This is a genomic window from Leclercia sp. LSNIH3 (genome assembly GCF_002935105.1).
GTDB lineage: Bacteria > Pseudomonadota > Gammaproteobacteria > Enterobacterales > Enterobacteriaceae > Enterobacter > Enterobacter adecarboxylatus.
Genome location: NZ_CP026387.1, coordinates 3,496,052 through 3,611,394, shown reverse-complemented (window position 1 = coordinate 3,611,394; position 115,343 = coordinate 3,496,052). Strand labels below are relative to the sequence as shown.

99 protein-coding genes, 1 tRNA gene, 3 rRNA genes, 1 other RNA gene, 2 pseudogenes and 1 other annotated feature (2 of these 107 running past the window's edge) are annotated in these 115,343 nt (G+C 56.4%); of the genes and pseudogenes, 61 read left to right on the top strand and 45 right to left on the bottom strand.

Going from position 1 to position 115,343, the window contains the following annotated elements; genetic code table 11:
* Both pssA and C3F35_RS17540 read left to right on the top strand, forming a co-directional pair.
* Positions 1-631, top strand: the final stretch of a protein-coding gene (gene pssA / locus C3F35_RS17545) for a CDP-diacylglycerol--serine O-phosphatidyltransferase (protein WP_103793086.1). The gene continues 725 nt to the left of window position 1, outside the view; only the last 631 of its 1,356 coding nucleotides appear in the window; its start codon lies beyond the left edge, outside the window; it ends in the stop codon at positions 629-631.
* A gap of 61 nt (positions 632-692) precedes the next feature.
* Positions 693-998 carry a YfiM family lipoprotein gene (locus C3F35_RS17540; protein WP_373407780.1) on the top strand — a complete coding sequence of 102 codons (306 nt, stop codon included), beginning with the start codon at positions 693-695 and terminating at the stop codon, positions 996-998.
* On the opposite strand, the gene C3F35_RS17535 is transcribed toward C3F35_RS17540, so the two are convergent.
* The 9 genes from C3F35_RS17535 to rluD all read right to left on the bottom strand — a co-directional run bounded on the left by C3F35_RS17535 (position 995) and on the right by rluD (position 12,904).
* Entirely contained in the window at positions 995-2,302 is a 1,308-nt protein-coding gene (locus tag C3F35_RS17535) for an MFS transporter (RefSeq protein WP_103793087.1), read from the bottom strand. The two genes, C3F35_RS17540 and C3F35_RS17535, sit on opposite strands and share 4 nt — an antisense overlap.
* Before the next feature lie 152 nt (positions 2,303-2,454).
* Positions 2,455-2,910 carry a DUF4385 domain-containing protein gene (locus C3F35_RS17530; RefSeq protein ID WP_032613212.1) on the bottom strand — a complete coding sequence of 152 codons (456 nt, stop codon included), beginning with the start codon at positions 2,908-2,910 and terminating at the stop codon, positions 2,455-2,457.
* Positions 2,911-3,025: 115 nt separating this feature from the next.
* Positions 3,026-3,141, bottom strand: a 5S ribosomal RNA gene (gene rrf, locus C3F35_RS17525).
* 93 nt (positions 3,142-3,234) lie between these two features.
* Positions 3,235-6,141, bottom strand: a 23S ribosomal RNA gene (locus tag C3F35_RS17520).
* A 217-nt stretch (positions 6,142-6,358) separates the two neighbouring features.
* Positions 6,359-6,433 (bottom strand) — tRNA-Glu (locus tag C3F35_RS17515).
* An 87-nt stretch (positions 6,434-6,520) separates the two neighbouring features.
* A 16S ribosomal RNA gene (locus tag C3F35_RS17510) occupies positions 6,521-8,060 on the bottom strand.
* The 16S, 23S and 5S rRNA genes sit together here with 1 tRNA gene alongside, the layout of an rRNA operon.
* A 432-nt stretch (positions 8,061-8,492) precedes the next feature.
* Positions 8,493-11,066: an ATP-dependent chaperone ClpB gene (gene clpB / locus C3F35_RS17505; protein WP_103792471.1), complete on the bottom strand. Its 2,574-nt coding sequence runs from the start codon at positions 11,064-11,066 to the stop codon at positions 8,493-8,495.
* A gap of 129 nt (positions 11,067-11,195) precedes the next feature.
* Positions 11,196-11,927 carry a purine nucleoside phosphorylase YfiH gene (yfiH, locus tag C3F35_RS17500; protein WP_103792472.1) on the bottom strand — a complete coding sequence of 244 codons (732 nt, stop codon included), beginning with the start codon at positions 11,925-11,927 and terminating at the stop codon, positions 11,196-11,198.
* A complete protein-coding gene (rluD, locus tag C3F35_RS17495) occupies positions 11,924-12,904 on the bottom strand; it encodes a 23S rRNA pseudouridine(1911/1915/1917) synthase RluD (protein WP_059307378.1) in 981 nt (326 codons plus the stop codon). The genes yfiH and rluD overlap by 4 nt, the downstream gene beginning before the upstream one ends.
* Positions 12,905-13,034: 130 nt before the next feature.
* Here rluD and bamD point away from each other — a divergent pair, with 130 nt between their 5' ends.
* From bamD to pheA, 4 genes are all read left to right on the top strand, one after another.
* Entirely contained in the window at positions 13,035-13,772 is a 738-nt protein-coding gene (bamD, locus tag C3F35_RS17485; RefSeq protein WP_032613235.1) for an outer membrane protein assembly factor BamD, read from the top strand.
* A 271-nt stretch (positions 13,773-14,043) separates the two neighbouring features.
* The gene (gene raiA / locus C3F35_RS17480) at positions 14,044-14,385 is read left to right on the top strand and encodes a ribosome-associated translation inhibitor RaiA (protein WP_032613238.1); all 342 of its coding nucleotides are present in this window, start codon (positions 14,044-14,046) and stop codon (positions 14,383-14,385) included.
* Between the two features lie 110 nt (positions 14,386-14,495).
* Positions 14,496-14,621: a sequence feature (Phe leader region), on the top strand.
* Positions 14,497-14,544 (top strand): hypothetical protein, encoded by a 48-nt coding sequence (locus tag C3F35_RS26865; protein ID WP_193767862.1) that lies wholly within the window; start codon positions 14,497-14,499, stop codon positions 14,542-14,544. It overlaps the preceding feature by 48 nt.
* A 30-nt stretch (positions 14,622-14,651) precedes the next feature.
* On the top strand, positions 14,652-15,812 hold the full coding sequence (gene pheA / locus C3F35_RS17475) for a bifunctional chorismate mutase/prephenate dehydratase (RefSeq protein WP_032613240.1): 1,161 nt from the start codon (positions 14,652-14,654) through the stop codon (positions 15,810-15,812).
* Here the strand turns inward: pheA and C3F35_RS17470 are convergent.
* From C3F35_RS17470 to aroF, 3 genes are read right to left on the bottom strand one after another with little or no spacing between them, the layout of a single operon-like run.
* Positions 15,809-16,681 carry an SMP-30/gluconolactonase/LRE family protein gene (locus tag C3F35_RS17470; protein WP_032613242.1) on the bottom strand — a complete coding sequence of 291 codons (873 nt, stop codon included), beginning with the start codon at positions 16,679-16,681 and terminating at the stop codon, positions 15,809-15,811. The genes pheA and C3F35_RS17470 overlap by 4 nt on opposite strands.
* A 60-nt stretch (positions 16,682-16,741) precedes the next feature.
* The gene (gene tyrA, locus C3F35_RS17465; protein ID WP_103792473.1) at positions 16,742-17,863 is read right to left on the bottom strand and encodes a bifunctional chorismate mutase/prephenate dehydrogenase; all 1,122 of its coding nucleotides are present in this window, start codon (positions 17,861-17,863) and stop codon (positions 16,742-16,744) included.
* A 10-nt stretch (positions 17,864-17,873) separates the two neighbouring features.
* The gene (aroF, locus tag C3F35_RS17460; protein ID WP_032613246.1) at positions 17,874-18,944 is read right to left on the bottom strand and encodes a 3-deoxy-7-phosphoheptulonate synthase AroF; all 1,071 of its coding nucleotides are present in this window, start codon (positions 18,942-18,944) and stop codon (positions 17,874-17,876) included.
* A gap of 214 nt (positions 18,945-19,158) precedes the next feature.
* On the opposite strand from aroF, the gene C3F35_RS17455 reads away from it, so the two are divergent.
* The 4 genes from C3F35_RS17455 (at position 19,159) to C3F35_RS17440 (ending at position 21,926) form a co-directional block, all read left to right on the top strand.
* On the top strand, positions 19,159-19,533 hold the full coding sequence (locus C3F35_RS17455) for a DUF2799 domain-containing protein (protein ID WP_032613248.1): 375 nt from the start codon (positions 19,159-19,161) through the stop codon (positions 19,531-19,533).
* A gap of 150 nt (positions 19,534-19,683) precedes the next feature.
* The gene (locus tag C3F35_RS17450) at positions 19,684-20,217 is read left to right on the top strand and encodes a YfiR family protein (RefSeq protein ID WP_032613250.1); all 534 of its coding nucleotides are present in this window, start codon (positions 19,684-19,686) and stop codon (positions 20,215-20,217) included.
* Positions 20,210-21,430, top strand: coding sequence for a diguanylate cyclase DgcN (dgcN, locus tag C3F35_RS17445; RefSeq protein ID WP_032613252.1), 1,221 nt, complete (start codon positions 20,210-20,212; stop codon positions 21,428-21,430). The genes C3F35_RS17450 and dgcN overlap by 8 nt, the downstream gene beginning before the upstream one ends.
* 13 nt (positions 21,431-21,443) lie before the next feature.
* Complete coding sequence (locus C3F35_RS17440) at positions 21,444-21,926, top strand: OmpA family protein (protein WP_103792474.1); 483 nt, start codon at positions 21,444-21,446, stop codon at positions 21,924-21,926.
* Positions 21,927-21,930: 4 nt separating this feature from the next.
* Here the strand turns inward: C3F35_RS17440 and C3F35_RS17435 are convergent, their stop codons facing one another.
* The 7 genes from C3F35_RS17435 to ffh all read right to left on the bottom strand — a co-directional run bounded on the left by C3F35_RS17435 (position 21,931) and on the right by ffh (position 27,545).
* On the bottom strand, positions 21,931-23,298 hold the full coding sequence (locus C3F35_RS17435) for a PepSY-associated TM helix domain-containing protein (RefSeq protein ID WP_103792475.1): 1,368 nt from the start codon (positions 23,296-23,298) through the stop codon (positions 21,931-21,933).
* 62 nt (positions 23,299-23,360) lie between these two features.
* The gene (locus C3F35_RS17430; RefSeq protein ID WP_077227873.1) at positions 23,361-23,681 is read right to left on the bottom strand and encodes a DUF2946 domain-containing protein; all 321 of its coding nucleotides are present in this window, start codon (positions 23,679-23,681) and stop codon (positions 23,361-23,363) included.
* Positions 23,682-23,880: 199 nt separating this feature from the next.
* Positions 23,881-24,228, bottom strand: a complete 348-nt coding sequence (rplS, locus tag C3F35_RS17425) for a 50S ribosomal protein L19 (protein ID WP_002914145.1) — start codon at positions 24,226-24,228, stop codon at positions 23,881-23,883.
* 41 nt (positions 24,229-24,269) lie between these two features.
* On the bottom strand, positions 24,270-25,037 hold the full coding sequence (trmD, locus tag C3F35_RS17420; protein WP_032613261.1) for a tRNA (guanosine(37)-N1)-methyltransferase TrmD: 768 nt from the start codon (positions 25,035-25,037) through the stop codon (positions 24,270-24,272).
* A gap of 30 nt (positions 25,038-25,067) precedes the next feature.
* Positions 25,068-25,604, bottom strand: a complete 537-nt coding sequence (rimM, locus tag C3F35_RS17415; protein ID WP_370462877.1) for a ribosome maturation factor RimM — start codon at positions 25,602-25,604, stop codon at positions 25,068-25,070.
* Between the two features lie 15 nt (positions 25,605-25,619).
* A complete protein-coding gene (gene rpsP, locus C3F35_RS17410) occupies positions 25,620-25,868 on the bottom strand; it encodes a 30S ribosomal protein S16 (protein ID WP_022649067.1) in 249 nt (82 codons plus the stop codon).
* 315 nt (positions 25,869-26,183) lie between these two features.
* Positions 26,184-27,545 carry a signal recognition particle protein gene (gene ffh, locus C3F35_RS17405; RefSeq protein ID WP_032613265.1) on the bottom strand — a complete coding sequence of 454 codons (1,362 nt, stop codon included), beginning with the start codon at positions 27,543-27,545 and terminating at the stop codon, positions 26,184-26,186.
* 166 nt (positions 27,546-27,711) lie between these two features.
* Between ffh and C3F35_RS17400 the strand changes: the two genes are divergently transcribed.
* The gene (locus C3F35_RS17400) at positions 27,712-28,503 is read left to right on the top strand and encodes a cytochrome C assembly family protein (protein WP_059307373.1); all 792 of its coding nucleotides are present in this window, start codon (positions 27,712-27,714) and stop codon (positions 28,501-28,503) included.
* 18 nt (positions 28,504-28,521) lie between these two features.
* A complete protein-coding gene (locus tag C3F35_RS17395) occupies positions 28,522-29,808 on the top strand; it encodes an HlyC/CorC family transporter (RefSeq protein ID WP_103792476.1) in 1,287 nt (428 codons plus the stop codon).
* 53 nt (positions 29,809-29,861) lie between these two features.
* On the opposite strand, the gene grpE is transcribed toward C3F35_RS17395, so the two are convergent.
* Positions 29,862-30,455: a nucleotide exchange factor GrpE gene (gene grpE / locus C3F35_RS17390; RefSeq protein ID WP_032613272.1), complete on the bottom strand. Its 594-nt coding sequence runs from the start codon at positions 30,453-30,455 to the stop codon at positions 29,862-29,864.
* 121 nt (positions 30,456-30,576) lie between these two features.
* Between grpE and nadK the strand changes: the two genes are divergently transcribed.
* From nadK to bamE, 3 genes are all read left to right on the top strand, one after another.
* Entirely contained in the window at positions 30,577-31,455 is an 879-nt protein-coding gene (gene nadK, locus C3F35_RS17385; RefSeq protein WP_077227861.1) for an NAD(+) kinase, read from the top strand.
* An 85-nt stretch (positions 31,456-31,540) separates the two neighbouring features.
* Positions 31,541-33,202: a DNA repair protein RecN gene (recN, locus tag C3F35_RS17380; protein ID WP_032613276.1), complete on the top strand. Its 1,662-nt coding sequence runs from the start codon at positions 31,541-31,543 to the stop codon at positions 33,200-33,202.
* 151 nt (positions 33,203-33,353) lie between these two features.
* Complete coding sequence (bamE, locus tag C3F35_RS17375) at positions 33,354-33,695, top strand: outer membrane protein assembly factor BamE (protein ID WP_032613277.1); 342 nt, start codon at positions 33,354-33,356, stop codon at positions 33,693-33,695.
* Positions 33,696-33,791: 96 nt separating this feature from the next.
* Here bamE and C3F35_RS17370 read toward each other — a convergent pair whose 3' ends face one another.
* Positions 33,792-34,079: an RnfH family protein gene (locus tag C3F35_RS17370; protein ID WP_103792477.1), complete on the bottom strand. Its 288-nt coding sequence runs from the start codon at positions 34,077-34,079 to the stop codon at positions 33,792-33,794.
* Positions 34,069-34,506 (bottom strand): type II toxin-antitoxin system RatA family toxin, encoded by a 438-nt coding sequence (locus tag C3F35_RS17365; protein ID WP_032613279.1) that lies wholly within the window; start codon positions 34,504-34,506, stop codon positions 34,069-34,071. The genes C3F35_RS17370 and C3F35_RS17365 overlap by 11 nt, the downstream gene beginning before the upstream one ends.
* A gap of 156 nt (positions 34,507-34,662) precedes the next feature.
* Between C3F35_RS17365 and smpB the strand changes: the two genes are divergently transcribed.
* A complete protein-coding gene (smpB, locus tag C3F35_RS17360; protein WP_014071418.1) occupies positions 34,663-35,145 on the top strand; it encodes an SsrA-binding protein SmpB in 483 nt (160 codons plus the stop codon).
* A gap of 90 nt (positions 35,146-35,235) precedes the next feature.
* Positions 35,236-35,599: a transfer-messenger RNA gene (gene ssrA / locus C3F35_RS17355) on the top strand.
* Positions 35,600-35,712: 113 nt separating this feature from the next.
* Here ssrA and C3F35_RS17350 read toward each other — a convergent pair.
* The gene (locus tag C3F35_RS17350) at positions 35,713-36,003 is read right to left on the bottom strand and encodes a putative quinol monooxygenase (protein ID WP_164530111.1); all 291 of its coding nucleotides are present in this window, start codon (positions 36,001-36,003) and stop codon (positions 35,713-35,715) included.
* A 16-nt stretch (positions 36,004-36,019) separates the two neighbouring features.
* Positions 36,020-37,021: a zinc-binding alcohol dehydrogenase family protein gene (locus tag C3F35_RS17345; protein ID WP_103792479.1), complete on the bottom strand. Its 1,002-nt coding sequence runs from the start codon at positions 37,019-37,021 to the stop codon at positions 36,020-36,022.
* Between the two features lie 108 nt (positions 37,022-37,129).
* Between C3F35_RS17345 and C3F35_RS17340 the strand changes: the two genes are divergently transcribed.
* Entirely contained in the window at positions 37,130-38,032 is a 903-nt protein-coding gene (locus C3F35_RS17340; protein ID WP_103792625.1) for a LysR family transcriptional regulator, read from the top strand.
* Positions 38,033-38,102: 70 nt separating this feature from the next.
* Positions 38,103-38,957 carry a PA4780 family RIO1-like protein kinase gene (locus C3F35_RS17335; RefSeq protein ID WP_059309077.1) on the top strand — a complete coding sequence of 285 codons (855 nt, stop codon included), beginning with the start codon at positions 38,103-38,105 and terminating at the stop codon, positions 38,955-38,957.
* 43 nt (positions 38,958-39,000) lie between these two features.
* Here C3F35_RS17335 and nanQ read toward each other — a convergent pair whose 3' ends face one another.
* From nanQ to nanR, 6 genes are all read right to left on the bottom strand, one after another.
* Entirely contained in the window at positions 39,001-39,465 is a 465-nt protein-coding gene (gene nanQ / locus C3F35_RS17330) for an N-acetylneuraminate anomerase (RefSeq protein WP_103792480.1), read from the bottom strand.
* On the bottom strand, positions 39,462-40,337 hold the full coding sequence (gene nanK / locus C3F35_RS17325; protein WP_103792481.1) for an N-acetylmannosamine kinase: 876 nt from the start codon (positions 40,335-40,337) through the stop codon (positions 39,462-39,464). Before nanK ends, nanQ begins: the two co-directional genes overlap by 4 nt.
* Positions 40,334-41,023 (bottom strand): N-acetylmannosamine-6-phosphate 2-epimerase, encoded by a 690-nt coding sequence (locus C3F35_RS17320; protein WP_032613335.1) that lies wholly within the window; start codon positions 41,021-41,023, stop codon positions 40,334-40,336. Before C3F35_RS17320 ends, nanK begins: the two co-directional genes overlap by 4 nt.
* Positions 41,024-41,048: 25 nt before the next feature.
* On the bottom strand, positions 41,049-42,539 hold the full coding sequence (locus C3F35_RS17315; protein ID WP_103792482.1) for an MFS transporter: 1,491 nt from the start codon (positions 42,537-42,539) through the stop codon (positions 41,049-41,051).
* Between the two features lie 88 nt (positions 42,540-42,627).
* On the bottom strand, positions 42,628-43,527 hold the full coding sequence (gene nanA, locus C3F35_RS17310; RefSeq protein ID WP_103792483.1) for an N-acetylneuraminate lyase: 900 nt from the start codon (positions 43,525-43,527) through the stop codon (positions 42,628-42,630).
* Between the two features lie 126 nt (positions 43,528-43,653).
* Positions 43,654-44,439 carry a transcriptional regulator NanR gene (nanR, locus tag C3F35_RS17305; protein ID WP_077227853.1) on the bottom strand — a complete coding sequence of 262 codons (786 nt, stop codon included), beginning with the start codon at positions 44,437-44,439 and terminating at the stop codon, positions 43,654-43,656.
* A 302-nt stretch (positions 44,440-44,741) separates the two neighbouring features.
* On the opposite strand from nanR, the gene C3F35_RS17300 reads away from it, so the two are divergent.
* The 6 genes from C3F35_RS17300 (at position 44,742) to C3F35_RS17265 (ending at position 70,742) form a co-directional block, all read left to right on the top strand.
* Positions 44,742-45,302 (top strand): YceI family protein, encoded by a 561-nt coding sequence (locus tag C3F35_RS17300; RefSeq protein WP_032613344.1) that lies wholly within the window; start codon positions 44,742-44,744, stop codon positions 45,300-45,302.
* Positions 45,303-46,160: 858 nt separating this feature from the next.
* The gene (locus tag C3F35_RS17295) at positions 46,161-48,965 is read left to right on the top strand and encodes an Ig-like domain-containing protein (protein WP_103792484.1); all 2,805 of its coding nucleotides are present in this window, start codon (positions 46,161-46,163) and stop codon (positions 48,963-48,965) included.
* 827 nt (positions 48,966-49,792) lie between these two features.
* Entirely contained in the window at positions 49,793-65,896 is a 16,104-nt protein-coding gene (locus C3F35_RS26705) for a BapA/Bap/LapF family large adhesin (RefSeq protein ID WP_146054038.1), read from the top strand.
* 76 nt (positions 65,897-65,972) lie between these two features.
* Positions 65,973-67,373: a TolC family outer membrane protein gene (locus C3F35_RS17275; protein WP_032613346.1), complete on the top strand. Its 1,401-nt coding sequence runs from the start codon at positions 65,973-65,975 to the stop codon at positions 67,371-67,373.
* A complete protein-coding gene (locus tag C3F35_RS17270) occupies positions 67,370-69,562 on the top strand; it encodes a type I secretion system permease/ATPase (RefSeq protein ID WP_103792485.1) in 2,193 nt (730 codons plus the stop codon). Before C3F35_RS17275 ends, C3F35_RS17270 begins: the two co-directional genes overlap by 4 nt.
* Positions 69,563-69,572: 10 nt before the next feature.
* On the top strand, positions 69,573-70,742 hold the full coding sequence (locus tag C3F35_RS17265; RefSeq protein WP_103792627.1) for an HlyD family efflux transporter periplasmic adaptor subunit: 1,170 nt from the start codon (positions 69,573-69,575) through the stop codon (positions 70,740-70,742).
* 578 nt (positions 70,743-71,320) lie between these two features.
* On the opposite strand, the gene C3F35_RS17255 is transcribed toward C3F35_RS17265, so the two are convergent.
* The 4 genes from C3F35_RS17255 to C3F35_RS17235 form a co-directional block, all read right to left on the bottom strand.
* Entirely contained in the window at positions 71,321-71,713 is a 393-nt protein-coding gene (locus C3F35_RS17255; protein ID WP_103792487.1) for a hypothetical protein, read from the bottom strand.
* Between the two features lie 753 nt (positions 71,714-72,466).
* Positions 72,467-73,051 (bottom strand): hypothetical protein, encoded by a 585-nt coding sequence (locus C3F35_RS17245; protein WP_164529998.1) that lies wholly within the window; start codon positions 73,049-73,051, stop codon positions 72,467-72,469.
* 21 nt (positions 73,052-73,072) lie between these two features.
* The gene (locus C3F35_RS17240) at positions 73,073-73,861 is read right to left on the bottom strand and encodes a phosphotransferase family protein (protein ID WP_103792489.1); all 789 of its coding nucleotides are present in this window, start codon (positions 73,859-73,861) and stop codon (positions 73,073-73,075) included.
* 3 nt (positions 73,862-73,864) lie between these two features.
* The gene (locus C3F35_RS17235) at positions 73,865-74,821 is read right to left on the bottom strand and encodes a LysR family transcriptional regulator (protein WP_103792490.1); all 957 of its coding nucleotides are present in this window, start codon (positions 74,819-74,821) and stop codon (positions 73,865-73,867) included.
* A gap of 100 nt (positions 74,822-74,921) precedes the next feature.
* On the opposite strand from C3F35_RS17235, the gene C3F35_RS17230 reads away from it, so the two are divergent.
* From C3F35_RS17230 to C3F35_RS17220, 3 genes are all read left to right on the top strand, one after another.
* Positions 74,922-75,356 (top strand): DMT family transporter, encoded by a 435-nt coding sequence (locus C3F35_RS17230; RefSeq protein WP_103792491.1) that lies wholly within the window; start codon positions 74,922-74,924, stop codon positions 75,354-75,356.
* A gap of 9 nt (positions 75,357-75,365) precedes the next feature.
* Entirely contained in the window at positions 75,366-75,851 is a 486-nt protein-coding gene (locus C3F35_RS17225) for a DMT family transporter (protein WP_059307350.1), read from the top strand.
* Positions 75,852-75,972: 121 nt separating this feature from the next.
* The gene (locus tag C3F35_RS17220; protein WP_077227778.1) at positions 75,973-76,659 is read left to right on the top strand and encodes an RluA family pseudouridine synthase; all 687 of its coding nucleotides are present in this window, start codon (positions 75,973-75,975) and stop codon (positions 76,657-76,659) included.
* 3 nt (positions 76,660-76,662) lie between these two features.
* Here the strand turns inward: C3F35_RS17220 and C3F35_RS17215 are convergent, their stop codons facing one another.
* Entirely contained in the window at positions 76,663-77,538 is an 876-nt protein-coding gene (locus tag C3F35_RS17215; RefSeq protein ID WP_103792492.1) for a LysR substrate-binding domain-containing protein, read from the bottom strand.
* Positions 77,539-77,647: 109 nt separating this feature from the next.
* On the opposite strand from C3F35_RS17215, the gene C3F35_RS17210 reads away from it, so the two are divergent.
* The 3 genes and pseudogenes from C3F35_RS17210 to C3F35_RS17200 all read left to right on the top strand — a co-directional run.
* A complete protein-coding gene (locus tag C3F35_RS17210) occupies positions 77,648-78,229 on the top strand; it encodes a nuclear transport factor 2 family protein (protein WP_103792493.1) in 582 nt (193 codons plus the stop codon).
* A gap of 208 nt (positions 78,230-78,437) precedes the next feature.
* A complete protein-coding gene (locus tag C3F35_RS17205) occupies positions 78,438-79,061 on the top strand; it encodes an NUDIX hydrolase (protein WP_103792494.1) in 624 nt (207 codons plus the stop codon).
* A gap of 14 nt (positions 79,062-79,075) precedes the next feature.
* Positions 79,076-79,299, top strand: a pseudogene (locus C3F35_RS17200) (PhzF family phenazine biosynthesis isomerase); the annotation flags it as partial.
* A 199-nt stretch (positions 79,300-79,498) separates the two neighbouring features.
* On the opposite strand, the gene C3F35_RS17195 reads toward C3F35_RS17200, so the two are convergent.
* A complete protein-coding gene (locus C3F35_RS17195; RefSeq protein ID WP_103792495.1) occupies positions 79,499-80,017 on the bottom strand; it encodes a hypothetical protein in 519 nt (172 codons plus the stop codon).
* 583 nt (positions 80,018-80,600) lie between these two features.
* On the opposite strand from C3F35_RS17195, the gene C3F35_RS17190 reads away from it, so the two are divergent.
* From C3F35_RS17190 to cydB, 6 genes are all read left to right on the top strand, one after another.
* Entirely contained in the window at positions 80,601-80,786 is a 186-nt protein-coding gene (locus tag C3F35_RS17190) for a general stress protein (protein WP_032613375.1), read from the top strand.
* A 92-nt stretch (positions 80,787-80,878) separates the two neighbouring features.
* Positions 80,879-81,373 carry a YciE/YciF ferroxidase family protein gene (locus C3F35_RS17185; protein WP_103792496.1) on the top strand — a complete coding sequence of 165 codons (495 nt, stop codon included), beginning with the start codon at positions 80,879-80,881 and terminating at the stop codon, positions 81,371-81,373.
* Between the two features lie 31 nt (positions 81,374-81,404).
* Positions 81,405-81,911 (top strand): ferritin-like domain-containing protein, encoded by a 507-nt coding sequence (locus tag C3F35_RS17180; RefSeq protein WP_103792497.1) that lies wholly within the window; start codon positions 81,405-81,407, stop codon positions 81,909-81,911.
* Between the two features lie 15 nt (positions 81,912-81,926).
* The gene (locus C3F35_RS17175; protein WP_032613381.1) at positions 81,927-82,799 is read left to right on the top strand and encodes a manganese catalase family protein; all 873 of its coding nucleotides are present in this window, start codon (positions 81,927-81,929) and stop codon (positions 82,797-82,799) included.
* A gap of 77 nt (positions 82,800-82,876) precedes the next feature.
* Positions 82,877-84,280, top strand: a complete 1,404-nt coding sequence (locus C3F35_RS17170; RefSeq protein WP_103792498.1) for a cytochrome ubiquinol oxidase subunit I — start codon at positions 82,877-82,879, stop codon at positions 84,278-84,280.
* A complete protein-coding gene (cydB, locus tag C3F35_RS17165) occupies positions 84,280-85,290 on the top strand; it encodes a cytochrome d ubiquinol oxidase subunit II (protein ID WP_032613386.1) in 1,011 nt (336 codons plus the stop codon). The genes C3F35_RS17170 and cydB overlap by 1 nt, the downstream gene beginning before the upstream one ends.
* A gap of 494 nt (positions 85,291-85,784) precedes the next feature.
* Here the strand turns inward: cydB and C3F35_RS17160 are convergent, their stop codons facing one another.
* From C3F35_RS17160 to C3F35_RS17145, 4 genes are read right to left on the bottom strand one after another with little or no spacing between them, the layout of a single operon-like run.
* On the bottom strand, positions 85,785-86,771 hold the full coding sequence (locus tag C3F35_RS17160; RefSeq protein WP_103792499.1) for an SDR family oxidoreductase: 987 nt from the start codon (positions 86,769-86,771) through the stop codon (positions 85,785-85,787).
* A gap of 9 nt (positions 86,772-86,780) precedes the next feature.
* Positions 86,781-87,305 (bottom strand): 2-oxo-tetronate isomerase, encoded by a 525-nt coding sequence (locus C3F35_RS17155; protein ID WP_077227772.1) that lies wholly within the window; start codon positions 87,303-87,305, stop codon positions 86,781-86,783.
* Entirely contained in the window at positions 87,302-87,754 is a 453-nt protein-coding gene (locus C3F35_RS17150; protein WP_032613400.1) for a DUF421 domain-containing protein, read from the bottom strand. Before C3F35_RS17150 ends, C3F35_RS17155 begins: the two co-directional genes overlap by 4 nt.
* A 9-nt stretch (positions 87,755-87,763) precedes the next feature.
* Entirely contained in the window at positions 87,764-88,276 is a 513-nt protein-coding gene (locus C3F35_RS17145; RefSeq protein ID WP_103792500.1) for a hypothetical protein, read from the bottom strand.
* A gap of 142 nt (positions 88,277-88,418) precedes the next feature.
* Between C3F35_RS17145 and C3F35_RS17140 the strand changes: the two genes are divergently transcribed.
* The 23 genes and pseudogenes from C3F35_RS17140 (at position 88,419) to C3F35_RS17040 (ending at position 109,760) form a co-directional block, all read left to right on the top strand.
* Complete coding sequence (locus C3F35_RS17140) at positions 88,419-88,811, top strand: YdeI family stress tolerance OB fold protein (RefSeq protein ID WP_032613403.1); 393 nt, start codon at positions 88,419-88,421, stop codon at positions 88,809-88,811.
* A 220-nt stretch (positions 88,812-89,031) separates the two neighbouring features.
* Positions 89,032-90,711 (top strand): ShlB/FhaC/HecB family hemolysin secretion/activation protein, encoded by a 1,680-nt coding sequence (locus tag C3F35_RS17135; RefSeq protein WP_103792501.1) that lies wholly within the window; start codon positions 89,032-89,034, stop codon positions 90,709-90,711.
* Positions 90,711-91,259 (top strand): toxin-activating lysine-acyltransferase, encoded by a 549-nt coding sequence (locus C3F35_RS17130; protein ID WP_103792502.1) that lies wholly within the window; start codon positions 90,711-90,713, stop codon positions 91,257-91,259. The genes C3F35_RS17135 and C3F35_RS17130 overlap by 1 nt, the downstream gene beginning before the upstream one ends.
* Entirely contained in the window at positions 91,252-99,984 is an 8,733-nt protein-coding gene (locus tag C3F35_RS17125; RefSeq protein ID WP_103792503.1) for a two-partner secretion domain-containing protein, read from the top strand. The genes C3F35_RS17130 and C3F35_RS17125 overlap by 8 nt, the downstream gene beginning before the upstream one ends.
* On the top strand, positions 99,968-100,192 hold the full coding sequence (locus tag C3F35_RS17120) for a hypothetical protein (RefSeq protein ID WP_032613411.1): 225 nt from the start codon (positions 99,968-99,970) through the stop codon (positions 100,190-100,192). The genes C3F35_RS17125 and C3F35_RS17120 overlap by 17 nt, the downstream gene beginning before the upstream one ends.
* A gap of 95 nt (positions 100,193-100,287) precedes the next feature.
* Positions 100,288-100,770 (top strand): hypothetical protein, encoded by a 483-nt coding sequence (locus tag C3F35_RS17115; protein ID WP_103792504.1) that lies wholly within the window; start codon positions 100,288-100,290, stop codon positions 100,768-100,770.
* A gap of 22 nt (positions 100,771-100,792) precedes the next feature.
* The gene (locus C3F35_RS17110) at positions 100,793-101,041 is read left to right on the top strand and encodes a hypothetical protein (RefSeq protein ID WP_223610385.1); all 249 of its coding nucleotides are present in this window, start codon (positions 100,793-100,795) and stop codon (positions 101,039-101,041) included.
* A gap of 107 nt (positions 101,042-101,148) precedes the next feature.
* Positions 101,149-101,424, top strand: a complete 276-nt coding sequence (locus C3F35_RS17105; RefSeq protein WP_103792505.1) for a DUF6966 domain-containing protein — start codon at positions 101,149-101,151, stop codon at positions 101,422-101,424.
* A gap of 53 nt (positions 101,425-101,477) precedes the next feature.
* The gene (locus C3F35_RS17100) at positions 101,478-101,810 is read left to right on the top strand and encodes a hypothetical protein (RefSeq protein ID WP_103792506.1); all 333 of its coding nucleotides are present in this window, start codon (positions 101,478-101,480) and stop codon (positions 101,808-101,810) included.
* Positions 101,811-101,812: 2 nt separating this feature from the next.
* Positions 101,813-102,445 (top strand): SMI1/KNR4 family protein, encoded by a 633-nt coding sequence (locus tag C3F35_RS17095; RefSeq protein ID WP_199186143.1) that lies wholly within the window; start codon positions 101,813-101,815, stop codon positions 102,443-102,445.
* Between the two features lie 21 nt (positions 102,446-102,466).
* On the top strand, positions 102,467-102,883 hold the full coding sequence (locus tag C3F35_RS17090) for an Imm63 family immunity protein (RefSeq protein WP_196221584.1): 417 nt from the start codon (positions 102,467-102,469) through the stop codon (positions 102,881-102,883).
* A gap of 65 nt (positions 102,884-102,948) precedes the next feature.
* Positions 102,949-103,716, top strand: coding sequence for a DNA/RNA non-specific endonuclease (locus C3F35_RS27075; protein WP_233211647.1), 768 nt, complete (start codon positions 102,949-102,951; stop codon positions 103,714-103,716).
* A gap of 29 nt (positions 103,717-103,745) precedes the next feature.
* Complete coding sequence (locus C3F35_RS17080; RefSeq protein WP_032613425.1) at positions 103,746-104,078, top strand: hypothetical protein; 333 nt, start codon at positions 103,746-103,748, stop codon at positions 104,076-104,078.
* A 204-nt stretch (positions 104,079-104,282) separates the two neighbouring features.
* Positions 104,283-105,016: pseudogene (locus C3F35_RS27070) on the top strand (VENN motif pre-toxin domain-containing protein); the annotation flags it as partial.
* A 1-nt stretch (position 105,017) separates the two neighbouring features.
* Entirely contained in the window at positions 105,018-105,527 is a 510-nt protein-coding gene (locus C3F35_RS17070; protein ID WP_077227765.1) for a DUF2247 family protein, read from the top strand.
* Between the two features lie 227 nt (positions 105,528-105,754).
* Positions 105,755-106,060, top strand: a complete 306-nt coding sequence (locus tag C3F35_RS27065) for a hypothetical protein (RefSeq protein ID WP_233211649.1) — start codon at positions 105,755-105,757, stop codon at positions 106,058-106,060.
* A gap of 260 nt (positions 106,061-106,320) precedes the next feature.
* Positions 106,321-106,455 (top strand): hypothetical protein, encoded by a 135-nt coding sequence (locus C3F35_RS27255; RefSeq protein ID WP_260985652.1) that lies wholly within the window; start codon positions 106,321-106,323, stop codon positions 106,453-106,455.
* Positions 106,452-106,952, top strand: coding sequence for an Imm70 family immunity protein (locus C3F35_RS17060; protein WP_103792508.1), 501 nt, complete (start codon positions 106,452-106,454; stop codon positions 106,950-106,952). Before C3F35_RS27255 ends, C3F35_RS17060 begins: the two co-directional genes overlap by 4 nt.
* Before the next feature lie 34 nt (positions 106,953-106,986).
* Complete coding sequence (locus tag C3F35_RS17055) at positions 106,987-107,340, top strand: hypothetical protein (RefSeq protein WP_146054039.1); 354 nt, start codon at positions 106,987-106,989, stop codon at positions 107,338-107,340.
* A gap of 49 nt (positions 107,341-107,389) precedes the next feature.
* A complete protein-coding gene (locus C3F35_RS27380; RefSeq protein WP_442786098.1) occupies positions 107,390-107,497 on the top strand; it encodes a hypothetical protein in 108 nt (35 codons plus the stop codon).
* Between the two features lie 394 nt (positions 107,498-107,891).
* On the top strand, positions 107,892-108,356 hold the full coding sequence (locus tag C3F35_RS17050; protein ID WP_103792510.1) for a hypothetical protein: 465 nt from the start codon (positions 107,892-107,894) through the stop codon (positions 108,354-108,356).
* 103 nt (positions 108,357-108,459) lie between these two features.
* Positions 108,460-108,798 carry a hypothetical protein gene (locus C3F35_RS17045; RefSeq protein ID WP_233759493.1) on the top strand — a complete coding sequence of 113 codons (339 nt, stop codon included), beginning with the start codon at positions 108,460-108,462 and terminating at the stop codon, positions 108,796-108,798.
* 401 nt (positions 108,799-109,199) lie between these two features.
* Complete coding sequence (locus tag C3F35_RS17040; protein ID WP_032613437.1) at positions 109,200-109,760, top strand: Ail/Lom family outer membrane beta-barrel protein; 561 nt, start codon at positions 109,200-109,202, stop codon at positions 109,758-109,760.
* On the opposite strand, the gene C3F35_RS17035 is transcribed toward C3F35_RS17040, so the two are convergent.
* Positions 109,757-110,680, bottom strand: a complete 924-nt coding sequence (locus C3F35_RS17035) for a LysR family transcriptional regulator (RefSeq protein WP_103792512.1) — start codon at positions 110,678-110,680, stop codon at positions 109,757-109,759. The genes C3F35_RS17040 and C3F35_RS17035 overlap by 4 nt on opposite strands.
* A gap of 97 nt (positions 110,681-110,777) precedes the next feature.
* Between C3F35_RS17035 and C3F35_RS17030 the strand changes: the two genes are divergently transcribed.
* Positions 110,778-111,380: a short chain dehydrogenase gene (locus C3F35_RS17030; RefSeq protein ID WP_032613438.1), complete on the top strand. Its 603-nt coding sequence runs from the start codon at positions 110,778-110,780 to the stop codon at positions 111,378-111,380.
* 37 nt (positions 111,381-111,417) lie between these two features.
* Here the strand turns inward: C3F35_RS17030 and C3F35_RS17025 are convergent, their stop codons facing one another.
* The 4 genes in view from C3F35_RS17025 to C3F35_RS17010 are tightly spaced (at most 36 nt apart) and all read right to left on the bottom strand, a layout consistent with a single transcriptional unit that may run on beyond the window.
* Positions 111,418-112,416 carry a transketolase family protein gene (locus C3F35_RS17025; RefSeq protein ID WP_103792513.1) on the bottom strand — a complete coding sequence of 333 codons (999 nt, stop codon included), beginning with the start codon at positions 112,414-112,416 and terminating at the stop codon, positions 111,418-111,420.
* Positions 112,416-113,261, bottom strand: a complete 846-nt coding sequence (locus tag C3F35_RS17020) for a transketolase (protein WP_103792514.1) — start codon at positions 113,259-113,261, stop codon at positions 112,416-112,418. The genes C3F35_RS17025 and C3F35_RS17020 overlap by 1 nt, the downstream gene beginning before the upstream one ends.
* A gap of 12 nt (positions 113,262-113,273) precedes the next feature.
* A complete protein-coding gene (locus tag C3F35_RS17015) occupies positions 113,274-114,023 on the bottom strand; it encodes an SDR family NAD(P)-dependent oxidoreductase (RefSeq protein ID WP_032613441.1) in 750 nt (249 codons plus the stop codon).
* 36 nt (positions 114,024-114,059) lie between these two features.
* On the bottom strand, positions 114,060-115,343 hold the 3' portion of the coding sequence (locus C3F35_RS17010) for an MFS transporter (RefSeq protein ID WP_103792515.1). It continues 48 nt past the right edge of the window; only the last 1,284 of its 1,332 coding nucleotides appear in the window; its start codon lies beyond the right edge, outside the window; it ends in the stop codon at positions 114,060-114,062.

The following is a 115,343-nucleotide window of genomic DNA, read 5'->3' as shown; positions in this document are numbered from 1 at the left end:
GCTCGTAGGCCTTGGTAAATCCAGCCTGCTCAATAAAACTATCTTCCATCTTATGCCGTGCACTCAGCATAAGCTGACCATCTGTACCCCCTATTTCAACCTGCCGGCAGTCCTGGTGCGTAATATCATCCAGCTTTTACGCGACGGCAAAAAGGTAGAAATAATCGTTGGCGATAAAACAGCGAACGATTTCTTTATCCCAGAAGATCAGCCGTTTAAGATCATCGGTGCCCTGCCTTATCTGTATGAGATTAACCTGCGCCGCTTCCTCAGCCGCCTGCAGTATTATGTCAATACCGATCAGCTGGTGGTGCGTCTCTGGAAAGATGAAGACAACAGCTATCATCTGAAAGGGATGTGGGTCGATGATGAGTGGATGCTGCTAACGGGAAATAACCTCAACCCGCGTGCATGGCGACTGGATCTTGAGAATGCCATTCTGATCCACGACCCGCGTCATGAGCTGGCAGCCCAGCGCGATCGCGAACTGGAGTTGATCCGCACCCATACCACTGTGGTTAACCATTACCGCGATCTGCAGAGCATTGCTGATTATCCGGTTAAGGTCAGAAAACTGATCCGCCGTCTGCGCAGGATCCGCATTGATCGCTTGATTAGCCGAATTTTGTAATTTTCAGCCCTGTCATTGACGGGGCTTTTTTATGGAGATCGTTGTGCGTTATTTTCTGTTAATGGGCTGTCTGCTTCTGTGTGGTTGTAGCCATATGGCTCAGGATAGCTGGTCGGGTCAGGATAAGGCACAACACTTTCTCGCCTCGGCGATGCTCTCAGCGGCGGGTAATGAGTATGCCCAACGACAGGGGTATAGTCGCGATCGTAGCGCGGCGTACGGCTTGATGTTTTCAGTGAGTCTTGGGGCATCGAAGGAGTTGTGGGACAGCCGCCCGGCGGGGAGCGGCTGGAGCTGGAAAGATTTTGCCTGGGATATCGCCGGAGCAACAACCGGCTATAGCCTGTGGCAACTGGCGGAGCACTAAAGACGGACCCCTTTCCCTTTTCGGTGCAGCATCAGCGAGACAATAAATGCCAGCGCCCCCATCAGCGTAACGTACCAGAAAAAGACGGTCTCATTGCCGATCGATTTTAATGACAGCGCAACATATTCTGCCGAACCGCCAAAGAGTGCGTTAGCTACCGCATAAGATAACCCCACGCCCAGCGCACGTACCTGAGCCGGAAACATCTCTGCCTTAAGAATGCCGCTGATAGAGGTGTAAAAACTGGCAATGACCAGTGCCACCATCACCAGAGCAAAAGCGGCATAAGGGGATGAAACATGCTGAAGCGCCGTAAGAATGGGCACCGTGCATAACGCCGATAATCCGCCAAAAATGAGCATGGAGCTACGACGACCGATTTTATCTGATAGCGCACCGATAATGGGCTGAATAAGCATAAAAACAAACAGCGCCACTGTCATGACCATACTCGCCACGTTAGCGTGCATACCCGTGGTATTGACCAGATACTTTTGCATGTAGGTTGTAAAGGTATAGAAGGTGAGTGAGCCGCCTGCCGTGAAGCCGAGCACCATCAAAAATGCCTTGCGGTTACGCCATAAACCTTTAAATGAACCCGCTTCTTTTAACGTTCTCACCTCTTTTCGCGACGTTTCATCCAGTTGGCGCCGTAACCACAGTGCCACCACAGCCAGGACTGCACCCAGCGCAAAAGGAATACGCCATCCCCAGGCACGGAGATCTTCATCACTCAATACTTGTTGCAGTATTACCACGGCCAGGATAGCCAACAGCTGACCGCCGATCAGCGTGACGTACTGAAACGAAGCATAAAAGCCTTTACGCCCTTCCACTGCGACTTCACTCATATAGGTCGCACTTGTACCATATTCCCCCCCAACGGATAGCCCCTGGAACAAACGCGCCAGCAAGAGTAAGGCCGGTGCCCATGTGCCAATCGCATCATAGCCGGGTAGACAGGCAATAACCAAAGAGCCGAAACACATCATACAGACTGAGATCAGCATGGACGTTTTTCGCCCTCTGCGATCGGCGATGCGACCAAACAGCCAGCCGCCGATTGGGCGCATCAAAAAGCCAGCGGCAAAGACGCCTGCGGTTTGCAGAAGTTGTGTCGTTGTGTTGCCGGATGGGAAGAAGATATGGGCAAAATAGAGTGAACAAAATGAGTAAACATAGAAGTCGAACCATTCCACCAGATTGCCAGAAGATGCGCCGACGATAGCCCAGATCCTGCGGCGGGTATCGCCGTCTGCCTCTTTTTTACTTTCCGTATCTGTACTTGCTACGGTTTCTGTCATTTTAAATCCCCTGTCTTACATTGCGGGCCATTGCACCCGTTCCAGTAAAACGAGATTTAAAATTTAACGTTAGGTAAAAAAATTGTTTCTATTATGTTTCATTTAATTTTGTGAGATAAGTCATAAAATGCGACCTGAGACGAGGGGCATCATCAACCCCACTTTTTTTGATGCGCCTGTTTTCTCTGTAAATAATCTTCATCGGCACGAATTTTATCCCACCATCCCTTAAAGACTTTCGCCGCTTCGGCTTTGACTGGATCGTGATCTAACGGACGCACATTGCGTTCATCATCATACTTTTTGCCGCCTTTGTGGTTGGCATAGCGCCTGGCGCGGGTATACCCCATCTGAATAAATTTCCTGGCCATATCCATACCGACGAAATCATTTTTCTCACGATATTGCTCAAAGAGCGCGTAAATTTCCTGTGCAGATTTTGTCGCGACTTCAGCATTTTTGTAACGCCAGTAGGGCAGAATTTCACTTTTATAAGGTTCAACCAGCAAGACACCCTGTTCTCCCCGCCCTACCTGGTAAAGCTCAGGGTGATCACGAAAGTTTGTATTGGCAAAATCTTGTTGGTAGTTAAATGGGGGATTCGGCAAAATAACCTCGATAACGATGCATATCTTGTTATTTTAGCCAGAGATTATTGAGTTTGCCCGGAATGGATAAACGCAAAAAACCCCGTACCTTGCGGTACGGGGTTCCTGATTTGATGCCTGGCAGTTCCCTACTCTCGCATGGGGAGACCCCACACTACCATCGGCGCTACGGCGTTTCACTTCTGAGTTCGGCATGGGGTCAGGTGGGACCACCGCGCTACAGCCGCCAGGCAAATTCTGTTTCCGGGCCGCCTCGCGGGCCACCCGGTTAATCCGGTATCAGCTGAAAATTGTCTCAGTCACCGAAAACAGCTTCGGCGTTGTAAGGTTAAGCCTCACGGTTCATTAGTATCGGTTAGCTCAACGCATCGCTGCGCTTACACACCCGACCTATCAACGTCGTCGTCTTCAACGTTCCTTCAGGAGCCTTAAAGGCTCAGGGAGAACTCATCTCGGGGCAAGTTTCGTGCTTAGATGCTTTCAGCACTTATCTTTTCCGCATTTAGCTACCGGGCAGTGCCATTGGCATGACAACCCGAACACCAGTGATGCGTCCACTCCGGTCCTCTCGTACTAGGAGCAGCCCCCCTCAATTCTCCAGCGCCCACGGCAGATAGGGACCGAACTGTCTCACGACGTTCTAAACCCAGCTCGCGTACCACTTTAAACGGCGAACAGCCGTACCCTTGGGACCTACTTCAGCCCCAGGATGTGATGAGCCGACATCGAGGTGCCAAACACCGCCGTCGATATGAACTCTTGGGCGGTATCAGCCTGTTATCCCCGGAGTACCTTTTATCCGTTGAGCGATGGCCCTTCCATACAGAACCACCGGATCACTATGACCTGCTTTCGCACCTGCTCGAGCCGTCACTCTCGCAGTCAAGCTAGCTTATGCCATTGCACTAACCTCCTGATGTCCGACCAGGATTAGCTAACCTTCGTGCTCCTCCGTTACTCTTTAGGAGGAGACCGCCCCAGTCAAACTACCCACCAGACACTGTCCGCAACCCGGATTACGGGCCCACGTTAGAACACCAGCCATTAAAGGGTGGTATTTCAAGGATGGCTCCACGCAGACTGGCGTCCACGCTTCAAAGCCTCCCACCTATCCTACACATCAAGGACCAGTGTTCAGTGTCAAGCTATAGTAAAGGTTCACGGGGTCTTTCCGTCTTGCCGCGGGTACACTGCATCTTCACAGCGATTTCAATTTCACTGAGTCTCGGGTGGAGACAGCCTGGCCATCATTACGCCATTCGTGCAGGTCGGAACTTACCCGACAAGGAATTTCGCTACCTTAGGACCGTTATAGTTACGGCCGCCGTTTACCGGGGCTTCGATCAAGAGCTTCGCGTTGCCGCTAACCCCATCAATTAACCTTCCGGCACCGGGCAGGCGTCACACCGTATACGTCCACTTTCGTGTTTGCACAGTGCTGTGTTTTTAATAAACAGTTGCAGCCAGCTGGTATCTTCGACTGATTTCAGCTCCACCCGCAGGGGCTTCACCTACATATCAGCGTGCCTTCTCCCGAAGTTACGGCACCATTTTGCCTAGTTCCTTCACCCGAGTTCTCTCAAGCGCCTTGGTATTCTCTACCTGACCACCTGTGTCGGTTTGGGGTACGATTTGATGTTACCTGATGCTTAGAGGCTTTTCCTGGAAGCAGGGCATTTGTTACTTCAGCACCGTAGTGCCTCGTCATCACACCTCAGCGTTAATAAGGTACCGGATTTACCTGGAACCTCCGCCTACATGCTTAAACCGGGACAACCGTCGCCCGGCCAACATAGCCTTCTCCGTCCCCCCTTCGCAGTAACACCGAGTACAGGAATATTAACCTGTTTCCCATCGACTACGCCTTTCGGCCTCGCCTTAGGGGTCGACTCACCCTGCCCCGATTAACGTTGGACAGGAACCCTTGGTCTTCCGGCGAGCGGGCTTTTCACCCGCTTTATCGTTACTTATGTCAGCATTCGCACTTCTGATACCTCCAGCAACCCTCACAGGTCACCTTCGACGGCTTACAGAACGCTCCCCTACCCAACAACACCTAAGTGTCGCTGCCGCAGCTTCGGTGCATGGTTTAGCCCCGTTACATCTTCCGCGCAGGCCGACTCGACCAGTGAGCTATTACGCTTTCTTTAAATGATGGCTGCTTCTAAGCCAACATCCTGGCTGTCTGTGCCTTCCCACATCGTTTCCCACTTAACCATGACTTTGGGACCTTAGCTGGCGGTCTGGGTTGTTTCCCTCTTCACGACGGACGTTAGCACCCGCCGTGTGTCTCCCGTGATAACATTCTCCGGTATTCGCAGTTTGCATCGGGTTGGTAAGCCGGGATGGCCCCCTAGCCGAAACAGTGCTCTACCCCCGGAGATGAATTCACGAGGCGCTACCTAAATAGCTTTCGGGGAGAACCAGCTATCTCCCGGTTTGATTGGCCTTTCACCCCCAGCCACAGGTCATCCGCTAATTTTTCAACATTAGTCGGTTCGGTCCTCCAGTTAGTGTTACCCAACCTTCAACCTGCCCATGGCTAGATCACCGGGTTTCGGGTCTATACCCTGCAACTTAACGCCCAGTTAAGACTCGGTTTCCCTTCGGCTCCCCTATACGGTTAACCTTGCTACAGAATATAAGTCGCTGACCCATTATACAAAAGGTACGCAGTCACACCACGAAGGTGCTCCCACTGCTTGTACGTACACGGTTTCAGGTTCTATTTCACTCCCCTCGCCGGGGTTCTTTTCGCCTTTCCCTCACGGTACTGGTTCACTATCGGTCAGTCAGGAGTATTTAGCCTTGGAGGATGGTCCCCCCATATTCAGACAGGATACCACGTGTCCCGCCCTACTCTTCGAGTTCACAGCATATGCATCTTCGTGTACGGGAGTATCACCCTGTACCCTGCGACTTTCCAGACGCTTCCACTGACACACATGCTGATTCAGACTCTGGGCTGCTCCCCGTTCGCTCGCCGCTACTGGGGGAATCTCGGTTGATTTCTTTTCCTCAGGGTACTTAGATGTTTCAGTTCCCCTGGTTCGCTTCGTTAAGCTATGTATTCACTTAACGATAGTGTGACGAGTCACACTGGGTTTCCCCATTCGGAAATCGCCGGTTATAACGGTTCATATCACCTTACCGGCGCTTATCGCAGATTAGCACGTCCTTCATCGCCTCTGACTGCCTAGGCATCCACCGTGTACGCTTGGTCGCTTAACCTCACAACCCGAAGCTGTTTCACTTCTGATTGCGAAATCTGAGACCCGACCACACCTTCATCTGCTCTTATTACGGATAACAGACACAGTGCGTCGTTTCAATTTTCAGCTTGATCCAGATTTTTAAAGAGCAAATATCTCAAACATGACTCACTATTTTCATAGTTAATCAGCTTTGAGATACTGATTGGTTGTGCCTTTCACTCACACCCAGCAAGTGGCGTCCCCTAGGGGATTCGAACCCCTGTTGCCGCCGTGAAAGGGCGGAGTCCTAACCGCTAGACGAAGGGGACACGATGTGTCACGACTTCGCAGCCGTCTTGCTCGTTACTTTTCATCAGACAATCTGTGTGGACACTACAAAGGCAGGTTCTTTAAGGTAAGGAGGTGATCCAACCGCAGGTTCCCCTACGGTTACCTTGTTACGACTTCACCCCAGTCATGAATCACAAAGTGGTAAGCGCCCTCCCGAAGGTTAAGCTACCTACTTCTTTTGCAACCCACTCCCATGGTGTGACGGGCGGTGTGTACAAGGCCCGGGAACGTATTCACCGTAGCATTCTGATCTACGATTACTAGCGATTCCGACTTCATGGAGTCGAGTTGCAGACTCCAATCCGGACTACGACGCACTTTATGAGGTCCGCTTGCTCTCGCGAGGTCGCTTCTCTTTGTATGCGCCATTGTAGCACGTGTGTAGCCCTACTCGTAAGGGCCATGATGACTTGACGTCATCCCCACCTTCCTCCAGTTTATCACTGGCAGTCTCCTTTGAGTTCCCGGCCTAGCCGCTGGCAACAAAGGATAAGGGTTGCGCTCGTTGCGGGACTTAACCCAACATTTCACAACACGAGCTGACGACAGCCATGCAGCACCTGTCTCAGAGTTCCCGAAGGCACCAAAGCATCTCTGCTAAGTTCTCTGGATGTCAAGAGTAGGTAAGGTTCTTCGCGTTGCATCGAATTAAACCACATGCTCCACCGCTTGTGCGGGCCCCCGTCAATTCATTTGAGTTTTAACCTTGCGGCCGTACTCCCCAGGCGGTCGACTTAACGCGTTAGCTCCGGAAGCCACTCCTCAAGGGAACAACCTCCAAGTCGACATCGTTTACGGCGTGGACTACCAGGGTATCTAATCCTGTTTGCTCCCCACGCTTTCGCACCTGAGCGTCAGTCTTTGTCCAGGGGGCCGCCTTCGCCACCGGTATTCCTCCAGATCTCTACGCATTTCACCGCTACACCTGGAATTCTACCCCCCTCTACAAGACTCTAGCCTGCCAGTTTCGAATGCAGTTCCCAGGTTGAGCCCGGGGATTTCACATCCGACTTGACAGACCGCCTGCGTGCGCTTTACGCCCAGTAATTCCGATTAACGCTTGCACCCTCCGTATTACCGCGGCTGCTGGCACGGAGTTAGCCGGTGCTTCTTCTGCGGGTAACGTCAATTGCTGCGGTTATTAACCACAACACCTTCCTCCCCGCTGAAAGTACTTTACAACCCGAAGGCCTTCTTCATACACGCGGCATGGCTGCATCAGGCTTGCGCCCATTGTGCAATATTCCCCACTGCTGCCTCCCGTAGGAGTCTGGACCGTGTCTCAGTTCCAGTGTGGCTGGTCATCCTCTCATACCAGCTAGGGATCGTCGCCTAGGTGAGCCATTACCCCACCTACTAGCTAATCCCATCTGGGCACATCTGATGGCAAGAGGCCCGAAGGTCCCCCTCTTTGGTCTTGCGACGTTATGCGGTATTAGCTACCGTTTCCAGTAGTTATCCCCCTCCATCAGGCAGTTTCCCAGACATTACTCACCCGTCCGCCACTCGTCACCCGAGAGCAAGCTCTCTGTGCTACCGTTCGACTTGCATGTGTTAGGCCTGCCGCCAGCGTTCAATCTGAGCCATGATCAAACTCTTCAATTTAAGTTTGATGCTCGTGAATTAAACTTCGTAATGAATTACGCATGTTCACTCAGAGACTTGGTATTCATTTATTGTCTTTCGACATTAAGAATCCATGTCACTTTGAGTGCCCACACAGATTGTCTGATAAATTGTTAAAGAGCAGTGCAACGCGGCTTTCGCTCACCGTTGCGAGGTGGCGTATATTACGCTTTCCTCTTTCAGAGTCAAGCGATTATTTCACGCTTTTCTCTGCTGACCCGGCGGCTTGTTTGCCGTTGTTCCGTGTCAGTGGAGGCGCATTATAGGCAGTTCTTTTGGGCTGGCAAGCATAAAGTGAGAATTATTTGCTGACCGCTCAATTTCCAGGCAATCACGCATTCAGGCCTCTATTCTTGCCTGGTTTTTAAACAAAAACGAGCCTCTGGAGGCTCGTTTTTGCTTTTTTGTGACTTACTGCACTGCCACAATCTGGTCTTCTTTCTTCACCAGCTGTATCGGTTTGCCTGGAAGCAGCTTCCCGGAAAGGATTTGCTGAGCCAGCGGGTTTTCTATCTGTTGCTGAATGGCACGTTTTAAAGGACGCGCCCCGTACACCGGATCGTAACCATTTGCACTCAGCAGTTGCAGTGCGTCATCCGTAATATGCATTTCATAGCCACGCTCTTCAAGACGCTTATACAGCCGCTGCAGCTGAATACGGGCAATCGACGCAATATGTTTTTCACCCAGAGGATGGAAGACCACGACTTCATCGATACGGTTGATAAACTCAGGACGGAAGCTGTGGCTAACCACGCCCATCACCAGATCCTTCATATGGCCGTAATCGAGTTCGCCGAAACGTTCCTGAATCAGATCGGAACCGAGGTTCGAGGTCATAATGACAACCGTATTACGGAAATCGACCGTTCTCCCCTGCCCGTCCGTCAGGCGACCATCATCCAATACCTGCAACAGAATATTGAACACATCCGGGTGCGCCTTCTCCACTTCATCCAGCAGGATGACGGAATACGGACGACGGCGAACCGCTTCTGTCAGATATCCGCCCTCTTCATAACCGACATATCCTGGAGGTGCCCCCACGAGGCGCGACACAGAATGTTTCTCCATAAACTCGGACATGTCGATACGCACCATCGCATCATCGCTATCGAACATAAAGTTCGCCAGCGCTTTACACAGTTCCGTCTTACCTACCCCGGTCGGGCCGAGGAACAGGAAGGAACCAATCGGGCGGTTGGGATCGGACAAACCTGCACGGCTACGGCGGATGGCATTCGATACCGCTTCTACCGCTTCATCCTGGCCGATAACGCGATGATGGAGGTCTTCTTCCATTCGCAATAACTTGTCGCGTTCGCTCTCCATCATTCTGGCAACCGGGATACCGGTCCAGCGCGCCAGCACATCGGCAATTTCTGTTTCCGTCACTTTATTACGTAACAGACGCATGGTTTTACCTTCCAGTTGCGTTGCGGCTGCCAGCTGTTTTTCCAGCTCAGGAATTTTGCCGTACTGCAGCTCAGACATCTGCGCCAGATCGCCCACGCGACGTGCCTGCTCGATCGCTATCTTCGCCTGCTCCAGTTCGGCTTTGATCGTCTGAGTGCCGGAAAGGGAGGCTTTTTCCGCTTTCCACTCCTCTTCTAAGCCGGAATATTGGCGCTCTTTATCCTCCAGCTCTTCATTAAGCATATCCAGACGCTTTTTACTCGCTTCATCCGACTCTTTCTTCAGCGCTTGCTGCTCAAGCTTGAGCTGGATAATGCGCCGATCGAGTCTGTCCAGCTCTTCCGGTTTTGAGTCAATCTGCATGCGAATACTGGAAGCGGCCTCATCGATAAGGTCAATCGCTTTGTCCGGTAACTGCCGGTCGGCAATATAACGATGTGACAACGTTGCTGCCGCCACGATAGCCGGGTCGGTGATCTGCACGTGGTGGTGCAGCTCATACCGCTCTTTCAAACCACGCAGAATGGCGATGGTATCTTCCACTGTCGGTTCAGCCACAAAGACTTTCTGGAAGCGACGCTCCAGCGCAGCATCTTTCTCAATGTACTGACGATACTCATCCAGCGTGGTAGCCCCAACGCAGTGCAGCTCACCGCGTGCCAGCGCCGGTTTCAGCATGTTCCCGGCATCCATGGCACCGTCGGCTTTACCGGCACCGACCATGGTGTGCAGTTCATCAATAAACAGGATGACGTTACTTTCCTGTTTGGCCAGATCGTTAAGTACGCCTTTTAACCGCTCTTCGAATTCACCCCGATATTTTGCACCCGCCACCAGCGCCCCCATATCCAGCGCGAGTACGCGACGGCCTTTCAAGCCCTCCGGGACTTCACCATTAACGATACGCTGCGCTAATCCTTCGACAATGGCGGTTTTACCGACACCCGGCTCACCGATCAGGACCGGGTTATTTTTGGTCCGGCGCTGCAGTACCTGAATGGTACGGCGAATCTCTTCGTCACGGCCAATGACCGGATCAAGCTTGCCCTGCTCAGCACGCTCGGTCAGGTCGACCGTATATTTCTTCAATGCCTGACGCTGGTCTTCGGCACCCTGATCGTTCACGTTCTCACCTCCGCGCATCTGTGCAATCGCCTGCGTCACATTAGCCGTAGTTGCACCGGCCGTTTTCAGCAGGTCGGTCAATGTGCCACGTGATTCAAGCGCCGCCAGAACAAACAGCTCTGACGAAATAAAATTGTCGCCGCGTTTCTGCGCCAGTTTGTCGCAAAGATTCAGTACGCGAACCAGATCCTGAGACGGTTGGACATCACCGCCCGTACCTTCTACCTGAGGTAGACGGCTCAATGCCTGATCGATGGCTGTGCGTAACTGGCCCGCATTAATGCCGGCAGACGTAAGTAAAGGACGTACCGATCCCCCTTCCTGATTCAGTAAGGCGCTCATGAGATGAAGAGGTTCGATAAATTGGTTGTCGTGCCCCAGTGCGAGTGACTGGGCATCAGCGAGAGCAAGCTGGAATTTATTAGTAAGACGATCCAGACGCATAACTCCTCCCATAACAGGTCAAAATTGCTACTGGAGATTAAATGAGGTCATCCCTCAATTATTCAAGGTGAATGACCTGAATTATGCGAAAAGAAAACGGCGCGTACCGGATCGTCTTGATTCTATAGGTTATATCAGCCAAATGAAACTTGCCATACGCCCGGTCGTCTTGTCGCGGCGATAGGAAAAGAAATCACCCTTTTCGGTGAAAGTGCAGCGATCGCCGCCATAGATCTGGCTGATGCCGAGATGGGTCAGGCGTTGACGGGCAAGCTGATAAATATCTGCCATGTACTTCTCCCCCACCGGGCGAAAAGCACTCTCTGCCTGCGGATGGTGGGCCATAAAGGCTTCACGAACGTCGGAACCTACTTCAAAAGCCTGCGGGCCAATCGCCGGGCCGAGCCAGGCAAGAATGTTATCCGCGCTGTCAGCAAAGCAGGCAACCGTTTCCTCCAGCACGCCAGCACACAACCCGCGCCAGCCAGCATGGGCTGCAGCCACTTCGGTGCCTGCGCGGTTGCAGAAAAGTACGGGCAGGCAGTCGGCTGTCATAACGGCACATACCGAGCCCGGCGTATTACTGTAAGAGGCGTCGGCGCGTTTCGAGGCATAGGGTTCCCCGGTAAGCCTGAGAACAGCCGTACCATGAACCTGCTCAAGCCAGACCGGTTTCGACGGCAACTGACCCGCAGCAAACATGCGCTGACGATTCTCTTCCACATGGTTGAGATCGTCGCCACAGTGCGCGCCCAGGTTTAATGACTCCCAGGCACCCTCACTGACACCCCCGATGCGGGTGGAACTGCAGGCCGCCACGCCTGCTGGCGCCGGCCACTGCGGGACAATCAGTTTGGTCATAACCAGTCCACGGCGTCCTTATGTTCTTCGAAATCAGCGCGCATAGCGTCGATCAGATCCACCATATCCTGTGGGATTGGCGCATGCCACTCCATCTCGATCCCGGTGATTGGATGATAGAGACGCAGCATGGTTGCATGCAGAGCCTGGCGATCGAATTTACGCAGCATCGCGATAAACTCTTCGGAAGCACCTTTCGGCGGACGCGGACGGCCACCGTACAACTGATCGCCCACCAGCGGATGGGTAATATGCGACATGTGCACACGGATCTGGTGAGTACGGCCGGTTTCCAGACGCAGACGCAGACGCGTATGGATGCGGAAATGTTCCATGATGCGATAGTGCGTAACCGCCGGTTTACCCATCGGATGAACGGACATATGGGTACGCTTGGTTGGGTGGCGACTGATAGGCTGCTCAACCGTGCCGCCGGAAGTCATATGCCCAATCGCAACCGCTTCGTATTCACGGGTGATTTCACGCAGCTGCAACGACTCTACCAGACGCGTTTGCGCCGGAATGGTCTTCGCAACGACCATCAGGCCGGTGGTGTCTTTATCCAGACGGTGTACGATACCCGCACGCGGTACATCAGCGATGGGCGGATAGTAGTGCAGCAGCGCATTCAGCACTGTGCCGTCAGGGTTGCCTGCGCCAGGGTGTACAACAAAATCACGTGGCTTGTTGATCACTAAAATATCGTCATCTTCGTAGACGATATTCAGTGGGAGATCCTGAGGCTCGAAACGAACTTCTTCTTCGATGTCAGCATTGATGGCGACCACTTCCCCACCCAACACTTTCTCTTTTGGCTTGTCCCAGATCTTGCCGTTTACCAGCACGCGCTGGTCAAGGATCCATTCTTTTATACGTGAACGCGAATAATCAGGGAACATTTCGGCCAAAGCCTGATCTAAGCGTTGTCCGAGTTGTTTTTCGGAGACTGTTGCGGTGAGTTCTACTCGTTGTGCCATAGACTGCTTCTTCGTTTAACGTTGGGTTTTACGGCTTTGCCGTTTAATATAGTGTGCTATTGTAGCTGGTCTTAATCGGGAGCAGGAAAGAGATTCTCCCGGACAAACATTTGAGGAAAGTCAAAACGTCATGACGCGCATGAAATATCTGGTGGCAGCGGCCACGTTGAGCCTGGCTTTGGTCGGCTGCTCCGGTTCGAATGAACAGGTCCCTGACAATCCGCCGAATGAAATCTATGCGACTGCTCAGCAAAAGCTGCAGGACGGTAACTGGAAACAGGCGATAACGCAACTGGAAGCGCTGGATAATCGTTATCCATTTGGCCCGTATTCCCAGCAGGTACAGTTGGATTTGATCTACGCCTACTATAAAAATGCCGATCTGCCACTGGCCCAGGCGACGATAGATCGCTTCATGCGTCTGAATCCGACCCATCCTAATATCGATTACGTCATGTATATGCGCGGCCTGACCAACATGGCGCTGGATGACAGCGCGCTGCAAGGCTTCTTCGGTGTTGACCGTTCAGACCGTGACCCTCAGCACGCCCGCGATGCGTTCAATGACTTCTCTAAACTGGTACGTGGCTATCCGAACAGCCAGTACGTAACGGATGCCAGCAAACGTCTGGTGTTCCTGAAAGATCGTCTGGCGAAATACGAATACTCGGTTGCGGAATACTATACCCGCCGTGGCGCATACGTTGCCGTTGTGAACCGTGTTGAAGGTATGCTGCGTGATTACCCGGATACTCAGGCAACACGCGATGGTCTGAAGCTGATGGAAAATGCCTACCGCGAGCTGCAGATGACATCTCAGGCTGATAAAGTCGCGAAGATCATCGCCGCTAACAGCAGCAACACCTGATTCTTCGTTAAGATGCAAAACGGCAGCCTAAGGGCTGCCGTTTTTTTATCCATTTTCGGACTATGCTGAACCGGTTTAGCTCGCATCAATCCTATCAACTATGGCCGTAATTTCTTATAACGACAAGGTAAAAGTTGCTTCTTCCTGTCCTGCCTCACAAAAAGAATCCATTGACAAAAAGTGACATTAAAATGTGATTTGGATCACACAAATTGACATTAAGAACGGTATGCTGGAATCACCAAGACGGGAAAGACAAGAGGTAAAATTTATGACAATGAACATTACCAGTAAACAAATGGAAATTACTCCGGCTATCCGCCAGCACGTCGCAGACCGTCTCGCCAAACTGGATAAATGGCAAACACACTTGATTAACCCACATATCATTCTCTCTAAGGAGCCACAAGGTTTCATCGCTGACGCAACTATCAATACTCCAAACGGCCATCTGGTCGCCAGCGCGAAACATGAGGATATGTACACCGCCATCAACGATTTGATTAACAAGCTGGAACGGCAGCTCAATAAAGTGCAACACAAAGGTGAAGCCCGTCGCGCCACAACATCGGTGAAAGACGCCAGCTTCGCAGAAGAAGTTGAAGATGAATAATCCTTTACATTGAGTCTATCGCCAACGCGCCTTCGGGCGCGTTTTTTGTTTTTTATTGACAGGGTGAAAACAGTACAGGTACTTTAAGTCTGTCTCCTGAAGGAATCATCCATGACTGTAAAACCGTTTTTCTTCGCATTCTTTTTTACCTTCCCCTGATTGGGAGGCGTTTCGTCGTGTGATAAAGAATGCGAAGACGAACAACAAGGCCTCCCACCCCGGGAGGCCTTTTTTATTGATAACGATAATATAATTAAGGCAACGCTATGACACCGGAAAACCCGTTACTGGATTTGCGCGACAAGATCAGCGCTCTGGATGAGAAATTGCTGTCGCTGCTGGCCGAACGCCGCGCGCTGGCCGTGGAGGTAGGAAAAGCAAAGCTGGCCTCGCATCGTCCGGTACGCGACATCGACAGGGAGCGCGACCTGCTGGAACGCCTGATCGCTCTCGGCAAAACCCACCACCTCGACGCGCACTACATCACCCGCCTGTTCCAGCTGATTATTGAAGATTCCGTCCTCACTCAGCAGGCATTGCTGCAACAGCATCTGAACAAAACCAATCCACATTCGGCGCGTATTGCCTTCCTGGGGCCGAAAGGTTCCTATTCCCACCTTGCCGCGCGTCAATATGCGGCCCGTCATTTCGAAGAGTTTATTGAAAGCGGCTGCGCGAAATTCGCGGATATCTTTAATCAGGTGGAGACCGGACAAGCGGATTACGCTGTTGTGCCGATCGAGAACACCAGCTCTGGCGCGATCAATGACGTTTACGATTTGCTCCAGCACACCACCCTGTCGCTGGTTGGCGAGATGACGATCCCTATTGACCACTGCGTACTGGTGTCCGGCACCACAGACCTCGACAAAATCGAGACCGTCTATAGCCATCCGCAACCTTTCCAGCAGTGCAGCCAGTTCCTGAACCGGTATCCAGGCTGGAAAATTGAGTATACCGAAAGCACCTCAGCAGCAATGGAAAAGGTCGCTCAGGCCAATTCCCCAACCGTGGCTGCCCTTGGCAGCGAAGCGGGTGGCGCGCTGTATGGATTACAGGTGCTGGAGCGTAACCTGGCGAACCAGACGCAAAACATCACCCGTTTCATCGTGCTGGCACGTAAGGCGATCAACGTCTCCGATCAGGTCCCGGCCAAAACCACCCTGCTGATGGCGACCGGACAGCAGGCGGGTGCGCTGGTAGAAGCCCTGCTGGTCCTGCGCAATCACAATCTTATTATGACCAAACTGGAATCGCGTCCGATTCATGGCAATCCATGGGAAGAGATGTTCTATCTCGATATTCAGGCCAACCTGGAGTCTGCATCCCTGCAGAAAGCCCTGCGTGAACTGGGTGAGATCACCCGCTCGATGAAAGTGCTGGGCTGCTATCCGAGCGAAAACGTGGTCCCGGTAGATCCGGTTTAACGCGCAATAAACGGGCCTTTTTTCACGCCTGCCACGCTGACGGGCAGGGTGAAAATGGCCCCGGAAAGCGGATATGCCGCCACTTCCTCTGGCTCCATATTCTCACGGGTGGTGGTGATAAACAGCGTCTTCATATCATCGCCCCCGAAACAAACCATCGTTGGGCAGCGCACCGGCAAGCGATATTCCTCCAGCTGTTCACCCTGCGGTGAAAAGCGGGCGATCCGCCAGCCGTCAAACAGTGCGCTCCAGTAACACCCCTCTGCATCCACTGCCGCACCGTCCGGGATCCCCTCTCCCGGCTTGAACCGACGAAAGACCTCCCGTTTCCCCGGCTCACCCTGCTCGTCCAGCGGCGTGCGATAGATCACCGCGTTAGGGGTGTCGGAAGTGTACATCCAGCGTTTGTCGTCGCTGAATGCCAGACCATTATGACCGTGGATATCACACTGGATAACCTCCGGCGTCAGGTCGTTATCGATCCGCATTAACAGAGCGCCGTTGTAGTCGCCCGGCGCCCAGAAGGTGCCAGCATAGAAGCGGCCGAAATGATCGGTTCCCCCGTCATTAAAACGCGCCAGCTGCGGGTTTGACGGATTATCACAAACCTTACGTTGCAACAGGCCGTGTTTATCCGCCAGCCAGATGCCCGTGCGCATGGCGACAATAAAGCCTCCCCCCTCGCGCAGCGCGAAACAGCCCACCTCTTCATGGAAGGATAAAACCGTATGTTCACCAGTGGGAAGGTGATAGCGGTGGATCTCGCCTTCCAGAATATCGGCCCAGTAGAGGGCGCTTTCCGCTTCGCTCCAGGTCGGACACTCCGGTAAGTGCCCCGTGTATTCAAACAGAACGCGTGGTTCAGCCATGACAAATCCCCAAAATGAAAAAAGCCAGCAGTGCTGGCTTTCAGTATATACATCATCAGATTACTGGCGACTGTCATTCGCCTGCCGCAGCAGAATGCGACTTTCGCTCTGGAAGCGCTGGGCATAATCGCCAAACCAGTGTTCAACTTTACGGAAGCTGTCGATAAACGCCTGCTTATCGCCGTGCTCCAGCAGGGTGATCGCCTCACCAAAACGCTGGTAGTAACGCTTGATCAGCGCCAGATTGTTGCCTGAAGACATAATGATATCGGCATACAGTTGCGGATCCTGGGCAAACAGTCGGCCAACCATTGCCAGTTCCAGGCGATAGATAGGTGACGACAGCGACAGCAACTGCTCAAGCTGGACATTCTCTTCCGCCAGATGCAGACCATACGCGAAGGTTGCGAAGTGGCGCAGCGCCTGGATAAAGGCCATGTTCTGATCATGTTCGACGGCGCTGATCCGGTGCAACCGCGCGCCCCACACCTGAATCTGCTCCAGGAACCACTGGTAGGCCTCTGGCTGACGGCCATCGCAGTAGACGACGACCTGCTTTGCCAGGCTGCCGCTGTCCGGGCCGAACATCGGGTGCAGGCCCAGCACCGGGCCGTTATGCGCGGCCAGCATTGCCTGCAGCGGGCCATTTTTTACCGAAGCCAGATCGACAAGAATGCAGTCTTCCGGCAGCGGTGGCAATTTAGCAATAATCTCTTCAGTGACATGAATCGGTACGCTGACAATGACCATGCCCGCATCGGCCACCATCGTCTGCGCCTGCGCCCAGTCCTCTTTTTCGAGAATGCGCACCTGATAGCCCGAGAGCGTGAGCATCTTCTCAAACAGACGCCCCATCTGCCCACCGCCACCGACAATCACTACCGGACGCAGCGTCGGACAGAGGGTTTTAAATCCCTTGTCGTTTTCGCTGGAGTAAGATTCCCGCATCACGCGGCGCAGCACATCTTCAATCAGATCTGGCGAAACGCCCAGCGCCTCGGCCTCTTTTCGCCGGGATGCCAGCATGGAGGCTTCGCGCTCCGGCACGTAAATCGGTAAACCGTATTTACTTTTCACTTCGCCAACTTCAGCGACCAGCGACATCCGGCGCGCCAGCAGATCCAGCAGCGCCTTATCCACCTCGTCAATTTGATCGCGCAAGGCGGTCAATTCAGCAACCATAACAAACCTCTTAAGCCAGACGCGTCGCCAGCTGGCCGTTCAAATCTTTGTGGATCTCACGCAGCAACGCGTCGGTGGTTTCCCAGCTAATGCAGGCATCGGTCACGGAAACCCCGTGTTTCATGGCGCTGCGCGGCTGTTCAGATGACTGATTGCCTTCATGGATATTGCTTTCAATCATCAGACCAATAATCGAACGGTTGCCATCTTTAATCTGCGCGACGACGGATTCCGCCACCGCAGGCTGACGACGGTAATCTTTATTGGAATTACCATGACTGCAATCTACCATCAGCGCCGGGCGCAGTCCTGCCTGTTCCATCTCTTTTTCACACTGGGCCACATCTGCCGGGCTGTAGTTCGGCGCTTTGCCGCCGCGCAGGATGACATGGCCATCCGGGTTGCCCTGGGTCTGCAGCAGACAGACCTGGCCGGCCTGGTTGATACCGACAAAACGGTGCGGCATAGCGGCGGCACGCATGGCGTTGATAGCGGTTGCCAGGCTACCGTCGGTGCCGTTTTTGAAGCCGACCGGCATGGAGAGGCCCGATGCCATCTCACGGTGCGTCTGCGACTCGGTAGTACGGGCGCCAATCGCTGACCAGCTGAACAGATCGCCCAGGTATTGCGGGCTGTTCGGATCCAGCGCCTCTGTTGCCAGCGGTAGCCCCATGCTAACCAGTTCCACCAGAAGATTACGCGCAATCTTCAGGCCTGCTTCCACATCAAACGAGCCATCCATGTGCGGATCGTTAATCAACCCTTTCCAGCCGACGGTGGTACGAGGTTTTTCAAAATAGACGCGCATGACCAGGTAGAGGCTATCGCTGACCTCCTCGGCCAGGGCTTTAAAGCGGTGCGCATATTCGATGGCAGTTTCTGGATCATGAATGGAGCACGGACCACAGACGACCAGCAGACGCGGATCGCGGCCGGCAATAATGTCAGAGATGGTCTGGCGGGAGTGCGCAATTTGCGCCTCTTGCTCAACGCTCAGCGGGAATTCCGCTTTCAGTTGATCCGGGGTGATCAGAACATGTTCATCACTAATATGTACGTTATTCAGCGCGTCTTTTTGCATGATTGCGATCCTGGAAGCTCGTTTGCGATAGTCGTTTCCTCGATGAGGAAGCCCAACGATACCACACCAAGTAAAGATTTCAATCCAAAATACGTAAATAATACTTTACAACACCCACTTTAAAGCAAAAAACATTCGATTAACGTGTAACGTAAAAATTACAGTGTGCGTTGACCATGCCAGGCTATGCTCAATGGAAAAGGGAGAATGTCTTATGCGCCTGATTATTACCTCGACGCTGTGCCTGTTTTTAACTGCCTGCCAGATCGATCCTTACACCCATCAACCACACTGGACGGGAACCGACTGGCAGAGTGCCGGTAAAGAAGACGCCATGAATGGCGTGGCGGTAAAATCCAATGAATCCCTTGCTGCTAATTTTAACGATCCCAAAGTGGATCGCCGGGCTTATCTCAGCGGATATAAAGACGGGCAAGAGAAAATATGTCAGGAAAACTTTGTATACGCCTGGGGATTAGCTGGTCGAATATTCCCCGCCAGCTGTGACACTGCCGAAAACGCCACTGCCCTGCGAACTGCCTGGAAACAGGGAATGGATGAAGGAACGAAAGCCAGCCGTTTAAATTAATTTTAACAACGCCAACCCGTTAATTAAGTAAGTAAGATTGTCCTTAAGCCACTACACAGGCTTTTGGCATAATGACTGTACGGGTAAAAAATGCTATTCTGCCCGCGAAACTCAAGAACGACTATTTCCAGAGTGGTGTGGCGGATTCTGGTGTGTAACTTATTTCTTATCTCCTGGTATCGGGCGGCATTGGTACTGTTGTTATCACTGCCCTGCGGACTCGCTATTGGCGCAACATTATCCGAAACGGATAAATCGGTTCGCACTATTGTCTCCGGGATCGTCAGTTATACCCGCTGGCCTGCGCTCTCTGGCAAGCCGAATCTGTGTATTTTCGCCACTTCCGGGTATGTTGAAGCGCTCAGTGCCGATGGCCCGGACACGCTGCCCTACACCCCCGTGCTTATTCATGATGATCGGGAAGCAATGAGTGCAGAATGTCATGCGCTCTATTTTGGCAGTGAATCCCCGAGCCACCAGCTTGAATTAAGCCAGGCGTTTCATGCCCGACCGTTACTATTAATCGCGGAGCAAAATCCGCAATGCCTTATAGGTAGTGCTTTCTGCCTGATAATAGACAGTGCCAGAGTAAGATTTTCCGTCAATCTGGATGTGCTGTCGCGCAGCGGAGTCAGAGTCAATCCTGATGTGCTAATGCTCGCACGGAATAAAAAGCATGAATAAGGGAATTTCCTCAGCGCCGCGTCCAACATTCAAAAGGACTCTGCGGCGCATCAGTATTATTAGCGTCCTCATTACCATGACGCTCGTCTGGCTATTATTGTGCATTGCTTCTGTGGTCACGCTAAAACAGTATGCTCAACGTAACCTTGAATTAACCAGCGCCACCATGAGCCGCAGCCTGGAGGCGACGCTGGTCTTCAATGATGCCGCCGCCGCCAACGAAGCGCTGGCCTCCCTCGGCAAGCAAGGGCAAATCTCAGCGGCAGAACTGCTGGATCGCGACGATAATCGTTTTGCCGCGTGGTCGATGGGGCCGAACAGTGACGCAGATCCACTCAGCCAGCTGGTCAGCCAGTGGTTATTCCCGCATCCCATCAGACAGCGCGTCTGGCATAATAATTTGCCGATTGGTGAGTTACACCTCACCGCACGGGATAGCCTGATCAGCCACTTCCTCTGGACGTCGCTGGCGGTATTAACAGGCTGCATCATGTTTGCCTCTCTGGTGGCATTAACCATCACCCGCACCCTGCATATTGGCGTTGTGACCGCCCTGCAAAACATTACCGATGTGGTGCACGACGTGCGTTCAAACCGGAACTTCTCCCGTCGGGTTTCTCAGGAGCGCATTGAAGAATTTCATCGCTTCGGCCAGGACTTCAACAGCCTGCTGGATGAGATGGAAGAGTGGCAGCTAAAATTGCAGGCCAAAAACGCCCAACTGATGCGTACCGCCATGCACGATCCCCTCACCGGTCTGGCTAACCGGGCGGCTTTTCGCATCCGCATTGCTGCGCTGATGAATGATTTCTCTGCGCGAACCCACTCCGCCCTGCTCTTCCTTGATGGCGATGACTTTAAGCGTATTAACGATACCTGGGGCCATGCCGCGGGCGATGCAGTGCTAATTGAAGTGGCCCGCAGAATGGTCGAATTTGGCGGCGAACAACATCAGTCTTACCGTCTGGGCGGGGATGAGTTTGCCATCATCCTGTATGACGTCCATTCGGAGCACGAGGTATTACGCCTCTGCGCCGCGCTGACACAACAATTCAGCCCGTCCTATGAACTGCACAACGGGTTCTCCTCCCGGATGTCGCTTAGCATTGGCTACGCGCTGAGCTGGCAGCATCACTCTGTTGAAGCGTTAGTAGAGCAAGCCGACCGAAATATGTATTCGGTGAAGCACCAGCGTTCGAAAATCACATCGTAGAAAGGAACACATCATGTTAAGGCGATACATCACCCCGCTCTTTATGGCATCCATGCTGCTGACCGGGTGCCAGACGCCACAGGGCAAATTTAGCCCTGAGCAGGTCGCCGCCATGAAGTCTTACGGCTTTAATGAAATGAACGGTGACTGGTCGCTTGGCCTCTCCGCGAAGATTCTGTTTGGTAAAAACGAATATAAGCTGCAGCCTGAGAGTGAGCAGCAGATCAAAAGCATGGCTGCCCGTCTTGCCGCAACGGGGCTCAAGCACGCACGCATGGACGGACACACCGATAATTACGGCGAAGAGAGCTACAACAAAGCGTTGTCCCTGAAGCGGGCGGATGTGGTTGCCGATGCCTGGGCGCAGGGAGCCAGTATTCCACGCAGCAATCTCACAACCCAGGGATTAGGTAAGCAATATCCTGTCGCGGATAATAAAACTGCCCAGGGGCGTGCCGAAAACCGCCGCGTGGCGGTCATAATCAGCACGCCCTGAGTCGTTATTTCGTCGATTTGGCGAGGGATAACCTGGATGCCGCGCGCCAGCGCAGCCAGTCAATGATGACAAACAGCGCCAGGCTACAGCCCATTACCGGCATCATAAGCCCCAGTGCTACGCTGATAGCCAAAGAAACTACGCGCCCCCCCAGCGGCAACGCCAGCCAGCTCTGACACAGCGTCTGCGCGGGATCCGTTGCCGCATGGCTGGGCCGGCGCATCCACCACATCCGGTATCCCCACACAATCATGATGCACAGCGCGATACCAAAGGCGATGAGCAGCAGCTGGTTTGGCAGGCCAAACAGCACCCCCATGTGGAAATCCACGCCCCAACGGGTCAGTTTGGCCATCAACGGATAATCCGCAAACCGGGTGTGATCGACAACGGTCAGGGTCGCGGGATCAACGGCAACCGCATCCACCTGAGTCGGCCAGCTGCGATCGATCTCCGTTACTGTCCACGCCATTGCAGCCTTCTTCGCCGGATGTATCTCCAGCTTGCTGGCATCAATTCCCGCCGTATTTGCTGCCTTCAGTACGCCGTCATAGAGGGCCAGGTCAGGTTTCATCTCCGGCATGGGCATAGTCATGTGATGACCGTGGTGCTCAGCATGCGGATCGGGGGTCTCTGCCGGGCCATGCAGCTGCGTATTAACCTGCGGGGTGAGCCAGTTCATCTCTGCCCGCAGTTTATCCACGTTACCGCCCGCCCACTGGGACCAGGTCAGGCCGGTCGCCGAGAAGAGCAACATGCCCAGCAACAGGCTCCAGCCGAGGGATACATGCAAACGACGGCGCTGTTGAAAACGGTTGTTGATGCGCCGTTTGGGTCGGGTATAGAACCACAGTGCAATCCCACCCAGGGCGGCGATCCACATCCACGACGCGGCAAGCTCGCTGTAAAGGCGTCCCACATCCCCGAGTAGCAAAGACCGATGCAGATAGTCAATTTGCTGGCGGAACGGCAGGATGCCGCTGGTACCGTAGACGGTCATATCCCCACGCACCGCCAGGCTAACCGGATCGATAAAGATGGCCCGGTTTTCCGAAGGCTTCAGGGCCGGATCAATATACATCACCCGGGTGGTTTCCTGTGATGCCAGGCCCGGACGCACCGCCTGCAGCTGCAGCTTTCCGCCGGTGACCTTTTCCGCTACCGCAATTTGCTCAGCAAGGGGACGCGCTGTGCCCTCGCTCTCGCTGTAAAGCGCATGATGATACAGCGCGTTTTCCAGCTGCGGCGTGGCGACATACAGCGTTCCTGACAGCGCGGCGATAAAAATAAACGGCCCGACAAACAGACCAATATAGAAGTGAAGACGACGCAACAGGTTGCCCCATGCTGCGCGCGGAGTGCAGGTAGTCATGCTTTCCCTTTTCTAAGGTAAAAAGTTATCGGTACACCGGGGTGTACGTATTTTTAGATGGATTAAGCAGACAATTGCGGTGGCGCGCGGGTATCGGGACAAAGCCAGGGGAAGAAATGCCAGTGGTGTACGGCAGGTCGTGGCGGCGTGAGGCGCTGTCTGAGTAAGACCGCACATAACAACAGTACCAGCGCCAGGATGACACCCGGCACGTGGGCCAACAGTACGCAGTAACCGCAGGCTTCGGCGTGATCGACAGGAATGCTTTCAGACGGTGCATGGTGGTGATCCGCCATCATGCTCATATCATGATGCATGCCGGGCATTGCGCTCATGGGATCTTTTTGCAACGAGACGGAAACCAGCGGCGCGAAGACGATCATCAGGATCGCAAATAACGCGAGACCTGCCGCGATACGTTGCCACTGTGCCTGATGCTGTTTAGTCGTCACTTACCCTCCGTTAGAGCGGGGACATTGTAAACGATTTATGAAGGATAGGTTAACGTACAGAGCACTGACGGATAAAAAAAGGGCCAGCCTTTCGGCCAGCCCTTTTTACAGGATGTCGCTTAAGCGAATCTTAGTTCAGACGCTCTTTAATACGAGCAGACTTACCAGTACGCTCACGCAGGTAGTACAGTTTAGCTTTACGTACAGCACCACGACGTTTAACAGCAATGCTGTCAACTACCGGAGAGTGAGTCTGGAAGACACGCTCAACGCCTTCGCCGTTGGAAATTTTACGAACAGTGAATGCAGAGTGCAGACCGCGGTTACGAATAGCGATAACCACGCCCTCGAATGCCTGCAGACGTTTTTTGGAACCTTCAACAACCCATACTTTCACTTCCACGGTATCACCCGGACGGAAGGAAGGTACGTCCTGCTTCATCTGCTCTTGTTCAAGTTGCTTAATAATGTTGCTCATAATTTAATCTCTTATCCTGGGTAAACTGATATTCGGGGGCCTCAGGCCATCCCATCATGTTTCTGTTGCTGGTGCGCGTGTTCTTTTTTGAACTCGGCCAACAACTTTGCTTGCTCTTCAGTCAGAGCCAGGTTTTCCAGAAGTTCAGGTCTTCTAAGCCAGGTACGGCCCAGCGACTGCTTCAGACGCCAGCGACGAATCTCGGCATGGTTTCCCGACAGTAATACTGGCGGAACCTCCATGCCTTCTAACACTTCAGGACGGGTATAGTGTGGACAGTCCAGCAATCCGTCAGCAAAAGAGTCTTCTGTTGCTGATGCTTCATGGCCCAGAACCCCCGGAATAAACCGGGAAACCGAGTCAATCAGCGTCATTGCCGGTAACTCACCACCGCTGAGAACGTAATCGCCGATAGACCATTCTTCGTCAATCTCGGTCTGAATTACGCGCTCATCTATCCCTTCGTAGCGACCGCAAACCAGAATTATTTTCTGATTCGTTGCCAGTTCGCTGACGCCCGCTTGATCAAGCTTGCGTCCCTGAGGTGACAGATAAATCACCTTTGCGCCTTCACCTGCCGCGGCTTTTGCTGCTGCGATGGCATCCTTTAAAGGTTGTACCATCATGAGCATCCCCGGTCCGCCGCCGTAAGGACGATCGTCCACGGTACGGTGCCGGTCATGCGTGAAGTCACGTGGACTCCAGCTTTCGATGCTCAGCAGGCCATTTTTTACTGCCCGGCCAGTTACCCCGTAATCAGTAATCGCGCGGAACATTTCAGGAAACAGGCTAATAATGCCAATCCACATAGCGCCGTCTTTTACCGTTTTCAGGAGAATTTAAAAACCAGGATCCCAATCTACTTCGATAGTACGAGTAGCGAGATCGACTTTCTTGATAACCTGCCCATCGAGGAACGGAACCAGCCGCTCCTTGATGCCAAACGCATCTTTCAGGTTTGCCTTAATGACGAGAACGTCATTGGATCCGGTTTCCATCATATCGATGACTTTCCCCAGACCGTAACCTTCGGTAGTGACTACCTGGCAACCAATAAGGTCTTTCCAGTAGTAACCCTCTTCCAGTTCAGGCAACTGCGACGAATCCACGACAATTTCACAATTGGTCAGTGCATTCGCGGCATCGCGATCGTCAATGCCTTTCAGCTTGATAACGATGTCCTGATTGTGGTGACGCCAGCTTTCCAGCTCGACCTCTTGCCACTGACCCGCCTTCTGGATAAACCAGGGCTGATAGTCAAAAATGCTTTCGGCGTCTTCGGTGGAGGAAAACACTCTGAGCCAACCACGGATACCGTAGCAAGAACCCATTTTGCCCAATACAATCGGTTCAACAGGTGCTTTTTTGCTCATCATGACCACCGTGACAGATTAAGCTGCTTTGTTTGCTGCTTTGATCAGCGTAGCAACGCGATCGGAAACAGTAGCGCCCTGGCCAACCCAGTGAGCGATACGATCCAGATCCAGACGGGTTTCTTCTTCTGCGCCAGAGGCCAGTGGGTTGAAGAAACCAACGCGCTCGATGAAGCGACCGTTGCGTGCATTACGGCTGTCAGTAACAACAACCTGGTAGAACGGACGCTTTTTTGCGCCGTGACGTGCTAAACGAATAGTTACCATAACATCCTCTTGTGTGAATAAAACACCGGGCCCCATCGAGGGAAGGGGCCCGGTGTCATATTAAAAGCCCGAAAATTTTACTGATTTCTGGGGAAAATGCAATCAGCATCTCTTAAACAGGGGATATAAGACGTATATCGCTGCAGCCAGTTCAGTCAGGGTGTGCAAAAAAGCGGAGCGTACAGGTAGTACGCAAGCATTTACCCGCTCCGCTCGCCCTTCGGGCCGTCCTGAAGGACGTTTAAAACACGACTGTGTTTTGTCGAGCACACCCCGGGGCTAAACTGGCAAACAAGATAGCCCTATGCCCGTGTTTTAGCGGCCCGGGAATCCTGGCGGCATCATACCTTTCATGCCACGCATCATTTTGGCCATACCGCCCTTCTTCATCTTCTTCATCATGCGCTGCATGTCATCGAACTGTTTCAGAAGGCGGTTAACGTCCTGGACCTGCATCCCGCAGCCCGCCGCGATACGGCGTTTACGGGAGCCTTTAATGATCTCCGGCTTGGCACGCTCTTTCAGCGTCATGGAGTTGATAATTGCCTCCATCCGCACCAGAACTTTGTCATCCATCTGCGATTTAACGTTGTCCGGGATCTGGCCCATGCCCGGCAGCTTGCCCATCAGGCTTGCCATACCGCCCATGTTCTTCATCTGGCGCAGCTGTTCCAGGAAGTCGGTCAGATCGAAGCCGTCGCCTTTTTTCAGCTTGGTCGCCAGCTTCTCGGCCTGCGCACGGTCAACTTTGCTCTCGATATCTTCGATCAGCGACAGCACGTCGCCCATGCCGAGGATACGGGAGGCAATACGATCCGGGTGGAACGGCTCCAGCGCTTCGGTCTTCTCGCCCACACCGAGGAATTTGATCGGCTTGCCGGTGATATGACGAATCGAAAGCGCCGCACCGCCGCGGGCGTCACCGTCCACTTTGGTCAGCACCACGCCGGTTAGCGGCAGCGCTTCATTGAACGCTTTCGCGGTATTTGCCGCATCCTGACCGGTCATCGCATCGACAACAAACAGGGTTTCGACCGGTTTGATCGCGGCATGCACCTGCTTGATTTCGTCCATCATCGCTTCGTCAACGTGCAGACGACCGGCGGTATCCACCAGCAGCACGTCGAAGAATTTCAGCTTCGCTTCTTTCAGCGCCGCGTTAACGATATCGATCGGCTTTTGTCCTACGTCGGATGGGAAGAACTCCACACCAACCTGTTCAGCCAGGGTTTCCAGCTGTTTGATCGCCGCCGGGCGATAAACGTCGGCAGAGACGACCAGCACTTTCTTCTTGTGCTTTTCGCGCAGGAATTTACCCAGCTTACCGACGCTGGTGGTTTTACCCGCACCCTGCAGACCGGCCATCAGCACCACTGCCGGCGGTTGCGCCGCCAGGTTCAGGCTCTGGTTCTCTTCGCCCATCGCCGAAACCAGTTCATTACGAACGATTTTGACGAACTCCTGACCCGGGGTCAGGCTCTTGTTCACTTCATGACCAACCGCTTTCTCTTTCACACGGTTGATGAAATCACGCACGACCGGTAACGCGACGTCTGCTTCAAGCAGCGCCATGCGTACTTCGCGCAGCGTCTCTTTAATATTGTCTTCAGTAAGGCGTCCACGGCCGCTGATGTTGCGCAGCGTGCGCGACAAACGATCGGTTAAATTATCAAACATTGTCTCTCGCCTAGGGTAGAAACGTTAGGTCGCTGGCGCGACACGTACACAGAATTTTGCCGCAGTATAACATGAAGGCGCCTTTGTTGTTATGCAACGGTTGGAGCACGCCTCACGTAACGTTATACTGCACCTCTTTCTCATCAGGACAACTGTCGACACCTATATGCCTGTTTTCGCACTGATCGCCCTTGTGGCGTACTCTGTCAGCCTCGCGCTGATCATCCCTGGCCTGCTACAAAAAAACAGCGGCTGGCGGCGAATGGCTATTTTGTCGGCTGTCATCGCATTGATAAGTCACGCCTTTGCGCTCGAAGCGCGCATTCTGCCGGGCGACGGCAGCGGGCAAAACCTGAGCCTGCTTAACGTCGGTTCGCTGGTCAGTCTGATGATCTGTACGGTGATGACCATTGTGGCCTCGAAAAATCGCGGCTGGCTGCTGTTGCCGATTGTCTATGCCTTTGCGCTGATCAACCTCGCCTTTGCCACCTTCGTGCCGAATGAGTTCATCACCCATCTGGAAACCACCCCCGGGATGATGGTGCATATTGGCCTGTCGCTGTTCTCGTATGCAACGCTGATCATTGCCGCGCTGTACGCGCTCCAGCTGGCCTGGATTGACTACCAGCTCAAAAATAAAAAGCTGGCGTTCAGTAACGAAATGCCGCCGCTGATGACCATCGAGCGCAAGATGTTTCACATCACTCAAGTCGGGGTGGTATTGCTGACGCTCACCCTAAGTACCGGCCTGTTTTATATGCAAAATCTCTTCAGTATGGAGAATATCGATAAGGCCGTGCTCTCCATCATCGCGTGGTTTGTCTATATTGTCCTGTTATGGGGCCATTATCATGAAGGCTGGCGCGGTCGCCGCGTGGTCTGGTTCAACGTTGCGGGAGCTGGCCTCCTGACAATGGCTTATTTTGGTAGCCGCGTCATCCAACAAATCGCCGGCTAAGCAACCAAGGAGTTCCCCCTGGAACACATCTCCACCACCACGCTGATCGTCACCCTGATCGTCATGGTGGTTATCTCCGCCTATTTCTCCGGCTCAGAAACCGGCATGATGACGCTGAACCGCTACCGGATACGTCATCGCGCCAAACAGGGTAACCGGGCCGCCCGTCGCGTGGAAAAACTGCTGCGTAAACCGGATCGCCTGATAAGCCTGGTGCTTATCGGCAATAACCTGGTCAACATTCTCGCCTCTGCGCTGGGCACCATTGTCGGCATGCGTCTGTATGGCAACGCCGGGGTCGCTATCGCCACCGGCGTGCTCACCTTCGTGGTGCTGGTGTTCGCCGAAGTGTTGCCGAAGACCATCGCCGCGCTCTACCCCGAGAAAGTGGCCTATCCCAGCAGCTTCCTGCTGGCACCGTTACTCATTCTGATGATGCCCCTGGTCTGGCTGTTAAACGGCGTGACGCGAGTGCTGATGCGCATGGTGGGCATTAAAGGAGATGTGGCGATCAGCAGTGCGCTGAGCAAAGATGAATTGCGTACCATCGTGCATGAATCCCACTCGCAAATTTCCCGCCGCAATCAGGATATGCTGCTGTCGGTGCTGGATCTGGAAAAGATCAGCGTTGACGACATTATGGTGCCGCGCAATGAGATCGTGGGCATTGATATCAACGATGACTGGAAGTCGATTGTTCGCCAGTTGACCCACTCCCCGCATGGCCGCATCGTGTTGTACCGCGATTCGCTGGACGACACCATCAGCATGCTGCGCGTACGCGAAGCGTATCGTTTGATGACCGAGAAAAACGAATTCACCAAAGAGGTAATGCTGCGCGCGGCAGATGAGATTTATTACATCCCGGAAGGCACGCCGCTCAGCACCCAGCTGATTAAATTTCAGCGCAATAAAAAGAAAGTGGGTCTGGTGGTCGATGAATATGGCGATATTCAGGGGCTGGTAACGGTAGAAGATATTCTGGAGGAGATTGTGGGCGACTTTACCACGTCCATGTCCCCTTCCCTTGCTGAAGAGGTCACGCCGCAAAACGACGGCTCGGTGCTGATTGACGGCAGCGCAAACGTCCGCGAACTGAACAAAGCCTTTAACTGGCAGATGCCGGAAGCGGAAGCCCGTACCATTAACGGCATGATTCTGGAAGCACTGGAGGAGATCCCGGCGGCGGGCACACGGGTGCGTATCGGCCAGTATGATATTGATATCCTGGACGTACAGGACAATATGATTAAGCAGGTGAGAGTGTTACCGGTGAAACCGCTCAGGGAGAGTGTCGCGGAGTAAACTGGAGTAGGCCGGGTCAGGCGAAGCTGCCACCCGGCACTACGGGAGGCAAATTACGCCTTAGCTTTCGCCACAGAGACCATCGCCGCGCGAATGGTACGACCGTTCAGGGTATAGCCTTTCTGCATCACCATCAGCACGTTACCGGCAGCGACGTCCTCAGACTCCACCATCGCGATTGCCTGATGCACGTTTGGATCCATCGGCACGTTGGTATCGGCAACAACTTCCACACCGAACTTCTTCACCACGTCGAGCATGGATTTCAGCGTCAGCTCGATGCCTTCAACCATCGGGGCCATATCCGGGTTGGCTTTATCCGCCACTTCCAGCGCGCGATCCAGGCTGTCGATAACCGGCAGCAGTTCGTTGACGAACTTCTCCAGCGCAAATTTATGCGCCTTTTCAACGTCCAGCTCGGTACGACGACGCAGGTTTTCCATTTCCGCTTTGATGCGCAGGATGCCATCGCGCTCGCGATTCTGGGCTTCAACTACCTGAGCTTCCAGATTCGCAATTTTTTCATCGCGCGGATCCACCTGCTCAGCACCGGCCTCAGCCTCTGTAGCCTCAACCTCTTCGTGCTGCTCCGTGATAATTTCTTCCGGGGCTTGCCCCTCAGGCGTTTTCTGTTCTTTACTACTCATGAATTTCTCCGCGTTTTTCTGCATTCAACTCGCTAACTTCGCTTATTATGGGGATCAGTTTCCGGGATTCAAGGGAACAAGCCACATTGTCATCATTCATTCGCACAAGGACCTTCAGAAAATGAGCAACCATTTCAAGTGTATTGGGATTGTCGGTCATCCACGTCACCCTACTGCGTTGACGACACATGAAATGCTGTATCGCTGGCTGTGCGCCAAAAACTACGATGTGATTGTTGAACAACAGATTGCCCAGGAACTGCAATTAACAAACGTCAAAACCGGCACGCTGGCAGAAATCGGTCAGCAGGCCGACCTGGCGGTGGTGGTTGGGGGCGACGGGAATATGCTCGGCGCCGCGCGAACCCTCGCCCGCTATGACATTAAAGTCATTGGTATCAACCGTGGCAACCTGGGCTTTTTGACCGACCTTGACCCGGATAACGCCCAGCAGCAGCTCGCAGACGTGCTGGAAGGCCACTACATCAGTGAAAAACGCTTTTTGCTGGAAGCCCAGGTGTGCCAGCAGGATTGCCAGAAGCGGATCAGCACCGCGATTAACGAAGTGGTGCTGCATCCGGGAAAAGTGGCGCACATGATTGAGTTTGAGGTGTATATCGACGAAATCTTTGCCTTCTCGCAGCGCTCCGATGGCCTGATTATCTCTACTCCCACCGGCTCCACAGCCTATTCGCTTTCGGCAGGCGGCCCGATCCTGACGCCGTCGCTGGATGCCATCACGTTAGTGCCGATGTTCCCGCATACTCTCTCTGCCCGCCCGCTGGTGATCAACAGCAGCAGCACGATTCGTCTGCGTTTCTCTCACCGTCGTAACGACCTCGAGATCAGCTGCGACAGCCAAATCGCGCTGCCGATACAGGAAGGGGAAGATGTGCTGATCCGCCGCTGCGATTATCACCTGAATCTGATCCACCCTAAAGACTACAGCTATTTCAATACATTAAGCTCCAAGCTCGGCTGGTCGAAAAAATTGTTCTGAAATAGCATCCAGCACTTTACTGGATAAAAAACCAGTTTATACTGTACACAAACACAGTTATGGTTTTTCATACAGGAAAACGTTTATGCTGGCACAACTGACCATCAGCAACTTCGCCATCGTTCGTGAGCTAGAAATTGATTTCAACAGCGGAATGACCGCTATCACCGGGGAAACCGGTGCCGGTAAATCCATTGCGATTGATGCGCTCGGGCTGTGCCTTGGCGGTCGTGCCGACGGCGACATGGTTCGCGCTGGCGCCAGCCGTGCCGATCTCTGCGCCCGTTTCTCCCTCAAAGATACCCCTGCCGCCCTGCGCTGGCTTGAACAGAACCAGCTCGAAGATGGTCGTGAGTGCTTACTTCGCCGCGTTCTTAATAGCGACGGCCGCTCTCGTGGCTTCATCAACGGTACTGCGGTGCCTCTGTCCCAACTGCGTGAATTGGGCCAGCTGTTAATCCAGATCCACGGGCAGCACGCCCATCAGCAATTAATCAAGCCCGATCAGCAGAAGTCCTTACTCGACGGCTATGCCGGTGAGTCTGACCTTATGCAACTGATGGCGGCGCACTATCGTCAGTGGCATCAAAGCTGCCGTGAGCTGGCGCTGCACCAACAGCAGAGCCAGGAGCGCGCGGCGCGCGCCGAACTGCTGGCCTATCAGCTGAAAGAGTTGAACGAATTTAGCCCGCAGCCGGGCGAGTTTGAGCAGATCGACGAAGAGTACAAGCGCCTCGCCAACAGCGGGCAACTGCTCTCCACCGGCCAGCAGGCGCTGACCTTACTGGCCGACGGCGAAGAGGTGAATCTGCAAAGCCAGCTCTATTCCGTACGTCAGTTAGTAACCGAACTGGCGGGAATGGACAGCAAAGTGTCCGGCATGCTGGATATGCTGGAAGAGGCGGCCATTCAAATCTCCGAAGCCAGTGACGAGCTGCGCCACTACTGCGAGCGTCTTGATCTCGATCCTAACCGTCTGTTTGAGCTGGAACAGCGTATTTCGCGCCAAATTTCCCTGGCGCGTAAGCACCACGTTTCGCCGGAAGAGCTGCCGAACTTCCACCAGTCCCTGCTGGACGAGCAAAATCAGCTCGACGATCAAGCCGACTCGCTGGAAACCCTTTCTCTGGCCGTCAGCGTGCATCATCAGCAGGCTATCGAAACCGCTACGCAGCTACACAATGTTCGTCAGCGTTACGCTCAGGAACTCAGTCAGCACATCACAGAGAGCATGCATCTGCTGTCGATGCCGCACGGTGTTTTCACCATTGATGTGAAGTTTGAAGCCAACCACCTCACGGCTGAAGGTGCAGATCGCATTGAATTCCGCGTGACCACCAACCCGGGCCAGCCACTGCAGGCTATCTCCCGCGTCGCGTCCGGCGGTGAGCTGTCGCGTATCGCCCTCGCGATTCAGGTGATCACGGCGAAGAAAATGGAAACCCCGGCGCTGATCTTCGATGAAGTGGATGTCGGTATCAGCGGTCCGACCGCGGCGGTAGTAGGTAAACTGCTGCGCCAGCTTGGCGAGTCCACTCAGGTGATGTGTGTGACCCACCTGCCGCAGGTTGCCGGTTGCGGCCACCATCATTTCTTTGTCAGCAAAGAAACCGACGGCGAGATGACCGAAACGCACATGCAGCCGCTGGACAAACGTGCTCGTCTGCAGGAACTGGCCCGTCTGCTGGGTGGTAGCGAAGTCACCCGCAACACGCTGGCGAATGCGAAAGAACTGCTGGCTGCCTAAACTTTTTCGGTATCTCAGGGTCATACAGAACAATAAAAACGCCGACAGACCTGCCGCCAGAGGTTTTAATGTGGTGAAAGGTCTATTATCATCGGCATATTACATATGAGCCGTCGCGTATTGCCCGGGCCGGAAAAGGAATCAAATCACTATGCGCTGTAAAACGCTGACCGCTGCCGCAGCGGTTCTTCTGATGTTGACCGCAGGCTGCTCCACTCTGGAAAAAGTGGTTTACCGTCCTGACATCAACCAGGGGAACTATCTTGCTCCTAACGATGTGTCTAAAATTCGTGTTGGTATGACGCAGCAGCAGGTTGCCTATGCCCTGGGCACGCCGATGATGTCCGATCCGTTTGGCACCAATACCTGGTTCTACGTGTTCCGCCAGAAGCCAGGCCATGAAGACGTTTCCCAGCAGACCCTGACGCTGACCTTCAACAGCAGCGGCGTTCTGACGAACATCGATAACAAACCGGCGCTCACTAAAGAGTAAGGTTTCAGAAATACAAAAAGGTGCTCACTGAGCACCTTTTTTGTTTCTCTCGCTGCCTGTAAACCCGGTGAGAACAGTGTCACCGTAAAAGCCACCTTATTTAGCAGACTTCTCCGCACGCTGGCGACGCAGCTCTTTCGGGTCGGCAATCAACGGGCGATAGATCTCCACCCGGTCGCCATCCTTCACGTTATCGGCCAGTTTGACCGGACGGCTATAAATTCCGACTTTGTTTTTCGCCAGATCGATATCGCTACGCAGCGTCAGCAGGCCAGAGGCGCGGATCGCCTCTTCAACGGTGGCACCCTCTTCCAGAGTTACGCGTTGCAAATACTGTTTTTCTGGCAACGCGTAGGCCACTTCCACCAAGATGTTAGCTGGCACTGTAAACCTCTTTGGCGCGCAACGTGAACGCCTGGACCATATTCGCTGCCAGCTCTTTAAACACGCGGCCAAAGGCCAGTTCAATCAGAGCATTGGTAAACTCGAAATCAAGATGAAACTCGATCCGGCAGGCGTCGGCACTGAGCGGAACGAACTTCCACCCGCCCATCAATTTTTTGAAGGGGCCATCCACCAGATGCATCAGAATGCTCTGGTTATCGGTCAGCGTGTTGCGGGTCGTGAATGTTTTGCTGATCCCGGCTTTGGAAACATCCACCGCCGCCGTCATTTGCGTCGGGCCTGAGTCCAGCACGCGGCTCCCGGTACATCCCGGGATAAACTGCGGATATGACTGAACGTCATTCACTAACTGGTACATCTGTTCCACACTGTAAGGGACAAGCGCAGTACGACTAATCTGAGGCATAACATTTTTCCTGATCAAACAACCAACAAATAATAACATTTATCACCTGTTAAAAAAACGCTGAGCCTCATCTCGTGCTAATATAGCGCGTTAGACCTCACAGGACGCAATGAGGTGACTTTTTGACATCAGATTACCTACGGCTTCACGACACTTATGACGAAGAAAAAAGCACATAAACCTGGCTCGGCAACCATTGCGCTCAACAAGCGTGCCCGCCACGAGTATTTCATTGAAGAAGAATTCGAAGCTGGCCTGGCGTTACAGGGCTGGGAAGTTAAATCGCTGCGTGCGGGTAAAGCTAACATCGGTGATAGCTACGTGATCTTCAAAGACGGCGAAGCCTTTTTGTTTGGCGCGAACTTTACGCCACTGACGGTCGCCTCTTCACACTACGTTTGCGATCCTACCCGCACCCGTAAGCTACTGTTGAACAAGCGTGAGCTGGATTCCCTGTTCGGACGCATCAACCGCGAAGGTTATACCGTGCTCGCCCTGTCGCTGTACTGGAAGAACGCCTGGTGCAAAGTGAAAATCGGCGTGGCAAAAGGTAAGAAACAGCACGACAAGCGTAACGACGCCAAAGACCGCGAATGGCAGGTCGATAAAGCGCGCATCATGAAGCACGCAGGCCGTTAATTTCAGCGCACTTATTGAGCGATTCAATAAGTTAGCGTTCCGGGGTGGTATCCCGGCTACGAGTTCTGGTATACTTGCTGTAACACTATTGGGGCTGATTCTGGATTCGACGGGATTTGCGAAACCCAAGGTGCATGCCGAGGGGCGGTTTGCCTCGTAAAAAGCCGCAAAAAAATAGTCGCAAACGACGAAAACTACGCTTTAGCAGCTTAATAACCTGCTAAGAGCCCTCTCTCCCTAGCTTCCGCTCTTAAGACGGGGATCAAAGAGAGGTCAAACCCAAAAGAGATCGCATGGATGTCCTGCCTGGGGCTGAAGTGTTAAATCTAATCAGGCTAGTTCGTTAGTGGCGTGTCTGTCCGCAGCTGGCGTGCGAATGTAAAGACTGACTAAGCATGTAGTACCGAGGATGTAGAAATTTCGGACGCGGGTTCAACTCCCGCCAGCTCCACCAAAATTCTTTGTTAACGGTCACCAGAGCCTGATACGAAGTCCTGAAAGCCCGCTATGCGGGCTTTTTTGTATCTGCAATTCGTCCTGCGCAGTCCATCCATCCTGACAAAACGATTACGGCTCTACCGCCGTCAAATAATCCAGTCGCAACGGCTCCGCCAGTAACGCCTCCATCTGCGGGATAAAGGCCTGAAAATGAGGCAGCGCGATATGTGCCTCCAGCGCCTCCTGGCCTCGCCAGGCTTCCCGGACGTAAAAACAGTCCGGTGTGTCGCGCAGCTGGAACAGCTGATACTCAACGTTGCCAGGCTCCTGGTGAGTCGGTATTAACAGCGCCTGCAGGGCCACCTTCAGCGCGTCACGCTTGCCGGGTTTCGCCTTCAACACCGCAATGATAGAGATAATGTCAGAAGCGCCCATCTCAGAACCCCTCCAGCACAATCTTCCCGACCGCGCGTCCGGTTTCGATCTGCACATGGGCTTTCTGCACATGCTCCGCCGTAATCGCCCCGTAATGCTCACCCAGCGTGGTGGTGATCACCTGCTCATCAATCAGCGCGGCAACGCGGGTCAGAAGCTGGTGCTGGGCGATCATATCCCGGGTTTCAAACATCGAGCGGGTGAACATGAACTCCCAGTGCAGGGAGATGCTCTTCGCCTTCAGCGGACGGGCATCCAGCGTCTCGGGATCGTCTATCAGCGCCAGTTTGCCCTGCGGCGCGAGAGCCTTAACGATCTCCGCATAGTGCGCTGCGGTGTGGTTCAGGCTGGCGACGTGGGTCACCTCTTTGATCCCTAGCGCGGCCAGCTCTTCCGACAATGGCTTGCTGTGGTCGATGACATAATGCGCCCCCGCCTCCCGCACCCACTGCTGGCTTTCCGGGCGCGATGCCGTGCCAATAACGGTCATTTTCGTTAGCTTACGCGCCAGTTGAACCAGAATCGATCCCACCCCGCCCGCAGCACCCACGATCAGCAGCGTATCCCCTTCGTTGCCCTGCTCCTGAACACCCAGGCGATCGAACAACATTTCCCAGGCGGTGATCGCCGTTAACGGCATCGCGGCGGCCGCGGCGTTATTCAGCGTTTTCGGCTTAAGCGCCACAATGCGCTCATCCACCAGCTGATATTCACTGTTGCTGCCCGCTCGTCCCAGCGCCCCGGCATACCAGACTTCATCCCCCGGCGCGAAAAGTGTTACCGCTTCACCCACCGCGGTAACCACGCCGACTGCATCCCAGCCGAGAACGCGCGGCGTCTCCCCGGTAAACCCGGCGCGGATCTTGGTGTCCACGGGGTTGATGGAGATGGCTTTCACTTCAATCAGCAGATCGTGCCCTGTCGCCGTTGGCTGCGGCAGCTCAATCTCGTGCAAAAACTCGATGTTATCTGGTGCTGAACGGGTAATGGCAATGGCTTTCATAATGTCTCCGGCGTTTTATCCACTGTGTCGCAATAAAGTGATGGTAAAGCGAAGCTGTGACGGGAAAAATAGCCTCGCGGAGACAAGACTTATACTCGGGAGATGAAAATGGTTCGGCTTGAGGATCTGATACTGTTCGTTCGCGTTGCCGCGCTGAGCAGCTTCAGCGATGCGGCACGAGAAGCGGGCGTCCAGCCGGCGCAGGTTAGCGCCGCCATTAAACGGCTGGAGTCGTCTCTGTCCATCCGGCTGTTTGCGCGCTCCACCCGCAGCCTGCGCTTAACCCCGGAAGGCGAAGCCTGGCTCCCCTACGCGCGGCAGATGCTGGATGCGATGTATGCCGGGATGCAAAAAATCCAGACCCCGGAAGAGGAGATCTCCGGCACCCTGCAGATTGCCGTTCCGTCGGATTTAGGCCGCAATTTGCTGCTGCCGGTGTTCCAGGCCTTTGACGAACGCTACCCGGCATTACGGCTGCGCATCTTCTTCTCCGATCAGGTAGCCGATGTCTTTAAAGATCCGGTCGATATCGCCTTTCGCTACGGCATGCCGGAAGATGCCTCCTATATTGCCCTCCCCGTCGCCCCCGACAACAGCCGCGTGCTGGTGGCCTCGCCCGAGTGGGTTGCCCGCCACGGTGACCTGCAGCATCCCGATGCGCTAAGCCGGGTCAACGCCCTCACCTTTGTTCTGCGTGGCCGTCTTCACGATCGCTGGACGTTTTTGCGCGACGGCGAGATGCACAGCGTCAACGTCAGCGGCAGCATGATGAGTGACGATGCCGAGGTGATCCGCCGCCTGGCGGTCTCCGGGGCAGGCGTAGCGTACAAATCCTGGCTGGATGTCGCAGAAGATGTTCGTGCCGGTCGGCTACAGGTGTTAATGCAAGACTATCAGGGCGAAAGCGTGCCGCTGAATATGATCTGCCCGCACCGCAAACAGCTCTCGACGGGCGTCAGATTACTCTATGAGGCGGTCAAAGCATGCTGTGAAAGTCAGACGGCGCAGTAATCTTCATTAAAGAAGAAAACTGCCTGCGTTTTTGGTACGAAAAGCGACAAAAATGCGCTATAAAAGCCGCATGAAAATCCCAAACAGACTCCAGCCCCTGGTCGACGATGGCCTGATAGACAACGTGCTTCAACGCCTGAAAAGCGGCAAAGAGGCAGATGTTTATACCGTGCTATGCGGGGACCATATTCAGTGTGCCAAAGTGTACAAGGAAGCGTCACAGCGTAGCTTTAAGCAGGCCGTGCAGTATCAGGAAGGTCGTAAGGTGCGCAATACGCGCGATGCCCGCGCCATGCAAAAAGGCTCCCGATTTGGCCGTAAGCAACAGGAAGAGGTCTGGCATACCGCAGAGGTGGATGCGTTATTCCGCCTGGCGAATGCTGGCGTGCGCGTGCCTCAGCCTTATATGTGTCTGGACGGCGTGCTGCTCATGGAGCTGGTCACGGACGCTGATGGCGCCGTTGCGCCACGCCTGAGCGATGTGAGCCTGTCGGAAGAGCAAGCCCTGGCGGATTTCGACACCATGATCCGCAATATCGTGCGCATGCTCTGTGTCGGTATTGTCCACGGCGACCTGTCAGAATTTAACGTGCTGCTGGATGCCCAGGGGCCGGTCATCATCGACCTGCCGCAGGCGGTAGACGCCGCTGCGAACAACCATGCCCAGTCCATGTTTGAGCGCGATGTGAATAACATCACCGAGTATTATGGCCAGTTCGCCCCGCAGCTGCTGAAAACACGCTATGCGAAAGAGATCTGGATGCTCTATGAAGACGGTAAATTAACCCCGGAAACGCCGCTCACCGGGCTGTTTGTCGAAGAGACGCATGACGTGGATATGGATTCCCTGCTGGATGAGATCATTTCTGCAGAAGATGAGTATTACGCACGCCAGCGTGCCGTTAAAGAGCGTGAAGACGATTAACAGCCAGCAAGCCCGCACATAATGCGGGCGTTGCTGTTAGCCCTTAACCCAGCAGGCTGCGATGTACCTTAATGACCGCTTTCCTGATCATCCCCGGCTGGGTGACGGTGCAGCCGGGTTTATGCGGCTCCCCCGGCATAAATACGGCAAACATACCCGGTTTTAACGTCAGGGTTTGTTCGCTTTCTGTCTGCTGACAGAGCTGATAATCCTCCTGCTCGTGCCACGCATCACAGGCCCGGGCGCTCCCCGCCAGGCCGTAGTAAATCCGCTCTTCCCCCTCCAGCAGGATCTGAATATCAATGTAGTTACGGTGCAGTTCCGCGCGTTTTTCCTCGGGGCGCTGCGTCGCAAACTGCATCACGTTCACAAAGACCGTTTCCCCTTGCAGGGGATAACTTCCCGGTGCGAGGCTGGCGATCCCGGCGCTTAGCGCCTGATCCACCGCCTGACAAAACGCCGCCGGCAAGCCTGCCGCCTGAAACTGGTTAATATCACCCACAATCATGACAAATTTCCTTGTGCCCATAATGCCGCGCCAAGCAGCCCGGCGTTGCCCTGATGGCGGGCGGAAGAGAGTTCGGTCTGGTACGCAGAAGGTTCCTGCGCCAGGTAGGATTGCACCCGCGGTAGATAGCCGTCGGCCAGCCCGATGCTGCCGCCGATCACCACCCGCTGGCAGTCGGTCAGGGCTTTCAGATCTGCAATGAGCCGCGCCAGCGTTCTGGCGGAACGCTCGACAAGCGCTACCGCCTGTTCATGCCCCCGGGCGGCGTGCGCGAAGATGGCTTTTGCATCCAGCCCGGCCAGCTCCCCTTTTGCCGCTGCGGCGATCCCCCGCCCCGAGGCTATCGCCTCTACGCAGCCGACGCGCCCGCAGCCGCAGCGCGGGCCGTTCGGGTCGGCAAGCGTGTGACCACAGTGGCCGGTCAATCCGCCGGAGCCGGTCACCAGCCTGCCGCTCTGGATCACGCCTCCCCCCACGCCGGTCGAGACGGTGATAAACACCATGTCGCGGATGGCGGGTGGCATCTGCTGGTACTCGGCAAGCGCCGCGGCCTGGGCGTCGTTCAAAGCCACGCCAGGCAGCCCGGTAAGGGTGGTTAACACGTCCACCAGCGGAAAGTGTGAAAGCCCGCCGAGGTTAGACGGGTTAATCGACGTTAATACACCATGCTGAATAATCCCGGTCGAGGCGATAGCAAATTGCTGCGCCTGCGGCCAGAGCGGCGTCACCAGGTCGCGCAGCGCAGCCTCCAGCGCATCCGGCGTCTGGCTGGCGGGCGTCGGGATCTCCCGGCGCGCGATAATCTGTAAGGCGCTATCCACCAGCGCCGCGGCGAGCTTGGTCCCGCCGATATCCATCGCCAGGGTGATCATTTTGCCGCTCTCTGTAATGCGTCCCGATACCACTGGCAGATGTGCTCCAGCCGGGTGATCGCCGATCCGACCGTGACGGTCCATGCTCCATGCTTTATGGCCTGCGCTGCCAGCTCCGGCGCGTTATAGCGCCCCTCGGCCACTACCCGGCAACCGGCCTGACTCAATGAGGCCACCAGCGCCAGGTCCGGTTCGGTGGGGGTCTCGTCAGTGGTATAGCCCGACAGCGTGGTACCAATCAGCTGCGTCCCCTGCTGGTGGCAGTACAGCCCCTCCTCCTGCGAAGCGCAGTCGGCCATCGCGATCAGTTGGTGGTGCTGAATGCGCGCCAGCAGCGCATCAACGGAGACCGGGCGAGGCCGTCGGGTGCCGTCAAAGGCGATGATACTGGCCCCCGCCCCGGCCAGGGCATCCACATCCTCCAGCCAGGGGGTAATGCGCACCGGGGAATCGGGCAGATCGCGCTTCACAATACCGATAATCGGTACGCTCACCAGGGCGCTGACGGCTCGCACGTTCTCAATACCTTCGATGCGCAGCGCCACGGCCCCCGCCTGCTCGGCGGCCAACGCCATCGCCGCGATGATATCCGGTTTATCTAGCGGGCTGCCCGGCACCGGCTGACAGGAGACAATCAGTCCGCCCTGGGCTTTTACTTTTGCATCCAACTCGTCAAGAAATGACATAACACCTCCATTAATAAATTCAGCTTCAGCCTTTGTTTTTGACAAAGTGGCTGGCCCTTTCCCGGGCAATCAGGGCACCGCTAAAGGGTTTACCGTCGATGGCGTCATGGGTACGCAGTGCTTCCGGGTGAAGCCAGCGCTGAACGCGGGACGGCATATCAAAACCAATCAGCAGGATGACGACAAAGGTCAGGCCAAACGAGAGCGAACAGAGCGCGGTGCCCAGATCCAGACGTTGGGCGATAAATGCGCCCAGCACCGGGGCCAGCGCCCCGCCCAGTGCGCCGACGTTATAGGTAAACCCAAGCCCGGCCGCACGCTGTTCGGTATCGAAGTAGCCTCCGATCAGTTTAGGCAGGATGCCGGAGATCCCCTGACCAAGCATCTGCTGGAAGAAGAGCAGCAGGCCCAGCACCCAGACGCTGCTGCCGCCGATGGTGAACACCGGAACGATCAGCAGTTGGGATGCCAGCAGGCTACAGACATAGGCTTTACGTGTGCCTAACCAGTCGCCGAGGAAGCCCCCCGCACAGCATCCGGCGGCGGCACCAAAGCCACTGAAGAACAGCACCTGCGCGACGGTGGCCGGATCGTAAGCCAGATCCGTTTTCAGATAGGTGGGTAACAGGGCCTGGATAGGCCAGGAGTAGAGGAAAGCAAAGAGCACCACCACCATCAGGGTGACGCCGGTCGGCCAGCGCTTGCCGCTGCTCTGCACCATAAAGCTGATAAAGATCCCCGCGCACAGCAGGCCGAGCACGGCGACAATGGCAGCACTCTCCAGCTGGCCTGCGAAGCAGAACCACAGCGACACGGACGCCACCAGCGTCATGGCAATATTGATGAAGCGATGTTCGCCGCGATAGAGAATATCCACCATGGTTTTGACCGGGGTTTTACTCTGCTGCTTCTCTTTCCAGTCTTCCGCTTCGGGGATATTTTTTCTCAGCCACAGGGCAAAGATAATCGGCAGAATGCCGATGAAGAACAGCGCCCGCCAGCCCCACTCCGGCACCACCAGGCTGTAGACCTGGGCCGCCACCACCGCACCGACGGAGAAGCCAGAAATCAAAAAGCCGCTGGCTTTATTACGCAGGTGTTTTGGCCAGCTTTCGATAACATAAGTCGCGCTGGAACCGTACTCCCCCGCCATCCCCATCCCGATCACCAGCCGGGCGATGAACATGGTGGTGTACCCCTGGGCCAGACCGCACGCCAGGGTGCCCACGGAAAAGAGCACAATACTGCTCACCATCGCCAGGCGGCGACCGTAGCGATCGCCCATCGCGCCCAGCATCAGCCCGCCGAACCAGCGGGAGATAAAGGCGGCGGAGATCAGGCTCGCGGCATGCAGGGTGGTCAGGCCGAATTCGGTTTTTATGTCGGTTAAGACGAGGGCTATCAGAACAAAATCAAAACCATCAAGAACATAGCCAACCCAGGCCGCGGAAAACGCACGCCACTGTTGTCGGCTCAGGCAACGATACCACGGGACATTTTGTGTCATTGTATTCATGTCAGTCTCCGCAATGGGTAAACCCATACGCTGTTTTTGTAGGATACAGCTTCAGTGATGCCGGATATGTCCGGCATCAGACGTGGTCTTAGCCTTGTTCTTTTTCTTGCTGGAGTTGGTGCGCTAACGCCCGCAGTTCTGGCAGATATTTTTCATCCACTGGCGCAAACGGCTTACGGCACAGCGGAACCTCAATCACGTCCATATAGTGCAGCACCGTTTTCAGGCCACGGAAAACACCGACCTTGATCAGCAGATCGATAACCTCATTACATTTGGTCTGCAGCGCCTGGGCGGTGGCGATATCGCCGGCTTTCAGGGCGTTGACGATCCCCTGATAACGCCAGCCCATGATGTTATAGGTGCTGCCGATCCCGCCATCCGCCCCGGCCAGCAGGCCAGACGCAAAGATCTCATCGTATCCGTTATACAGCACCAGATCCGGGTGCGCCCGGCGGATCTGCTCCATCTGGAAAAGATCGCCGGAGGTCTGTTTCAGGGCACCCACACCCGGCAGGGTCACCAGGGTGTTGATCTGATCCAGAGAGAGTTTCACCCCGCTGAGGGCCGGAATGTTGTACACCACCATCGGCAGCCCTTCGGCGGAATCAATGATCCCGCGATAGTGGTCGCAGTGTTCCTCAAAGCTGAACGGGTAGTAGAACGGCGTCACGGCAGAGACGGCGTCATAACCAAAACGGCTGGCGGCCTGGGCTAACTGCTGGCTTTCATGGGTACTCACGGTGCCCACGTGAGCAATCAGGGTCACTTTCCCTTTCGCCTCTTCGGCAACAATTTCAAGCACTTCCTGACGTTCAGCGCTGCTCTGCACAAAGGCTTCGCCGGTGGAGCCGCCGACGTACAGGCCGTCCACGCCCTGCGCGATATTGAACTGCACCAGCTGGCGCAGGCTTTGGGTATCCAGCTGCTGCTGGTGATTAAACGGTGTAAGAAGAGCGGGCATAACCCCTTTCAGCGTAACTGACATATAAACCTCATGTATGTGATGATGATGTTATGACTGTAGACCTTTATACCTGTTATACCAGCAAGACGAAAAAAAACGGCGTCAAAATACGCAGAACGCGATCCAGTTCACTAAATGATCGCGGAACTACTTACGGCGCTTTTTGCTCTGCTCGAAGGCGTGCCAGGTGGCGAAAACGCTGGTGAGGTGCGCCTGTAAGGCCTGTTCAGCCGCATCGGCATCCCGGCTGCGGATCGCCTTGAAGATGGCGATATGCTGTTGATAACTGGTGTTATTGTGCTCGTGCAGCGCCTGTTCTGGCACCGTGGGGCGGGCGGCGATCAGCCAGTCGATCAGGGCAACGTGGATCGCCATAAAGATAGGGTTGTTGGGGATCTCCGCCAGCACGCGGTGAAACTCAACGTCAGAGCGGATAAAGAGCGCGTTGTCATCCAGCGACTGGCTGTTCAACTCCAGCGCTTTTTCCAGCAGGCCAATCTGCGCCTCGCTGGCATGTTGGGCGGCATGGCGCACCAGGCTGGATTCAAAGAACAGGCGCAGCTGCTCGAAGTGGGCAATCCCGCCCGGATGGGCAAGAAAATCTTTCGCCATACCGGACAGCTCGTTGATGATGGTATCCGCAGACGGCCGAGAAATGCGGGCGCGCTCGCCGTTCTGGATCTGCACCAGTCCTTTGCGTTTTAACGCCGCCAGTGCTTCACGAACCGAAGGCCGACCGACGTTAAAAAATGCCATCAGCTCACGTTCAGAAGGGAGCTGCTCCCCTTCGGCGAACTCGCGACGACGGATCATCTGCTCCAGCTCTTCTTCCACCATCTCTGACAATTTTTTGCGCGCCAGCGGGCGACGGCGTAATGCACGCCCAATGGTTTCCGGGGAGTTTTCTGCCTGTTTTTCGCTGGAGATTGTCATAGACGTTACATCGTAAGAAGTTGAGTTAAGAAGTTCTTTATCATAACACAGGCCTTACTGCCAGGTGGTATGCGCGTTCCGGGTGCCGGGGATAAAGGCCCGGTAAGGCATCAGGCCATCCGGTCATGCAGCGGGAGGCCTGGCACCCTCACCCCGGAAAACTTTCTAAAACTGTGACCTCACCGCAAATGCAGGAATAACAATGCCCTGAATCCCCTTGCCGATGCCCTCACGCCTTTCTACGCTTATCTCACGCAGGGCCATACTTCGAATAAACCTGCGCTTTTTGAAAGGGAGACCTTATGCTGCGCCTGTTTCTTCTGCTGGTGGTCACGCTCACCTGCCCGTCGCTACAGGCGGCGTCAATTGCTCATACCATCGACACCGAGAGAACCACCATCAAACTGTCGTGGCGCGCCTTTGGCGGCATTCCATCGTGGGCGCATCTGAAGGGCGTGACGGGTAAGGTCATCCTGAACCCGGAGAATGAATTTGACGACCACATCAATGTCACCGTCCCGGTGGCGACGTTACAGGCCTCCAACAACCTGCTCACCTGGCAGCTGAAAAGCGACATGTTTTTTGATGCCGCCCGCTACCCAACCATCACCTTCTCCAGTACCCGGGTGGTGAAGCTCGGCCCGGATCACTACCGCGCCTTTGGCACCCTTACCGTCCGGGATCTCAACCGTCCGGTGATCCTCGACGCCCGCCTCGATCGCCTGTCGGGAGAGACGATCGCCCTGCATGCCACCACCGCCATCTCTCGATCGGCCTATAAGATGGATCGTTTTGCGCTGGTGGTGGACGATCGCATCGCCATTGCTATCGATATCCAGGCAAAACCCGCCACCGCCCTGTAACAGCGCCAGGAAGGCAACGCACAGCGGCGTCAGTTGACGCATGACGGTGACTGCGGTTCGCTTCAGCGGGAATACCCAACAGATAAAGGCGTAAGAGACGATTTTATTCGATAATATTTATCAATTATTGCCCCGAAGAGTTCCGCGGGGTGTTCTATACTGCGCCAGCGGAAATAACAACGCCGGAGAAAATAATACGAATGTCGTAGAGATATTTACCAACGGCCCGATGATAAAATTAAAAAATCATACCTTTGTATTATTACTATCCGCAGCAATCCGTCTAATTACCCGTTCCGCCAAAATTGCAAACCCGATAAAAATAAATTTTCGGCTATAATGATACGCATGAAATAAATATTATGTTATGGCTTTTTTATTACGATAAAGTGTGATCGGTCTCCATTTCCACAGCCTTCACCCTTCCTGAAAATAAAGCCATCAGGTAACACAAACCCACGCGCCGCAAGGCTTTGCGAAACACCACCTGCTGCTACTCTCTTTTTTATCACCCTACAAAAAGCGCTATCTCGCTTATAATTCATTTCGCCGCTTCGTCATTTGCGCTTTTAGTGCTTTCTGGCTATATCATTTTTAAGCAATAATGAGACGATCGCAATATTAATAACAGGGATGACAAAATTCACACCTGGCCTTACCGCAATGTTTAGCTGATTCAGATTGAGCTTTAGCGCAATGCCGCTTCCGGGCATACGGGTGGGCATAAGTCGCTTTAAAACTATTACAGCAGGTCACTCTTTCTAACAAATAGTGTCTCCTTTGGGACGCTTAAAATCTGCTGAGAACAAATGAATTTAAACACACAGCATTTCTTTCACTCTGTTGGGAGTAATACACATGAGTAAATTCACTGTCATCTCCAGACTGACGCATCAACAAACGGTAGCAGAAGGAAACCAGATCATACTGGGCGAAGATTCCGTGGTGAAGCTTCAGGCCGGCAGAGGTGATATCGCCAGCTATTCCCGCAGCAACAGCGATCTGCTCGTCAGAATGACCAACGGCGAAACCGTGACGCTGAAAAACTACTTCGTCAACAACCACCAGCTGGTGCTGGATGAAAACGGTGCCCTGTGGTGGATTAACGATCCGCTCGCGGTGGAGCGTTATCAGTCGATCCCCTCCACCGATGCCCTGATTGCGGGCAACGTCAATAACTCGTACGACGATACCCCAATCTGGCCGTGGGTGCTGGGCGGCGTGGCAGCAGCAGGCGGTATTGCACTGGCGGCGGGCGGTGGCGGCGGTGGAGGCGGCGGCGGGAGTGACGATCGTATCGATCCAGGCCCGGTGCCCCAGGATACTACACCGCCAACCGCGCCCACTAACCTGCATTTCGCGAATGGAAATACCCAGCTACTCGGCAGTGCCGAGGCCAACAGTACGGTCACCGTGACCGATACCAGCGGTAACGTAGTGGGCAAAGCGAAAACCAACGGCAACGGCGAATTTAGCGTCGAGCTGGGCACGCCCTACACCAACGGCGAGACCCTGACAGTTATCGCCACCGACGGTTCCGGTAACGTCAGCCCCTCCACCAGCATCACCGCCGCGGATACGACCCCACCGGAAACCCCGATGATTATTTTGGCGGATGATGCTGTCGGCAGCCTGACCGGTTCGCTCAACAGCGATCAGACCACCGACGATCCCCGTCCGGTCTTTAGCGGCAGCGGCGAGGCCGGAACCACCCTCACGATTTACGATAACGGTAAATCCATCGGCTCCACGGTGGTGAACAGCGACGGCAGCTGGACCTTCACCCCCGCCAACAATCTTGCAGACGGCTTCCACCAGTTTACCGCGGCCTCCACCGACGCTGCGGGCAATGTCAGCCCGGAATCAGCGGTGTTCAACCTCACCATCGATACCGTTGCGCCGAATGCGCCAGTACTGGAAGTGACCGACGACGAGGGCACCCTACAGGGCCTGCTGACTAACGGTGGCTTTACCGATGATAACCAGCCGGAGCTGGGCGGCTCGGGCGATCCGGGCAGCATCATTGCCATCTATGACAATGGCCTGCTGGTGGCGGAAGTGGAGGTTGCCGCCAACGGGGCCTGGAGTTACACCCCGCCCGTCGCCATGGAGGATGGGCTGCACAGCATCACCCTGACGGAAACCGATGAAGCGGGCAACCTGAGCCCCGTCTCCGCACCCTTTGAATTTACCATTGACCGTACGCCGCCGCCTGCCCCCACCGGTCTGGCGATTAACGCCGCCGGGACAATCCTCACCGGCACCGCGGAAGCCAACGCGACGGTCACGATCACTGACGATGTGGGCACCGCCCTGGGTACGGCGATAGCCGATGCCAACGGGGCCTTTTCCGTTACCCTGACCCCGCCTCAGCTCAACGGCGAAACGCTGAGCGCCATTGCCACCGACAGAGCCGGTAACGAAGGCCCGGCGGCAGACCTGGTTGTCCCGGACACTACCGCTCCGGCGGCACCGACCGCCCTGGTGGTGGCCGCGACGGGTGACAGCATAAGCGGTGAAGCCGAAGTGGGCGCGCGTATTTCGGTGCGTGATGCCGGGGGAACAGAGTTAGGCTCCGGTGAAGTCGGGCTTGACGGTAAGTTCACCGTCCCTGTCTCCCCGAGCCAGCTTAACGGTGAAGTGCTGACGGTGTACGCGTTCGATACCGCCCAGAACCAGAGTCCTCCGGGGCAGGCCACCGCCGCTGACGCCACCCCGCCACAACCGCCTGCAGATCTGGATATCTCCACGGATGGCCTGACGCTCACCGGCACCGCGGAAGCGGGCAGCACCGTGGTCATTATGGAAGGCACAACGAAGCTGGGTGAAGTGGTGGCTGGCGAATCAGGTAGCTTCACCTTTGCTCTGACACCCGCCAGGCTCAACGGTGAGATCCTGAGTCTTACCGCCACCGATGAGGCGAATAACACCAGCCAGCCCAGTACGGTAGAAGCCGACGACACCACGCCTCCGGCCACGCCAATTATTACCGACGTGGTGGATGACGTCCCTACCCTTCTCGGCACTATTGCGAGCGGGACAATAACCGACGACCGCACCCCGCAGATCGCCGGGACGGGGGAGCTGGGCACCAAGGTCTTTATCTACAGCGAGAATATTCAGATCGGGATGACGGAGGTCGATACGACAGGCCACTGGTCGTTCCAGGTCCCGGCAAGTCTGACGGACGGGGCGCACTCCCTGACCGCCGATGCCGTTGACCGCCGCGGTAATCACAGCGTGATGTCCGAGATCTGGGCCATTAACGTCGATCCGGCGGCCCCGAACCCGCCGACCGCGACGGTGGCCACCACGGCATTCGCCCAGGCCGACGAGCCGGTGGTCAGCACCCTGAGCGCCAGCACCACGGGCGAAACCTTGATCTATAACGTGCTCAACGACACCGGTGGCGACCACGTCAGCCACTTCTCGCTGGCGGCAGGAGACAAAATCGACATCAGCGAGCTGTTGATCGGCTGGAATGGCGATCGCGCCACTCTGGGGGGTTACATTCAGGTCAGCAACAGTGATGGCAACACGGTGATCAGCCTCGACCGGGACGGGGCTGGCTCCAGCTATACCCCCGCGACGCTGGTGACCCTGGATGAGGTCCAGACCACCTACGAAGAGCTGGTCAACCAGAACCACATTATTACCGGTTAGCCTGTACGCGCCGGGAGGGCGGCAACGCCTTTCCCGGCTTTAAAAACCAAAATATATTTTGCCCTCCGATAATAACCCCACACTTAATGCCATAAATATTGTGATCTAACTAGCATAATATTATTACTACTAAATACCCTGGTTGCCTTAACTTAAACCATGCTCTAAGTGGCAACACTATTTATTAATGCAACTCCTGTATATGGATATTAAAATACGCGCCTGATATATCTTATTCACTGCCTTATTTACTCCAGCTTAATTCTTTACACAGCCACACTAAAATATAAATTCGCCTGTTTTACACATCCAGATAATTCCTAACCCCTTAAATTACCTTTAAAATGAACGCCTCCACTCAGCGCTTCGCCCATCACGCCAACCCGCACCCCGCCTGGACTCATTTAATTCACCTCCACAGCAATTACCGCTTCAACACCACTAACCCTTTATTAACCTGCGCTTAAGTTGCGCTTTTAGCACTTTATGGCTATATCAAATTCAGTCAATACGAAATTGTTACCAATATTAAAGACAAGGATTTTACCGCCGAGAAATATATCTCATATCGCCTTACCCCTTAATATCAAGGGCAAAATGTCGCTGCCACCATCGATTTATCGGCAGCCCTGAATAACTTTCAAATAATTACCCTGGGTCATTGTTTCAAATAAACAGTTTCCCTACGGGTGGCGCTCAATCTGCTCAATAGAAATGGCTGAAACCGTTCGCCATTTCATTGCACTCTGCCGGGAGTAATACACACGAGTAAAATCACTGTCATCTCCAAACTGACGCACGTGGAAAGGGTAACAGACGGGTCTCAGGTGACGCTGAATGATTCCTCCATCGTTAAAATCGATGCCGAACGCGCCGACATTCTCGACTACGATCGCAGCGGTAACGACCTGATCGTTAAGCTGAATGATGGCGAAGTCATCACCCTCAAAAACTTCTTTGTCGCGGGCGATCAGGGGATCAGCCAACTGGTGCTGGAGGAAAGCAACGGCGCCTTGTGGTGGATCGCCGATCCCATGGCGGCAGAGGGCTACCAGTCGATAGCCTCCATTGATGCCCTGCTGGCGGGAACAACCACCGCGTCGGCAGGTGAGGCGGCGATCTGGCCGTGGGCGTTGGGTGGCGTGGCAGTGGCAGGCGGCATTGCCCTGGCCGCAGGTGGCGGCGGTGGCGGTGGTGGTGGCGGGAGCGACGACGATAATGGCAATGGCGGTGGCAACGGCGGTGATGGGGATGGTGACGGCGGCAACGGCGGTAACCCCACGCAGCCAGGCACCGATCCGAACGACACGACCCCACCGGGCGCGGCCAGCAACCTCAGATTCTCCGCAGATGGCACTCAACTTAGCGGCAGCGCCGAAGCCAACAGCACCATCACCGTCACCGATGCCAACGGGAATGTGGTCGGCAGAGGCCAGACCAACGGCAACGGCGAGTTCACCGTCGATTTGGGCACGCCGTACACCAACGGCGAGACCCTGACCGTCACCCCGACTGACGGGGCAGGCAATACCGGACCGGGAACCCCGGTGACCGCGGTAGATACGACACCCCCGCAAGCCCCAATCCTCGACAGCGTTACCGATGATGTGGGCAGCGTAACCGGCACGCTCGCCAGCGGCCAGACCACCGATGATGCCCGTCCGACCTTTAGCGGCAGCGGCGAACCCGGCAGCACCATCACAATTTACGATAACGACGTCGCCATCGGCACGGCGCAGGTGAACAGCGACGGCAGCTGGAGCTTTACCCCTGACACTGCCCTGGGCGAAGGGGCGCATCAAATCACCACCCGGGCCACCGACGGCGCGGGCAATACCGGACCGGCCTCACCGGCATTCAGCTTTAACGTGGACACCGTTGCCCCGAATGCCCCTTCCAGCGTGACGATCACTGACACCACCGGGACGGTGCAGGGCGTGCTTACCGCCGGGCAAACCACCGATGCCAACCGCCCTGCCCTGACCGGCACCGGCGAGGTGGGCAGCACCATCACGATCTATGACAACGGTCAGCCCGTGGGCCAGACCACGGTGGGGGAAGATGGCAAATGGAGCTTTACCCCAACGACCCCTCTCGCGGATGGCGCGCACAGCATCACCCTGACGGAGACCGATCTGACGGGCAACACCAGCGCCCCTTCCGCTCCGTTTGACTTTACCATTGACCGCACCCCGCCGGACCAGCCGACCATCAGCCTGATCCCTGGCGGCACCGAGGTCATCGGCACCGCCGAGCCAGGCAGCACGATCACCATCACCAACGGTAGCGGAACGGTGATTGGTACCGGCCAGACCGATGCCAACGGCGACTACAACGTGGTTCTCACCGAGCCACAAACCGAAGGGAATACCCTCAACGTGGTGGCCTCCGATGCCGCCGGAAACCAGAGCCAGCCAGTGAGTACCGTGGTGGGCGATGTCACCCCGCCTGACGCACCGACCGATCTGGCGATCAATCCTGAAGGCACGGTGGTGACCGGTAAGGCAGAAGCAGGCAGCACCGTCACCCTTCGCGATGGCGACGACGTCATCGGCAGAGGCGTTGCCGGCCCTGACGGCAGCTTCGAAATTCTCCTCAGCACCCCGCGCCTGAACGGACAGGAACTGGTGGCCACCGCCACCGACCCGGCGGGCAATACCGGGCCGGAAGGCAGTGTGACTGCACCGGACGTCACCCCGCCGCAGGCCCCGCTCATCACCAGCGTGGTGGATGACGTAGAGGGCCTTACCGGCGTGGTGGGCAACGGTCAGGTCACTAATGACTCCCGTCCGCTCATCACGGGTACCGGCGAACCGGGCGCGACCATTAATATCTACAACGGCGAGGCCCTGGTGGGGACTGCCGAAGTGGATGAGAACGGCAACTGGACCACCGAGCTGGAGCTAAGCGGCGACGGTGGCTACGTCCTGACGGCGCAGGCCGTTGATAGCAATGACAACCGCAGCGAATTCTCCAACAGCTGGAGCATCATCCTTGATGCCACGCCACCGGCTACGCCAGCCATTTCCCAGGTGATCAACGATCTGCCTGAGACCGCAGAAGCCATCGCCAACAACGGCACCACCAACGACAACCGCCCAACCCTGTACGGCACCGGCGAAGCGGGTTCGACGATCAGCATTCGGGTGGATGGCGTAGAGATCGGCACCGCCCAGGTGGGCAACGGCGGGGAGTGGAGCTTCACCCCAGCCACGGCGCTGGCGGATGGTCTGCACGAGATCACCACGGTGGCAAAAGATGCCGCCGGGAACAGCAGCCCGGCTTCCGGGGCCTTTACCCTGACCATTGATACTGTCGCCCCGGACGTTCCGGTGATCACCCGGATCGAAGACAACACCGGCAGCGTGCAGGGGGATGTAAGTAACAACGTCCCGACTGACGAAACCCGTCCGGTGATCCACGGCAGCGGCCCGGCGAATGCGCAGATCAGCATCTATGAAGGCACCACCCTGCTCGGCACCACCACCAGCAATGCGGAAGGTATCTGGAGTCTGCAGCTTGCCACCCCGCTGGTTAACGGCACCCACGTCCTGACCGCATCGGTGAGAGATGCGGTCGGCAACGTCTCCACCTCCGACAGCTTTAACCTGGTGGTGGATACCCTGGCCCCGGCCACTCCGGGAGTACCGGCGATCACCGTCAACCCTGACGGAAGCGGCGAAGAGCCGCTCACCTCCGGCGGCAGCACCCGCGACACCACCCCAACCCTGAGCGGCACCGGGACAGAAGGCGATATCGTCACCATCTACGACGGCACCACCAAAATCGGGGAAACCACCATTCCGCCTGGCGGCAACTGGACCTGGACCCCGCCAGCCGGGCTGCCAAATGGCACCTACGATCTCAGCCTGACCGTGACCAACAAAGATGGCGCAGGCAACGAGAGCGCCCCGTCGCAGCCGGTGTCCATCACCATCGATACCGACGCGCCGGATAAACCTGACGTGCCGGTGGTCACCGATAACGTCAGCGACATTACCGGGCCGGTGGACAACAACGGCGCGACCAACGACACCCGTCCGGTACTGAGTGGCACCGGCACACCGGATGACGTGATCAGCATCTACGACCAGACCGCGGACGGTAACGTGCTGGTGGGCGAAGTGGTGGTGGATCTCAACGGCAACTGGACATGGCGTTCAGAGACGCCGCTGGCCGAGGGGTCACACAGCTTTACCGTCATCGCCACCGATGCCGCGGGCAACGCCTCGGTGGTGTCGGACACCATTACCGTGACCGTTGACAGCCAGCTCCCGGAGATCCCGCTGATTAGCAGCGTGGATGGCATCGCCGCGGGCGGCAGCACCAACGACACCCCCCCAACCGTCACCGGGACCGGCGAAAACGGCACCACGGTGATCCTCTACAGCAATGGCGTTGAAGTCGGGCGCGGGCTGGTCAGCAACGGCAGCTGGTCCATCACCACGGCCGCGCTGAAGGATGGCGCGACGACCCTCACCGTAGCGGCAGTGGATGCCGCCGGGAACGTCAGCAGCGCCGGAAGCGACTTTACCTTCACCATCGACACCGTGCCGCCGGGCAACCCGCAACTGCTGGAGATCTCTGACAGCACGCTGGCCAACGGCACGCTGTACGTGAACAGCGGCACCCCGACTCTCAGCGGTACCGGCGAGCCGTTAAGCACCGTTACCGTCTCCGTTGACGGCAATCCTCTCGGCGAGGTGCAGGTCAACGAGCAGGGGCAGTGGACCTTCCCGCTGCCGGTCGGCACAACGCTGTCCGATAATCCGCATACCATCACCGTGGTAGCGCGCGACGCGGCGGGCAACACCAGCGAAAGCGGCCCGGTCAGCGTGGTCGTCGATACTGACGCGCCGGACGCGCCGGTGGTCAGCGAGGTCGTCTCCGGCGGTACGCCGCTGACCGGCACCGCCGAAGCAGGTACTACCATTACGGTCACTGGCCCGGGTAACGTGGTGTTGGGCACCGCCGTGACCAATGCGCAGGGGCAGTTCTCCGTGGCCCTGACCCCACCGCAGTACAACGAAACCACGCTGAACGTGGTGGCGAGCGATCCGGCGGGTAACGCCAGCGATCCGGTGAGCTTTGACGTCCTGCCGACGCCACAATTGCCGGACGTTCCTGTTATCGACGCCATCCTGGATGACAACGGCACCGCCGGTGACGTCAACGTCAAAGGTGGCAGCTCCAACGACGCCACCCCTACCCTCACCGGTACGGCGATCGCGGGCAGCCTGGTCACCATTTACCTGGACGGTAGCACCACGGCGCTGGGCACCGTCACGGCCGACGAAGTGACGGGAGCCTGGTCGTTCCCGATTTCAGATGCCCTGGCTGAAGGCAGCCACAGCTTCAGCGTGACCGCTACCGTCGACGACCAGACCAGCGGCCAGTCTCCGGGGGCGACGGTCAATATCGATCTCACCCCACCGGCCACCCCAACGTTTGGCAGCGTGGTGGACGACGTTGGCCCGCAGACCGGCACAGTGGTCAGTGGCAGACCTACCAATGATGACCTGCCGACCTTCACCGGCACAGCGACCCCGGGCGATGTGATCCGCCTTTACGCCGACAATACCCTGATCGGCACCGCGACGGTGGGCAACACCGGGGCCTGGAGCATTACCCTGGCCCAACCGCTGGATGATGGCACCTACGCCCTCACCCTCAGCGCCACCGATCCGGCCGGGAACGAAAGCCCGCGTTCTGAAGCCTTCTCCCTGGTGGTGAATACCACTGCGGACGCCCCAATCATCACCGGGGCCAACGATGATGTCGGGCCGGTTACCGGCAACGTCGCCAACAACGGCAGCACCGATGACAACACCCCAACCCTCACGGGCACCGCGGAAGCGGGCAGCAGCGTCGCCATCTACGACGGCATTAGGCTGATTGGCACCGTCACCGCCAGCGCCACGGGTGCCTGGAGCTTCACGCCGACCACCGTGCTGGCGGAAGGTCAGCACGTCTTTACCGCCGTCGCTACCGATAGCGCGGGCAACGTCAGCCCGATCTCCGGTTCCTACACCCTGACCGTTGACGTGACCCCACCGGCCACGCCGCTGATCACCAGCATCAACGACGATGTGGCGGGCAATACCGGCCTGCTGACCAACGGCCAGGTCACCAACGATGTGCGCCCGGAACTGACCGGCACCGGCGTGGCGGGCAGCACGGTTCACATTCTGGATAATGGGGTGGAGATCGGCACCGCGCTGGTCAGCGCCAGCGGCAACTGGAGCTTTACGCCGTCCACCGATCTGGCCTCAGGGCCACACGATCTGCGCGTTAACGCTACCGATGCCGCGGGCAACGTCTCCGGCGCCTCGCCCATCTTCAACATCACTATCGATATCACTGCCCCGTCGGCACCGGTGCTGGACACCGTGGTGGATGATGTCGGCACGGTGACCGGCACGCTGGACAGCGGCGATGTCACTAACGACGCCCGTCCAACCTTTACCGGCAGCGGCGAAGTGGGTGCCACTATCCGCATTCTTGTCGATGATCAGGAGATCGGCACCGCGGTGGTTAACGCCTCGGGCAGCTGGACCTTTACCCCGGAGACGGCGCTCGAAGAAGGCTCGCGCAGCATCCGCTTTACCGCCACCGATACCGCCGGGAACACCGGTCCCGCCAGCGATCCGTTTATTCTGACGGTCGATACGCTGGCACCTGCGGCCCCAACGCTCACCGCCATCAGCGATAACGTGGGTCCTATCCAGACGCCAATCACCACCTCCGGCCAGGTCACCGATGACGCCTTACCAGGGTTAACCGGCACCGCTGAAGCCAACGCCACGGTGGTGATTTACGATAACGGTGCCCAGGTTGCCACCGTGCAGGCCACGGAAACCGGGGAGTGGAGCTGGACCCCAACCACGGCCCTGAGCAACGGCAGCCACACCTTCACCACCAGCGCCATTGACGCGGCGGGCAACCTCAGCGAAACCTCGCCGGGCTTCACGCTGATTGTCGATACCCTGAAACCAACCGCGCCAGTGATCGCGTTGGCGATTGACGATGTTGACCCGGTGACCGGGGCGCTCACCAGCGGCCGCACCACCAACGATCAACAGCCTGTGCTCACCGGCACCAGCGAACCAAATGCCCGGGTGCAGATTTTCAATGGTGAGACCCTGATCGGTGAAGGCATCGCCAATGCCAATGGCAGCTGGTCGATCGAAGTAAATACAGAGCTTAGCGATGATGTGTACAGCTTCACGGCGGTGGCGATCGATGCGGCAGGGAATATCAGCGATCCGTCCGCGCCATTCACCCTGACAATAGATACCCAGTTGCCGGACGCGCCGGTTCTGGTCTCGGTCACGGATGATGTGGGCGAGCCGGTGGATCTCACCAGTGGCCAACTGACCAACGACGCCAGACCGACCCTCAGCGGCACGGCCGAGGCGGGCAGCACGGTGAACATTTACGACGGCACCACCCTGCTGGGCAGCGCTACCGTCGGGGCGAACAACGCCTGGAGCTTTACCCCAACGACGCCGCTGGCTGACGGGGAACATACGCTCACGGTGACCACCACCGATGCGGCGGGCAACGTCAGCCCACCTAACGAAGGGTTTGTCATCAACGTCGATGCCACCGCTCCGGTCGCACCGCTCATCACCTCAGTGGTGGATAACGTCGGCTCAGTGCAAGGTCCGGTGCTTAACGGCAATCCGACCAACGACACCCGTCCAACCCTCAACGGCACCGCCGAAGCCGGCGCAACCGTGCGCATTTACGACGGTGAGACTCTGGTAGGCGAGACCCTCGCCAACGATCAGGGACAGTGGACGCTGGATGAAACCCTCATCGCCCTTGAGGATGGCGAGCATACCTTCACCGCCATTGCCACCGATGCGGCGGGCAACCTCAGCGCGGCATCCCCGGTGGCTTCCATCACCGTTGATACCCTTGCCCCGGGCGCACCGGACAGCTTCACGGTCCTTAACAATGGCAGCACCCTCACTGGCCGGGGTGAAGCAGGCAGTACCATCACCGTGCGCGATGGCAACACGGTGATCGGCACCGGGGTGGTCAATGACACCGGCAGCTTCTCCATCACCCTTACCACGCCGAAACAGAACGGCGAACTGCTGACGGTCACCGCCACCGACAGAGCCGGAAACACCGGCGCGGAAGGCCAGATCGCCGCCCCGGACACCACGCCTCCGGCCATCCCGGTGATTGTGGATGTGGTGGACAACGTGCCCGGCGTGACCGGCACCATCACTGACGGGCAAACCACCAACGATGCAACGCCGCTGATCCGCGGCACCGGCCCTGCCAACACGACGATTCAACTCTACAGCGGCACGACGCTGATCGGCACCACGCAGACCGGCGAGGGCGGCACCTGGGAGATCCAGCTCACCGCCGCGCTGCCTGACGGCGGCCACGTCCTCACGGCGCAATCCGTGGATACCACGGGCAACGCCAGCGCCGCTTCCAACAGCTGGAGCATCGTGGTTGATGCCACCGCCCCGGACGCCCCGGCGATCACCTCCGTGATCAACGATCTCTCCGGCACCGCGGTCGTCATCGGGAACAACACTGCCACTAACGACACCCGTCCGACCCTGAACGGCACCGGGGAAGCCGGGGCCACCATCAGCATTCAGGTGGATGGCGTGGAAGTCGGCACGACCCAGGTAGGGACAGGAGGCACATGGAGCTTCACCCCGGAAGACCCGCTCACCGAGGGGCCGCACGCGATCATCGTCGTGGCGACGGATGCCGCGGGTAACACCGGCGAGGCCTCCCCGGCCTTTAACGTCACCATCGACACCGTACCGCCTGTTGCCCCGGTCATCACCCTGGCCGTGGACAGCACGGGCAGCGTCACGGGCGACGTGGTCAGCGACCAGCCGACCGACGAAACCCTGCCGTTGATTCGGGGGACAGGCCCGGCCAACGCGCAGATCAGCCTCTATGAAGGCACCACCCTGCTCGGCACCGCCACCACCAGCGCGACGGGGGCATGGAGCGTCCAACTGACGACCCCGCTGGGTAATGGCACGCATGCCCTGACCGCCACGGTCAGCGATGCGGCAGGCAATACCGCCGTTTCCAACACCTTTAACCTGGTGGTGGATAACGTGGCCCCTGCCACACCGGCTATCCCGGACATCACCGTCAACCCTGACGGCACGGGAGAGATCGCCCTTACCGGCGGCGGTAGTACCCGTGATACCACCCCAACCCTGAGCGGCACCGGGAATGAGGGGGATATCGTTACCATCTACAACGGCACCACCCCGATCGGTGAAACCACCGTCCAGCCAGGCGGCACCTGGACCTGGACCCCGCCAGAAAGTCTGCCAAATGGCACCTACGACCTCAGCCTGACCGTGACCAACAGTGACGGCGCGGGCAACGAGAGCGCCCCGTCGCAGCCGGTGTCTATCACCATCGATACCGATGCCCCAACCGCACCGGGTCTGCCAGTGGTGACGGATAACGTCAGCGACATTACCGGGCCGGTGGGCAATAACGGCGCCACCAACGACACCCGTCCGGTGCTGAGCGGCACCGGCACACCGGATGACGTGATCAGCATCTACGACCAGACCACCACAGGTAACGTGCTGGTGGGCGAAGTGGTAGTGGATATTAACGGCAACTGGACATGGCGTTCAGAGACGCCGCTGGCCGAGGGGTCGCACAGCTTCACCCTCACTGCCACCGACGAGGCGGGCAACGTCTCTGAGCTTTCCGGCACCATGACCGTGACCGTCGACAGCCTCGTGCCTGACATTCCGGTCATCACCAGCGTGGATGATAACGTTGGGCCGGTCACCGGCAATATCGCAGCGGGCAGTAGCAGCAACGGCAACATCCCAACCGTCACCGGCACCGGGGAGAACGGCACCACCGTTATTCTCTACAGCAACGGTATCGAAGTGGGACGCGGCCTGGTCAGCAACGGCACCTGGACCATCACCACGCCAGTGCTGAAAGATGGCGCGACGACCCTCACCGTGGCAGCAATGGATGCCGCCGGGAACGTCAGCGAGGCGGGCAGTAACTTTGCCTTCACCATCGACACCGTGCCACCGGCAATCCCGCAGCTGCTGGAGATCTCCGACAGCACCCTCGCCAACGGCACGCTCTACGCTAATAGCAGCACCCCAACGCTGAGCGGCACCGGCGAACCGCTGAGCACCGTTACCGTCTCCGTTGACGGCAATCCTGTTGGCGAGGTGCAGGTCAACGCGCAGGGGCAGTGGACGCTGCCGATCCCGGTCGGCACGCCGCTGTCCGATACTACGCATACCCTCACCGTGGTGGCGCGCGATGCGGCGGGCAACACCAGCCAAAGCGGCCCGGTCAGTGTGGTCATCGATACTGACGCACCAGATGCGCCTGCGGTTACCGACATCGTTTCCGGCGGTACACCGCTGACCGGCACCGCCGAAGCGGGTACCACCATTACGGTCACTGGCCCGAATAACGTGGTGTTGGGCACCGCCGTGACCAACGCGCAGGGGCAATTCTCCGTGGCCCTGACCCCGCCGCAAAGCGATGCGGTGACCCTCACCCTGACCGCCAGCGACCCGGCGGGCAACCTCAGCGGCCCGGCAACCTATGACGTCCCGGCCACGCCTGCGCTGCCGGATGTCCCGACGATCGATGCCATCCTGGATGACAACGGCACCGGCGGTAACGTCAACGTCAAAGGCGGCAGCTCCAACGACGCCACCCCGACCCTCACCGGTACGGCGATCCCGGGCAGCCTGGTCACCATTTACCAGGACGGCAGCACCACCGCGCTGGGCACGGTGACTGCCGATGCCACCTCCGGGGCCTGGACATTCCCGGTCTCGACCCTTGGGGAAGGCAGCCACAGCTTCAGCGTGACCGCCACCGTTGATGGCCAGACCAGCGGCCAGTCGCCAGCGGCGACGGTCAATATCGATCTGACGCCACCTGCTGCACCGGTGTTTGGCACCCTGGTGGATGACGTGGGCACCATCACCGGATCGGTGGTCAGCGGCAGACCGACCGACGACAACCAGCCGGTACTGAACGGCACGGCGACGCCGGGGGATGTGATTAACGTCTATTCCGGCGATACCCTGCTCGGTAGCGTCCCGGTGAGCGCCACCGGTGCCTGGAGCTTTACCCTGCCTCAGGCGCTGGACGACGGCACTTATACCCTGACCCTCAGCGCCACCGATCCGGCGGGCAACGAAAGCCTGCGCTCGGATCCGTTCTCGCTGGTGGTTGATACCGTGACGGCTACACCGGTTATCACCGGTGCCAACGATGACGTTGGCCCGGTCACCGGTAACGTCGCCAGCGGCGGGTTCACCAACGACAACACGCCAACCCTGTCGGGTAGCGCGGAAGCGGGCAGCAGCGTCGCCATCTACGAAGGCAGCCGCCTGCTCGGCACCGTGCTGGCCAACGCCAGCGGCATCTGGAGCTTCACACCAACGATGGTGCTGGCTGAAGGCGAACATCGCTTTACCGCCATCGCAACCGACACCGCCGGTAACGTCAGCCCGCTCTCCGGGGAGTATATTCTGACCGTCGATATGACCCCACCGGCCACCCCGGTGCTGGTCAGCGTTAACGACGACGTAGCGGGCAATACCGGCCCGCTGGTCAGCGGCCAGCTCACCAACGATGCACGGCCAGAACTGACCGGCACCGGCGTGGCGGGCAGCACCGTGCACATCCTGGATAACGGTATCGAGATCGGCACCGCGCTGGTCAACGCCAGCGGTAGCTGGAGCTTTATTCCAACCAGCGATCTGGCTCAGGGGGCGCACGCGCTGCGCGTCAACGCTACCGATGCGGCAGGTAACGTCTCGGGCACCTCTCCGACCTTCTCGCTGAACGTAGATACCGTTGCCCCACTGGCGCCGGTGCTCTCCAGCGTGGTGGATGATGTTGGGACCATCACCGGCGCGATCAACAACGGCGGCATCACCAACGACAACCGTCCAACCTTTACCGGCACCGGTGAAGCTGGCTCCACGGTTCGCGTTCTTGTCGACGGGCAGGAGATTGGCAACGCGGTGGTGAATGCGTCGGGCAGCTGGACCTTTACGCCTGACACCCTCATCGAGGACGGGCTGCACAGCGTGACCCTGACGGCCACCGATCCCGCCGGGAATACCGGTCCTGTCAGCGGTGCCTTTACCCTGACGGTGGATACGCTGGCGCCAGCGGCACCGACCATTGTCGCGGCCGCCGACAACGTTGGCCCGATCCAGACCCCACTCACCACGTCCGGTCAGGTCACCGACGATGCCACTCCAACCCTGTCGGGCAGAGCCGCCGCTAACGCCACGGTGACTGTCTATAACAATGGCGTCTCCCTCGGCACCGTGCAGGCCACCGCCGCAGGCGACTGGACCTTCACACCCGAAAACGCACTGGACAACGGCAGCCACACCTTCACCGCCACTGCCGTCGATGCGGCAGGCAACCTCAGTGAGGTCTCGGCAGGCTTCACGGTGATTGTGGATACCCTTAAACCGGTCGCGCCGGTCATCGCCCTGGCTCAGGATGATGTCGGTTCTGTTACGGGCGCGCTCACCAGCGGTCAGCGCACCGACGACACCCTGCCGGTGCTCTCCGGTACCAGCGAACCGAATGCCCGGGTGCAGATCTTTGAAGGCCAGGCCCTGCTGGGTACCGCCACTGCCGATGCCAACGGCAACTGGACGATCCCGCTGACCACGCCGCTCACCAACGCCCTGCACAACTTTACGGCGGTGGCGACGGATGCGGCAGGCAACAGCAGCGATCCTTCTGCGACCTTCAGCCTGACGGTAGATACCCAGCCGCCAGCGGTACCGGTTCTGGTCTCGGTGGTGGATGATGTCGGCACCCAGGTGTCGCTCACCAGCGGTCAGTTGACCAACGATGCCAGACCGACCCTGAACGGCACGGCGGAAGCTGGCGCTACGGTGAACGTCTACGACGGCGATCGACTGCTGGGCAGCGTGGTGGCCGACGCTAACAACGCCTGGAGCTTTACCCCAACGACGCCGCTGGCAGACGGACAGCACACCCTGACGGTGACCGCCACCGATGCGGTGGGCAACGTGAGCCTGCCAACCGCTGGCTTTAACCTTAACCTCGATGCTACCGCCCCGGGCGCGCCTGTCATCACCTCGGTGGTAGATGACGTCGGCTCGATTCAGGGTCCGGTACTCAACGGTAATCCGACTAACGACAACCGTCCGACCCTCAACGGCACAGCCGAAGCCGGTGCAACCGTTCGCATCTACGACGGCACCACTCTGGTGGGCGAGGTCACGGCGAACGCCCAGGGCCAGTGGACGCTGGCGCAGACCACCACCACCCTCACCGACGGGGTGCATAACTTCACCGCTACCGCCACCGATGCGGCGGGCAACCTCAGCGCGGCATCGTCGGTGACCTCCATCACCGTCGATACCGTAGCGCCGGGCGCGCCGGGTGGCTTCACCGTGCTTAACAGCGGCGGCCAGGTTAACGGCACCGCCGAGGCGGGCAGTACCGTGACCATTCTCGGCACTGACAACGTGACGGTGCTGGGCACCGGCGTCGCTGACGCCACCGGGAAGTTCAGCATCACGCTCACCACGCCACAGGTTAACGCCGAACTGCTGCACGTCTTTGCCACCGACCGGGCCGGTAACGCCGGGCTGACGGTGGATCTGCGGATGCCGTACTCGCAGGTGCCAAACCCACCGGCGATTACCAGCGTCAACGACAATGTGGGCAGCATCATCGGCAACCTGCTGAACGGGCAGAGCACGGACGATACCACCCCAACCCTGACCGGGACCGCGCAGCCGTCCTCCACCATCACCCTGTATGACAACAACGTGTTGTTAGCCACGGTGACCACCAACAGCGCGGGGGTCTGGACCTGGACCCCAACCGTGCCGCTGAGTAATGGGCCTCACGCCTTTACCGCCACCGCAGGCAATGCGGCGGGCACCAGCGCCGTGACGCCGCTGAGTTCGATTGTGGTGGATACCGTTGCGCCAGGCACCCCGCAGGGGACCTTCAACGCCGACGGCAGCGTCCTGAGCGGCACTGCCGAAGCGGGCAGCACCATCACCCTGCTGCTGAGCGATAACAGCGTGGTGACCACCACCGCCAACGCGCAGGGCAACTGGAGCTACACCTTCACCGATAAGCAGTCCGAAGGGGAGCGGATCACCCTGTCGGCCACCGATGCGGCGGGTAATACCTCCGTCACCGGCACGGTGATTGCGCCAAACCTGCCGCTGTCGGCCAGTGACAACGTGGTGGGGCTGGCCCTGACCACCAACGCCACCGTCAGCACTGCCCAGTACAGTGACTATGGCGTTCAGCTGGTGGGCGGCGTCGGCAACGTGCTGTCGCTGCTGGGGGAAAACTCGGCCCAGGTGACCTTCAGCGTACCGACCGGCGGTAGTGCGGACATGGAGATCAACGCCAGCGCCACCGGCATTGTCCTCTCCCTGCTCAACACTCTGGAGATCATCGTTCAGCGCTGGAACGGCACCACCTGGACCACAGAAGTGGATACCGGCCTGCCGCAGTTCGCTAACCTGTTGACCCTCGGGGCCAGCGGCGTGACGCTGAACCTGACCGGTCTGCCGGGCGGGCAGTATCGCGTGCTGAGCTACAACTCCAACCTGCTGGCGACCGGGTCGTACACCAGCCTTGATGTGGACGTCACGCAAACCACCGCGGGCACCCTGACCGGCACGCTGGTGCAAAACGGCAACGTCATCACCGATGTGGATCCGGTGAGCGGCAGCGACAGCGCCCCGAACGGCACGGTGGTCACCAGCGTGACCAACGCCAACGGCGTCACGGTCAACGTGGCGGCGGGTACGGCGGGCACCACCATCAACGGGCTGTACGGCACCCTGACCCTGCATACTGACGGGAGCTATACCTACACCCTGACCAACACCAGCGCCTCGGTGCTGGGCCGGACCGATACCTTCACCTACAACATCGCCGGGAAAGGGGCCACGGACGACGCCCGCCTGGTGATCACCCTGGGTGAAAACACGGTGCGCAACAGCGTGACGGCAGTGGACGATACCGCTGCACTGACCTTCAATACGCAGGTGCAGGCTATCGACTACGGTCCATCGAGCCAGAGCGGCTTTACCGTGGTGGGCGTCAACCTGGGTAACGTGCTGAATCTCAACCTGCTGGACGATCGCAGCGAGACGATGAAGTACAGCGTGCAGGAAGGCACCACCCGCACCATGACCATTCAGGGGTCTGTTGGCGGGGTTGCCCTGGCGTCGGTGTTTGACCTCTATATCTACAAGTTCAACCCGGCGACACAGAGCTATGAGCGGATGCGCACCGAGTCAGGCTGGCTGCGCGCGCCGCTGCTGGGCGGCACCTCAGCGCCGCTGACGCTGACCCTGCCGGCAGGGGAATACATCTTCCTGATGAACACCGTCTCAGGGATCACCGCCCTGACCGGCTACCAGATCAACATCCTGGAAGATCATGTTTATGCCGTCACCAGCACCACCGCCGCGACGACCGGCGACGTGCTGCAGAGTGACATTGTGCCAGCAGGCACCTTCGTCACCCAGGTGAACGGCGTTGACGTGAACGCCACGGGCACCACCCGCATTGAGGGGCAGTACGGCACCCTGCTGATCGACGCGCAGGGTAAATACACCTATACCCTGCGGGCCGGGGTGGGGGCCGACCTGATCAGCACGCCGGACACCTTCGTCTATACCGTGACGGCACCGAATGGCGATAAGGACACCGCCTCGCTGAACATCACCCCAACGCCGGTGGCGCTGGATGCGGTCAACGACGTCAGCGATACGCTGAGCGTGGATGCGACCCACCCTGTGGCGGCCTATCGGGATGATACGGTGGGTAACGCGACCTGGAACGCCGCCCTGCTGGCCCCTACCACGGGCAGAGGCAGCGGCGAGTTTGTGGTGGCGGCCAACACCGCCCTGCATGACGTCGTGCTCCACTTCAACGTCGCCTCACTGTTGACGCTGGGCGGCCTGAACGTGAACTGGACCATTACCGGGGCGGGGGTTTCCAGAAGCGGCTCCTTCAATGGCGGTCTGCTGCTGGGTGGCGTTGCCACCATCAACGTCGCGGGTCTGGATCTGGACGCGGGGACTTACACCCTGAGCTTTACCGGCTCCATGGGGCCGCTGGGGGTAGGCGCCATCTCCATCACGCCGTACGTCACCGGGACGACCGTGTTACTGAACAATGAGCTGACCACGGCGGGCCACACCGTCACCGGCAATATCTTTGACGGTTCGGATTCGGGCGGCGTGCTGGATCAGCTCCATTCGGTGGACAGCCGTCTGAGCATCACCAGCTATACCGGCACCGTCACTACGCTGGATCCGTACACCACCGCCACGGCGACCGCCACGGTTCAGGGGCATTACGGGGTGCTGACCATCGGCGTGGACGGGCATTACACCTACACCCTGAACAGCGGCGTCTCGCTGGCCTCGATGACCACGAAGGAGACCTTTACCTACAAACTGACCGGCGATAACGGCACCTCCGATACCGCGACCCTGACCATTGATATGGCACCGAAGTTCGTCAGCTCCGAGCATAACGATACCTTCACCGGTAGCGCCTATGGCGACACGCTGATTTACGAGGTGTTGAACAACACGGCAGGTAACGGCACGGCGGGCAACGGGGGCAATGACCACTGGACCAACTTCTCGCTGGCGCAGGGAGACAAGATCGACATCAGCGATCTGCTGGTGGGCTGGAACGGTCAAAGCGCAACGCTGGGTAACTATCTGCACGTTACCAACAGCAATGGCAATACCGTGATCTCTGTCGACCGAGACGGAACGGCAAATATTTACACCAATACTACACTGGTAACATTGGATAACGTTCAGACAACTTACGAGGAACTGGTTAACCAACAACACATCATCACCAGCTAAGGCTAATAACAAGACCCGGGCGCACGTCGCCCGGGCTTAACATTATAAAGTTGTTCAGTTTTTTAGGGATAATGCCATGAACAAAGTACCTTGCTGGTGGCTGGGGTGCTGCCTGTTGTCCGGGCAGGTCCTGGCCGCCGACTCCCCTGCGGTCATTAGTTTTGGGCAATTAAATGAAAATCAGGAGTTGCCCTCTTTGAATGGACGGGTTGCGTTGCCGACAAGCCAGGCCGCGCCCGGCACCTTAACCCTGGGCGATGCGGTGACACGTGCCGTTAACTGGCACCCCACCATTCGCGAAGCGGTGGGCAAACTCTACGAACAGATACAGCAGGTAGATGTTGCCAAATCGAAGTACTACCCGCAGATCAGCGCCGGTATTAACAACGGCTACAGTAACAACTCCAGCGATACCGGTTTTACCCCTTCCGTGGTGCTCTCCCTCTCCCAGATGCTCTATGACTTTGGCAAGGTTGCCAGCCAGGTGCGCGCCGAAGACGCGGGCGTGGTGGCACAGCAGGCCAATGTGCTGCTGAGCATTGATACCATCGCCCGGGATACCGCCACCGCGCTGGTGCAGGTGCAGATGTGGCAGCAGATGGTGGATACCGCCGAAGAGCAGCTTGAGGCGCTGGGCAGCATCGGCAAACTGACGCGCCAGCGTAATGACGAAGGGGCCACCTCGCTCTCCGATGTGGTACAGACCGACGCCCGTATCGAAGGGGCACGATCGCAGCTCATGCAGTATCAGGCTAATCTCGACAGCGCCCGCGCCACGCTGATGAGCAATCTTGGCTGGAGCAACCTCAACGCGGTCAGCAACACTTTCCCGGAGAAACTGGCCCGCAGCTGTGACATTAAGGAGCCGGATGACCGGCTGGTGCCTGCGGTGCTCTCCTCCTGGGCGCAGGCCAATGTCGCGCAGGCTAATCTGGACTACGCCAACGCCCAGATGACCCCGACCATTTCGCTGGAGCCGGAGGTGCGCCACTACATTAACAATCGCTATCCCGGCCACGATACGCTGGATAAAACCCAGTATAACGTGTCGGTTAACGTCGAGATGCCCATCTACCAGGGCGGCGGCCTGAACGCGCGGCGTAACGCCGCCAGCCATGCGGTGGAGGCGGCGCAGTCCAACGTGCAGCGCACCCGGCTGGACGTGCGGCAAAAATTGCAGGAGTCCCGCAGCCAGGTGATGAGCCTGATGAGCACTCTGCAGATCCAGTCCCGCCAGGAGACCCTCAGCCAGCGCACCCGCGAACTCTATCAGCAGCAGTATCTGGATCTCGGCTCCCGCCCGTTGCTGGACGTCCTGAACGCCGAGCAGGAGGTCTACCAGGCCCGCTTTACCCAGTGGCAAACCGCCGGACAACTGCACCAGCTGCAGATCAACTGCCTGTATAACACCGGACGGATGCGCAATGCCTTCGACCTTGAAAACCACACGATTCAGTCAGTGGAGATCCAGCCATGAAGCAAGACGATATCCTTAACGAGGAGCCGCTGACGCAGGAGGCGCTGGAACACTGGGCGCAGGCGTTTGGCTATGTCGCCACCCGCTACCGGGTGGCCTGTTCCCCCGGGGCGCTGGTGGCGGGCGCCCCCTGGCTACAGGGAAAGAGTAAAACCCCGGCCCTGACCGGGCTGGCCCGCGAGGCGGGGCTCTCTTTTAAGCTGCTGAACAACGGCCAGGAGTCAATCAACAGCTGGCGGTTGCCGGTGGTGGTCGAGCTTAATGACGGCAAGATCGGCGTGATCGAGCACTTCGACGGCGAAGATATGCTGGACGTCTGCTTCTTCGACGGCAAGGCGCAGACCAACCGCATCTCGCTGGCGAAGATGTTACCCGCCATTCATCAGGTGGTGGCCCTGCGTCCGCTGGCGGCGTTAAAAGACAGCCGCGTGGATGCCTATATCTCAAAATACCGCCCGGACTGGCTCTACCGGCTGGTGATGCGCGACCTGCGCCCCTACACCTATGTGATGCTGGCGGCGCTGTTCATCAACCTGCTGTCGCTGGCCGGGATTTTGTTCTCGATGCAGGTCTATGACCGGGTGATCCCCGCCCAGTCCTACCCCACCCTGTACGTGCTGACCATCGGGGTGCTGATTGCCACCCTGTTCGGCTTTATTCTGCGTCTCGCCCGCAGCCACATTATGGATCTGCTGGGGAAACGGGCCGACCTGCGCGTCTCGGACCGGGTGTTCGGCCACGCCCTGCGACTGCGCAACAGCGCGGTGCCCCGCTCCACCGGCAGCTTTATCTCTCAGTTGCGCGAGCTGGAGCAGATCCGCGAGATGGTGACCTCATCCACCATCTCCACCATCGTTGACCTGCCCTTCTTCTTCCTGTTTGTCGGCGTGCTGGCCATCATCGCCCCTCAGCTGGCGTGGATCGCCCCGGTGGCGGCGGTGCTGATGGTGCTGCCGGGCCTGCTGCTGCAGAAAAAGCTGGCGTCGCTGGCGAAGCAGGCAGCCCATGAATCCACCCTGCGCAACGCCGTACTGGTGGAGAGCGTGCAGGGGCTGGAGGACATCAAGCTGATGCAGGCCGAGAACCGCTTCCTGCAACAGTGGAATAGCTACGTTCAGATCACCGCCGAGTCCGGCCTGAAGACCCGCGAGCTGACCCAGGGCCTGATCAGCTGGGGGATGACCATTCAGAGCCTGGTCTACACCGCAGTGATTGTGGTGGGTGCCCCGATGGTGATCGAAGGGGAAATGACCACCGGTGCAGTGGTGGCGGCGTCAATGCTGGCCTCGCGGATGATTGCGCCGATGGCCACCCTGTGCGGCGTGCTGGCCCGCTGGCAGCAGGTCAAAGCGGCGAAAGAGGGGCTGGACAACATTATGCAGCTCCCCACCGAGAACCAACGCGAAGAGACGCCGATCCGCCAGGACGTGCTGCGCGGTCACTACCTGTTCGAGCAGGCGCAGTTTGCCTACGGCGGCGACGTGCAGAACCCGGCGCTGCGCATCAACCGGCTGGAGATCAAACCCGGCGAGCACGTGGCGATCCTGGGCCGTAATGGCGCGGGCAAATCAACCCTGTTGCAGGCAATGGTAGGCAGCATGGTTCTGGTGGGCGGCGAGCTGCGGCTCGACAACCTCAGCCTGCCCCATCTCGACATGGCGGACGTGCGCCGCAACGTCGGCCTGATGAGCCAGAACGCGCGGCTGTTTTACGGCACCCTGCGGGAGAACATTACGCTCGGGATGCCGCGCGCCACCGACGACGAGATTTTTGCCGTGCTGGAGATGTGCGGCGCGGCCGCCTTCGTGCAGAAGCTGGCGAAAGGGCTGGACCATCAGATTATGGAGAACGGTGTCGGGCTATCCGGCGGCCAGCGCCAGTCGATTTTGCTGGCGCGTATGTTCCTGCGCGATCCCAACATCGTCCTGCTGGACGAACCTACCGCCTCGCTGGATGAGCACACCGAACGCGAGTTTATCCAGCGCCTGAGCCAGTGGCTGGGCAACCGCACCCTGATCGTCGCCACCCACCGCGTGCCGATGCTGGAGCTGGTGGAGCGCGTGGTGGTGCTAAAAGAGGGAATGCTGGTGATGGATGCGCCGAAAGCCCAGGCGCTGAGCAACAGCCGGATGCAGCAGCAACAGCAGGCGAATGGCCGGGAGTGGAAAAATGAAAATCAATCAGCATGATGCCGCCGCGATGGACGACCTGGATAACGCCCTCGGCTCCGAGAGCGGTTATACCGGGGCCAGAAGCATTGTGTTAATCAGCCTGCTGCTGTTTGTCGTCGCCGGGGTGTGGGCGTGGTACAGCATTCTGGATGAGGTTTCCACTGGCACCGGGAAGGTGATCCCCAGCTCCCGCGAGCAGGTATTACAGTCGCTCGACGGCGGGATCCTGGCAGAACTCAAGGTCCACGAGGGGGACCAGGTGCAGGCCGGGCAGGTGCTGGCTCGTCTCGACCCGACCCGCTCTGAATCCAACGTGGGTGAGAGCGCTGCCCGCTACCGCGCGTCGCTCGCCTCCAGCGCCCGTCTGCATGCAGAGGTGAACGATCAGCCGCTGGTATTCCCGCCTGAACTGGCGAAATGGACCGATCTGATCGCCGCTGAAACCCGGCTCTACAACTCCCGCCGCGAGCAGCTGGAAGACTCCCGGCGCGAGCTGCGCCAGGCGCTGGAACTGGTCAACACGGAGCTTGGGATCACCCAGCGGCTGGTGAAAACCGGTGCCGCCAGCCACGTCGAAGCCCTGCGCTTGCAGCGCCAGAAGAGCGACCTGGAGCTGAAGCTGACCGACCTGCGTTCGCAGTATTACGTCCAGGCGCGGGAGGCGTTATCCAAATCCAACGCGGAAGTGGATATGCTCTCTGCGGTGCTGAAGGGGCGTGAGGACTCGGTTACTCGTCTGACGATGACCTCCCCGGTGCGCGGCATCGTGAAGAACATTAAGGTCACCACCATCGGCGGCGTTATCCCGCCGAACGGCGAGATGATGGAGATTGTGCCGGTAGACGATCACCTGCTGATTGAAACCCGCCTGTCGCCCCGGGATATCGCCTTTATCCATCCCGGCCAGAAGGCGCTGGTGAAGATCACCGCTTACGATTACGCCATCTACGGCGGGCTGGACGGCGTGGTGGAGACCATCTCGCCGGACACCATCCAGGATGAAGCCAAACCGGAGGTGTTCTATTACCGGGTGTTTATCCGCACCAGCCAGGATTACCTGGTCAACAAAGCGGGCAGACACTTCTCGATTGTGCCGGGGATGATTGCCACGGTGGATATCAAGACCGGCGAGAAATCGGTGATGGACTATATGATCAAGCCGTTTAACCGGGCGAAAGAGGCGCTGCGGGAGCGGTAGAATTTCTTCCTCTCCCTGGAGGGAGAGGAGATATCGGCACGATCGGCTCCTTCTTCTGATATTGGCACGGTCGACTCCCTCTCCCTTCTGGGCTGAGGAAGCCCCATTATTTTATTGCCCTTACAGCAATGAAATAATCACAATATTTTAGAAGACTTACAGCGACTCCCCTGTCCGGCTGAAAATCGCCGAAGCGTTTCCGGAAGGCCGGGGCGAGGCGCAGGGACGCGCCGAGAGGGCATAGCCTGCATGGATGCAGGCTGGTGCCCGACCCGAAAGCCTGAAGGAATAAGCTGAGGGTACCGCGAAGCGGCGATTTTCTTTGCCGGGAGCCGGGGTAGCCAGGGGGGAGGCGGCGAGCCCCCCTGGCACGTTCACGGGTGACGCAGCTGACAGAGAAGCGCAGAACGTGAGGTGAACGGAACCGCCACCTGAGCCGCATGTTCCCCTCACCCCAACCCTCTCCCCAAAGAGGAGAGGGAGCCGACCGTGCCAGGTCTTTTGTGGGGATCCCTCATCCCTTCCGGGAGAAGGCTGGGGTAAGGGGGAGCAGCCTGCACCGATGCTACACCGCTATTTCACCGAAACAATAACGGCAATGATTCGTTAACCTTCTGCGCGAAAGCGGTCTCTGGCGCTGCACGAGGCGCAATAAAATCAGGGTGATTCATAACATGACTCGTGGCCAGATTGAGGGCACAGGTCATTTCATACAGCACTCTTTCCTGTTCAGCGCCGTTGCTGTTTTGCAGACTTTGGGCGCAAGCCTTAACCCGCAACACATTTTCCGTCATGCGCAGATTCGCCAGCTTGAACTCATCAGCCTGCTGACCGAGGGATTTCAGCTGTCCCCTGCTTTCTTGTAACGCGGTTTCAAGCTTATCAACCTCATTAGAGAGCCGGGACACCATAATGAAAAGTATGGCGATCCCTACCACGACAGGAACGATTAACCACCATGACAGAAACATGAGCGTAACCCTGGAAGAGACTGAAGGTAGTTAAAGTTTTATAGCTGGCTAATTAAGTTCAATAAGAGAAATGCATGAGTTTGATCGTTGCGCGATCGACTCCCTCTCCCTTGAGGGAGAGGGGAAACATGCGACTGAGGTGGTGGTTCCGTTTACCTTACGTTCAGCACTTCTCTGTCAATCGTGTCACCCGTGAACGTGCGAAGGGGGCTCGCCGCCGCCCCCTTCACAATCCCGGCTCCCGGCAAAGAAAATCGCCGCTTCGCGGATTATTCGCCCCATCCCTGGGGCTCACCCCTACGGGGCCAGCGCAGGCGCTGTTCAAAATTGCTCCCGGCAATTTTGTCCTCAGCTTATTCCTCCAGGCTTTCGGGTCGGGCACCAGCCTGCATCCATGCAGGCTATGCCCTCTCGGCGCGTCCCTGCGCCTCGCCCCGGCCTTCCGGAAACGCTTCGGCGATTTTCAGCCGGACCAGTGAGTCGCTGTAAGTGATTAATTATATTGTGACTATTTCATTGCGTTAAGAGCATTCAGATTGGCACGATCGGCCCCCTCTCCCCTATGGGGAGAGGGTTGGGGTGAGGGGAACATGCGGCTCAGGTGGCGGTTCCGATCACCTTACGTTCAGCACTTCTCTGTCAATCGCGTCACCCGTGAACGTGCGAAGAGAGTTCGCCGCCGCACGGCGATTCAGTGCGGCCTGATGCCCTCACCCCGAACCGTACACGCACCAGGAGCGCGCGCAACACGCCTTAAACGCCCGTAGCCTTCGGGTAAATCGTCAGATGCTTCTCTGAGCCATAAAACGGGATCACCAGAAACGCCATGCCCGCCGTTCCGCTGGCGAACTGCACCGCCATATCGCCGTTACGGGTAATGAACAGCATCCGGTCATGCCAGCGGCAACCGACGCTCATATCCGGGGTGCAATTTTTATACTTCGTTAATAGCACTCCCTCTTTGGTCAGGAAGAAGTAGCGGCTATCACTATCGGACGGTTTTGCCGCCGATTCATCCAGCAGCACGTAAGTCACCTCCCGCAGCGTTCTGTTTTGCGCATCCAGCGTTTTCACCTGCAACCGTCTGGCAGGATAGTTAAAGCGCAGCTCCACCATCGCCGCATTGTCGGCTCTGGCACGCAAGGTTTCGGCCAGATCGTTTGCGCCATAGTCCTTACCCCCGCCCGGCTTGAGCGGTTTCGTCATAAAGCGGTACACCGCGTGATGCCGAATATCCTGGCGGTTCGGATATTCGGCATTAAATTGCGCTTTTTGCGGGGCGTTGACGACGCAACCGGTGAGTAACAGCAAACATAAAAGGAGAGAAAGTTGACGCATTGAGGTTCTCCACGCAGGGTTTCAAAGAAGGTTGACGGTGCTCGCTAACCAGCCAGGAAGGTGTTCCCGATACCAGCTGAGATAACGTGGATAATCGCTTTTCTGCCGTGCATGCAGGAGTAAAACCACCTCCGTCACGATCCAGGCCTTCGCAATGGCAATCTCTTTGGTCAGGTCACGCCCGTCGGAATAACCGGCAATAAGGCGATAACGTTCGGCCATCGCCTTGAATGCCTGAGGGGTGCCCATCCCTTTAATCAGGGGGGCCAGATCGATAGCCGGGCTTCCCGTACCAAACCGCTCCCAGTCAAAAAGCACCCACTCACCGTTGTCTCTTCTTCCCCAGTTACCTGCATTACTGTCGCCGGATATCAGACCCGGATGACGAAACAACGCCTCGCTGTGCTGATGAAAACAGCGCATCTGCTGCGCTGCATGATCCGGCAGGGCCAACAGCGCGAGGGATGCCTCAAGCGCAGCGGCTGACCAGCCGTGGGAATGACGGGTCCATGACGGGTCCGGCGGATAAGCATGCAGGCGGGCCAACATCGACAGCACCTCGTCGCCCGCCACGGCCTCCTGATCCACCGGGTGCGGAATGTATTCCAGCCTTAACCTGCGCCGGGCGGCGTCGGCGGACAGCAGTGCGGGAGAAGCAACGCCCGCCAGACCAAGCCGCAGCGCAGCGGCGTGATAAAACGCAAACTCCACCTCGCTGACGGGGGATTTTTCAATAACCTGACGCCCCTCTTCATCGCGGATGAGCGTGACTTTCGCGGTCCCCATTCTGGATAAATTCTGCTCAGACATGCTTTATTCCTTTAATGGCTCATTCACTGCTGATTGCCAGTAAAGCGGCGACCCAAACGTCTCAACATAGTAATCAATCACCGCCCGCACGTTCAGCGGCGGGTGGCGCGTATGGGGGTAGACCGCCGCTATGTTGAGTGGTTCGGTATTGATGGAGGTCTCCCATTCCGGCAGCAGTTTCACCAGCTCACCGCTGTGGAACCTGTCGCCAATCAGCCAGTCCGGGAACAGCACTATCCCCATCCCGCCCAGCGCGGCGATAAGCAGGGTTTCGGCATTATTGGAGGACATCAGCGGAGAGACGGGATAGTGGGTCCACGCCTCGCCGGGTCGACGCAGCAGCCAGCGGTTGGGACCGGACGAGCCGCGATAGATCAGGCATTTGTGCTGCACAATGTCGTCCGGCGTTTCCGGCGCGCCGTATTTACGCAGATAAGCCGGGGAGGCGGCCAGATGATAAAACTGCTGGCCCAATACCCGGGCGTGAAACGTGGAGTCGGTCAGCGCGCCAATGCGAAAGATCACGTCGGCGGCATCCCGATGGGGATCGATGTAATCATCGGTCAGCGTCAGCTCAATGCTGAGGCGGGGATAACGCTCCGTCAGGCCGGGGAGGCCGGGGGCGATATGCCGCTGGCCAAAAAAGACCGGGGCGTTAATGCGCACCACGCCGGACGGCTCCCGCTTGCGCTCATCCAGCTCCCGGCGCGCATCGTCAAGATTGCCAAGCATCTGTCGAGCAAAACGAATAAAGAGATGCCCGTTCTCAGTCGGGATAATGGCCCGCGTATTGCGGTAGAAAAGCTGCTGGCCGAGCGCATCCTCAAGCTGATGAATGATGCGGGAAACCTGCGAAGCCGAAATCCCCTCCCGACGTGCCACCACCGAAAAATTCTGGGTTTCATAGACCGCCGTAAAGATCAGCAGCCAGCGAATCGTGATGTTTGTCGCGTCGTACATTGATGCATTTCCTGCACAGGTGTTTATTGCATTATGGCATTTTTCTCACGGATGTTCAGGCGTACGCTTCCCGGCCTGAACAATGGAGAGATGGCGTGGTATGCAACTGATATTGATTTTATTCGTTATTGCGGGCGGCATGGGGCTGTCCGTGGAGGCGGGATTGCTGGGGCCGCTCGGCGGTGAAGTGGGCGATCTGTGGGCAACGTTCAGCGTGTTCGGCGTCGGTGCCGCCCTGACGTTTTTGCTGATGCTGTTTTTCAGCCCGCGCAACAGCCCGTCGTTTTTCACCCAGCCCTCATGGCAACTGCTGGGTGGGGTGCTCGGCCCGGTCTACGTGATTATTCTGACCATCGCCACACCCGCGATTGGCATCGCCATGACCATGATTGGCATCCTGGCGGGGCAGGTCTTTAAGAGCCTGATCATCGACCACTATGGTCTGCTGGGAACGCCGCACCGCAAAATTGACAGTAAACGTATCATCGCGCTGGGCTTCATCATCGCCGCGCTGGTGCTGGTTGCACGGGGGTAAGAGAACGTTATGACATTAATTATGATTATTCTGGCGGTGATTGGGGGCGCGACCCTGAGCATTCAGGCCGCCATTAACGGCCAACTGGGCAGCAGCGTTGGGGTCTTTAAAAGTGCCTTTCTGACCTTTTCCGTCGGCGCGCTGATCACCGCCCTGCTGATCTTCTTCTTTGAGCCGAAACAGGCGGTCACCCTGCTGGATGTGCCCAAATGGCAGCTGCTGGGCGCGATGTTCGGGGTGCCCTATATCGTGATCATGGTATTTGCCGTGCAGCGTATCGGTACGGCGGTCGCCACGGTGGCGGTGATTTTCGGGCAACTGACCATGAGCATGCTGATCGACAACTTTGGCTGGCTGGGCAACGCGGCGATTCCCTTCTCGATGAGCCGTCTCGGCGCCATCCTCTGCCTGGGGATCGCCCTGTTCTTTATCTACTCCAGCAGCAGAACGCCTGAAACGGCGGATGAACCTGCAACGGAAACCGTCCGCGACTAACCTCATGCCCGGCCTGCCTCCCTCGCAGGCCGGGTAAGCCATGCGCCACCCGGCAAGCCCATTCGCCAGCGCGCGGCAAATTGGGTATCATCCCCTCCTCTTTTTTCCTCCGGTCTGCCTGATGTCTGCCATTATCGATACCTTTATTGCCCCGCCGTGCCACACCCCGATAGAGACGCTCTGGCAGGACGATCATCTGGTGCTGATCAATAAGCCCAGCGGGCTGCTCAGCCTGTCGGGCAAGAATCCGCAAAACCTCGATTCCGTGCATCACCGGCTGGTGCAGACATTTCCCGGCTGCACCCTGGTGCATCGCCTGGATTTCGGCACCTCCGGGCTGATGGTGATTGCCCGTAACAAGGCGATCAATGCCGCTCTCTGCCAGCAGTTCAGCCAGCGCAGCGTCAGCAAAATCTACACCGCCCTGCTCTGCGGCCATCTGGCCGATGACGACGGGGTGATAGACGCCCCCATTGCCAAAGATCCGGCCCTGTTCCCGCTGATGTCGATTTGCGCCATCAGCGGCAAGCCCGCCCGCTCCCGCTATCGGGTCATCGAGCGCTTTTATCATCATGAAAACGTGCCGGTGACGCGGGTCGCCCTCACCCCGGAGACCGGTCGCACCCACCAACTGCGTATTCACTGCCAGCAGTTGGGCCACCCCATTCTGGGCTGCGACCTGTACGGCGGGCTTCTGCCCCCCGGCACCGAAAAGACGCCGCGACTGATGCTGCACGCCAGCGAGCTGCATTTTGTCCATCCCATTAGCGGGGAACCGATGGTTGTTCGCAGTGCCAGCCCGTTCTGAAATCTACCCGGTCGCCAGCGTAAGATAGGCTTTTACCGTTTCACTGGTTGGCTGGCGTCGGCTGATTAACACCAGATTGGCGGTTAAGTCAGGCTCATTCAGCGGGCGATACACCAGGCCCGGAATAGCCACCTGCTGAAGGGGGGCCGGAACCAGGGCCAGCGCCAGCCCGGTTGCTGCTATCGCTAACGTGCTCAGGGTGCTGCCCGAGCGGTACGCGATATCACACTTCTCCCCCAGCTTTTGCGTGAGCATGATAAACAGATGCTCATGCACGTCGTGCGCTTCATAGAGCACCAGGGGTTGTCCGGCCAGCATGTCGACCGTCAGGGCCGTCTGCTGCGCAAGGGGATGATCGTCCGAAAGCGCGACATGGATCTTCCAGTCACCTATACGCTTGACCGCAATGTCCGGTGCCGTGATGTTGCTGTGCGCGGGGGTATAACCGATGTCCAGATGCCCGGCCAGAATGGCCTCGACCTGCTCCTGCGGGCCGGCCTCGTGGATCAGCAGTTCAGCATCAGGATAACGTTGATGGAACAGGCGCAGGTCGGCGATCAGCTTGCCGCTAAAAATGGCGTTCCCGGCAAAGCCCACCCGGACCCGGCCCGTCTCTCCGCGCAGGGCGCGCTCCACGCTTAGCCGGGTATGTTCGGCCTGCTCCAGCGTCCGCCGGGCTTCAGCCTGCAGCAATAGCCCGGCTTCGGTCAGCTCTACCCTGCGACTGGTACGGATAAACAGCGCCCCGCCCAGCTCATCCTCCAGCGCCTTGATCTGCATGCTCAGGGCGGGCTGCACGATGTTAAGACGCGCCGCAGCCCGGCCAAAGTGGCCCTCTTCGGCGACGGCTAAAAAATACCGCAGATGACGTAACTCCATGCCCAGCCTCATCGATAATTAAAACTGATTGATCGGTCATATTTCTCTATTTCATTTTATCGCTTTCTGGCACCACACTACATCAGGTCAACTCACAGGAGAAAAAGCGATGCACGATAAACTTACCGACCGCCAGCAACTCAACGATCTGATGAATGGCTGGATGCACCGGGATTTAAGCGAATGGGCACAGCTACGCGATCTGTTCCACCCGGACGGCACCATTGAGATCACCTGGTTTGAAGGGCTGGGAAGCGACTTTGTCGAGGGTTCCATGCGCATGGGCGCATCGGATTTACGCACCAAGCACCTTATCGCTACGCCCGCAGTAACCTTCAATGCCGTCGGGAATAAAGCGATCCTTGAAACCAACGCCATCATCATGGCGGAGAATGTGAAGCTGAATATTGGCTGCGAATGCCACAACCGCTTTTACGATCTGGCCGAAAAACGAGACGGCGTATGGCGGCTGTTCCGTCGTCAGAGCGTTTACGACATGGGGACCTTTACCTTCCCGATGGGCCCGGTAGAGGTTGACCAGCGCATCGTGGCGAAGTATCCACGGGAATATGCTGCGCTGGCGTATCTGCTGGAACAGAGCGGCTTCCCACTGGGACGCGTATTTGCTACCCGCGGTAGCGAGCTGGAGGCAACCATGAAAGCCGCGGCTCAAAGCTGGCTGGCCGCCTGACAGTTCCCTGACCGCATCCGCGGTGTTCTATACCCTCCATCATTCGGGTTGTGTGAAGGCGGCGATGCAGTGAATCCCAGGCGCTGACTTCAGTGCGTGACGGGAGTGAGCGAGTCAAGCCCACGCGCAGGCGGCTTGTACCAGGAAGGGTATAAACCTGGATTACCTGTTAGGGTGCTATTTCCAGTCTTAATAACAGAGGTGAAAAATGCCGGAAGAGTTGAAAGATAACGATATCAATGCCCTGTATCAAAAACTGAATGCCATTGCTCAGACCGGGTTAACCTTTTCAAAAGATGTGTTTGATACCGAACGTTATGAAACGCTTCGTCAAATCGCCACGGAGCTTATGGCTTCGCGCTTCGATATTGACCGTGAGACGCTCCATCATGTGTCCGAATCCGGGTACGCCACACCCAAAACGGATGTGCGGGCCTTTATTCTTCGTGACGGCAAACTGCTGATGGTTCGGGAAGTCGCAGACGGCTTATGGAGCTTACCCGGTGGCTGGGCAGACGTGGGCGACACCCCTTCCAGCGCCGTCTGCCGCGAGGTTGCCGAAGAGACGGGGTTGCAGGTCAAAGCGACCAAACTGCTTGGCGTCTGGGATCGCAACCTTCATGGTCATCCGCCCCTGCCATGGCATGTTTATAAGCTCATTTTTCTGTGCGAAGAGATCGGCGGCAGCCTGACCCTCAACCACGAAACCACCAGCCTCGGATTTTTCGACATCAACGAACTGCCAGAATTGTCGCTGACGAGGATTGTTGCCGAAGAGCTGGAGGTCAGCATGGCGATCGCCACGTCAGATCGCCCGACCTGGTTTGACTAAGTAAGGCTGATTCAATGGAAAGACGCTATGTCGCGGCGGATGTTTTTACGGATAACCCCTTTATGGGCAACCCTGTCGCCGTCGTTTTAGAGGCAGAAGATCTGAGTCCTGAGCAAATACAGTAGATTGCCGTTGAGTTTGGCTACAGTGAAACCACCTTTATCCTTCCGCCAGAGATTGCTGCCCATACTGCGCGAGTGCGCATTACCCCTCGCGTGAGATCCCGTTCGCGGGCCATGCTTAGATACAGTCTCTTCAGATGGGTCAGGACGTTGATAGGGGGCGGGTATATTTTCTTTATACGGAGTATGACGCCTCGTCAGGCAAAACCGTTGTTCGCGTGGGCGGTAACTGTGTCATTACGATGGAAGGCGCAATTAGCCTGTAACGTTGTACAGACGGCTCCCCTCTCCTCTTAAGGAAAAGGGGAGCCACCCTCACCCCACCTGCTGCACCTCGGGTGCCAGATACACCCGCACATAGCGCACAAACTTGCCGACAAACACCCCGGCGAACAGCCCGCCGGTGATAATGACGAACGCACTCACCCCAGGGCGCTGCAGCACCTCGGGTGCGATGGCGCTCATCACCCCCAGCACGTACTTCACCGCGAAGGCGAGCATCATAAAAGGCAGGGCGGAGTAGTCTGCTGCACGATAGAGGCTGCGCGGCGCGGCGGCGCGCGCAATCGCCGTGCGTTTGATCAGGATATAGCCCATCGCCGCGCCGCTGAGTAGCCCCACCAGCCACAGGGAGCCGGTCGCCAGCGTCAGCGTGCGGAATACCAGCAGATCGTAGATATCCCAGATCAGAAAAAGAGCCGGGATGATGGCCAGCTTCTCCAGCGTCACCGTGGCGGGCTTACGCGCCTTGATGCCCCGGCTGAGGAGAAACAGCAGGATGAGATAGACCCAGAAAGGCGTATGGATCAGGATACCCGAAATGAAATCAATCATATGGTTCACCGTTGCAGCACCTGGATGACACCGTGTCACCGCTCCGGCTCAGTATTGCCTATGGCATCCGCTTCACCATCATACTTTATCAGGGTATTTAATCTCGCCCTTCGCTTACTCTTTTAGAAGTACCCTTTTCAATGAATCATTGTAATCTATGCATAATATACTCACCCGCTTCGCTAGATTATTTTTTAGTCGCCCTTATAAGATGTGAATAATATAAAAATCAATTAAGACTAATCCCACGTATTTTAATTTTTTATGCACTATGGATCCGTTAACACCTTTGTAAACATACGTAAAGAACCCCGCCACGCCTGGACTCGCACGCTTCAGCGAGACACAGAAAAACAGGCAAAGCCGCCCTCCCGGAAGGTCGTTTGATAACATAACCTTGTAGAGAAATAGTATAAAAACAAGCGAGCCGATATTTTCTCCAACTCATCATGCGTACTGGAAATTATTGGAAAAACTCCGGTTTGACGATTTAAAAATAGTGACTAAATTTAATTCTGAACGACACCGGATACGAATGAAAACGTATCTACTGACATAAACGATGTAAATGAGGAAACATAATATGGCAGAGCAACGTGGTGGTTCAGGTAATTTCTCACAGGACCGTGAAAAGGCCTCTGAAGCAGGTAAAAAAGGTGGACAGCAAAGCGGCGGTAATTTCAAAAATGACCCGCAGCGCGCATCTGAAGCAGGTAAAAAGGGTGGTCAGCATAGCCATGGTGGCGGACGCAAATCCGACAACTCTTAATTCATCTCATTATTAAAGCCTGTTATTCACTTTAATCGGTAATCTGCGGGTCCGCGGGCTCGCAGAATTTTTATGTCACTGGAGAAAAACATATGAACATGAAAAGTATAGAAGATGTGTTTATTCACTTGCTATCGGACACTTACAGTGCAGAAAAACAGCTTACCCGTGCTCTGGCGAAATTATCCCGCGAAGCTGCCAGCCCGGATCTGAGCGCTGCGTTTAAAGCGCACCTGGAAGAGACCCACGGCCAGATTGAGCGTATCGATCAGCTCGTGGAGAAAACGCCCAATATTAAACTGAAAAGAATGAAGTGCGTTGCAATGGAAGGCTTGATTGAAGAAGCCAATGAAGTCCTTGAAAGCACAGAAAAAAATGAAGTGCGCGATGCGGCGTTAATCGCGGCAGCGCAGAAAGTCGAACACTATGAGATTGCCAGCTATGGCACCCTCGCCACCCTGGCAGAGCAATTAGGCTACACCCAGGCGGTAAAATTATTAGCCGAGACGCTGGAAGAAGAGAAATCCACCGATCTTAAACTGACCGATCTGGCTGTCGGTAATATTAATCAGAAAGCAGAAAAGTAAGCCTGAATTAACCGAACCCGAGGAAGAAAATATGAATCACGTAGAACACTACCATGACTGGCTACGCGATGCTCACGCCATGGAAAAGCAAGCTGAATCTATGCTCGAATCAATGGCGAGCCGCATCGACAATTATCCTGATGTTCGCGCCCGCATAGAACAGCATATTACTGAAACCAAACAGCAGATTACTGTGCTGGAAGAGATCCTTGATCGCAACGATATTTCTCGTTCGATGTTGAAAGACTCCATGAGCAAAATGATGGCGTTCGGCCAGTCTGTCGGCGGCATGGTCACGTCGGACGAAATTGTGAAAGGCTCTATTAGCGGCTACGTTTTCGAACAGTTTGAAATTGCCTGTTATACCTCCTTGCTGGCCGCGGCGAAAAAAGCCGGGGACATGGCGTCAGTGCCTGCTATCGAGTCTATCCTTGCGCAAGAACAGCGTATGGCCGACTGGCTCATCCAGCATATCCCGGATACCACCGAGCAATTCCTCCTGCGTTCAGATGCTGATGGCGTGGAAGCAAAAAAATAACCCAGGAGTGAGCCTATGTTTCGACACGTAAAACAGTTGCAATACACCGTTCGCGTCGCCGAGCCGAATCCCGGCCTCGCGAACCTGCTGCTCGAACAGTTTGGCGGCCCTCAGGGTGAGCTGGCCGCCGCCTGCCGTTACTTCACGCAGGGGCTGGGGGACGATGATCCCGCGCGCAGAGAGATGTTGATGGATATCGCTACCGAAGAGCTGAGCCACCTTGAAATCATCGGTACGCTGGTCGGTATGCTGAATAAAGGTGCCAAAGGCGAACTGGCCGAGGGCACCGAAAGTGAAGCGGAACTGTATCGCTCCCTGACGGCCAACGGTAACGATAGCCATATAACCTCCCTGCTGTACGGGGGTGGGCCACCGCTGACCAACTCTGCGGGCGTACCCTGGACTGCGGCCTATATTGACACCATTGGTGAGGCCACAGCCGACCTGCGCTCCAATATCGCGGCCGAAGCGCGCGCCAAGATCATCTATGAACGCCTGATTAACGTCACTGACGATGTGGGTGTAAAAGATGCCCTCGCGTTCCTGATGACCCGTGAAGCCGCGCACCAGTTGTCGTTTGAGAAAGCATTGCAGTCGATTCGCAATAATTTCCCACCGGGGAAACTGCCGCCAATCGAACAATATGCAACCACCTACTACAATATGTCTGCAGGTGATGATCTTCGCGGCAGCTGGAACAGCGACGAAAACTTCGAGTACGTTGCCGATCCGCAACCCGCCGTTGACGGTGGCGATGGTACGGCTCAGGTTAAGCTCACCAAAGAGCAGGCTGCTATGCTGAAAGCAATGGCGGCTCGTACTGAGTCAGATCCGGATGCCAATCCATTGACGGGTGCTGAGCTGGGGGCCGGTAAAGAAAAACCGTAACCCTGCACCGAAGAAAAAATGCTGTACCACAATGCCCCGTTCCTTACGGGGCATTTCGCTGACAGGGGTAGAGTACGATGTTCGAACTCGATGCGTTCCATCTCGCCAGGCTTCAGTTCGCCTTCACAGTGTCGTTTCACATTATCTTCCCGGCCTTAACCATCGGTCTGGCCAGCTATCTGGTGGTGCTCGAGGGCATGTGGCTGAAGACGAAAAATGACGTCTGGCGCTCGCTGTATCACTTCTGGTTAAAAATCTTCGCCGTTAACTTCGGCATGGGCGTGGTCTCGGGCCTGGTAATGGCCTATCAGTTCGGCACCAACTGGAGCGGCTTTTCCCAGTTTGCCGGGAGTATCACCGGCCCGCTGCTCACCTATGAAGTTTTAACCGCTTTCTTCCTCGAAGCGGGTTTCCTCGGCGTGATGCTGTTTGGCTGGAACAAAGTCGGGCCAGGCCTGCACTTTTTTGCCACCTGCATGGTGGCGCTGGGCACCCTGATGTCCACCTTCTGGATCCTCGCCTCCAATAGCTGGATGCACACCCCGCAGGGCTTCAGCATCGAGAACGGCCAGGTGATCCCCGAAGACTGGTTCGCCATCATCTTTAACCCCTCCTTCCCCTACCGCCTGATCCATATGTCCATTGCCGCTTTCCTCAGTAGCGCCCTGTTTGTGGGTGCCTCGGGGGCCTGGCATTTGCTGCGCGGTAACGATAGCCCGGCGGTGCGCAAAATGTTCTCGATGGCGCTGTGGATGGCGCTGCTGGTTGCGCCGATTCAGGCCTTCGTCGGGGATATGCACGGTCTGAACACCCTCGAACACCAGCCAGCGAAAATCGCCGCCATAGAGGGCCACTGGGAGAACCCACCGGGTGAAGCCACACCGCTGCTGCTGTTTGGCGTGCCGGATATGGAGGAGGAGCGTACCAAATATGGGCTGGAGATCCCGGCGCTCGGCAGCCTGATCCTGACCCATAGCCTGGATAAGCAGGTCCCGGCGCTGAAAGATTTCCCGAAAGATGAGCGACCCAACTCGCTGATCGTCTTCTGGTCATTCCGCGTGATGGTCGGCCTCGGGCTGCTGATGATCCTGATGGGCGTTGTCAGTCTGTGGCTGCGCCATCGCCACCGGCTGTATCACTCCCGTCCGTTCCACTGGTTTGCCCTGAGCATGGGGCCAGCCGGACTGGTGGCCATCCTTGCGGGCTGGATCACCACCGAAGTGGGCCGTCAGCCGTGGGTGGTCTATGGCTATCTACGCACCATTGATGCGGTGTCGCTGCACAGTACTCTGCAGATGAGCATCAGTCTGCTAGCGTTTTTCGTCGTCTACTGCTCGGTGTTCGGCGTGGGGTATGTCTACCTGGTGCGGTTAATTAAGAAAGGACCGCAGCCTACCGACAATCTCTCCCTGAATACTGACGGCAGACCCGCGCGTCCGCTCTCGGCGGCAGAACCGGTACCGGAAGAGGAGAAACCATAATGGGCGTCGATATCTCAGTGATCTGGTTTGCCATCATCGTCTTCGCCACCCTGATGTACATCATCATGGATGGGTTCGATTTGGGTATCGGCATGCTCTTCTACTTTGAGCGTGATCCGCAGGCGCGTGACGTGATGGTCAATAGCGTCGCGCCGGTGTGGGACGGGAATGAAACCTGGCTAGTGTTGGGGGGCGCGGGGCTGTTTGGTGCCTTCCCGCTGGCCTATGCGGTGATTATCGACGCCCTGACGATCCCCCTGACTGCCATGCTGATTGGTCTCATCTTCCGCGGCGTGGCCTTTGAGTTTCGTTTTAAAGCCACGCCGTCGCACCGCGGCTTCTGGGACATCTCCTTCGCCGCCGGTTCGCTGCTGGCGACCTTCAGCCAGGGCATTGTGGTGGGGGCGATGATTAACGGTTTCGACGTCGAGGGCCGTCGTTTTGCCGGTTCCGCGCTGGACTGGCTGACGCCGTTCAACCTGTTCTGCGGGCTGGGGCTGATGGTGGCTTATACCCTGCTGGGCACCACCTGGCTTATCATGAAAAGCGAAGGGGCGTTACAGCGCCATATGCGCGACCTGACCCGCCATGTGCTGCTGGCGCTGCTGGCGGTCGTGGCGGTGGTCAGCATCTGGACGCCGCTCGGCTGGCAGTTTGTGGCCGACCGCTGGTTCTCGCTGCCTAACTTCTTCTACTTCCTGCCGGTGCCGATACTGGTGGCCGTATGTGGAGTGTTGATCTGGCGGCTCACCCGAAACCCGCACAGTCACGCTCGCCCCTTCCTGCTGACGCTCGGGCTGATTTTCCTCGGCTTCAGCGGGCTGGGCATTAGCCTGTGGCCCAACATTATCCCGCCGGGCATCACCATCTGGGACGCGGCCGCTCCGCCGTCGAGCCAGCTGTTTATGCTGGTGGGAACGCTGCTGATTATTCCGTTGATTCTGGTTTACACCGCCTGGAGCTACTACGTGTTCCGCGGCAAGGTCACGGATACCGAGGGTTATCACTAAATCACATGAAAGTGCCCTCTCCCTTGCGGCTGGCAGAGAAGTACAGAACGTAAGGTGAACGGGACCACCACCTGAGTCGCATGTTCCCCTCACCCCAACCCTCTCCCCAAAGAGGAGAGGGGGCCGACCGTGCCGCTCTTTTTTGTGCGGATCCCTCTGCTCTTGAGGAAGAGGGAACCCCTCACCCCAACCCTCTCCCCAAAGGGGAGAGGGGGCTGACCGAGCCACTATTTTTGTGCAGCTCCCTCTGCCCTTGAGGGAGAGGTAACCCCTCACCCTAACCCTCTCCCCAAAGGGGGGAGGGGGCTGACCGTGCCACTATTGTTGTGCAGCTCCCTCTGCCCTTGAGGGAGAGGGAACCCCTCACCCCAACCCTCTCCCCAAAGAGGAAAGGGGGCTGACCGTGCCGCTCTTTTTTGTGAGGATCCTTCTGCCCTTGAGGGGTACTTCGCCGGGATCGCCGGGTGGCGCTCAGGCTTACCCGGCCTGTAACACTACTTCCGCCGTCCTATCAACTTACCGATCAGCACCAGCCCGGTCACCACCGCGGTACCCACCAGCACTTTACCCGGCACGCCGGAGGTGATGGCCGCAGCCCGGGATTTGGCCTCCGGTGAAAAATGACCGTGTATCCGATGCTCGCCGCCGACCGGGTTGGCGAGATTATCCTGTCTGTCTGGCGGGTTGAGCGCCTCCTCCATCTGCCCTTCCCAGGCATTTTTCACCATCATCCGGTCGAGAAGACCGGGGAACAGAAACTGCCCGACAATCGCCCCGATGGTGCTGCGCCCCACCCACAGCTCGCGCACCGGCTTTTGCGCCACGCCGTAAATCGCCTCGGCGGCAACCTCCGGCTGAAAGACCGGCGCAACCGGGCGCATACTGTAAGCAAACTTGTTCCGCGCCCAGTCAAACTGCGGGGTGTTCAGCCCCGGCATCTGCACCATCGCCAGGTGTACGCCGCTGCGCTCGTGCATCAGCTCGGTACGCAGCGCATCGGTGAAGCCGCGGATCGCCGCCTTGGCGCCGCAGTAGGCCGATTGCAGTGGAATGGAGCGGTAGGCCAACGCGGAGCCGACCTGGATAATCACCCCGCTGTCACGGGGGATCATATGCTCCATCGCGGCCCGCGTGCCGTTAACGCAGCCCAGATAGGTCACCTCCGTTACCCGGCGAAACTCATCGTCGGTGATGCTGTAAAACGGCGCCAGAGTGGTACACATGGCGTTGTTTATCCACACGTCGATAGCGCCCAACTGGTCGGCCAGGGTCTGAGCCGCCTGGCTCAGCGCCGTGGCGTCCACCACATCCACACTCACCGCATGGCAGTTGACGCCATAGTTCGCCACCTCCGCTCGCGTGGCCTCAAGACTATGATCATCGCGGGCGATAAGTCCCACGTCGTATCCCGCCGCCGCAAAACGCAGCGCGGTTGCTTTCCCTACCCCAGCCGTTGCGCCGGTAATTACCACCACACTCATAGCCTCTCCTTAATGCAACTGCTTTTTCCAGTGCGGAACCTGCCGCAACAGTTCAGAAAGCGCATAGCGAACCGCTTTCTCGATCACATCTTCACATTCGCCGGTAAAGTGCTGTACGGCGGTGTTCACTTCGCCGCGAAAGCACCAGCCAAACCAGACGGTGCCCGCCGGGGTACCATCTTCCCCGCCATCCGGCCCCGCGTAACCGCTGATAGCGATGCTGACATCCGCATCGGCCAGCTTCAGTGCCCCTTCGGCCATTTCGCCCACCGTCTGGCTACTTACGGCGGTGTACTTTTCAAGCGTGGCATTGCTGACGCCCAACACCTTGTGTTTAGCTTCATTGTTAAAGGTCACCACGCCGGTGCCAAAGAAGGAGGCAGTATCCTTTTCTGCACAGAGTGCAGAGGCCACATTGCCACCGGTACAGGACTCTGCCGTGGTAAGCAGCCAGCCTAAGTCGGTCAACACCGTTGACACCTGGCGGGTGAGTTCCTTGGTGGTTTTGGCCTGGTTCCAGATATTTTCTTTCATGATTCACTCTCTTCGGGAATAATCGATATATGCCCATTACGTTCAAGGATTGCGTATTTAATTTTCTCCAGCTGATATATGCCGTGATTTTGTCGGGCCGATACCAGAATATCGTCGCAGGAGACATCCACTTTCTTTAATTTCTCTTGTTGTAATTCACCGTGCACCACCAGAATAACCGGCGAGCCATCGAACATGGATTCCGCACCGGAAATGTATTTTTTTGCCAGCCCGAAAAGCATATCAATCACCACCAGCGTAATAATGGTTAGCATGGCACCGGTCACCGAAAAATCATCCCCTAACAGCGCCTGCTGCGTGGCCTCACTAATTATCAATAACAGGATTAAATCAAAGCTGGTCATTTGCAGCAGCGCCCGCCTTCCGGCGATTTTAAACACCACCAGCAAAATCAGATAAATCGCCACCGCCCTGAGTATCATTTCCATGCTGGTCCCCTACGGGTAGATAAATTGCCAGAAAGAGAGACCCGGCTGATTATTTACGGTGACGGTGGTGACGGTCTTACCGGGTTTATCCGGGGTGTTATAGATCCAGACGTTAAAATCTTTGCGTGGTTTTGCCTCCTGATAAACCAGCACCAGCTCCCCACCCTCGCTGTGCATTTCATCAGGCTGCGGCCAGATATTATCGGTTTGCGTTCGCGCCATATATTCTCCACCGACACGCAACGTCAGCGGCGCAGTGCCTTGACCGGGCAACGTAATTTTCAGCTCAAGGGGCGTTTGCAGTCGGCCAAAGCGCTGATATTTCACCTGCACACTCTTGGCGACGTTGATTTTTTTCGCGTCGCTAAAATAACCACCTGAAAAAACGCCAGCCAGCGCAGCGGCAATAATCAACAATAACAGCACAAAACCGAAGCGGCGGGCATCGTATTCAAACTGCAGAGCGGTATGGTTTTGTTTCACACCGGGCAAAGGAGGGGAACTTTCTTTTACTTTTGCCATATATCACCTCACCGTCTCGTTAATTAATATTATGCAGCCAGATGATTTTTATAGATAAATTTGATTAGGAGTGTTCTTGTTTGCAAAATAAAAAATAGCAACCAGGCTTAATCTGTCAAGCAAGTTAAACTAAGGAGGCAGTATGAAATTAACCGTCGCACCCTTATTGTGTTGTCTTTTAATCTCAACGGCATATGCCGAAGATAATGGTGGACTTAAAAAAGATACTGCTCCTCCAGCGCCACACTCCCTGGATGATGGCTATCGCGGGGCGGAAGACGCCAGAATCATGACCGTGGAGCAGGCCAAAGAGATGCACGATGGCGCCACGATCTCCTTACGGGGTAATCTCATTGATGGCGGCGAAGGGGATAAATTTAAATTCCGCGATAAAACCGGCACCATTGATACAGTAATTCCCAAGGCCGTATTTGATGGCCGCACCGTCCAGCCCGATAATATGATCAGCATTAACGGCAGCCTGGATAAGAAATCAACGCCTCCGGTTGTGCGCGTTGACCGCATTCAGAAATAAGCGTTAATTTCACTTAAGTTTCACGTGGATATTTCCCGCAATCCACGTGAAACCCCTGATATATTCTTTCCCGGCGCAAACCTACCAGAATTAAGGAGCCTGAAACTCGGATAATTCTGTGCTTTAGGATTAATCCCCCTTTCCTTCCCCTCGCAATACTTAAACAATTTTACACAAATTCACATTGTCTTCTTTTTGCTTACACAGCACGGATCCGCCGATGAAAGCCCGACACAATATCGCCATAATAATAGCGTCAGCCTCTGGCCTGTCTTTAATGATCCCTGCCCAGGCAGCGGAGCCAGATAATCAATTTATTATTCAGCAGCAGCGTCAGAGAGCCCTGGAACAGCAATTAACCCCGCCTGTTCCCGATGTACGCCTTTCTGAGCCGTCATCCGGCTTTGGCAAGATTGCGTTTCCGACGGAATCCCCCTGCTTCCCGATCAACCGCGTCGAACTGAGCGGCCAGCAAGCCCTGCCCCACTGGGTGCCGCTGCAGCGGATTGCGGACCAGGCGCAGGGGCGCTGTCTGGGCGGCAAAGGGATCAATCTGCTGATGAGCACGATGCAGAACCGCCTCGTTGACCACGGCTGGATCACCACCCGCGTGCTGGCCCCGTCGCAGGATCTGAAAAGCGGAACGTTGAAACTCACCATTGTGCCGGGCACCATCCGCCATGTGCGGCTCACCAAAGAGAGCGATGACTATATCCAGCTGTACAGCGCCTTCCCGGCCCACGAAGAGAACCTGCTGGATCTGCGCGATATTGAACAGGGGCTGGAAAACTTACAACGTCTGCCGACGGTAGAGGCCAATATGGAGCTGCTGCCGGGAGAGAACCCGGGCGAGAGCGACGTGGTGATCACCCGTAAGCAGAGCAAAATGTGGCGTATCGGCCTGTCGCTGGACGATGCCGGGACCGAAACCACCGGGCGCTATCAGGGCGGCGTCACGCTGTCGCTGGATAACCCCTTCTCCCTGAGCGACCTGCTGTATGTCTCAGCCAGTCACGACCTGAACGACAAGGGCGGCAAAGGCAGCAAAAACTACACGGCGCACTACTCGGTGCCCTTTGGCTACTGGATGCTGGGCGTCACCGGCAGCGACTACGACTACCACCAGACCGTCGCCGGGCTGAACAGTGATTATCGCTACAGCGGTAAAAGCAAAAACCTCGATATCCAGCTCAGCCGCGTGCTGCACCGCAGCGGCTCGCAAAAAACCACCTTTAGCTACGACGTGCTGGCGCGGGAGACCCGCAACTTTATCGATGACACGGAAGTGGGCGTCCAGCGTCGTCAGACCGCGGGCTGGCGCATCGGGCTGGATCATCGCCACTACATCGGCCAGGCCACGCTGGATGCGGGCATCAGCTATCAGCGCGGCACCCGCTGGTTCGGCGCACAGCCTGCGCCGGAAGAGTTCTGGGGCGATGCGACTGCGCTCAGCAAAATTACCCTGATAAGCGGCCAGCTCGATCTGCCGTTTGCCATCGGCACGCAAAACTTCCGCTACAACGTGCAGTACCTGCGCCAGATCAGCAACACGCCGCTGACCCCGCAGGATCAGTTCGCCATCGGCAACCGCTGGACGGTGCGCGGCTTTGACGGCGAGCGCACCCTGAGCGCCAGCCACGGCTGGTACGTGCGTAACGATCTGGCCTGGCGCACGCCGCTGCCGAACCAGGAGTTCTATCTGGGTGCCGATTACGGCGAAGTGGGCGGTTACAGTTCCGATCTGCAGGTGGGTAAACACCTGGCGGGCGGCGTAGCGGGCCTGCGCGGCAACGCCTTCAACACCGGCTATGACCTGTTCGCCGGAACGCCATTCTCGAAGCCGGACGGCTTTGAAACCAGCGATCTCACGCTCGGCTTTAACCTCAACTGGAGCTGGTGATGCGCGTCGGACATCTGGATATCAAAGCGCCGCTGATCCTCGGCGGCCGGGAGAGCGAGGCCGAAGTGCTGGGGGCAACCGTCTGGCTGTGGATGCACTCCCCGATGCACCGGGACGCCCCGCTGCATGCCCTGCCCACCCTGCTGCTGCCGATCATCAAACGCCAACAGTACGTGCTGGTGAGCGAAAACGACCGGCCAGTCTTTTTCCTCAGCTGGGCCAGCATGAACGAGGAGGCGGAAGCCCGCTACCTCACCCGCCCCGCCATCGAGATGAAAGAAGAAGACTGGGATAGCGGAGAGCGGATCTGGTTCAGCGACTGGATCGCCCCCTTCGGCCATACCCCCGCGATGTACAACCTGATGCGCCGCGATATCTTCCCCGACCACGTCTGCCGCGCGCTGTATCACCGCGGCGCAGAACGTGGCAAGCGCGTGATGCTGTTCCACGGCAGCCACGTCAGCCGTCAACACGCCAGAGAGTGGCAACAGAATCACCCGCTCACCGTGAGCCTGCCGGAAGCGTTTAAAGGAACGAACCATGAATAAGAACCTGTACCGAATTGTCTTCAACAAAGCGCGCGGCATGCTGATGGTGGTGGCGGATATCGCCCGCTCCGGCCGCGCCGGTTCGTCACGTTCTTCCGGCATTGGCCATACCCACAGCCAGCTTATCGGCAAGGTGAGCGCCATCAGCCTGAGCCTGTGGCTGGCGATGGGGGCCGTGCAGACGGCGCAGGCCGCTATCGTGGCGGACGCTGGTGCGCCAAAAAATCAGCAGCCGACGGTGGTGAACAGCGCCAACGGCACGCCGCAGGTCAACATCCAGACCCCGTCCGGCGCCGGGGTATCACGTAACAACTACACCCAGTTCGACGTGGACAGCAAAGGGGCGATCCTCAACAACTCGCACAAAAACGTGCAGACCAATCTGGGCGGCATGGTGGCGGGCAACCCGTGGCTGGCGAAAGGCGAAGCCAAGGTGATCCTCAACGAGGTCAGCTCCCGCGACCCGAGCAAGCTGAACGGCATGATCGAAGTCGCCGGTAAAAAAGCCCAGGTGGTGATCGCCAACCCGTCGGGCATCACCTGTAGCGGCTGCGGCTTTATTAACGCCAACCGCGCCACCCTCACCACCGGCCAGCCGCAGATGAAAGACGGCGCGCTGACCGGCTTCAACGTCGAGCGCGGCGAGGTGGTGGTGGACGGCGCGGGGATGGATACCTCCGGCGCGGATTACACCGACATCATTGCCCGCTCGGTGAAGGTTAACGCCGGGCTGTGGGCCAAGGATTTGAAGGTCACCACCGGGCGCAACAAGGTGGATGCGGCCCACGAGGTCATCGAAAAAGGCAGCGACGATCCTGCTACCCGTCCACAGCTGGCGGTGGATGTGGCCAGCCTCGGCGGCATGTATGCCGGTAAGATCCGCATGGTCGGCACCGAGAGCGGTGTCGGGGTGCGTAACGCCGGGGCCATCGGTGCCCAGGCGGGCACCGTGACCCTCTCCGCCGACGGACGCATTGAGAACAGCGGCACCCTGCGTGCCAGCGATAGCGCCAGCCTGCAAACCGCCAGCGACATGAACAACAGCGGGGTCATCACTGCCGCCAGCAATGTCCGGGTCAATGCGGCAAGCTTCACCGGGAGCCAGCAGAGCGTGCTGGCCGCCGGGGTGAAAAGCGACGGCAAGCTCGCCGACGCGGGCGATCTGGAACTCAGCACCAGCGGCCAGCTGAGCGCCCACGGGCAAACCCTGGCGGGCGGGGATCTTAGCGTCCGTGGCCAGGGCGTGGACGTCAGCGGCAGCCAGACCCAGGGCAAACGCCTCCTGCTGGACGGCGGCGCGGGGGATGTGAACACCGCCAGCGCGAAGGTCAACGCCAACGAAATGACCGTCCGCACCGGGAAATTACTTAACAACGCCGGGGGCACGCTGAGCGCGGAGACGATTAACCTCAGCGCCCACGACCTCAGTAACCAGAAAGGCAACATCGTCCAGCGTGGCAGCAACGCGCTGACTGTCGATCTGCCGGGCAACATCAATAACCAGCAGGGGCAGATTGGCGCGACGAACGGCGTGCAGCTCAAGGCTGACACCCTCGATAACACCGCCGGGCAGATTATGGCGGTGGCAGGCGATACCCGGCTGCAGGCCGGGGCAATCGACAACACCGCAGGGAAGATCGTGGCGGTGGCGGGCAATACCCGGCTGGAAACCGGGGCCGTGAACAACCAGCAGGGGCTAATCTCTGCCGCGACGGGCGAGGGTGAAATCCAAAGCCAGCAGGCGGTGAACAATGCCAAAGGCCGCATCGAGGCGGCAAAAACCCAGCGCATCAGCGCCGGGAGCCTTAACAACCAGCAGGGGGTGATTGTCGCCGACGGCGCAACCCTGGCCCTGAACGGCGGCGCGTTTGACAACCGTTCCGGCTCCCTGCTCTCTCAGGGTTCCCTGAGCCTTGAGAGCGGCGCACTGAACAACCAGAGCGGCTTCCTGGCGAGCAATGGCGACTTCAGCCTGAGCGCAGGCGCGCTGAACAACCAGAGCGGGTTGCTGGCAAGCGAAGGCGACTTTAGCCTGAACGCGGGTGCTATCGACAATACCGACGGCCAGATTGGCGCTAACCGGTCGTTGAACGCCGGTTTCGACAGTCTCAGCAATAACGGCGGCGCGCTGAAATCGGTCGGGGCCATGACCCTGAGCGGCGGCCAGCTGGATAACAGCCAGGGCACCACGTTCTCTGGTACCAGCCTCACCTTTGACGGCAATACGCTGAACAATACCGCCGGGCAGTTGGCGGCGACGCAGAGCCTCTCCCTGACCACCACGCAGCTCATCAATAATAAAGGCGTGGTGCAGGGCGACGGCGTGAACGTCACCTCAAGTGCCATCGATAATAGCGCAGGTACCCTTAACAGCCTGGGGGCGCTGAACCTCTCGGCAGACCGCCTCAATAACCAGGCGGGTACCCTGGCCGCCAGCGACGCGGCGGATATTGCAGCCACCCGTCTTGATAACCGCAGCGGCGGGCGGGTGATTGGCGAAGCCGATACCACCCTGCACAGCCAGAACCTGCAAAACGGCGGCGGGCAGATCCAGTCGGTGGGCGATCTGCTCCTCGACAGCGCTCGTGGGACTGTAGAGAACGTCTCGGGGCTGATCCGCAGCGGCAAAAGCGTGACCCTCAATGCCCTGAACGTTATTAACCGCGACACGCTCGGTGAAAACCAGGGGCTGGAGGGCCAGAGTCTGGCGCTCAATACCGGTGCCCTGGATAACCAGCGCGGCAGCATCCTGGCGAATAACACGCTGAGCATCGATAACAGCGGTGTGCTGAACAACAGCGCCGGGGCGCTGGCCTCCGGTGACACCCTGGATCTTAGCGGTAGCGGCCTGAATCTGGTCAACGCAGGCGGCACCCTGAAAGCGGGTAAAACCCTGAACGTAGACGCGGCGTCGCTGGATGCCAGCGGCCAGCTGCTGTCGCTGGGGGATATGGATCTCCATAGCGCTAACGGCGTGAACAACACCGGCACCACCATCGCCAACGGCAACCTGACCTTCACCACCGACGGGGATCTCACCAACAGCGGCCAGCTGATGGCGGGCAGTGCCCTCAATGTGCAGAGCGCCAACCTGACCAACCTCGCCAGCGGCGAAATCAACGCAGGGAGCACCACCCTGACGGCCACCGGCACGGTACGCAATACCGGCCTGATCGACGGGATCACCACCCGCATTAACGCTGACACCCTGACCAACATCGGCACCGGGCGGATCTACGGCGATGCGGTGGGCGTGAATGTGGATACCTTTAACAACCTCGCCGAAAACGGCACTGCGGCGACGCTGGCCGGGCGCGAGCGTGTGAACCTCGGCGTGCAGACGCTGAACAACGCCGACCACGGCCTGATCTACAGCGCAGGCAGCATGACCATCGGCGGCGCGCTGGACGACAACGGCGCCGTTACCGGCCGCGCGGGCACCATCAATAACCACAGCTCGACCATCGAGTCCGCCGGGGATATGGCGATTGCCGCCGGGCAGATCAACAACATCAACGACCACTTCTCCACCGAGGTGGGGCGGGTGTCGCAGGACGATCTGACCGACTACCAGCACACGGGTTCAACCAACCGCTGGAGTTCGACTGAGCAAGGCGTGTGGGTGGATGACAACTCCTCCGATGGCCTGAAAAACCTCAACACGCCAGAGCGTTCCGGCCACGGCAATGACAATTTCAACCAGTACGACTACACCCGCACGATCGACGAAACGCGCATCAAAGAGAGCGACCCGGCGAAGATCCTCGCCGGCGGCAACCTGCTGATGACCGGCGACAAGCTGTTCAACGACAAGAGTCAGGTGATCGCAGGCGGCACCCTGGCGATTGACCAGATGGGCAGCGTGCAGAACGACGACGTGCCCGGCAAGCGTTACACCACCGATGAGGGCACCGTCACCCACTACTACCGTATTCGCCACAAAGGCGACGATGAACAGGGGCGCGATCGCACGGCCTACACCCCGCCAACCACCATCCAGGATATCGCCCTGAAACCGGGCCAGCTGGTCAGCAACGGCAGCGTCGAGGGGAGCAATCTCAGCATCACTCCGCTGGTGTTGCAGGGAACGGACGTGGCGATTGGGCAGGCTGCGGGCGTGAAACCTGTGCCGCAGCAGACCGTCTCCCCTGGCGAGCCGGTGACCCCGCCTGCCGGGCAGCAGTTTGAAGTGACCCCGGCCAACGGCGCGATCCGCATTATCGGCCCGAATACCACCCTGCCGGACAACAGCCTGTTCAAGGTGAACCCGTCGGCGGAGGTGCCGTATCTGGTGGAGACCGATCCGCGCTTTACCAACGAGCGCCAGTGGCTCGGCAGCGACTACATGCAGGACGCCTTTACCGCCGATGGCGACAATACCCTTAAGCGGCTGGGCGACGGCTACTACGAGCAGCGCCTGATCCGCGAGCAGGTGATTGGCATTACCGGCCAGCGCTATCTCGACGGCTATAACAACGACGAAGAGCAGTACAAAGCGCTGATGGATCGCGGCATTACCTTCGGCAAGCAGTATGACCTGAAGCTCGGCGTGGCGCTGACGCCGGAGCAGATGGCGCTCCTGACCGGGGATATCGTCTGGCTGGTTAACACCCAGGTGAAGATGCCGAACGGCTCAATGGAAAACGTACTGGTCCCGCAGGTCTACGCCAAAGTGAAACCGGGGGATATCGACGGCTCCGGGGCGCTGATTGCCGGGAACAATGTCTCCATTAAGCTCAACGGCGACCTGTTTAACCGCGGGACGATTGCCGGGCGCAATGTGTTGCAGCTGGATGCCGACAACATCACCAACCAGACCGGCACCATCCAGGGGGCAGACGTCAACCTGAACGCCCGCACCGATATTAACAATATTGGCGGCGCCATCGTGGGCGACAGCAGCGTGCTGGCCCGCGCCGGACGCGACATCACCCTCACCAGCACCACCACCAGCGCTTCCAGCGTGAACGGTGAGAACAGCTTTGCCCGCACCACCATCAACAGCGTCTCGGGCATTTACGTCCAGGGCGACGACGGCAGGCTGGCGTTGCAGTCCGGGCGGGATATCACCCTGACCGGGGCGCAGGTGATCGCCAGCGGCGAGAACGGCAAAGCGCAGCTGGTGGCTGGGCGGGATATGACCCTGAATACGGTGGAAACCGCCAGCCGCGATAATCTGGTGTGGGATGGCGATAACAGCCTGAAACAGGGGCAGACCAATAGCATCGGCAGCGAAGTGACGGGTAAAGGTGACGTCACTCTGGCCGCCGGGAACGATCTCAACGCCCGCGCCGCCGCCCTCTCCGCTGGCGAGGCGCTGAACGTCAGCGCCGGGAATAACCTGACCCTGACGGCGGGCGAGAATACGCAGGATCTGGACGAACGGCATAAAGTGGTGGGCGGTAACGGCTTCCTGTCGAAAACCACCACGACCACCCGCGACCAGATTGACCGCCAGACGGTGCAGAGCAGTGAGCTGAACGGCGATACCGTTAACCTGACCGCCGGCAACGATCTCACCGTGCTCGGCAGCAACGTGGCCGGTACGGGCGATGTTGCCCTGCTGGCAGGCAACAACCTGAGCGTCGAGACCCAGGCCGAACGTAATAACGAACTGCACCAGAAGCAGGAGAAAAAATCGGGGCTGTTAAGCTCGGGCGGGATCGGCTTTAGCGTCGGCACCCAGAGCATCAAAACCACCGACACCGGCGCGGACGCCACCCAGGCGGGCAGCACGGTGGGCAGCGTCAATGGCGACCTGAGCCTGCGGGCGGGCGATCGCCTGACGGTGAGCGGCTCCGATTTGGTGGCCGGTCAGGATATGGCCCTCAGCGGTAAAAACGTCGATATCACGGCGGTGAACAACCGCAGCCAGCAGACCCACGAGGTGGAGCAAAAAACCTCCGGGCTGACGCTGGCGCTCTCCGGCACCGTCGGCAGCGCGCTGAACAGCGCCGTCGAGGCCTCTCAGCAGGCGAAATCCTCCGGCAGCAGCCGCCTGCAGGCATTGCAGGGCGTGAAGGCGGCGCTCGCCGGCGTACAGGCCGCGCAGGCCGGACGGTTGGATCAGGCCATGGGCGCGGATGCCTCTAACACCAACACGGTGGGTATTAGCCTCTCTTACGGCAGCCAGTCGTCGAAATCGACCCAGTACAGCGAGCAGAACACCGCTCAAGGCAGCACCCTTAACGCCGGGCGCGATCTCAGCGTGATCGCCACCGGCAGCGGCGCGCGCGGCACGGACGGAGATCTGACCGTGGAAGGCAGCCAGCTGAAGGCGGGCAACGATATCACCCTTGCCGCCAACCGCGATCTGTACCTGCGCTCGGCGCAAAACACCCAACTGCTGGACGGCAAAAACGAGAGCAAGGGCGGCAGCGTTGGGGTTGGCATCGGCGTGGGCTCCGGCGGCTTTGGCCTTAACATCTCCGCCAGCGTCAACCGCGGCAAAGGCAACGAGAGCGGCAACGGCACCACCCACAGCGAGACTACCGTGGACGCGGGCCGCCAGGTGAATCTCCTGACCGGACGTGACGCCACCCTGACCGGGGCGCAGGTGAGCGGCGAAACCGTGAAAGCGGATATTGGCCGCAACCTGACGCTCACCTCCGAGCAGGACAGCGATCGCTACGACTCGAAACAGCAGAACGCCAGCGCGGGCGGGAGCTTCAGCATCGGCTCCATGACCGGCTCGGCCAGCGTCAACGTCAGCCGCGACAAGATGCACAGCAACTACGACTCGGTGGTTGAACAGACCGGGATCTTCGCCGGTAAAGGCGGCTATGACGTGACCGTGGGTGAGCATACCCAGCTCAACGGGGCGGTGATTGGCTCGACGGCAACCGCTGATAAAAACCGTCTCGATACCGGCACCATCGGCTTTAGCGATATTGAAAACCGCGCCGATTTCGAAGTGGAACACCAGAGCGTGGGCATGAGCACCGGGGGCAGCATCGGCAGTCAGTTTGCCGGGAATATGGCTAACGGCCTGCTGGTGGGCGCGAACCGCGACGGGCATGACAGCAGCACCACGCACGCGGCGGTATCGGACGGTACGCTGATCGTCCGCGACCAGGATCGTCAGGTTCAGGATGTGAATCAGCTCAGCCGCGACGTGGCGCACGCCAACCAGACGCTCTCCCCTATCTTCGACAAAGAGAAAGAGCAGGAGCGACTCCAGCAGGCGCAGTTGATCGGCGAGATTGGCAATCAGGTGGCGGATATTGCCCGCACCGAGGGCAGCATCCGGGCCACTAACGCCGCGAAAGAGAAGCTGAACCACGTCAATGCACAGGACCTGCAGGAGGCGAAAGCCGCGTGGGAAAAAGCCAACCCGGGCAAAACCGCGACCCTGAGCGACATCAACGGCCAGATCTACCAGACGGCCTACAACGACGCGCTCAGCGCCTCGGGCTTTGGCACCGGCGGTCAGTATCAGCAGGCGATTCAGGCGGCGACGGCGGCGGTTCAGGGGCTGGCCGGGAGCGATCTCAGTGCGGCCCTTGCTGGCGGTGCTGCGCCGTACGTGGCGGAGGTGATTGGTCACTACAGCGGCCTGAACGACGCGGGCAAAGTCGCGGCCCACGCGGTGGTCAACGCCGCGCTGGCCGCCGCCCAGGGTCAGGACGCGCTAGCGGGAGCCGCCGGAGCCGCCACGGGCGAGCTGGTGGGGATGATCGCCACCGAGATGTACGGGAAATCTGCCGACGAGCTGGACGAAACCCAGAAGCAGACGGTCTCTGCGCTGGCAACGCTGGCGGCGGGCTTGTCCGGCGGACTGGTGGGCGACAGCTCGGCTTCTGCCGTAGCGGGAGCGCAGGCGGGTAAGACGACGGTTGAGAATAACTATCTAAGTACGGCAGAAGCACGTCAGCTAGATAAAGAGCTACTGGAGTGTAAAGCCTCCGGCGGTGACTGCATGAAGGTGGTTGAGAAGTATTTGGCAATCAGTAATAAGAAGAGCAAAGAGCTTGCGGATGCCTGTACCGGCGGAGGGGTGACCTGTGTTACCTGGCAGGAGCTGATCCAGGCCTCTACCAACGTGGCCAACGATCCGCAGCCGGGGCAGTTCCGCCTGGATGAAAAACTCAAAGATCCGACGGCAGCGGCACTGGTGAATTATCTGAATGGCGCGGACCTGAAATTCCTGCAGGACAATATCACCAAAGGGGATCGCGTATTGTCTGTGGTGATGGATCCAACCTCATGGCCGGTGATCATCATGGGCGGACGAGCGATTCTGACCAACGCCGTAAATAACACCAAAGAGCAGCTTATCGCTGTGGGCGTGGGTGTCGGTTTAGGGGCAGGTATTCAGTACAAAACGACGGGTGAAGTCAAACTTGCCGATCTTATTGGATCTGGGGTTATCGGGGCGATCACCGCGGGTAAAGGTTATAACCCAACCGTGACATGGAACGCAGCAGGTGGTTACTATCAAGCTCAAATCAATGGCGACGATCCTATGCTCGCAGCTTTACTGAGTAAGGCGGGTGCTTCTGCAGGTTTCGCTACAGGGAACATGATCAAAGTGCCGTTTGATAAAATATTCAACCCGGTATCAAAACAGTACGAGTGGGTTCCAACAGGCGTCTGGACAATAACCAAACCTGTACCACAACACCCTTTACCTTCAATATTGGGTAACGCAGGGGACTCTGCGATGTCGGGTATGGTTTCAGATAAGCTGAAAGAGAGCGGTAGTAAGAATGAAAAACAGCACTAAATCGTTTATTAACCTTGTTTACCTGTGCTGCGCGATAGGTCTGGCTGTGTTCATTCTGACGCTCCTTGGCCGTTTAGTCGGTGCGGGATTAGCATGGAATGTGAAGGAGGATTTCCCCTTCTCTTTCAAAGATGTGTTGATATGTCTTGAGTTAACCTGGCTGGGGCTGCCTGCAGGTTTGATCATCTGGTTTTTTTATCACCGGTAAAAGACCTGGACAGGTTGCAATGTGAATCATCTCCCGCCCCTGCTGGCGGGAGATGAAACGAAACAATTATCTTCGGTGAAGACAGGAGTCTGTAAATGACAACCAAATCAGTTGATCAACTACAGACAGGATTAGATCTCTACCTGTTAAACGGCTATGTCGAATCAAATGCATTTAACGATCCGAATGATGATACGCTGGAATATCTGGGTATGCTGCTCATGGAAGATCAACCCGCGGCGCTAAAATATTGTCAGAGATTTTTGCAGCTGTCCCAGGTCAATGATGAACTAAAATCAGCCGCACTTGATTACTTATTACTGTCCAGTGAATGGCGTTTCGCGTATCAGTATCTTTATAGCCAGGCGGAAATACTTTCTATCCCGGAACTTGAAAAGACTTTTTTTTATTTTTATTGTGATAAAAACGAAGCCACACCTTATCCCGTTCCCGAAGGGCTATTCACGAAATTGTTAGCACGATTTGAGGTTGTTAAGGATGAGCCCGATGCTTATTTTTATCATCTTCATGAAGCCTATAATGACTTTGTTAAAACGCTTTCCGATACGCCGAACTGACTTTATTGTGGGGAAACAATCTGTGACTCAATCACATCATTTAATTAAAGTTATTGCCGATATGGCCATTTTCCTTGAATTTACTGACGAAAATTCGCTCAATCCAGATGCCGCTGTGGAAATGATGGAACATATAGCCGCCGAGCTTCAGCTATTAAAGGACGATGAGAAAATTCGCGTTATCGATTCCTTTGCAGAAATTGCGAAAGCGTACCGGGGGGATGAGTCCGACTTTGTCAAAGCCCTTCCCGATACGCTGGGTTTACGTTAACCTCATTTAATGAATCGTTCTTACAGACCTGCATTGGCGGCAACAAATCTGCAGTATCTATGTTATGGACTTAAAACCTCTGAAAATATGGATATTAAGACGATAAAATGACTATCGAGAAAACGACTTTAATCGTAGATAAAATGCAATGCATGGCTACCTTATTAGAATTAGGCAGATATGCCGAATGGTCAGCCAGGATTTTTAAACTGGCTAAGAAATATGAGCTTGATTCTGATGATACCAAACACATTTTTCTCAATCTCTATGGTGGAATGGGGTCTCTAAACGATCTCGTAATATATAGAAACGGAAAGGTTTTGATGAGTGAAAACGATGAACTCGATCAGCTCCGGCGCGACCTGTTTAACCTTCTTTCCTGACCCCCCGCTCTCGCAGGTGGTTTTTTAGATTTTTGTTCACGACAGGAGGAAAGATGCGCGAATCCCAGGACATTTATAATGATATTGGTGCGGTATTGCTTTCGATCGCGCCTGAGGATGCGGTAGAAATCATTCTGAACGCAAAGTTAGAACCTGAAAATGACTGCGGTGAGTTTACTTATGACTATGTTGATAAACAGGGAAACCAGCATTGGGTTACTGAAACAGCGGATGCCAGTGCAAGTCTTTTAGATCTTTTGGTCGAACTGAGGAATTTTTTCGTTGATAACGTTCAATCACTCGAAAAGCCGTTCTGGCAGGGCTGTGAGGTAACGGTAAACGTTGAAACACTCAGGATTAACATTGACTTTAAATATGAGAACTAAACATGTCTATATTTTGGGAAAAGCTCTTATCCGTTTGCAGCAGTGATATCTCCTCAGGAAAGGGGCAAAAAGTCCCCGCAGCTTTTCATGATTATCCTCTGGTTGAGGATTTAATTAATTTATTAAATAAACGAAACGGATTTTATGGTTTCGAGTCAGCCCTACATGTTTTCCCTGTTGAGACAGACGGGGAAGAGATCGGCCTCATCGACTGGAATGATAATAGCTTATGGATTGATTGTTACAATGATCTTGCTCATAACGCCATTTTCTTTGCTGAAGATGTTTTTGGCGGCCAATTTTGTATAAAAAAAGATGGCATATACACGTTCGATCCAGAAACAGGCTCTTTTGATTACCTTGCGCCTGATATCAATGAATGGTGTAAAAACATACTTGAAGACTATCAGGTCTTAACAGGCTATCCACTAGCAAACGCATGGCAGAAGAAGTATGGTTCAATACCTGCGGGCTATCGCCTGGCCCCCAAAATTCCGTTTGTTATGGGTGGCAAATATGAGCCAGATAATCTTTACTTAGAAAAATCGACAGTAGCAATGAAAGCAAGAGCCCATATTGCATTGCAAATAAGAGATGTTCCCGATGGTAGCAACATCCAGTTAACGTTGAAATAGTGTGCAGTGAGGTTCACTAATATGCTCGCCAATATTAATGAAATACAAAAACAAGTTGATGAAATTATTTTACGAGCAGGTTTTCCAAAACATTCAGTGAATCTGTGTTCTGCTCCCTATGGCGACGGCACTCCCTATATTTCATTCGAAAAAGATTCATATAATTATATTTACTCAGAAAGAGGGTATGAGTTTTCCCGAAAAGTCACTCACTCTTTGAATACGCTGCTTTATTGGATAATGTCCGAATTCGCCTATCAGATTGCCTACCAGTATGAGTTAGAACACAGGGTTAAAGGGAGGGATGGACGGCGCATCGCTTTTCCAAAATTTATTGAAATAATGGCGAATATGAACCCAGCCTGGGAGTCGGAGGCGCGAGTTGACATTCAAAAAATTCTGGCTGAAGCGCCCTACGATGATAGCCTCTATACATAATTGAGGGCAACATAGTAGCAATGCTGGCGCAGGGTAAAATTACAAAGTAAGTGGCCGAAGAGCAGGTGAAGGCCGAAAATGAACGCTATAAGCGCGAACACTGTGCCGGAATGAGCGCCGAAGCCTGCTCGGTTAAAATGTACACTGAGCGTCGGGAAGCGCTGAAGGATGTGGCGTTATTTGGTGTGGAATTTGTACCCATCGTCGGAGATATTAAAGGGTTTACGGAAGCGCAATCTGCAGTAGATTATCTGGCCGCTGTAATAGCGATTATTCCGGGGGCAGGTGACGGAGCAAGGAAAGTACTTAAAGCAGCAGAGAAGGCACTGGCAAAAGACGATCTTGATACTGCGTCTACGCTAATCAATAAGGCCAGTGATGAAATTGTTGCTGTATCTGGTAGTAAGGGAAACTGGATTAAACAGCTGAATAATCCTCTGCCAAATAAAACGTATAAAATTGATGGTGATAAAACTTTTGTGACCGATAGTCATGGACGGGTAGCATCTGTTGAAGCCGATCTGTCATTATTGACGAGAGATCGTAATACCTACCAACAGTGCAAAGCTGGTAAATGTGGGATTACAGGGGATGAAAGTGGTCACCTCATAGCCAGTATTTTTGGAGGTTTGGGTGAGAAGTTTAATATTGTTCCAATGAGTGGCAATCTGAATAAGGTTGTCTGGAAACAAATGGAAAATACGTGGGCTGCTGCACTGAAAGAGGGTAAGCAGGTCAATGTTAAGATAGAACCTGTGTATTCTGGAACGGGAGGTCGCCCGGAAAGCTTTAACGTTTTATACTCTATCAATGGCGGGCGCCCAGTAGAATAAAACTTTATTAATGCTCCGGGAAGAAAATAATGAGAAATGATCAAGAGATTTATAAAGATATCGGTACTGTTTTATACAGCATTGCTCCCGACGAAGCTAAAAAGATCATTATGCGTGCAGAGTTATCACCTGAAAACGATCATTGTAAGTATGAATATGATTATCTTGATGCTGCTGATGAAATTCAATGGTTAACGGCAGGTGGAAGGGCGAATACAGATATCCTTCGTTATCTGGTAGAGCTTCGCAACTACTATATCGAAAATAATCTGACCAATGGCCGCCCTGCATGGCATGGATGTGAAGTGACGCTGGATATTGAAAAAATGAAACTCAATATAGACTTCCGATACGACGATTAGTCATCAACGTTCCCGGCCCTTACGCCGGGAGCATGCCGTCAGACGGGACCTGTTTAACCTTTTTTCCTGAACAAAAATCCCGCATTCGCAAGTGGGAATCTCAAGAATGAAAAACAGCACTAAATCTTTTATTAACCTTGTTTACCTGTGCTGCGCGACAGGTCTGGCTGTGTTCATTCTGACGCTCCTTGGCCGTTTGAATGGCAGACTTTAGCGTGTAAGGCAGGCGCACAGGCTAAATGGACTGCGATTGACCCTGGACAGGTGGCAGCTTTGCAGTAGGGATGATCGCAGGCGTGCCGGCAGGACTGTATGATGCCGTTGACGGTATCGTGAAGGTCGGGGCAAATCCTCAGCAAACTTACGAAGCGCTGAAATCACTGTTTAACAGTGGCGATGTGTTAGGTAACGTTTCAGATGCGATAAAGCAGTCCTATATAGATCGTATTGACCATATGGAAGCGGAGTATCAGAAAGCTGGCGCCAGTGGTTCGTTTAATGCGGGGGTCGAGGGTGGCAAGCTGGTTACCGATATAGCTGGACTGCTTGCTGGTGGTGCAGGCGTGGTGAAAAACGGCGTCGTTCTCACGGAGAAGATTGTTGTGAAAACCACGACTATGGTGGAAACAGCATTAAAATCTTCGGTTGTTAATAAAATTCTTAGAGCAGACAGAATTGGTAGTGGTTTAAAACCTGACCCAACTCATCGGGGGGGGAGTTATCTGAGCCGGGAGCAATTGATGGAAGGGAAAGTTTTCACTCTCAAAGGGGGGGATGGTGTAGAAAGAAAACTTCTTCAGGCTGAAGGTTCCTTTAATGATAAGAAAGGTATGTACGAGTATATCTATGATAAGCAAGGGAAAGTTACACACCAAAGATTTATTGAAGGTGGTAATATAACCGGTCTTCCTAATCAACGGCCACCGAAGGATAAGTGACATGACGTTATATCCGGTACCCTATGATTTTATTGTTAAAAATACTCATCTTTCATGGTGTGATGTGAAGTGGGGTTATGAAAATAATCTCATTGCATCAGACGTGCCCATAAAGATGGCGGAACAAATAGTCTTAACGGGAAGTTATACTGATTCTGAACTTGAATTATCATTCCTTATGCCTGAGAGTTCAAATGAGGTGTCTCTCTTTTTAGAGAAGTTGTGCACAGGGTTTGAGCAAGACAATGACTCGACGATCAGGCAAAAATGGTTATTTATTGTTCTAAGCTGGCTTTGGAACAATCGTGCTAGTTTTGCAGATCCATTATCTGAAGTTGAAATTATTTATGCAGATTTTGACTACCCCGCTGAAATAGAGGGTTTTGTTAAATATATGCCTCCTTCTGATGGATATGATCCATCCACGCATTCTCAGACGGAAAATATGAATCATTTAATGGAGAACTGGGTGAATTATTTAGAAGAAAAGTTTGTGGAGTATAAAAAGTAAAAATCCTGAAATCTGTGTCAGCACGCCAGAATGTCCCGTTTCAGGTAAAGAACAGCCCGATCATTTGCATCGGGCTATGAGATTTTTCAAACAATTAGCCAAATCAAAAACAGCACTAAATCGTTTATTAACCTTATCAAAGCTGTCCTTTCAGTGTAGCCGTAGTTCGGCCCTCCCCCTCAAATACTCTCTAAATCTCTCGCACATCCTGAGTGGCCGAAGAGCAGGTGAAGGCCGAAAATGAACGCTATAAGCGCGAAAACTGTGGCGGGATGAGCGCCGAAGCCTGCGCGGTTAAAATGTACACTGAGCGTCGGGAAGCGCTGAAAGAGATGGCCTCGCTCGGAGCGGATTTTGTTCCGGTAGTGGGTACTATAAAAAGTGTAGCGGAGGCACAGTCAGCACTGGATTATCTCAATGCAGCCGCTTCCTTAATTCCAGGAGGACGTGTTGCTGCAGGCGTGCTCAAAGTAGCAGAGAAGGCACTGGCTAAAGGTGATGTTGTTGAAGCGTCTAAGCCAACGATGAGATAGCCGCTGCTTCACGTCCCAGCCGCAGGCAATCAGAAATAGATGTAGGTAAAGATCTCGGTGACGGATGGCGTGAACAAGTCAGCTTCAAAGACGGCAAAGAGGTTCCTTATGGTACGAAAGGCGGAGTTCGTCCTGACTGGTGCCAAGGATATGTTTGTAGTGTTGAAGTAAAAAACTATAATATTACGACTAACAAAAATGGATTGATTAACAATGTTGCAAAACAGGCTGTTTAGCGACAGAAGAATTTACCTGAAGGAATGCAAAAGCAATTAGTGATTGATATGCGTGGGCAGAGTGTGACAGCCGTAGATAGAATGAAAATTGTAAAAGGCGTTGTAGAAAAATCAAATGGTGCAATTGCTCCTTCCTCAATCAGGTTTAAAACACAATGAAAAATGTAGGAATACTTGCAGCGATGACTCTTGCAGAAGTTGGGCCAGCGTCTGATGTGAAAGGTTTTTTTAATGTGGTGCTTTCTTTATTAGAAAACGGCACCAACGGTAGCAAATATCCCTGGGTAATGGAAAAATTTTACCGTGGGTCTTTAGCTTATGATGATCTTTACAAAGTCAAAAACGAACTGGACTCCATTAAAAATGAATTTTCAGCAATATTACCTGATAATATTGAGTGGTCGTCATTTGGGATAGATAAAAATCACTCCCGATTAAATTTTGAAGGAAGGAGTTTGTTTTCAGTCTTTGAGCGATTCTTTAAAGCTTTTGATGAAGCATTAGAATGTACAGAGGTTTACTATCAAAGCTTTAATGAGTATATACCTGTAAGAGTGGGGTTCACCGATGCGCCGCATTATATTGATGATGTTAATAGAACATCAGAGCAATACAATGCATTAGGACCAAATGATGAACCTTTTTGGTTACAATAAAATCAGGAAATATTGTTAACCTTATGAGGTAATTATGGCTGGATGGTTGTATTTCGGAGGACAAGATGGTGTCTCATTGGGATCTTCCGCGATTGATTTTATCGCTTCTTATTTACGGCCTTATATTGCCGGAGTAAGCACAGAGGTTATGGAAAAAGTTTATGAAACCTATGACCTCTTCGATGATACATTAGATTTTTCCGCTTTATCATCAAAAGATTATATGCATTGTTACAGCCAGTTATTAACATCTTTTGAAACTGATCTTGCGGCGGTTCCGATTATTAACGGGAAATCGCGGCAGTGGGCAATTGGCATCTGGCATGATGAAATAAAGCCCAAAATGCAGGCATCACCACTGTATAATCCTGATTTGTTGAATAAATAGAAAAACCCCGGCCTTTGTGCCGGGAGCATGCTGACAGACGTATAGCGGAATGGGGTCACTAAGCGATCTCGTATTGTATAGAAACGGAAAGGTTTTGATGGGTGAAAACGATGAATTCAATCAGCTCAGACGGGACCTGTTTAACCTTCTTTCCTGAACAAAAATCCCGCATTCGCAAGTGGGAATTTCGAAAATGAGAAACAGCACTAAATCGTTTATTAACCTTATTTACCTGTGCTGCGCGACAGGTCTGGCCGTGTTCATCCTGACGCTCCTTGGCCGTTTAGTCGGTGCGGGATTAGCATGGAATGTGAAGGAGGATTTCCCCTTCTCTTTCAAAGATGTGTGGATATGTCTTGAGTAAACCTGGCTGGGGTTGCCTGCGGGTTTGATCATCTGGTTTTTTTATTACCGATAAACAGCCCAGGGAACACCCTATTATGATAATTAACAATTGCCTGGCACTCGGTTAGCGGTATTTTTGCTATAAATTTGTGCTTTAACGAACAAGATATTATTGTTGAGAAATACACGCCAGATGGGATTATAAAATGACAGTGGAATGGGCTAGTTTTATAGATGTCCTTGGTAAAAGGGAAGATTCTGTTGAAGTTATTAACCTGTGTCAGGCTATTGGTGAATCCCCGGTTATATCAACTGAAGCTGATGAATATAACGATCCTGATGGGAAAACGAAGTATTATAAATTTTTCCACTCTGGTATTGAGATGGGGTTTCGGAAAGCCTGCTTAAGTCATGTTCATTTTTATTTTGGCAATGAAGATGGATATTCACCTTTTACAGGCAATTTTATCCCAGGAATTAAAGGCGGGATGGACAGGATATTCATTACAAAATTGCTCGGAAAACCCACGTTGTCTGGCGAAGGCAAAGTCGACATGCTCCTTGGCTGGATCAATGGATGGTCAAAATACGAATATGGGAACCACTCACTACATCTTCAGTACACGGAGCATAATCACCTGTGTCACGCAACGCTGATGAAAAAATTATAACAGCATAATTTACAACGATTTTTATCAAATTTTAGCCTGAATGGTGTATGATGATTACGGGCATAAAATTGCCTCATTTGAACTAATTTATCTGTCAGGAAAAATGATGCGTCAATCCCAGGCTATTTATAATGATATTGGCTCGGTCTTAATAGCCGCAGCGCCCGATAGTGCCGCAAAAATCATTGCGCGCGCTGAGCTGTCGCCTGAAGGCGACCACTGCAAATGTGAATTTGATTATGTTGACATCACCTCAGGAGAGACAAACTGGTTCACTGCTGGCGCACATGCCAATGCTGAATTGCTGGATCTCTTAGTTGAGCTGAGGACATTTATTGTGGAAAATGTCTCATCACAACGGCCATCATTCTGGCACGCCTGTGAAATAACAGTCGATGTTGAAAAGCTCAAAATCACTATTGACTTTAAATACGGCGATTAGCAGACACTACTCACCTACTACATGAAATCCCCTGATAAATATATGAGCGAGTTAGGGGATCTGCACAATAGAATCGGTCAATTACTGGTTAATGCCGGTCCTGCTGATGCAAAGTAAATCCTTGCTCGCCAGTTACCCTTTACGTCTCCTGTTGGTTAATCTGCGGGATTATTACACTCAGAATAATATGACCAACAGTTATGATGAGTAAACGTGCTCCCCTACCAATACAGAGGGGGCTAATGCCAGGACTATTCCGGCCTTTAAGATTATTCCCTATTTTATCCCCCAGTAAAAAAACCAACAATTTTACCGCCTTAATTTGCAGTGGAATATCTCCAGCCTGAAGGATGGGGAGATATGGCATTACATATAAAAAACGACAACAAGGATTACGGAAAATGAAAAAAATAGCTCTGGCGGTATGGGTTGCGGCAACGCTGACAAGCGGCGCGGCTCTGGCGGATAATCAGACCGTTTCTGTGGGTTATGCGCAGAGTAACGTTGAAGATTTTAAAAATATCCGCGGCGTTAACGTTCAATATCGCTATGAGTGGGATTCCCCGGTTAGCCTGATGGGTTCCTTCACCTATATGAGCGGCGATCAGGACGAGCATTATTATCTCTTCTCTGACTCCGTTAAAAACCATATCGAAGTGAAATATTACTCCCTGATGGCTGGCCCGGCGTATCGCCTGAACGAATTCGTTTCCCTGTATGCACTGGGCGGTGTGGCGCGCGTGAAAGCAGACGGCCATACCACCTGGGTGAACGGTGGCGACTACTATACCCAGCGCGACGGCATCAATGAGAAATCCACCTCTTTTGCCTATGGCGCGGGCGTGCAGTTTAACGCAACGCCTGACCTGTCGATCCACGTCGGTTACGAAGGCACCACTGCCGATTTGGGCGACGATTACGACATCAACGGCTGGAATGTGGGCGTAGGTTATCGCTTCTAACCCTCAGCCTGACCCTCTCCCTGAAAGGGAGAGGGGACAGTCTGCGCATGTTTCATGATATGTGCGATAAATTGGGTAAGTTTCGGTAACGGTCGTAAGTCCTGACGCCACAGCAGATGCACCGGCCTCGGTTGTGGGGTGAAGCTCTCCAGCACCCGAATCAGCCGACCATTCGCCAGCTCCTCCGCCACCAGCACCTCCGGTTGTAACAGTAATCCCGCCCCGGCAATCGCCGCCATTCGCAGCCCGTACCCATCGTTACAGCGCAAGATCGCATCGCGCTTCCAGCGCACCTCCCCTTCCATGCCCGGTAGCCGCCACTCGTTGCGCGCGGTCCACACCGTGTGAGACAGACAAAGATGATCCACCAGATCGTCCGGCGTTTGCGGCGTGCCGTGACGGGCTAAATAGTCCGGTGCGGCGCAGATCACCATCCGGTACGGACAGAGGTATTTCGCCACCAGATCCTCGGTGTGAATGTCGCCGATACGGATCGCCAGGTCCCCCCCCTCCTCCACCAGATCGACCATCCGGTTGGTCAGATCCAGCTCGACGCGCACCTCCTGGAAACGCTGCAAAAAGGTGGCGGTCAGCGGGGCGATCACGCACCCGCCGAACGAGGTGGGCGCCGTCACCCGCAGCGTGCCCGCCGGGGCGGTACGAAGACGCTCTACCGAGCGTTCAGCGATGGCGACCTGCTCGATGACCCGCTTTGCCTCTTCAAACCAGACCCGCCCGGCATCGGTCAGGCTCTGGCGGCGGGTGTTGCGCTCCAGCAGCCGGGTGCCAAGCTGCGCCTCCAGCCAGGCGATGTACTTCCCGACCATCACCGCCGACATCTCCAGCCGCGCCGCAGCACCGGTAAAGCTGCCGCTCTCCACCACCGCGATAAAAGTCTCCATGCCGCGAAGCTTATCCATATTGCAAACCTCTGGTTAGTAATGATCTAACTTTAGCCCAGTTTATCCCTCTTTTAATTTGCTAAACAATGAAGGCTCACAACATAAGGAGTCGGCTATGAAAATCGTCATTATTGGTGCCAGCGGTACGGTTGGTCGCGCAGTCACAGAAGAGTTAAGTCGTCGTCACGACGTCATTCGTGTGGGCCGCACGAAAGGCGATCATCAGGTGGATATCACCTCGCAGGCCAGCGTGCAGGCGCTGTTTGAGAAGATCGGCCCGGTGGATGCGATTGTCTCCGCCAGCGGCGGGCTGCACTTTGGCCCGCTTACGACCATGACCGACAGCGAATTTAACCAGGGGTTGCAGGACAAGTTACTGGGTCAGGTGCGCCTGGCGCTAACCGGCCAGCATTACCTGAATGAAGGCGGCTCGATTACCCTGATTAGCGGGATTGTGGCCCACGAGCCGATTGCCCAGGGCGTGAACGCCACCACGGTGAATGCGGCGCTGGAAGGCTTTGTTCGCGCTGCCGCCTGTGAACTGCCGCGCGGGATCCGCATCAACCTGATTAGCCCGACGGTACTGACCGAATCCGCCGAGGCCTACGACGGCTTCTTCCCGGGGTTTGAAAGCGTGCCCGCCGCGAGCGTGGCCCAGGCCTATCGCCGCAGCGTGGAAGGGGTGCAGAGCGGACGGGTGTATAAGGTGGGATATTAATGGCGATCGGGGCGAGTCGGCCTCGCCCCGGTTAATGTCACAGCCTGCGGCGAATTTTTTCCACCATCGCCGCGGTGGAGATCCCATAGCGATCGTGCAGGGTCGGCAGCGCCCCGGCATCGAGGAAAGCATCCGGCAGTGCGACGGTATCGAAATCGACGTTCACGCGGTGGCGCATCAGGAGCGAGGCCACCGCCTCGCACAGCCCGCCGACGCTGCTGTGGTTTTCCGCCACTACCACCAGCCTGCCCGGCTTCGCCGCCTGCGCCAGAATGGTCTCTTCGTCCAGCGGCTTGATGGTCGGCGAGTGAAGCACGGCCACGCTGATGTTATCTTTGCGCAGCTGTTTTGCCGCCTCCAGCGCCCGCATGGTCATTAACCCGGAGGCGATAATCAGCACGTCGCTCCCTTCTTCCAGCAGCGCGGCTTTACCGATGCGGAACTGATAGTTGTACTGATCCAGCACCACCGGCACCTTGCCACGCAGCAGGCGCATATAGACCGGGCCATTGTGCGCCGCAATAGCGGGGACCGCCTGCTCGGTATCTATGGCGTCGCAGGGGTCGATAATGGTCATGCCCGGAATGCCGCGCATGATGGCGATATCCTCCGTTGCCTGATGGCTCGGGCCGTAACCCGTGGTCAGCCCCGGTAGCGCTGCGCAGATTTTCACATTGAGATGCTCTTCAGCGATCACCTGATGAATAAAGTCATAGGCGCGGCGGGTAGCAAATACTGCATAGGTGGTGGCGAAGGGGATAAAGCCCTCTTTTGCCATCCCGCCTGCGGCGCCCATTAACAGCTGTTCCGCCATCCCCATCTGGTAGAAGCGCTCCGGGTAAGCCTGGGCAAAAATATGCAGATCGGTGTACTTCGACAGATCTGCCGTCATGCCGACGATCTCCGGGCGTTGCTCCGCCAGCTTCACCAGCGCGTGGCCAAACGGCGCGGCGCGGGTCTCCTGCCCTTCGTCGGCAATAGAGGCGATCATGGCCGAGGTGGTTAAACGCGGTTTTTTCTCGCTTGTCTGGCTCATCATTGCACTCCTTCCGGTTTGTTCGCGTCCAGTACCGCGAGCGCTTTTTGCCACTCGTCAGCGTCCACGCGTATGAAATGGTTCTTGTCGCGCTGCTCAAGGAAGGGCACGCCCTTGCCCATCAGGGTGTCGCACAGGATGACGCGCGGCTGGCTCTCCGGGTAGCGCTTCGCGTTATCAAAGGCCGCGACCAGAGATGGCACGTCATTACCGTTGACCCGCTGCACGTACCAGCCGAACGAGGTCCACTTATCCTCCAGCGGCTCAAAGCCGAGGATTTTGTGCGAGTTGCCGTCGGCCTGCTGACGGTTGATATCCACCAGCACGATCAGGTTCGACAGGCCGTAATGAGCGGCAGACATCGCCGCCTCCCAGGTAGACCCCTCGTCCAGCTCGCCGTCGGACATGGAGTTGATCACCCAGGCTGCACTGTTTTTATGCTTCAGCCCCAGGGCCATGCCCACGCCGATGCTTAAGCCCTGTCCCAGCGAGCCGCCGGAGATCTCCATGCCCGGCGTGTAGGTCGCCATACCGGACATTGGCAGACGGCTGTCGTCCGAGCCGTAGGTCTCCAGCTCCTCTTCGGGGATAATGCCCGCCTCGATCAGCGCCGCATAACAGGCGATGGCGTAGTGCCCGTGGGAGAGCAGAAAGCGGTCGCGTCTTTCCCATTCGGGTTCGTCGGGTTTGATGGACATGCCGTGGGCAAAGGCGGTGGCCAGCACATCTGCATAGCCAAGCGCCTGGCCGATATAACCCTGCCCCTGCACTTCCCCCATCCGCAGCGCATAGCGGCGAATGCGCCAGGCGGCAGCGGCGACCTGTTGTACTGTCGTATCAGTCATGTTGATGTCTCCTTAGTGGATCAGCATGCCGCCGTTCACGTCGAGCGTGATGCCGGTGGAGTAGGAAGAGAGATCGCTGCCCAGGAACAGCGCGGCCCGGGCAATATCCTGCGCATCGCCAAGTCGGTTCAGCGGGATGCCCGCCAGAATGGCGGTTTTCATCTCATCGGAGAGTTTGCCCGCGGTGATATCGGTCTGAATCAGTCCCGGGGTGATGCAATTCACGCGCACGTTATCCGGCCCCAGCTCGCGCGCCATGGCTTTTGCCAGCCCCAGCACGCCCGCTTTTGCCGCGCTGTAGTGCGGCCCGCCGAAAATGCCGCCGCCGCGCTGGGCCGATACCGAGGAGATACAGACGATACTGCCGGACTGCTGAGCGCGCATGGTGGGGATCACCGCCTGGGACATCAACAAGGTGCCACGCAGGCTCACGTCCAGTACCGCGTCATAGTTTTCGCGCTTAATATCCATCAGCTTGATGGGCTGGGTGATCCCGGCGTTATTTACCAGAATATCGATACGCCCGTATTTACCCAGCACCTGCTCGATAGCGGCGTTAACCTGCTGCTCGTTGCTGACGTTGGCCGCCAGGCCCAGATGGGCTTCTCCCAGGCTCGCCGCAGCCGCCTGGCTGGCGTCGGCATTTAAATCAATAATGACAACCTTTGCCCCCTGTTCGGCATATAATTTTGCGGTGGCAAAACCCAAACCGCGTACGGAGGCCGCGCCGGTAATAACGGCGACTTTATCTTTCAGTAGCATATATTTACTCCATGATCGTGAGGGGTATTAAATTTATTATTTCGGCTCTTCCAGCAGGAATATCACGAATAAACCAATGGCCGCGCAAATGCCGAAATAAATAAAGACGGAATTAAAACTTCCTGTTTTATCCAGCAGATAACCTGCCAGCATCGGTGAGACAAATCCGCCGAGATTGCCGCCGCTATTAATGATCGACGCGGCAATGGGATAGGTTTTACTGTCCGCCACGGCCATTCCGTAGGCCGTAAAGGCGGGCCAGCCGATATTCAGACAGAGACCGACAAAAAAGAGGCCGATGCAGACCGCCACGGTGCTTTGCGGAATATTGAGCATAATGATCATCATCACCACGGTGCTGATGGCGGTAAACATCATGGTCGGCTTGCGTCTGCGCCCCAGCAGCTTGTCCGAGACGTAGCCGCCGAAGATGGCCCCGATGAACCCACCGATGCACGGCATGCTGGCGACCAGCCCCATGCTCATGAAGGTAAAGCCCTTCTCTTTCACCAGATAGAGCGGGATCCAGGTGAGCAGGCCGTAAAGTACGCTCACCATCATGAAGTAGGCCACGCAGTCGCCCAGAATGTTCTTCGAGGTGAACAGCCCTTTTACCGTGTTTACCGGGGTGAGGTCGCGAACGCGGATCAGGCGGTCAAGCCCGCTAAAGCGCGGTGCGATGACAATATTTTCCCGGCGGGAGGTGGCCGTCTCTTGCCCCTGGGTGATGGTTTCCAGCTCGGCCCGGGAGACAAAGGCGCTTTCACCGGGTTTGGTGCGTACCAGCAGATACCAGACTACCGCGATAACCAGCCCCGGAATGGCGAAGGAGAAAAAGACCCAGCGCCAGCCCCAGGTCATGGCGATCCAGACCGCCAGCGGCGGAACAAAAATGGGCGCAAACATGGTTGCGGCGATATAGACGCCGGTGGCGGTGGCTTTCTCCTTCGGCGGGAACCAGTTGTTGATGGTCGAGGCCAGCCCCACCGGGCATGGCCCTTCCGTCAGCCCGAGGCCGAGACGAATAAACTTCAGCCCCAGTACCGATGTCGCCGTACCCATCAGCCAGGTGAAGGCAGAAAAGCCGAAAATGGAGAGCGCCACCATACCGCGGATGCCTTTTTTGGCGATAAAAAAGCCCGCCGGGATTTGGCTGAGTGCATAGCCCAGAAAAAACATACTGGCGATGGCACCGGCTTCGAAATTATTGATATGGAATTCGTCGATGATAAAGGGAAGTACGGCTCCGATATTTGTTCTGTCTGCATAATTAATGGCATACACAATAAATATCAACGCCAGTACCACGAAGCGATAATT

Coding starts and splice junctions, on each gene's coding strand:
- aroF (WP_032613246.1), bottom strand. CDS start 18,944: ATGCAAAAAGACGCGCTGAATAACGTACATATTAGTGATGAACATGTT.
- rimM (WP_370462877.1), bottom strand. CDS start 25,604: ATGATGAGCAAAAAAGCACCTGTTGAACCGATTGTATTGGGCAAAATG.
- C3F35_RS17345 (WP_103792479.1), bottom strand. CDS start 37,021: ATGAAAGCCATTGCCATTACCCGTTCAGCACCAGATAACATCGAGTTT.
- nanR (WP_077227853.1), bottom strand. CDS start 44,439: ATGACAATCTCCAGCGAAAAACAGGCAGAAAACTCCCCGGAAACCATT.
- C3F35_RS17540 (WP_373407780.1), top strand. CDS start 693: ATGGGCTGTCTGCTTCTGTGTGGTTGTAGCCATATGGCTCAGGATAGC.
- C3F35_RS17270 (WP_103792485.1), top strand. CDS start 67,370: ATGAAGCAAGACGATATCCTTAACGAGGAGCCGCTGACGCAGGAGGCG.
- C3F35_RS17015 (WP_032613441.1), bottom strand. CDS start 114,023: ATGCTACTGAAAGATAAAGTCGCCGTTATTACCGGCGCGGCCTCCGTA.
- C3F35_RS17090 (WP_196221584.1), top strand. CDS start 102,467: ATGCTCGCCAATATTAATGAAATACAAAAACAAGTTGATGAAATTATT.
- C3F35_RS17435 (WP_103792475.1), bottom strand. CDS start 23,298: ATGACTACCTGCACTCCGCGCGCAGCATGGGGCAACCTGTTGCGTCGT.
- trmD (WP_032613261.1), bottom strand. CDS start 25,037: ATGTGGATTGGCATTATTAGCCTGTTTCCTGAAATGTTCCGCGCGATT.
- C3F35_RS27255 (WP_260985652.1), top strand. CDS start 106,321: ATGCAAAAGCAATTAGTGATTGATATGCGTGGGCAGAGTGTGACAGCC.
- recN (WP_032613276.1), top strand. CDS start 31,541: ATGCTGGCACAACTGACCATCAGCAACTTCGCCATCGTTCGTGAGCTA.
- C3F35_RS17215 (WP_103792492.1), bottom strand. CDS start 77,538: ATGGAGTTACGTCATCTGCGGTATTTTTTAGCCGTCGCCGAAGAGGGC.
- C3F35_RS17060 (WP_103792508.1), top strand. CDS start 106,452: ATGAAAAATGTAGGAATACTTGCAGCGATGACTCTTGCAGAAGTTGGG.
- C3F35_RS17070 (WP_077227765.1), top strand. CDS start 105,018: ATGACGTTATATCCGGTACCCTATGATTTTATTGTTAAAAATACTCAT.
- C3F35_RS17430 (WP_077227873.1), bottom strand. CDS start 23,681: ATGATCGTCTTCGCGCCGCTGGTTTCCGTCTCGTTGCAAAAAGATCCC.
- C3F35_RS17265 (WP_103792627.1), top strand. CDS start 69,573: ATGGACGACCTGGATAACGCCCTCGGCTCCGAGAGCGGTTATACCGGG.
- C3F35_RS17195 (WP_103792495.1), bottom strand. CDS start 80,017: ATGATTGATTTCATTTCGGGTATCCTGATCCATACGCCTTTCTGGGTC.
- cydB (WP_032613386.1), top strand. CDS start 84,280: ATGGGCGTCGATATCTCAGTGATCTGGTTTGCCATCATCGTCTTCGCC.
- C3F35_RS17100 (WP_103792506.1), top strand. CDS start 101,478: ATGCGCGAATCCCAGGACATTTATAATGATATTGGTGCGGTATTGCTT.
- C3F35_RS17035 (WP_103792512.1), bottom strand. CDS start 110,680: ATGGATAAGCTTCGCGGCATGGAGACTTTTATCGCGGTGGTGGAGAGC.
- C3F35_RS17130 (WP_103792502.1), top strand. CDS start 90,711: ATGCGCGTCGGACATCTGGATATCAAAGCGCCGCTGATCCTCGGCGGC.
- C3F35_RS17055 (WP_146054039.1), top strand. CDS start 106,987: ATGGCTGGATGGTTGTATTTCGGAGGACAAGATGGTGTCTCATTGGGA.
- C3F35_RS17175 (WP_032613381.1), top strand. CDS start 81,927: ATGTTTCGACACGTAAAACAGTTGCAATACACCGTTCGCGTCGCCGAG.
- C3F35_RS17020 (WP_103792514.1), bottom strand. CDS start 113,261: ATGACTGATACGACAGTACAACAGGTCGCCGCTGCCGCCTGGCGCATT.
- C3F35_RS17190 (WP_032613375.1), top strand. CDS start 80,601: ATGGCAGAGCAACGTGGTGGTTCAGGTAATTTCTCACAGGACCGTGAA.
- C3F35_RS17340 (WP_103792625.1), top strand. CDS start 37,130: ATGGTTCGGCTTGAGGATCTGATACTGTTCGTTCGCGTTGCCGCGCTG.
- C3F35_RS17125 (WP_103792503.1), top strand. CDS start 91,252: ATGAATAAGAACCTGTACCGAATTGTCTTCAACAAAGCGCGCGGCATG.
- C3F35_RS17235 (WP_103792490.1), bottom strand. CDS start 74,821: ATGTACGACGCGACAAACATCACGATTCGCTGGCTGCTGATCTTTACG.
- C3F35_RS17365 (WP_032613279.1), bottom strand. CDS start 34,506: ATGCCTCAGATTAGTCGTACTGCGCTTGTCCCTTACAGTGTGGAACAG.
- C3F35_RS17455 (WP_032613248.1), top strand. CDS start 19,159: ATGCGCCTGATTATTACCTCGACGCTGTGCCTGTTTTTAACTGCCTGC.
- C3F35_RS17335 (WP_059309077.1), top strand. CDS start 38,103: ATGAAAATCCCAAACAGACTCCAGCCCCTGGTCGACGATGGCCTGATA.
- C3F35_RS17275 (WP_032613346.1), top strand. CDS start 65,973: ATGAACAAAGTACCTTGCTGGTGGCTGGGGTGCTGCCTGTTGTCCGGG.
- rplS (WP_002914145.1), bottom strand. CDS start 24,228: ATGAGCAACATTATTAAGCAACTTGAACAAGAGCAGATGAAGCAGGAC.
- C3F35_RS17105 (WP_103792505.1), top strand. CDS start 101,149: ATGACTATCGAGAAAACGACTTTAATCGTAGATAAAATGCAATGCATG.
- bamE (WP_032613277.1), top strand. CDS start 33,354: ATGCGCTGTAAAACGCTGACCGCTGCCGCAGCGGTTCTTCTGATGTTG.
- C3F35_RS17115 (WP_103792504.1), top strand. CDS start 100,288: ATGACAACCAAATCAGTTGATCAACTACAGACAGGATTAGATCTCTAC.
- C3F35_RS17185 (WP_103792496.1), top strand. CDS start 80,879: ATGAACATGAAAAGTATAGAAGATGTGTTTATTCACTTGCTATCGGAC.
- C3F35_RS17245 (WP_164529998.1), bottom strand. CDS start 73,051: ATGCGTCAACTTTCTCTCCTTTTATGTTTGCTGTTACTCACCGGTTGC.
- C3F35_RS17140 (WP_032613403.1), top strand. CDS start 88,419: ATGAAATTAACCGTCGCACCCTTATTGTGTTGTCTTTTAATCTCAACG.
- C3F35_RS17255 (WP_103792487.1), bottom strand. CDS start 71,713: ATGTTTCTGTCATGGTGGTTAATCGTTCCTGTCGTGGTAGGGATCGCC.
- nadK (WP_077227861.1), top strand. CDS start 30,577: ATGAGCAACCATTTCAAGTGTATTGGGATTGTCGGTCATCCACGTCAC.
- pheA (WP_032613240.1), top strand. CDS start 14,652: ATGACACCGGAAAACCCGTTACTGGATTTGCGCGACAAGATCAGCGCT.
- clpB (WP_103792471.1), bottom strand. CDS start 11,066: ATGCGTCTGGATCGTCTTACTAATAAATTCCAGCTTGCTCTCGCTGAT.
- C3F35_RS17295 (WP_103792484.1), top strand. CDS start 46,161: ATGAGTAAATTCACTGTCATCTCCAGACTGACGCATCAACAAACGGTA.
- C3F35_RS17210 (WP_103792493.1), top strand. CDS start 77,648: ATGCACGATAAACTTACCGACCGCCAGCAACTCAACGATCTGATGAAT.
- C3F35_RS17230 (WP_103792491.1), top strand. CDS start 74,922: ATGCAACTGATATTGATTTTATTCGTTATTGCGGGCGGCATGGGGCTG.
- grpE (WP_032613272.1), bottom strand. CDS start 30,455: ATGAGTAGTAAAGAACAGAAAACGCCTGAGGGGCAAGCCCCGGAAGAA.
- C3F35_RS17150 (WP_032613400.1), bottom strand. CDS start 87,754: ATGGAAATGATACTCAGGGCGGTGGCGATTTATCTGATTTTGCTGGTG.
- rpsP (WP_022649067.1), bottom strand. CDS start 25,868: ATGGTAACTATTCGTTTAGCACGTCACGGCGCAAAAAAGCGTCCGTTC.
- C3F35_RS17220 (WP_077227778.1), top strand. CDS start 75,973: ATGTCTGCCATTATCGATACCTTTATTGCCCCGCCGTGCCACACCCCG.
- C3F35_RS17240 (WP_103792489.1), bottom strand. CDS start 73,861: ATGTCTGAGCAGAATTTATCCAGAATGGGGACCGCGAAAGTCACGCTC.
- C3F35_RS17400 (WP_059307373.1), top strand. CDS start 27,712: ATGCCTGTTTTCGCACTGATCGCCCTTGTGGCGTACTCTGTCAGCCTC.
- C3F35_RS17440 (WP_103792474.1), top strand. CDS start 21,444: ATGTTAAGGCGATACATCACCCCGCTCTTTATGGCATCCATGCTGCTG.
- nanQ (WP_103792480.1), bottom strand. CDS start 39,465: ATGATTGTGGGTGATATTAACCAGTTTCAGGCGGCAGGCTTGCCGGCG.
- nanK (WP_103792481.1), bottom strand. CDS start 40,337: ATGATCACCCTGGCGATGGATATCGGCGGGACCAAGCTCGCCGCGGCG.
- C3F35_RS17225 (WP_059307350.1), top strand. CDS start 75,366: ATGACATTAATTATGATTATTCTGGCGGTGATTGGGGGCGCGACCCTG.
- dgcN (WP_032613252.1), top strand. CDS start 20,210: ATGAATAAGGGAATTTCCTCAGCGCCGCGTCCAACATTCAAAAGGACT.
- ffh (WP_032613265.1), bottom strand. CDS start 27,545: ATGTTTGATAATTTAACCGATCGTTTGTCGCGCACGCTGCGCAACATC.
- C3F35_RS17095 (WP_199186143.1), top strand. CDS start 101,813: ATGTCTATATTTTGGGAAAAGCTCTTATCCGTTTGCAGCAGTGATATC.
- C3F35_RS17145 (WP_103792500.1), bottom strand. CDS start 88,276: ATGGCAAAAGTAAAAGAAAGTTCCCCTCCTTTGCCCGGTGTGAAACAA.
- C3F35_RS17535 (WP_103793087.1), bottom strand. CDS start 2,302: ATGACAGAAACCGTAGCAAGTACAGATACGGAAAGTAAAAAAGAGGCA.
- yfiH (WP_103792472.1), bottom strand. CDS start 11,927: ATGACCAAACTGATTGTCCCGCAGTGGCCGGCGCCAGCAGGCGTGGCG.
- C3F35_RS17050 (WP_103792510.1), top strand. CDS start 107,892: ATGACAGTGGAATGGGCTAGTTTTATAGATGTCCTTGGTAAAAGGGAA.
- raiA (WP_032613238.1), top strand. CDS start 14,044: ATGACAATGAACATTACCAGTAAACAAATGGAAATTACTCCGGCTATC.
- bamD (WP_032613235.1), top strand. CDS start 13,035: ATGACGCGCATGAAATATCTGGTGGCAGCGGCCACGTTGAGCCTGGCT.
- C3F35_RS17320 (WP_032613335.1), bottom strand. CDS start 41,023: ATGTCATTTCTTGACGAGTTGGATGCAAAAGTAAAAGCCCAGGGCGGA.
- smpB (WP_014071418.1), top strand. CDS start 34,663: ATGACGAAGAAAAAAGCACATAAACCTGGCTCGGCAACCATTGCGCTC.
- C3F35_RS17030 (WP_032613438.1), top strand. CDS start 110,778: ATGAAAATCGTCATTATTGGTGCCAGCGGTACGGTTGGTCGCGCAGTC.
- C3F35_RS17205 (WP_103792494.1), top strand. CDS start 78,438: ATGCCGGAAGAGTTGAAAGATAACGATATCAATGCCCTGTATCAAAAA.
- C3F35_RS17040 (WP_032613437.1), top strand. CDS start 109,200: ATGAAAAAAATAGCTCTGGCGGTATGGGTTGCGGCAACGCTGACAAGC.
- C3F35_RS17135 (WP_103792501.1), top strand. CDS start 89,032: ATGAAAGCCCGACACAATATCGCCATAATAATAGCGTCAGCCTCTGGC.
- nanA (WP_103792483.1), bottom strand. CDS start 43,527: ATGTCAGTTACGCTGAAAGGGGTTATGCCCGCTCTTCTTACACCGTTT.
- C3F35_RS17315 (WP_103792482.1), bottom strand. CDS start 42,539: ATGAATACAATGACACAAAATGTCCCGTGGTATCGTTGCCTGAGCCGA.
- C3F35_RS17025 (WP_103792513.1), bottom strand. CDS start 112,416: ATGAGCCAGACAAGCGAGAAAAAACCGCGTTTAACCACCTCGGCCATG.
- C3F35_RS17470 (WP_032613242.1), bottom strand. CDS start 16,681: ATGGCTGAACCACGCGTTCTGTTTGAATACACGGGGCACTTACCGGAG.
- C3F35_RS17170 (WP_103792498.1), top strand. CDS start 82,877: ATGTTCGAACTCGATGCGTTCCATCTCGCCAGGCTTCAGTTCGCCTTC.
- C3F35_RS17120 (WP_032613411.1), top strand. CDS start 99,968: ATGAAAAACAGCACTAAATCGTTTATTAACCTTGTTTACCTGTGCTGC.
- C3F35_RS17180 (WP_103792497.1), top strand. CDS start 81,405: ATGAATCACGTAGAACACTACCATGACTGGCTACGCGATGCTCACGCC.
- C3F35_RS17300 (WP_032613344.1), top strand. CDS start 44,742: ATGCTGCGCCTGTTTCTTCTGCTGGTGGTCACGCTCACCTGCCCGTCG.
- rluD (WP_059307378.1), bottom strand. CDS start 12,904: ATGGCACAACGAGTAGAACTCACCGCAACAGTCTCCGAAAAACAACTC.
- C3F35_RS17160 (WP_103792499.1), bottom strand. CDS start 86,771: ATGAGTGTGGTGGTAATTACCGGCGCAACGGCTGGGGTAGGGAAAGCA.
- C3F35_RS27380 (WP_442786098.1), top strand. CDS start 107,390: ATGGGGTCACTAAGCGATCTCGTATTGTATAGAAACGGAAAGGTTTTG.
- C3F35_RS17155 (WP_077227772.1), bottom strand. CDS start 87,305: ATGAAAGAAAATATCTGGAACCAGGCCAAAACCACCAAGGAACTCACC.
- C3F35_RS17045 (WP_233759493.1), top strand. CDS start 108,460: ATGATGCGTCAATCCCAGGCTATTTATAATGATATTGGCTCGGTCTTA.
- C3F35_RS17080 (WP_032613425.1), top strand. CDS start 103,746: ATGAGAAATGATCAAGAGATTTATAAAGATATCGGTACTGTTTTATAC.
- tyrA (WP_103792473.1), bottom strand. CDS start 17,863: ATGGTTGCTGAATTGACCGCCTTGCGCGATCAAATTGACGAGGTGGAT.